Genomic DNA, 96,901 nt, shown 5'->3' with positions numbered 1-96,901 from the left:
CCCCCCCCCCCCCCCCCCCCCCCCCCCCCCCCCCCCCCCCCCCCCCCCCCCCCCCCCCCCCCCCCCCCCCCCCCCCCCCCCCCCCCCCCCCCCCCCCACACTCTCTATCCTTATCCCTATCCCGATCCCGGTTATCCCAACCGCACCAACACCAAGCGAATACCTCCCCGTGAAACGCATCGCCGCCGTCCTGTCCTGCCTGCCCCTGCTTTCCCTGCCCGTCCACGCTGCCGACTGGGCAGGCCCGCAAGACCCGTTTACGCTCTGGGGCAATAGTTATTACGTCGGCACCCAGGGCCTGAGCGCGATGCTGCTTACCTCGCCTGCCGGCCACATACTGATCGACGGCGCCGGTCCGAAAACGCCGCACCAGATCGCGGCCAACATCCGCCGGCTCGGCTTCAACGTGGAAGACATCAAGTACATCCTGGTCTCGCACGAGCATCTCGACCATGCAGGCGGCATCGCGGCACTGCAGCGCTTGAGCGGGGCGACGGTGCTGACCAGCCCTGCCGCCAAACCGGTGCTCGAATCCGGCAAGACCGACAAGGGCGATCCGCAGTTCGGCAACGGCATGCCGGACATGGCGCCGGTGGCGCAGGTAAAAACCGTGCGCGACGGCGAGACCGTGACCCTCGGCCCGCTGGCAGTCAAGGCGCATTTCACGCCGGGGCATACGCAGGGAGGCATCAGCTGGACCTGGCAGGCAAGCGAGAACGGCAAGACAGTGAACATGGTGTACGCGGACAGCCTGAACGCAATCGGCGCCGGGACCTTCCGCTACAGCGGCAATGCGCTCTATCCGCAGGCAAAGGCGGATGTCGAGCGTTCGATCGCACGCGTTGCCGCCCTGCCCTGCGACATCCTGGTCTCCGCGCATCCGGATGCGATCGGCCTGCTCGAGCGGCAGGCGAAGCAGAAGCAGCTCGGCAACGCAGTCTTCATCGATGGCGAGGCCTGCCGCAAGTACGCCGAGACCGGGCGGGTGCGGCTGGCGCAGACGCTGGCGAAGGAAGCGGAGCAACGTTGAACGCGTGGACGGGGAACCCGTCCACGCTACATTTTTTCGCGGTCGATCAACGCCGACTTGCGCTCGATCCCCCATCGATACCCTGAAAGGCCGCCATCGTTCCTCACCACCCGGTGACAGGGTATCGCCACCGCCACCGGATTGGCCGCGCAGGCCCCCGCCACCGCGCGCACGGCAGCAGGCGCACCGATGCGCCGCGCCAGCTCGGTATAACTGACCGTCTCGCCCGCCGGAATCGCCCGCAGCGCCGCCCACACGCGCTGCTGGAAGGCCGTGCCGCGCACGTCCAGCGGCAAATCCAGCCCGATGCGCGGCGCCTCCACGAACCCCACCACCAGCGCCACCGTCCGCTCGAACTCGCCGTCGGCGCCGATCAGCTGCGCCTTTGGAAAACGGTCCTGCAGGTCGCGCACCAGGGCGTCCGGGTCGTCCCCCATCAGGATCGCGCAGATGCCGCGTTCGGTCGTGGCGACCAGGATCGCGCCGAGCGAGCAGGCGCCCACCGCGAAACGGATCGCCTCGCCGGCGCCACCCTCGCGAAAGCGTGCCGGCGCCATGCCCAGCATCTGCCCGGCGTCGGCATAAAAGCGCGACGCCGAGTTGAAGCCGGCCGCGTACAGCGAATCGGTGACGCTCGCGCCCTGCCCCAGCGCCTCGCGCACCCGCTCGGCACGGCGCGCCGCGGCCCAGGCTTTCGGCGTGACCCCGGCATGCAGTTTGAAGACGCGCTGGAAGTGAAAGCGGCTCATGCCGACCGCACGGGCCACCGCATCGAAGTCGGGCGCCTCCTCGCAAGCGTCGATCAGGCGGCAGGCCTCGGCCACCGCGCGCGCCTGGCGTTCGGCAGCGGGGGGCTGTTCCGGCTTGCAGCGCAGGCAGGGACGAAAGCCGGCCGCCTCGGCCTCGGCGCAGCCGGCATGGAAGGCGATGTTGGTGCGCAGCGCCAGGCGCGAGGGGCAGGAAGGCCGGCAATACACGCCGGTACTGCGCACCGCATAGACAAAAACGCCGTCGGCCTGCGGATCGCGCCGCTGCACGGCGGCCCAGCGCGCATCGTCGGTGGCATAGGGGTCGGGCATGGTCTCGATCTTCATGGCAGTGGGCGATGGAGGGGTGGGAATGACTGCATCCTGACACAGGGAGCGTCTCCGGGCACCCCAATCCTTGCTTTCGAATCGGCGGTGCTAGAATCGAGACTCAACTGGTCATCAATACAGTCATCATTATCGCCCTTCCGGAGAGCAGTTTGGACGAACACAGCGCATACGGGAGCACCCCCGCGAGCACCCCTATTTTCCAGCGCATCAAGGATTACCTGGTCGGCGAGATCGCATCCGGACGCTGGAAGGAAGGCGACCTCGTGCCGTCGGAGCAGGCGCTGGTGCGCCAGTTCGGCGTCTCGCGCATGACCGTCAACCGCGCCGTGCGCGAACTCACTGCGGAGCAGGTGCTCACGCGCCGCCAGGGCTCGGGCACCTATGTCGCGCCGCGCAAGTACCAGGCAACGCTGGTCGAGATCCGCAACATCGCCGACGAAGTGCGCGCACGCGGACACCGCCACGGCAGCCGCCTGCGCCTGCTCGAGGAGGCCCTGGCGCCCGAAGCGCTGGCGCTGCAGTTCGCCCTGCCCGCCGGGACACCGCTGTTCCATTCCGTGATCGTGCACTTCGAGAACGAGGTGCCGATCCAGCTCGAAGACCGCTGGGTCAACCCAGCCTGCGCGCCGCACTACCTGCAGCAGGATTTCGGCAGCATCACCCCCAACGAGCACCTGATGGCGGTAGCGCCGCTGCAAGGGGCGACCTACAGCATCGAAGCGCTGGACGCGCCGCGCGACGTCGCCGAGATGCTGGGCCTCGACGCCCGCGCCGCCTGCCTCGTGCTCAACCGCAAGACCACCTCGCAGGGACAAGTCGCGTCGGTGGTGACGATGTGGCACCCGGGTCACCTCATTCAATTGACCGGCAGTCTGGGCTAAGAGCACCCTGCTTCCTGAATACAACGCAGGGCAGAAAATTTTGAACAGCATGCGCCACGCCTGCCGGTTCTCGCCCATAATTCCTTCCCAGTCAACATCTTGCCCAAACCACCTGTATGAATAAGCTCGCTCCGGCAGGCACAGGTCAGCCGCCGCGCGTGCTGGTCCTCGACGACGACCGCTTCATGCTCGACATGCTCAAGGACATGCTGGAACAAATCGGCGTGCGCGACATCTATACCGAGGCAAGCACCCGCCACGCGCTGTCGACGCTGGCCGAAGCCAGTCCCGACATGCTCATCTGCGACCTGGCCCTGCCCGACATGGACGGCATCGAATTCCTGCAGGTGGCGGCGCAGCGGGGCTTTGGCGGTGGCGTGATCCTGCTGTCGGGCATGGATTCCGGGGTACGCAACGCGGCCGGCGAACTGGCCCGGGTGCTGGGTTTGCGGGTGGCCGGCATCTTCCGTAAACCGATCGCGCTCGACGAATTGCGCAGCGCCGTCGTATGTTGAGATTTTGTACAAACGTCCGAACACTTTTTGGGAAAATAAGGTATTATTCGGCCTAAATCCCCCGCCTGACGTCCTCTGGACGACCTTCCAAACTTGAGTTCGCGCGCATTGTCTCCACCATTGCGTTGCAACCAGCTTTACCAAAGGGAACTCGAGTTCGAGCCCGAAAAGCGGAAGCCGGACGAGCTGCCGACAGGGTCGGCACGGGTCTCCAGGCGTACCTTGATCCTTACCTCTTCTTTGAGGAAAACATGAGCGAAAACATTAAACACATCAGCGATGCTTCTTTCGAAACCGACGTGCTCAAGTCCGAGCGTCCGGTACTGGTCGATTTCTGGGCCGAGTGGTGCGGTCCGTGCAAGATGATCGCCCCGATCCTCGAAGAAGTGGCCAAGGAATACGACGGCAAGATCACGATCGCCAAGATGGACGTCGACGCCAACCAGGCCGTGCCGGCCCAGTTCGGTATCCGCGGCATCCCGACCCTGATCCTGTTCAAGGACGGCGCCGTCGCTGCACAGAAAGTCGGCGCCCTGGCCAAGGGTCAGCTGACCGCTTTCATCGACAGCAACATCTGAACGCATAGCGGCGGCAGCGCGCCCGCACTGCCGCCATTGCCTAGACGGGAATTCGGTCGCCTCCGGCCGCTTCCTATTTAACGCAGTTTAATTAATCCACGTCGTTCCCTCCCCTACCTTTACCTTCCCGTCACGGGACACCCACACAACATGCACTTATCTGAACTGAAGGCAATGCACGTCTCCGCGCTGCTGGAGATGGCCATCGGCCTCGATATCGACAACGCAGCGCGCCTGCGCAAGCAGGAACTGATGTTCGCGATCCTGAAGAAGCGCGCCAAATCCGGCGAACAGATCTTCGGCGACGGCGCCCTCGAGGTGTTGCCCGACGGTTTCGGCTTCCTGCGTTCGCCCGACGCCAGCTACATGGCGTCGACCGACGACATCTACATCTCGCCGTCGCAGATTCGCCGCTTCAACCTGCATACGGGTGATTCGATCGAAGGCGAAGTGCGTACGCCGAAAGACGGCGAGCGTTACTTCGCCCTGGTAAAGGTGGACAAGGTCAACGGCGAATCGCCGGAAGCATCGAAGCACCGCATCCTGTTCGAGAACCTGACCCCGCTGCACCCGCAGGAACCGCTGCGCCTCGAGCGCGACATGAACGGCGCCGAGAACATCACCGGCCGCATCGTCGACCTGATCTCGCCGATCGGCAAGGGCCAGCGCGGCCTGCTGGTCGCCTCGCCGAAATCCGGCAAGTCGGTCATGCTGCAGCACATCGCCCACGCGATCACCGCGAACCACCCCGACGTCACCCTGATTGTGCTGCTGATCGACGAGCGTCCGGAAGAAGTGACGGAGATGCAGCGCTCGGTGCGCGGCGAAGTCGTGGCGTCCACCTTCGACGAACCGGCCACCCGCCACGTGCAGGTTGCCGAAATGGTGCTGGAAAAGGCCAAGCGCCTGGTCGAAATGAAGAAGGACGTCGTGATCCTGCTCGACTCGATCACCCGCCTGGCGCGCGCCTACAACACCGTGATCCCGGCCTCGGGCAAGGTGCTGACCGGCGGCGTCGACGCCAACGCGCTGCAGCGTCCGAAGCGTTTCTTCGGCGCTGCCCGTAACGTCGAAGAAGGCGGCTCGCTGACCATCGTCGCGACCGCCCTGATCGAAACCGGCTCGCGCATGGACGACGTCATCTACGAAGAATTCAAGGGCACCGGCAACATGGAAGTGCACCTCGAGCGCCGCCTGGCCGAGAAGCGCGTCTACCCTGCGATCAACCTGAACAAGTCGGGCACCCGCCGCGAAGAACTGCTGATCAAGCCGGACCAGCTGCAAAAGATCTGGATCCTGCGCAAGCTGCTGTACTCGATGGACGAGATCGAGGCGATGGAGTTCATCCTCGACAAGATGCGTGCGACGAAGACCAATATCGAGTTCTTCGACATGATGCGCCGCGGCGGTTAATTACCGCTAAAGCATCGAGGAAGGGCGGCTTAGGCCGCCCTTTTTATTTTCCCGCGACATATGCAGCAGGACGTAGGGTGTGCGGCTATACCCGGGTGATTGATAAACACGCGGCTCATCCGCCGCCCACGCGTTCAACGCACAGAAGCATGTCGCGAAGTAGCAACCGTCGGTTGAACGCGTGGACGGCAGAGCCGTCCACCCTACGTATCCAAGGTTGCCTTGCCGATCGATGCGTTTTATAATCGTGGGTTCAGTAGTACTCAACCCCGGCAAGTGAGCGGCAATCGGGTCAAGAGGCAAGACGACCGACGAAGTGCTGTTTGGCTACCAAACCTACCAAGGCAGAACCATGAAAAACGAAATCCATCCAGATTACCGCGAAGTCGTCTTCCACGACATGTCGTGCGACTTCAAATTCATCACCCGCTCGACCATCAACACCCGCGAGACGATCAACTTCGAAGGCAAGGACTACCCGCTGGTCAAGATCGAAGTCTCGGCTGAATCGCACCCGTTCTACACCGGCAAGCACAAGATCGTCGACACCGCCGGCCGCGTTGAAAAATTCCGCCAGAAGTTCGGCGCAGTTGGTTCGAAGACCTCGGTCGCCAACGGCTAAATCCAGCCCTGCGCAAGTCTCCCGCGCCGGTTCGCACGAACCCGCAGGGAGCGCAAAAAGAAGCCGACATTCGGCTTCTTTTTTTTTACCCCGTCGTCACCCGCTATACTAGCGCGACCTTTATCCAGCATCAGACTTATCGATGAAACCAGTCCGCCTTCCCGCCGCCGCCACGCTCGCCCTGCCGCGCTGGGCCTTGTTCGCACTTGGCCTGCTGTACATCCTGCCGGGGCTGATCGGCCGCGATCCGTGGAAGGACGATGCCGACAGTTTCGGCATCATGTGGACGATGTCCAGGGGCGGCCTCGACGACTGGCTGTTCCCGAACGTGGCCGGCCTCCCGGCGCTCGACGAAGGCCCGCTCGCCTTCTGGCTGGGCGCGCTGTGCATCAAGCTGTTCGGCTGGCTGCTGGGCGACGTGCTGGCCGCGCGCGTGTCGAACATCGGCATTTTCGTGGCCGGCGGCATGTCGCTCTGGTACACCGCCTTCCACCTCGGGCGCCGTCCCGAAGCGCAACCGCTGCGCCTGGCCTTCGGCGGCCAGCCGGAACCGGACGATTATGGCCGCACCCTGGCCGACACCGCCGTGCTGGTCTACCTCGGATCGCTCGGCCTGCTGCTGTACAGCCACGAAACTCTCGCCGTCACCCTGCAGGGCTCGCTGCTGGCCTATTTCCTGTACCGCGCGGTGCGCTACATCGAGACTGCCAGCCTGCGCAACGCCGCCCTGGTCGGCCTGTCGCTGGGCGCGCTGACGCTCACGCGCGGGCCGATCTCGCCGGTCGCCCTGCTGCTGGCCCTGTTCCTGTGCACCCGCTTCTTCCGCATCCCCTCGCGCGCCGCCCTGCCCCACATGGGACTGGCCGCGCTCGCCGCCCTGCTGCTGACCCTGGTGTGGATCGTGCCGGCCAGCCTGCTGCAGCCCTACGGCCAGTCGCCGGTGCCCGCCTGGGTCGGCTGGAACGTCGAGCAGCTGGCCCTGCCCGGCTGGACCTCGATCAAGGCCTTCTTCCGGGTCGGCGTCTGGTTCTTCTGGCCGGCCTGGCCCTTCGCCGGCTGGGCGATCTGGGCCTGGCGGCGCCAGCAGCACATGCTGCACATCGTGCTGCCGCTGACCTTCCTGGGCGCGCTCACCGCCGTGATCCTGTGCGACCCGACGCCGGAAAACGGCGATTTGCTGAAGCTGCTGCCGCCCCTGGCCCTGATGGCCGCGTTCGGCCTGCCGACCATGAAGCGCGGCGCGATCAACGCCATCGACTGGTTCTCGGTAATGGCGCTGACGACGCTGGCCGCCCTGGTCTGGCTGTTCTGGATCGCGAAACTCACCGGCTGGCCGGCCAAGCTCTCGCACAATGCCCTGAAACTGGTGCCGGGCTTCACACCGGAATTCGGCATCATCAGTTTCACGGTGGCGGCCGCCGTCACGATCGGCTGGATCTGGCTGGTACGCTGGCGGGTGTCGCGCCAGCGCACCGTGCTGTGGCGCGCGGTGGTCCTGTCCTCGGGCGGCCTGATCCTGCTGTGGGTGCTCCTGATGACCCTGTTCCTGCCTGACCTCAACTACAGCAAGAGCTACGCCGGCGTGGCCCAGGCGATCGCCGCCAAGCTGCCGCCGAACGCCAACTGCATCGAGACCAATGTCGGCCCCTCGCAGCGCGCCTCGTTCGCCTACTACGGCCGCCTGCCTTTCGTCGGCGTCGAGGGCGGCCAGTGCGATTACGTGCTGCTGCAGGACAGCGTCAAGACCCGCGACGACCGCGACCTGGGCCGCACCTGGCGCACCGCCGGCGCCACGCTGCTGTGGGAAGGCCGGCGCGCCTCGGACCGCGACGAGCGCTTCCGCCTGTACCGGCGAGCCCGCTGACCCGCCCCCTGCTTCAGGCCGATCGCCCTCCGGGACTTCCCGCAGGGCGATTTTTTATCGCCCCACGAACCCGAAGCTGCGCCGCCGCAGCAGCGCGCCGCCCGCCAGGCCCGCCAGCAACGTCGCGTAGAACGGCGCTTCCGGCACCGGCGACACGGTCAAATCGCCGCCGAAACTGCCGCCCGCGGCACCCACCACCTGGCCGTCGACGCGCACCGCATACGACCCGACCGGCAGGTTCAATGCCGTCACCGACCACGAATCGACCGGGTTGTCGCCGAAGCCGGTGAGGTCGATGCCGGCCACCGCGTTACCGATGACCGCAAGCGTGGCCGGGTCGTAGCGGTACAGGCTCAGGCCAGTGAGCAGCAGGTCCTTGGTGCCCGGCGAGTCGAGGAAGGACGAGGTGACGGAGGCCGCGGCGTCGAAAGGGATGCCGGCGACCGTGAAGGTAAACACGCTGGCGAAGGCGCGGCCGGACTCGGCGGCCGTGAAGCCGTCGCCATAGAAGGCGTTGAAACCGCCCTGGCCGTCAAGCTGCACATCGAGCGCCGTCGTGCGCGCTATCGTTTGCGCGCCGGCCCCGGGGGCGCCGCAGAGCAGCGCCGAGAGCACGGCGCCGAGTATCAACGGTTGTCGTTTCATGGTGTCTCCATCGGACAGATCCGAACAAGGTCAGCGAATGTCGACGCAACGCCGGCTGGGCCTCCGACCACGGCACGAGCATATCTTCCCAGTCATGTTATTTGAGTCACGTCAACTCCGGGGCGCAAGCGGGGCCGACAATGGCCGAGAGCAAGTCGCCCCTATCAGGAGACAACATGAAAAGCGTAATGTTCTCGGAAATCGTGCATGCGCATCGTGGCGCAGGCGGACTGCGCGGGCTGTCGCCGCTGACGGCCTACGGCCTGACGGTGGCGGCCGGCATGCCCCTGCTGGTGCTGGCCCTGCGCGCCTTCGACCCCGGCGCGCCGCTCGCGGTGATCGTGCTGCCGATGCTGGCCGGCCTGGCCCTGCCGCTATGGGCCGGCACACCCGGCCGGCTCGAGGTCAGCACCCGTTTCGACGCCATTCACATGCGCCACACCCTGGGCGAGGTGCTGGCGGCGCTGGGCTATGTCGAGTCCGAGGGCGGCGCGGCGCCCGGCCGGGTGCGCTATGTCATGAACACCGGCAACGCCTGGCGCAACCGTGGGCAGCGGGTACACGTCCGGATCCGCGCCCATGCGCTCGACGTCGTCGGCCCAATCCCGACCCTGCGCGCACTGCAGCACGCCTTGTCCGGCCAGGCCGGCGCACCCCAGCCGGAGCCCCGCCCCGCTACCCTGCCGAGCCGGGAAACTGTTGCCGGTGCAATGCAAATCAGCGATAATGCGGAGCGCGTCGCCGGGATGGCGGAATAGGTAGACGCACGGGACTCAAAATCCCGCGCCGCAAGGCGTACCGGTTCGATTCCGGTTCCCGGCACCACGCACGAATACGAAAAACCCGCGTTCTTCTTTGGAGAACGCGGGTTTTTGCTTGTTGGGGCCAGTGGTTTCCCGGCGCGGCGCCCGTTAAGTCAATCCTTCCAGGCGACGGGGGAATGAAAGTCGGCTTCTTCTACTCAAGCAAAATATAGCTTCCGTCTTCATCCCGTTCAAATTCGCTGCCTGGCCCTGCATCGATATACGGCAGGATCTCGGGACAATAATTCACGATGGTGTTCACATCGTACACACCGTGATGGGCGTTGTTAGCCATGTAGACGGCGTCTTCATCGCCTGCGAAGAATCGCCAGCCGCTGTCTTCCGGCCGGACTGGTGCTTCGCGGCGCATATAACCAACCGGTTTCCCGTCCACCGTGATCCTGTCGGTCGCCAGGCAGCCACCCAATCCCGGAGCCAAGGGTTTGATTTGATCGGCATTGAGACGAAACGCTTTTTGCATGGCGGTCTTTCAATGAAGGGGAAAAATTTCACTAACGAGAACAAGTGGCGCGTTTCGAACGGCGGCGCAGCGTCAGCAACGCGACGATGCCCAGGCCGAGCAGAGCGAGCGAGCCCGGTTCCGGCACCTCCTTGACGGGGAAGGTGGTGATGGAGAAGTTGCCGACGTTGTGGGGATCGCCGTACTTGCTGTCGCCGACCGTCGGCGCATAGTAATAGCGCCATACCGCGTGAGGGTTGTTGGCCGAACCGACGAGGTTGTAGTCGCCCGAGCCGGTGCCAAGGTCCAGCACGGCGCCATTGGTGTTCAGGAAGTCGACGATCAGCCCGCCGCCCGCGAAATGAAACGTGGTGTTCGCCACGAACGCGATGTCATAGTTGCCGATGATGGTGTCGCCGAACACGCCCGGCGCGAGCGACGAGACGAGCGTAAAACCGTTGGCGTCGGCCTTGACCGCGCCGTTCGCGCTGGCCGCGGCCAGCGACAGGTCGAAGCGCAGCGCCTGGTCGTTGCGGCCGGCCGTGTCGAACGCGATGATGTCGCCGGCACGCAGCGTGAACGCAGCGATGTCCTTGTACACGAAACCCATATGGGGTTCGTAGGCATCCGGGCAGCCGAACGGAATGCAGTTGCCGAAATTGGTGGAGCTGGTCCCGGCATAATGGATGGTGCCGGCCTGCGACGCGGCCGCGCAACCGAGCAAGACAGCAGCGACAAGTGTGCTCTTCAGCATGGTTTTCCCTGTTGTGAATGTTATGTGCTTTTTAATGCATATAAGCAAATTTCATTCCAACTAGGAAAATCATGAACTTAGCGCCGGCGCGCGGCCGTCCTGTCAAGAATCCCGACAGTGTTGGGGGTGCGACGACGAACAAGCCTCGGCTGTTGCCTGCAGGGGCGAGCTCGCGGGGCAGTGGCTACCTGCTTCCCGCCCGCCCGTTCCAGTTATCGTACGCGCGCTCGATCCGCCGCATCGCCCCGTCCCGCTCGAGGCTGGCGAAAGCGCCGTTCAGGCGGTTGACCACCTCGTCCGGCACGGCCCGGTTGCAGGCCAAAAACACATCCATCCGGTTGAAGACCAGCAGCGGGACGATGCGTCCGTTCCAGCCGTTCTGCTCGAGCACCGGGCTGCCGGCGCGCAGGGCGGCGGCCCACAGGTCGATGCGGCCGAGCAGGAGCTTGCGGGGGTTGGTCAGGTCGGTCGGGGCCGGGTCGACGCGAAAGCCGCGGCTGCGCAGGTAGGCGTCGCGGGCGTCGCCGTTGTAGGTGCCGATCCGGTAGGGCCGCGCGTCTTCGAGCGTGCGCAGGACGATGCGGCGGTCGGCGCGCGCCATCAGCACCCATTCGGCACTGTCGGTGGGGCCGACCCATTTGAACAGGGCGTCGCGCTCGGGCGTGCGCGTGGTCGAGTAGACGCAGGCGTCGGGCCGGGTGCGCGCGGCGGCATAGGCGCGCTTCCAGGGCAGCAGGTCGATCGTGTACGGCAAGCCGGCGCGCTCCAGGGCGGCGCGCACCTTGTCGGTGGCGATGCCGATCACCCGCCCGTCCCCGTCCAGCATGCTCGACGGCGCCGCCGTCTCGGTCGTGATGTACAGCGGACGCAAGGGAACCGTCTCGACGGCCAGCGGGCGGCTCTCGGCAGCCTGTGCGGCACCGGCGGCGCCGGCCGCCGCTGCCGTGAAAAACACCGGCGCCAGCGCGGCAAATAAAATGTGTTGGATCGGCATCGTGCACCTGTCCGGGCCGCTCAGGAATGCGCCCGCCATGCAGGCAGCATACCCCATCGGACACGGCAGTGAATTGGCATCAGGAATCATGCGTGCGCATGGTGGCAACTGCGCGACACAAATGTGAAATATCGGCAATTTCGGCAGATTCCTGCAACACTTTCCTTATGGAAAATGTCATACTGACGAAATGCCCGCGTCCGCCCCCGACGCCCTCCTGCCCGGATTCTCCCCATGTCGCTTTTCCTCCTGCCCGACGACCCGTCGCTCCTGAGCTACGGCATCTACGACCCCAAGCTGGTGCTGCTGTCGATCGTGATGGCAATCTTCGCCTCCTGGATGGGCCTGCAGATCGCCGGCCAGGCGCGCCAGCAGACCCGCCTGCGCACGGTCTTCCTGCTGACCGGCAGCCTCGCGCTCGGCGCCGGCGTCTGGGCCATGCACTTCATCGGCATGCTGGCCTTTAACCTGTGCACCCAGGTCGATTACGACCCGATGATCACCATCCTGTCGAGCCTGCCGAGCATCGCCGCCTCGTTCGTGGCGCTGACCCTGATCGCGCGCGAGCGCATCGGCAGCGGCACCCTGGTGCTGGGCGGCGTGCTGGTGGGGGCCGGCATCGGCGCCATGCACTACGCCGGCATGGCCGGCATGCGCACGAGCCTGGACCTGCTCTACGACCCGCTGACCTTCGGCCTGTCGATCGTGGTCGCCGTGGTGCTGGCCACCCTCGCCCTGTGGGTGCGCTTCGGCCTGACCCGCTTCGCTTCGCTGAGCGAAGGCCGCCGCCTGCTGCTGGCGGCCATCGTCATGGGCTGCGCGATCGCCGGCATGCACTACACCGGCATGGCTGCCGCCCGTTTCGTCGGCAGCGTCGCCGCCGACGCCGCCGTCGCTTCCGACACTACCTACCTGGCGCTGGGCATCGCGCTGATCACGGTGCTGTTCACCGGCGTCGTGCTGGCCGCGAATGGCCTGCTGCGCTACCGCCAGCTGTACACCGAACTGTCGCGCAGCGAAGCCTGGATGCGCGCCCTGCTTACCACGACCGTGGACGCGGTCATTACCATCGACCGCGAAGGCACGATCGAGGAATTCAACGCCTCGGCCGAGAAGATCTTCGGCTGGCGCCGCGACGAAATCATCGGCGGCAACATCCGCCTCCTGATGACCGAGGAGGAACGCAGCGGCAAACAGGGACTGCTCGCCTACCTGCGCGATCCCGCCGCCAATCCGGCGCCCAACAACGAAGAGCTGGTGGCCCTGCGCCGCGACGGCAGCCTGGTGCCGATCCGCGGCGCCGTCGGCCATGCGCGCCTGGGAGAGCGCGAGCTGTTCGTCTGCTTCATTACCGACGTCACCGAGCGGCGCGAGATGATCGGCGCGCTGCGCGCCAGCGAGAACCAGTTCCGCTCCCTGATCGGCACCATCCCCGGCATCTCCTACCGCAGCCGCATCGAAGGCGCGCATCCGATGGTGTTCATCAGCGACGCCGTCGAGCGCGTGGCCGGCTACCCGGCACGCGACTTCATCGGCGACCCGCCAGGTGGCGCCGCGCGCCGTTCTTTCGGTGCCCTGATCCACGCTGCCGACCGCGTGCGCGTGTCGGAGGCGATTCAAACGGCGCTGGCGGAAGAGCGCCCCTACCTGGTCGAGTACCGCCTGCTGCACGCCGACGGCAGCACCCGCTGGCTGTGGGAAAACGGCACCGGCGTGCGCAACGAGGCGGGCGAGCTGACCTGGCTCGACGGCGTGATCCTCGACATCACCGAGCGCCGCACGATGGAGGAAGCGCTGCGCGAAGCCAAGGAAGCGGCCGAGCAGGCCGCCGCCGCGCGCGCCACCTTCGTCGCCAACATGAGCCACGAGATCCGCACGCCGATGAATTCGATCCTCGGCTTCACCGACGTGCTGCTCGACGGCGAACTGGCGCCGGAGCAGCGCCGCCACCTCGACACGGTGCGCAACGCCGGCCGCTCGCTGCTGCGCCTCCTGAACGAAATCCTCGACACCGCGAAGCTGGAAAAAGGCGCGGTCGAACTCGAGATCAACGATTTCAACCTGCTGTCGCTGATCGACGAGCTGTCCTCGACCCTGGCCGCCAACGCCCGCGCCAAGGGCTTGCAAGTCGACATCCACTACGACCCGGCGCTGCCGACCAACCTGCGCGGCGACGAGCTGCGCATCCGCCAGGTGCTCACCAACCTGCTCGACAACGCGATCAAGTTCACGGCCAGCGGCAGCGTGACCTTGCGCGCCGAGCCGCAGGGCGACCAGCTGCATTTCGCCGTGACCGACACCGGCATCGGCATCGCCCCCGAGCGCCTGCAGGCGATCTTCGACCCCTTCACCCAGGCCGACGCCTCGATGACGCGCCGCTTCGGCGGCACCGGCCTGGGCACCACGATCAGCAAGCAGCTGGTCGAGCTGATGGGCGGGAAGATCTGGGCCGAGAGCACCGTCGGGCAAGGCACCACCTTCCACGTGCTGCTGCCGCTGGTGGTGGCGCGCTTCGCGCCGCAGCAGGCGCGCGTGCGCACCGCCTGCGCCCTGCCGCCGCTGCGCGTGCTGGCCGCCGACGACGTGCCGCAGAACCTGGAACTGCTGCAGCTGCTGATGGCGCGCCGCGGCCACACGATGACGGCGGTCTCGGACGGCGCCGCCGTGGTCGAGATGGCCGCGCGCGAGGACTTCGACCTGATCCTGATGGATTTCCAGATGCCGGTCCTCGACGGCCTGCGCGCCACGCGCCTGATCCGCGAACAGGCCGAGGCCGCCGGCCGGGCGCGCGTGCCGGTGATCGCCATGACCGCCAGCGTCCTGCTCGAGCACCGCCGCGCGGCCGCCGAAGTCGGCATGGACGGCTTTGCGTCGAAACCGGTCGACTGGACCACGCTGTCGCACGAGATCGCGCGGGTGCTCGGCCTGGGCGCAGATAACGCAGCAGCCGACGCCGCCCCGAAAATCGATCGCCAGGTACTGAACCGCCCGGGCGGCCTGCACCGCTGGGGCGGCAACGAGGATGCCTACCGCGAGGCGCTCGAACACTTCCACAGCCAGCACGCCCTGCTGCCGCAGTTCCTGCGCGGCTTTGCCGACGCGGCCGACTATCCGTCGCTGCGCATGCTGGCGCACAAGGCGCGCGGCGTCGCGGCCAACATCGCGCTCGAACTGCTGGCCGACGCACTGGGCGAACTGGAAACCCTGGCCGAAGGCGACAAGGGCAGCGGACTGGCCAGCCTGGCGCTGCTGCCGGAGGCGCTCGCCAGGGTCGACGCCGCCCACGAAGCGGCGCTGCTGATGATCCGCGCCGAACGCCCGGCGCAGGCGCCGGTAGCGGCGGCGGCGGTATCGTCCTTCGACCTGCCGCGTGCGCGCCGCGCCGGGCGCGTGCTGCACGAGGTCCTGGGCCGCGGCGCGCTCGACGACGCCGCGCTCGCCGGCCTGGCCGCCGCGCTGGCCGGCCACCCGCTTGCCGCCCGCATCACGCAGGTGCAGGCGGCGCTTGCCGATTTCGATTTCGACCTCGCCCAGCAGCAGCTCGACGCGGTGCTCAATGCACTCGATGCGCTCGGCGGGCAGGATGACACTACACCACAGGAAACGATGTAATGAGTACGACCAGTAATCGCCCGCTGATCCTGGCGGTCGACGACGAAGCCAGCAACCTGCAACTGCTGCGCCAGATCCTGCAGGACCACTACCGCCTGCTGTTCGCCAAGGACGGCGCACGGGCGCTGGAACTGGCGCACAAGGAGAAGCCCGACCTGATCCTGCTCGACGTGATGATGCCGGGGATGAGCGGCTACGAAGTGTGCGCCGCCCTGAAGGCCAGCCCGGAGACGGCGCCAATCCCGGTGGTGTTCGTCACGGCGCTGAACGACACCGCCGACGAGCTGGAGGGATTCGAGGCCGGCGCGGTCGACTACATCACCAAGCCGGTCAGCCCGCCGGTGGTGCGCGCGCGCGTGCGCACCCATTTATCCCTGGTGCGCATGGACGAACTGAAGGCCTCGCGCCTGGCGATCGTCCAGCGCCTCGGCCTGGCCGCGGAATACAAGGACAACGAGACCGGCCTGCACGTGATCCGCATGAGCCATTTCGCGCGCATCCTGGGCCTGGCGGCCGGCATGAGCGAGCAGGAGGCGGACGACTTGCTGCACGCGGCGCCGATGCACGACGTCGGCAAGATCGGCATCCCCGACCGCATCCTGCAAAAGGCCGGGCCGCTCGATGCGGACGAATGGAAGATCATGCAGAGCCACGCCACGATCGGCGCCGAGATCATCGGCGAGCACGGCGGCGGCATGCTGCAGCTGGCGCACGACATCGCCCTGACCCACCACGAGAAGTACGACGGCAGCGGCTACCCGAATGGGCTGGCCGGCGACGCCATTCCGCTGACCGGGCGCATCGTCGCGATCGCCGACGTGTTCGACGCCCTCACCTCGATCCGCCCGTACAAGCGCGCCTGGAGCGAGGAAGAAGCGGTCGGCTACCTGGTTGAGCAAAAGGGCAAGCACTTCGACCCGGCGCTGGTCGACCTGTTCGTCGCCCAGCTGCCCACGATCCGTACCGTGCGCGAGCGCTGGGCCGAAGCGGCTTAGAGCGCCTAACAAAACCTCCATAGCTGCGTTGCAGCTCCTCGCCGTACCGTCGTACTGTCTTCGTCGCCGCGTCGGGTGGCCGCATCCCTTGCTCTGAAGGTTTTGTTAGGCGCTCTTAATCCGGCGTCTTGGCGGGGGCGGCCAGGCCCGCGGCGCCCGCCACGCCCGGCGTCGCGGCGCGGCGCGCCACCAGTTCCTGATACAGGCCGGTATAGCTGGCCGCCATCTTCGACGCCGTGAAAACTTCCTCGAAGCGCGCGCCGGCACGGGCGCCCATCTCGCGCGCCAGGTCCGGGTTGTCCCACAGCGTGCGCAGCGCCGCGCGCAGCGCCTGCGGATCGGACGGCGGCGTCACCAGCCCCGTCTCTCCGTCGATGTTGATGTAGGTGGTGCCGCTGCCGATGTCGCAGGAGACCATTGGCTTGCCGTACATCGCCCCCTCCAGCAGCGAAATCCCGAAGGCCTCCGAGCGCAGGTGCGAGGGGAAGGCCATCGCGTAGCACAGCGTCAGCAGCGCCACCTTGTCGTCCTCGCCGAGCGCGCCGGTGAACAGCACATTCTTCAATCCCAGCTTCTGGGCCTGGGCCTTCAGGGCCGCCTCTTCCGGCCCGGCGCCGACGATGACCACCGGGTAGCCGGTGCCGGCGACCGCTTCGAGCAGCACGTGCAGGCCCTTGTAATAGCGCAGCACGCCGACGAACAGGAAGAACTTCGGGCCGACCTGCTGGCGCCAGTGGGCCAGCCGCGCCGGATCGGGCTGCGGGTAGGTGGACTGGTCGAGGCCATAGGTGATGACGCGGGTCTTGCCGGGGTAGCGCGCCAGCACCGGGGACGACTCCATGTAGTCGGGCGAGGCGGCGACGATGGCGTCGACACTGCGCAGGAAGCGCTGCTTGAGCGGCTGGTACAGGCGCAGCAGATTTTTCTGGCGCACGATGTCGGAGTGGTAGCTCACTACCGTCGGCTTGCGCACGCGCGCCAGGAAATGCGCCAGGTCCATGAACGGCCACGGGAAGTGGTAGTGGACGACGTCGGCCTCGCGCGCGAGGCGCGCCAGGGTGCCGAGGGAGGCGATCGAGCAGGCGTTCGAGGCCAGCTCGAAGTCGAGCGGCACCCGGTGCACGGTGTGGCCCTCGAAAGCGATCGGCGCCAGGTTCTTTTCGCGCGACAGCGACAGCACCGTGTTGGTCACGCCAAGGCGGCCGGTGCCCACGCACAACTGGCGGATGACCTGCTCGATGCCGCCTACGGTGTCCGGGTAGTAGGTTTTATAAAAATGTAGGACGCGCATAGAAACGATCGAAAAACGTAGGAAGTCACCGCAGCGGGCGCAAGGGACGTGGCGCGGCGCGCATCGGCGCCAGCATAGCATCCGGCACGCGCTGGCGGCGCCCCGGGACAGGCAGGGAGAATACGGGGTGGCTGCCCGCCGGTCCGGGTTCGATCATGGTCGTTCCCGGGCCGGCGTTCAGCTCAGGCATGTTCACCCGTGGATCATCCAGCGCAGGGTATCGAACAGCGGCGGCGCAGCGATCGGGCCGATCACGCCGGCCAGCCTGGCATTGCTGCCGGTGAGCGTGAGCACGTCGTTGGCGCGCACGAAGGCCGGGTTGACCTCGACCTCGATGCGGTAGCCTGCGATCTCGGAGGCCATGTCGATGACTTCGCCCAGCGAATGGCTGCGGCCCGAGCACACATTGAAGGCTTCGCCGGCCGGCGCCGCGGCCAGCAGGCGGCGGTAGCTGCGCGCGACCATGCGCACGTCGGAAAAGTCGCGCGCGACCGCCAGGTTGCCCAGTTCGATGCGGCGTTCGCGGCGGCGGAAATGCGCGACGATCTTCGGCAGCAGGAAGTTCTCGCCCTGGCCGGGACCGGTGTAGTTGAACGGCCGCGCGATGACGATCGGCAGCTTGTCCATCCACAGGCGCGCCATGTATTCCATGGCCAGCTTGCTGACGGCGTAGTCGTTGGCCGGCGCCGGCTCGACGCTTTCGTCGATCACCGGCACGCGCGCGTTGCCGTAGATGTTGGCCGACGAGGCCAGCAGCACGCTCGAGGCCTTGTGGCGCGCGCCGGCCAGTGCTTCGAGCAGGTTGCGGGTGCCGACCACGTTGACGCGGTAGATCTGCTCGACATCGCTGTGGCCGACGAAGGCGATGCCGGCCAGGTGCACGACGACGTCCGGCTGCACCTGCTCGACCATCGCGGCGACCGCCGCGCGGTCGCACAAATCGACCGCCAGCACGTCGGTGCCCGCTTCGCCTCCCGGCATGGCGGTGCCGAACACGCGGTAGCCTGCCGCCGCCAGTTCGGCGGCGACGTAGCGGCCGGTGAAGCCGCGCAGGCCGGTGACCAGCGCGCGCCGGCCTGCGCCTTCGCGCGTCGCCGTGTCCGGCTGCAGGTCCGCCTGCCGCTCCAGGGTCGTGGTGCTCATGTCAGAACGAGAAGCCTTGCTTGTTGCGCCGCAGGTCGGCCTCGACCATCATCTGGCACAGCTCTTCCAGCGTGGTCTTCGGCTCCCAGCCCAGTTCGCGGCGGGCTTTTTCCGGGTTACCGATCAGCAGCTCGACTTCGGCCGGACGATAGAACTTCGGCGAAATGCGCACCAGGGTCTTGCCGCTCCTGGCGCAGGTGCCGGTTTCGCTCTCGCCGCTGCCGCTCCACTCGATGGCGATGTCGGCGGCCTTGAAGGCCATCGTGACGAAGTCGCGCACGGTCTCGGTGCGGTTGGTCGCCAGCACGTAGGTGTCCGGCTGTTCGGCCTGCAGCATGCGCCACATGCCTTCCACGTATTCCTTGGCGAAGCCCCAGTCGCGCTTGGCGTCGAGGTTGCCCAGTTCGAGCACGTCGAGCTGGCCCAGGACGATCTTCGCCACCGAGTCGGTGATCTTGCGGGTGACGAACTCGCGGCCGCGCAGCGGCGACTCGTGGTTGAACAGGATGCCCGAGGAGCCGAAGATGCCGTAGCTCTCGCGGTAGTTGATCGTCATCCAGTGGGCGTACAGCTTGGCCACGCCGTAGGGGCTGCGCGGATAGAAGGGCGTGTCCTCGACCTGCGGGATCGCCTGCACCTTGCCGAACATTTCCGAGGTCGACGCCTGGTAGAAGCGGATCTTCGGATTGACGGTGCGGATCGCCTCGAGCAGGTTGACGGCGCCCAGGCCGGTGATCGACGCGGTCGTCAGCGGCTGGTCGAAGGACACGCCGACGAAGCTCTGCGCCGCCAGGTTGTACACCTCATCCGGTTGCGCGCTCTGGATCAGGCGGATGCTCGACGCCAGGTCGGTCAGGTCGTACTCGACCAGCGACAGGTTCGGATGCGCAGCGATGCCGAGTTCCTCGATACGCCAGAAATTGGTCGAGCTGGCACGACGGAAGGTACCGGTAACGTGGTAGCCCTTTTCAAGGAGCAATTCAGCCAAATAGGCGCCATCCTGGCCAGTGATGCCGGTGATGACGGCTTTTTTTGTGGTGTTCTGCATAGGATAAAAATTCCGGATGAGTATCGGTGCGGGGCGAGTACTTTTCTGACAACCCCATATTGTAACAGAGGCCGTTCGGGCTGGACGGGACACGCGTGCGGCATGACAACACCCCGGGCCAGCGCATTATTAGCGAAAATGCCATGCCAAAGGGGCGCGCTTACGGATTGTTACGTATCCCTGGATGGAAAAACAGGCGAGCAAGCTCGCCTGTAGGAGTGTCGCAAGAAAGCGGCGGGCGGCCGGAACTTCCGGCCCTCCTGCCCTCCCCGTCTTTACCGGTTCGACACCGCGTCCACCACGCACAGCGCCGTCATGTTGACGATGCGGCGCACCGTGGCCGACGGCGTCAGGATGTGCACCGGGCGCGCGCAGCCGAGCAGGATCGGGCCGACCGCGATGCCGTTGCCGGCCGCCGTCTTGAGCAGGTTGTACGAGATGTTGGCCGCGTCCATGTTCGGCATGACCAGCAGGTTGGCGTCGCCCTTGAGCGTCGACTGCGGCATGATCTTGGCGCGCATCTTCGAATCGAGCGCGGCGTCGCCGTGCATCTCGCCGTCGACTTCCAGGTTCGGCGCGCGCTGCTGCACCAGCGCCAGCGCGGCGCGCATCTTCTGCGCCGACTCGCTGTTCGACGAGCCGAAGTTCGAATGCGAGAGCAGCGCCACGCGCGGGGTGATGCCGAAACGCTCGAGCTCCTCGGCCGCCATGATCGTCATCTCGGCGATTTCGTCGGCGCTCGGGTTCTCGTTGACGTGGGTGTCGAGGATGGCCAGCTGGCGCTCCGGCGTGATGATGATGTTCATCGCCGCATACACGTTGGCGCCCGAGCGCTTGCCCAGCACCTTGTCGATGAACTCGAGGTGGGTCCAGGTGGTGCCGTAGGTGCCGCAGATCATGCCGTCGGCGTCGCCCTTGTGCACCATCATGGCGCCGATCAGGGTATGGCGGCGGCGCATCGCCAGCTTGGCCATGTCCGCGGTCACGCCCTTGCGCATCACCATCTGGTGGTAGGTCTGCCAGTAGTCGCGGTAGCGCTCGTCGAAGTCGGGATTGATGACGTCGAAGTGCACGCCCTGCTTCAGGCGCAGGCCGAACTTCTCGATGCGTTTTTCCAGCACCTCCGGACGGCCGACCAGGATCGGGCGCGCCAGCTTTTCGTCGACCACCACCTGCACCGCGCGCAGCACGCGCTCGTCCTCGCCCTCGGCGTAGACGATGCGCTTGATCTCGGCTTGGGCCGCCTTGGCCACCGAGAACAGCGGCTTCATGAAGGTGCCGCTGCGGTAGACGAACTGCTGCAGGCTCTCGGCGTAGGCTTCCATGTCCGTGATAGGACGCGTGGCGACGCCGCCCTCCTGCGCGGCTTTCGCCACCGCAGGCGCGATGTGGGTCAGCAGGCGCGGGTCGAAGGGCATCGGGATCAGGTATTCCGGGCCGAAGGACAGGTTGGCGATGCCGTAGGCCGAGGCGACGATGTCCGACTGCTCGGCGTGCGCCAGGTCGGCGATCGCATGCACCACCGCGATTTCCATTTCGCGGGTGATGGTGGTCGCGCCGCAGTCGAGCGCGCCGCGGAACATGTAGGGGAAGCACAGGACGTTGTTGACCTGGTTCGGGTAATCCGAACGGCCGGTGGCGATGATCGCATCGCTGCGCACCGCCTTCGCATCCTCAGGCAGGATTTCCGGATTGGGATTCGCCAGCGCCAGGATCAGCGGGTTCGGCGCCATGGTGGCGACCATGTCCTGCTTCAGCACGCCGCCGGCCGACAGGCCGAGGAAGATGTCGGCGCCGGGAATGACTTCGGTCAGGGTGCGCAGCCCGGTCTCTTGCGCGAAGCGTTCCTTGTCCGGGTCCATCAGCTCCGTGCGGCCTTTGTAGACCACGCCAGCCAGGTCGGTGACGAAGATGTTCTCGATCGGGAAGCCGAGGTCGACGATCAGGTCGAGGCAGGCCAGGGCGGCGGCGCCCGCGCCCGAGACGACCAGCTTGCAGTGCTTGATGTCCTTGCCGACGACCTTCAGGCCGTTCAGGATGGCGGCGCCGACGATGATGGCGGTGCCGTGCTGGTCGTCGTGGAAGACCGGGATCTGCATCCGCTCGCGCAGTTTGCGCTCGATGTAGAAGCACTCGGGCGCCTTGATGTCTTCCAGGTTCACGCCGCCGAAAGTCGGCTCGAGCGCGGCGATGATGTCGACCAGTTTGTCGGGGTCGTTTTCGTTGATCTCGATGTCGAAGACGTCGATCCCGGCGAACTTCTTGAAGAGCACGCCCTTGCCTTCCATGACGGGCTTGGACGCCAGCGGGCCGATATTGCCCAGGCCGAGCACGGCGGTGCCGTTCGAGATGACGGCCACCAGGTTGCCGCGCGCCGTGTATTTATACGATGCCGCCGGATCCTTGACGATTTCCTCGCAAGGGGCTGCCACGCCCGGCGAATAGGCCAGGGCCAGGTCGCGCTGGTTCAGCAGGCCCTTGGTGGCCGTGACGCTGATCTTGCCCGGGCGGGGAAACTGGTGGTATTCGAGCGCTGCAGCACGCAGTTGTTGGCGACGTTCTTCTTTTTTGTCCGATGACGAATCCATGCTATGCAGCCTTCCTGAACTTAGAGGGGAACCTCCAATTTTATCAGAGCCACCATTGTTGCCGACTACGTATTTTCCACTTCCGCCATTCCATAAGCTCGGCTGATAAATGACAGCGCCATATAAGCCAAGCCTATGGAAGGGCCGGACCGCTCAGATCAGGGCGATCTGGTCGGCCTGGGTGACCTTGATGTGGGTCTGGAAATAGAACTGGCCGGTCGTCTGCTCCTGCCCGCGCGACGGCTCGCCCAGGCTGCCGGTGACTTTTTGTGCCACCTGTTCCATGCGCACGCGGACCGCGGCGCCGGACACGACGATCTGGCGGCCGGCCAGCACCTGGTCGAGCTTGCCGCCAAACCGCGCCTCGAGCTGTTCGCGCACCTGCGGCGTGACGCGCAGGGTCAGGCAGCGCGGATCGCGGTAATCCGGCTCCGACAGGATGAAGCTGTCTTCGCCGTTCGAGCCGACCCCTTTGACTTCGAAGGTGAACGTGCCCTTGAAGCCGCGCGAGTTGACGCGGCTCGCTTTTTCCGCGGCTTCGGCCGGCGTCAATGGCCGCTGTTCTTCCTGGGCCTGCACCCCTTGCGCCGCCAGCATCGCCAACACCAGCACCAGTCCCTTCGTCCATCCGTTATGCATCATGGTCTCCTCCGAAAAACCATGATGTTGCCATTTATTAAGTATCGAATGTGCACACATTGTCACGCGGACGGCCCCGCACCAACGCGGCTGTGCCGGCGCGGCCACGCGCGATAGAATCGGGGATGCTCTCCGAATTCGACCTCATCAAACAATACTTCCGCCGCGCCCGTAGTGGCCACCCTGGCCACGCCGTGCTCGGCATCGGCGACGACTGCGCCCTGCTCGCCCCCACGCCCGGCATGCAGATGGCCATTTCGACCGACATGCTGATCGAGGGCCGGCATTTCTTTGCCGGCGCCGATGCGCGCATGCTGGGCCACAAATGCCTGGCCGTGAATCTGTCCGACCTGGCCGCCATGGGCGCGCGCCCGGTCGGTTTTACGCTGGGCCTGTCCCTGCCCGGCGTCGACCCCGAATGGCTGGAAGCCTTTTCGAACGGCCTGTTCGCGCTGGCCGACCTGCATGACTGCGAGCTGGTCGGCGGCGACACCACGCGCGGGCCGCTGGCCATTTCCATCACCGTCTTCGGCGAGATCGCGCCCGGCCACGCGCTGCGCCGCGACGCCGCCCGCGCCGGCCACGACATCTGGATCTCGGGCACGCTGGGCGATGCGCGCCTGGCCCTGGCCGGCTACTGGAAAGAGCTGACCCTGGCGCCGGAGCAGCATGCGCTGGCCGCCACCCGCATGCACATGCCGGCCCCGCGCATCGAACTCGGACGCGCCCTGGCCGCGCTGCCGGTGGCGCACGCCGCGCTCGACATCTCCGACGGGCTCGTGGGCGACCTGGGGCACATCCTGGAAGCGTCGAAGGTCGGTGCCACGCTGGGCGTGGACGCGCTGCCGGCCGGCCCCGCGCTGGCCCGGCAACCGCTCTCCCTGCGCCGCCGCTTCACGCTTGCCGGCGGCGACGACTACGAACTGTGCTTCACCGCTCCCGCCGCCCAGCGCGACGCCGTCCTCGCGGCCGCCGCCATGGCCTGCACCGCGGTCACGCGCGTCGGCACCATCGACGCCCAGCCGGGGTTGCGCTTCGTCGATGCGGCCGGCAAGCCGCTGCAGATGGATGTCAAAGGGTGGGACCACTTCGGCGACGAATGATGCTTCCGTGGCGCTGGACGTAGGGTGGACGGCTCCACCCAGGACGGTGCATCCCCGCGGTTTTCGCGCCGTCCACGCGTTCAACGGACGCATGCATGTTCGCGAGGTTTCCGGAGCCGGCTGAACGCGTGGACGGCATCACCGTCGCGGCCCCTCACATGTACCGTGCCGAGCCGTCCACCCTACGCGCCTGCTCGGCAGCGCCGCCCTCCTCCGTCCGCGGCACCTTGCGATCGTCATACGGCCCGTGCTCCATCCAGTAATGGCGGAACGCCAGCCTCACGTTGTCGCGCAGTTCGGCGTCGTTCCAGGGCTTGGTATAGAACTTGTAGATCGCCCCGCGGTTGATCGAGTCGAGCACGGTGCGCACGCCGGTGTGGGCGGACAAGATGATGCGCATGGTGTCCGGGTACATCTCCTTCACCTTGCTCAGGAACTCGGTGCCGCTCATGGCCGGCATGCGCTGGTCGCACATCACCACCTGCACCCGGTACACCGCCAGCAGCTCGAAGGCCTCGGTCGGCGTCGCGGCCGTCAGCACCCGGTAGTTGTCGCGCCTGAACAGGCGGTGCAGCGCGGAGAGGGTGTCGGCGTCGTCGTCGACCACCAGCAGGGTCTGGACGCTGCTGTCGTCGCCCGTCGGCTTGCTCGGGCTCTCGCGGTTCTCACGCACCAGCCGTGCCAGGTCGGCCGCCGGCAGCGCGCGCGCGAAATGAAAGCCCTGGATCTCGTCGCAGCGGTGGCGCCGCAAATACGCCATCTGCGCGCGCGTCTCGACTCCTTCGGCGATCACCTGCATGTGCAGGCTGTGCGCCATGCTGATGATCGCCAGCGCGATGGCCGCGTCGTCCGGATTGGTGACGATGTCGCGCACGAATGCGATGTCGATTTTCAGCTTGTCGATCGGGAAGCGCTTCAGGTAGGCCAGGCTCGAGTAGCCGGTGCCGAAGTCGTCGATCGCGATCCGGATGCCCAGGGCCTTGAGGCGCTCGAGCACGTCGATGGTGCGCTCGGCGTTGGTCATCAGGGCGCTTTCGGTCAGCTCCAGTTCCAGCATGCCCGGCTCGATGCCGTGGCGTTCGATCGCGGCGCGCACCACGCCCTCGAGGTCGCCCTCGACGAACTGGCGGCTCGAGACGTTGACGGCGACCCGCACCTCGCGCACGCCCTGCGCTTCCCAGGCGGCGATCTGGCGGCAGGCCTCGTCGATGATCCAGTCGCCGATGCGCACCACCATCCCGGTCTCTTCCAGCACCGGCACGAATTCGGCCGGGTAGACCAGGCCGTGGCCGGGGCGCTCCCAGCGCAGCAGCGCCTCGACTCCGCACACGCGGCCGGTGGAGAGTTCCAGCTTGGGCTGGTAGTGCAGCACGAACTGGCTGCCGTCGAGCGCGCCGCGCAGCGCCACCTCCAGGTCCAGGCGCGCCAGCACCTGCACGTTCATGCCGGCCGTGAAGAAGCGGTAGCCGTCGCGCCCGGCCTCCTTGGCGCGCACCATCGCCGTATCGGCGTATTTCACCAGCGTGCCCGGGTCGACCGCGTCGTCCGGATAGACGGCGATGCCGATGCTGGCGGTGAGTACCGCCTGCTGGCCATCGAGCTCGAACGGTGTCCGCAGGGCTTCGCGGATCTCGTTGGCCACGTGCGCCGGCTCGTCCTGCTGCTCGCGCGTCATGTTCAGGATCACGGCGAATTCGTCGCCACCGAGGCGGCCGACGGCGTCGCGCAGGTCCATCACGCGCACCAGGCGGTTCGAAAATTCGCGCAGCAGCTCGTCGCCCAAGAGCGGCCCGAGCGAATCGTTGACGATCTTAAAACGGTCGAGCGTGATGAACAGCACCGCCACGCGCCAGGCCTTGTCCTGGGCCAGCTCGATGGTCTCGCGCAGGTTCTGGAAGAACAGGGTGCGGTTCGGCAGGCCGGTCAGCGCGTCGAAGCTGGCCGCGTGCTTCAGGCGCCGCTCCGCCTGGCGGCGCTCGCTGATGTCGCGCGCCACCGCGATCAGGAGCTTGCTGGTGCCCGCCTCCTGCCACTGCCAGCTGATCTCGACCGGCACCGCGCCTTCGCCGCCGGCGCGCAGCAGTTCGGTCTCGCTGATGTCGGTCTCATGAAAGGCGCCCTCCGTCACCAAATGGCGTTCGAGCTGGGCGGCGGTGGTCAGTCCCAGCGCCACCGGATCGATGCGCAGCAGGGCTTCGCGCGAAAAACCGAGCATGCGGCAAGCGCCGTCGCTCACGTCCACCAGCGCCAGGCTGGCCGCGTCGACCAGGAAGATGCCGTCGGTGGTGGCGTCCATCGCGCTGCGAAAACGCGCCAGCGCCGAGGTCCGCTCGCGCACGGTGCGCTCGAGCTGCACGCCGTACTCCTGCGACTCGCGGTGCATCAGGCGCATCTCGAGCAGGTTGCGGATGCGCGTCATGACCTCGACCGTGTCGAGCGGCTTGCCGATGAAGTCGCGCGCGCCCGCTTCCAGCGCGGCCAGCTTCTTGTCCGGCTCGGCCGTCACCACCAGCACCGGCAGCCAGGATTCGCTCTCGAGCGGTTTCAAGGCCTCCATCACCTGGAAGCCGTCCATGCCCGGCATGTGCAGGTCGAGGATGATCAGGTCGAAGCGGTATTTCAGGTGCAGCGACACCACCTGGCGCGGGTCGAGCGTGCTGTAGACGTTCTCGTAGCCGGTGGTTTTGAGCAGGTATTCGAGCAGCTGCACGTTGACCGGCTGGTCGTCCACGACCAGCACACGCGCGCGGCGGATGTCGGCGGGCGTGATCATGCGGCCGGATCTCCGGTAACTGCGCCTTCCCCGGTTCCCTTCAGGTGCGCGAGGGTGCCGTCGATCGCCTCGTTGAAGCGGTCGATGTCGATCGGCTTGGTGAGGTAGCGGAAGAAGCCGGCCTCGATGCCGCGCTCGACGTCGCTCGCCATTGCGTTCGCGGTCAGCGCGATCACGGGGATGGCGCTGGTACGGGCGTCGCGCCGCAGCTCCTTGAGCACGTCGAGTCCGCTCATGCCGGGCAGGTTCAGGTCCATCAGGATGATCTCCGGGCGGTGCGTGCGCGCCAGCGACAGGCCGAGCGGGCCGTCGCCGGCCGCCAGCAGGCGCAAGTCAGGCCGGAAGCGCACGATTTCCTCCACCAGTTTCAGGTTTGCAGGGTTGTCCTCGACATACAGCAGCAAATGCGGTTCGCCGGCGGCGCGTTCGACCGGCGGTGGCACAGGCTGCGCAATGGCGTCCACCGCGGACGCCAGCGGCGCGGTGCTGGCCAGCTCGATCGAAAACACGCTGCCCACGCTCGGGCTGCTCGTCACGTTGATGGTGCCTCCCATCAGCTCCACCAGGCGGCGCGTCACCACCAGGCCGATGCCGGTGCCTTCCTGCGCCCCGGCTTCCTGGCCCAGCCGGTTGAAGGGCTGGAACAGGCTGTCGACCTGGTCCGGGCGCAGGCCCATGCCCGTGTCCTGCACCGCAATGCGCAGGCGCCCGGGCCCCACCTGCGTGCAATCGAGCACGACAGCGCCGGCATCGCGATTGTACTTGATGGCGTTCGAAAGCAGGTTCAACAGTACCTGCTTGAGGCGGGTGCGGTCGGCCAGCAGCATGGCGCGCGCCTCGTCCGGAAACAGCACGCGCACTCCCCGCGCCGCCGCCATCGGTTCGACCATCGTGCGGCATTCGCGCAGCACCTCGTCGAGGTCCACCGGCTCCATCGACAGCGACACCGTGCCCGACTCTACCTTGGCCAGGTCGAGGATCTCGTTGATCAGGGTGAGCAGGTGCCGCCCGCTTTTCAATATGTGGTTGGCGAATTCCTTCTTCTGCAGGTCGGTGGTCGGCAGCGAGTCCGAGGTCAGGATCTGGGCGAAGCCGAGGATGGCGTTCAGCGGCGTGCGCAGCTCGTGGCTCATCGACGACAGGAAGGCCGACTTGGCCTGGTTGGCGTTGCGCGCCTCGTCGATCGCGTTCGCCAGTTCCGCGTTAGCCAGCGCCAGCTGCAGCGTGCGCTCGTCGACCCGGTGTTCGAGCTGCTCGTTCAGGCGCATGATTTCCTGCTGCGCGAGGGCGCGCTCGTGGGCCTCGCGCACGATTTCCGCGTTCGAGGTTTCCAGCTCGCGGGTGCGCTGCTCGATCTCGACCAGCATGGCGTTGAAGGAATCGGCCAGTTCGGCCGCCTCGCCATTGCCGATGCGCCGCGCCCGGCGCGAATAGTCGCGCGTGGCGACGACCTCGCGCGCGATGTCGGTGATGGCCACGATCGGCGTCGTGATCACGCGCCCGAGGCGGCGCATCAGAAGGTAGGCCACGGCCAGCGCCAGCAGGGTGACGCCGAGCGCGATGCCGAGGTAATCGAAGGTGCGCGCCAGCAGCCGGTTCTCGGCGCGCAGCCAGACCGTGCCGACGGTCTCGCCGTTCTCCACGATGGGGCGGAACAGTTCGAGATCGCCACCGGAGGAATGTGTTCCCGCCGCGCCCGGCCCGGCCGGAAGCGCAGGTGGCACGCCGGCGGCGACATACGAAGCAAACAGGCGCCCGCGCTCGTCGAAGATCGCGGCCGATTTGACCATCGGCCGGGCGCGCAGCAGCGCCAGGTTCTCGCCGGCCAGGCGGGCGTCGTCGAAGGACAGGGCGGCCGAAGTCATGTGCCCGACCAGTTCGGCCTGGGTGGAGAGGTCGTTGACCAGCGAGCGCTGGTAGCTGCGCAGGTCGTAGGCGATGATCAGGCCGACCGAGACCAGCACCGCAGCGAGCGTGGTGGCCATGACGACGGCGACGAGCTTCTTGCGGATCGAGGGCAAGGCGATCACGGTTGCACCGCCCGTGGCCGGCGGCGCCCGACAGGATCAAGCGGCATGGTCATTTTCAAAGAAAAAGCGGCACGAAAAATGCCGCGATGCAGGATAGCAGTCAGGATGAGCGCCGTGTCGCACAACACATATGCATGCGACATTGTACTTTGTCGGACTCGGCCGCCACGCTATCCCCGCGTGTCGTATTTTGGGGTGCGCGGGCCCGTTTTCCATGCAAGTTTGCCACACCGATCCCGGCCGCGGCGCGCTAGAATGGTCAGTGCGCGGCCACCGTTGCCGCTGCCGCCCGCTGCTGCCGGCCGCCGGCGCCCTTAACCTGAAGGAGCTGCACGTGACGAACGACCTGATCGATCTTGCAACGAAAGTGGGCGCGGCGCTGCAGGCCAAACGCCTGGTGCTGGCCACGGCCGAATCGTGCACCGGCGGCGGCGTGTCGCACGCCATCACCGAAATCGCCGGCTCGACCGGCTGGTTCGAGTGCGGCTTCGTGACCTATTCGAATTCCTCGAAAACCGAGCTGCTGGACGTGCCGGCGGCGCTGATCGCCCAGTTCGGCTCGGTCAGCGAGGAAGTCGCCGGCGCCATGGCCGAGGGCGCGCTGTCGAACAGCAACGCCGACGTCGCCGTCTCCACCACCGGCATCGCCGGCCCGACCGGCGCGGTGCCGGGCAAGCCGGTCGGCACGGTGTGCTTCGGCTGGTCGCGCGGCGACAGCACCTATACCGAGCGCCTGGTGTTCCAGGGCGACCGCCAGGCGGTGCGCGAGCAGACGGTGGCGCATGCGCTGCGCGGCCTGCTGCGCTTTGTCGAATGATGCGCGACTAGTGCGGCGCCGGACAGCGCCGCCCCGCCTGCTTGCCGGCCCTGCCTGCGCCTTGTGGATGGCGTTGGCAGTGCACGCCCATGCGGGCGCCGCCCCCGTGTCTGCGCCTGCGCCTGCTACGACGCCTGCCCTGCCCTCCTACACCGTCTATGCCGCCGGCGACATCGCCCGCTGCCGCCATCCCGATGCGCGCTGGTCGGGCGCGGCCGACACGGCTGCCGTGGTGGCGGCCGGCCTGGCGGCCGATCCGTCCGCCGTCGTGCTGACCCTGGGCGACCACACCTACCCGCGCGGCACCGCCGCCGAGTTCGCCAACTGCTACGGCCCGACCTGGGGCCAATTTAAAGACCGCACCTGGCCCTCGCCCGGCAACCACGAGTACTACACCAGGGATGCGGCGCCCTACTTCGCCTATTTCGGCGCGCGCGCCGGGCGCGGCTACTACAGCCTGCGGCTGGGCCACTGGCTCATCGTCTCGCTCGACAGCAACCTGGCGCCGGCGCCGCACGCGGCCCAGCTGGCGTGGCTGAAGGCGGAACTGGAAAAGCACGCAAGTCCGGACTCGGCCGTCAAACCCTGCACGCTGGCCTTCTGGCACCACCCGCTGTACAGTTCCGGCGGACACGGCAGCATGCCGAAGATGCGCGATGCCTGGGCGCTCCTGCACGCGGCCGGCGCCGAACTGGTATTGTCCGGCCACGACCACGATTACGAACGCTTCGCACCGCAGGATGCGCACGGCCGGCTGAACGACACCGGCATGCGCCAGTTCGTGGTCGGCACCGGCGGCGCCTACGCGACACCCTTCCTGCGCTTCGCGCGGCACAGCGAAGCGCGCGACGCCAGCCGCAACGCCGTGCTGCGCCTGCGCCTGCACGCGGGCAGCTATGACTGGGAATTGCTGGAAGCGACCCCACCTTCCCTGCCTAACGCCTCGCCGCCCGACCGCGGCAGCGCGCACTGCCACTGAACACAACAACACCTTATCGCCAGGAGCATCACATGAATACCCGTCCGCTGGTCGCCGCATCGCTATTGATGGCCGCCCTGAATGGCGCCGGCGCACAAACCGGCGGCACCGCCACCGCGAACACCGCTACCCCCACCAGCAACAACGTGCCCGGCATCCCGACCATCGCCTTCGACAAGTACACGCTGCCCAACGGCCTGCAGGTGATCCTGGTCGAAGACAAGCGCCTGCCGCTGGTGGCCGTCAACGTCTGGTACCACGTCGGCCCGGCCAACGAGGCGCCCGGCCTGACCGGCTTCGCCCACCTGTTCGAGCACATGATGTTCGCCGGCAGCAAGCACCTGCCGCGCGGCCTGGCCGACCGCCTGCTGGAGGGCGCCGGCGCCAGCGACAGCAACGGCAGCACCGACTACGACCGCACCAATTACTACGACACGGTGCCCTCCAACCAGCTCGAACTCGCCCTCTGGGTACATGCCGACCGCATGGGCTACCTGCTCGACGTGCTGGACCAGAAGTCGCTCACCAACCAGCAGGACGTGGTGCGTAACGAGCGCCGCGAGAGCGTCGAGAACGAACCCTACGGGATCGTCGAGGAGGCGTTCAACCAGGCGCTGTTCCCCAAGGATCACCCGTACCGGGCCTCGGTGATCGGCTCGCACACCGACATCCAGAACGCGAAGCTGGAAGACGTGCGCGACTTCTTCACCCGCTACTACGGCCCGAACAATGCCAGCATCGTGATTGCCGGCGACATCGATAAGGCGAAAACGCGCACGCTGGTGGCGAAATACTTCGGCAGCCTGCGCCGCGGCCCAGCGGTGGTGCGCCCGCAGGTGACGACGCCGCCCATCACGCAGGAAAAGCGCCTGGTGGTGCCGGACCGGGTCGAACTGCCGCGCGTGTACATGGGCTGGCTGACGCCGCCGGCTTACCAGCCTGGCGACGCCGAACTGGCGGTGGCGGCGCAAATCCTGGCCGGCGGCAAGTCGAGCCGGCTCTATAAATCGCTCGTCTACGAGCGCCAGATCGCGCAGGACGTGGACGCCAACCAGGACTCGCGCGCCCTGACCTCGACCTTCACGATCGAGGTGACGGCGCGCACCGGCCATACCCCGGCCGAGCTGGAAGCGGCGATCGACGCCGAGCTGGCCGCGCTGCGCGACAAGGGGCCGACGGAGCTCGAAGTCGAGCGCGCGCGCAACCAGATCGAGACGGCGATGCTGAGCTCGCTGGAAAAGCTGGGCGGCGACGGCCTGGCCGACCAGTTGAACCACTACAACCAGTACACGGGCGACCCCGGCTACCTGGCCAAGGACGTGGCGCGCCTGCGCCAGATCGGCGCCGCCGACGTACGGAAAGCCGCCCATACCTGGCTGCAGGAGCGCGCACGCGTTCTGGTGGCGGGCGTGCCTGGCATCCCGGAACTGCCGCCGGATCCGCCGGCACCCAAGCCCCCCAAGGCGCGCAGCGGCAAAGGCCCGGGCGGCATCAACGAAGCCGAAGCCTGGCGCGCGCAGATGCCGAAGGCCGGCCCGGCGCCGCGCCTGGAACTGCCGCGCGGCGAATCCTTCAAATTGGCCAACGGCCTGACCGTGATCCACCACTACAACCCGGCGCTGCCCCTCGTGGCGGCCGAGCTGGTGGTGAAAAGCGGGTCCGACGCCAACCCGGACACGCTGCCCGGCCTGGCCGCGTTTACGGCGCAGATGCTGACCGAGGGCACGGCCACGCGCAGCGCGCCGCGCATCGCCGACGAAATCGCCCAACTCGGCGCCTTCCTCGACAGCGGCAGCAGCACGGATGCCTCGAGCGTGTCCCTGCTGGCCCTGCGCGCGAACTTCGGCGCCGCGCTCGACGTGCTGGCCGACGTGGTGCGCCATCCCGCCTTCCCGATCGCCGAAGTCGAGCGCCAGCGCGCCAGCCGCCTGGGCGAACTGATGCAGCAGCGCGACGAGCCGGAAGTCGTCGCCGCGCTGGCCGGCGCCGGCGCCCTGTACGGCCCGCGCCACCCCTACGGTTACGGCCAGCTCGGCACCGAACCCGCGATCCGCGCCGTGACGCGCGAGGATTTGCAGGCCTTCTGGCGCCGCCATTACGTGCCGGGCAATGCGGCGCTGGTGGTGTCGGGCGACATCGCGCGGGGTGAATTGAAAGCCTTGGCCGAAGCGCGCTTCCTCGGCTGGAAAGGGGATGAAGCGCCGCTGGTGAAACCCGGCGTCCCCGCCCCGACCCGTGCCCGGGTGGTGCTGGTCGACCAGCCCGGCGCCGGCCAGACGGCGCTGCGCCTGACCACCCTCGGCGCCGAGCGCAAGACGGCGCTCTACCCGGCGCTGGAAGTGATGAACGCGGCCTTCGGCGGCCTGTTCACCAGCCGCATCAACCAGAACCTGCGCGAAGACAAGGGGTATACCTATGGCGTCTACTCGGGCTTCCGCTACGACCGCACGCCGGGCCCCTTCGTGATCGCCGGCAGCGTGCGCGCCAACGTCACCGGCGCCTCGGTCGCCGAGCTGCTGCGCGAAGCCCAGGCCATGGTCGACAAGCCGCTCGGCCAGGACGAGCTGCTGGGCGCCCGCAACGCCGAGCTGCTGTCGCTGCCGAACCGCTTCGAGACCAACAGCGACATCGGCGCCAGCCTGGCCGAGACCTTCGTGTTCGACCTGCCGCTCGACTACTACAGCGCCCTGCCCGCGCGCCTGGCGGCCGTGACCGCCGCCGACGTGCAGGCCGCGGCCCAGCGCTATCTCGATCCGCGGCGCCTGGTCGTGGTCGCGGTCGGCGAGCGCAAGCGCATCCTGCCCCAGCTGGAGAAGCTTAAATTGGGGCCGGTCGAGGTGCGCGACAGTGAAGGTCAACTGCGCGACGGCCAGCCACGGCCGTGAATGGCATGGTGAACAGGGAGGCAGGATGACGGCATTGAATGACGAACAAGTAGTGGACGCCTGGTCGCGCAACAGCGCGCCGTGGATCACCGCGGTGCGCGAACGCGAGATCGCCAGCCGCGCGCTGGTGACGGATGCGGCGATCGTCGACGCGGTACGGGCGCGCCGGCCGGGCACGGGCCTCGACCTGGGCTGCGGCGAAGGCTGGCTGGTGCGCGCCCTGCCGGAAGTGCACATGGTCGGCGTCGACGCCATCGACGGCCTGGTGCAGGCGGCACGGCTGGCCGGCGGCGGCGAGTTCCGGACGATGTCCTACGAAGCGATCGCGGCCGGCGCCCTGCAGCTGGCGGCCGATGTCGCCGTCTGCAATTTCTCGCTGATCGGGAACGAAGCGGTCGCAGGCCTCATCAAGGCTGCGCCGACTTACCTGCGCCCGGGCGGCAGCCTGATCGTGCAGACCGTCCACCCGCTGGCGGCCTGCGGCGACGCGCCCTACGTCGACGGCTGGCGCGAAGGCAGCTGGGCCGGCTTCAGCAAGGAATTTGCCGACGCCCCTCCCTGGTATTTCCGCACCATCGCCAGTTGGGTCGCCCTTTTTACGGACAACGGCCTGCGCCTGGCCGAGATGCGCGAGCCGGTGCATCCGGAGACGGGCAAGCCGGTGTCGCTGATCCTGGTGGGCGAACTGCCGGGCTGAAGGCGCGGGAACCTCGCGTAGGGTGGACGGCTCCACCCGTCTGCTGGCGCATGCGCGGCGGCTGCGCCGTCCACGCGTTCCAACCCGGTCAACAAGACGCGACACGCGCTTGCATAGTGCGGTTGAACGCGTGGACGGCATTAGCTCTGCAGACTATTACGGGTCCAGGTATAGCCGTCCACCCTACAGGCTGGCAGCGCATTACGCTTGCGTGCGGTGTCTAAGCGCCAAACACGCGCAAATGAAAAAGCCCGTCGAACGACGGGCTTTGTGCTTACTGCCTAACCTGCGCCGAGATCAACCCAGCGGGTTAATCGTAAACGCCGGCATCGCCGCCTTGTCGCGCGCACACTCGAGGAACTTGTCCGAAGTGATCAGCGCCTCGTTGATCGTCACGTCCATGTCGAGGTAACGGTAGGTGCCGAGACGGCCGACGAAGGTGACGTTGGTTTCCTGCTGCGCGAGGTTGATGTAGCGCTCGAGCTGCTCCTTGTCGCGCGCCATGCGGATCGGGTAGTAGGGAATGTCCTTCTCTTCGCACTGGCGGCTGTATTCCGCGTACATGATCGACTTCTCGTGCTGTTCCCACGGCGAGAAGTGTTTATGTTCGGTGATGCGGGTGTAGGGCTGGGCGTTGTCGCAGTAGTTGATGACCGCATTGCCCTGGTAGTCGCCGGTGTCGCGGAAGGTTTCGAAGTCGAGCGTGCGGTAAGGCAGGCGGCCTTCGGCGTGCTTGAACCAGGCGTCGATCGGGCCGCTGTAGAAGACGTGGTCGTAATCGTGCTTCAGGTCCGGGTCGAAACGGGTGTTCAGGTGCACGGTCACGCCCGGCTGGTCGATGATGTTCTGCACCAGCGCCGTGTAGCCGTCGGCGGGCATGCCCTGGTACTTGTGGCTGAAATAATTGTCGTCGTAATTGAAACGCACCGGCAGGCGCTTCAGGATGCTCGCCGGCAGTTCGCTCGGCTGCAGGCCCCACTGCTTGACGGTATAGGTCTTGAAGAAGGCTTCGTACAGGTCGCGGCCGACGAAACGCAGGGCCTGCTCTTCGAAGGTCTGCGGGTTTTCGATCGACTTGTCGCCCAGCGTCATCAGGAATTCTTCCGCTTCTTTCGGGCGGAAGGTTTTATTGAAGAACTGGTTAATCGTCAGCAGGTTAATTGGCAGCGTGAAAACTTTGCCATTAGTAATTGCTTTAACGCGATTCACATACGGTTTGAATTCGCTGTAGCGATTCACGAATTCCCATGCGCGTTCATTATCCGTGTGGAAAATGTGCGGGCCATATACGTGCAACATGACGCCGGTTTCGGCATCGCGCTCCGAATGGCAGTTGCCGGCGACGTGCGGGCGCGACTCGAACACTTCGACGGTATAGCCGGCCTTGGCCAGCTGGTTGGCAATCACGGCTCCCGAAAACCCCGCGCCGACAATGGCGATCTTTTTTGTCATTTATCTATCCTAACTATGATGAGTTGTCCCTGGGGTCAGTGGACACGGTCCAGGCCCCAGTCTCAGGCTGCATTCCGTATAACGAACAGACGTTTATCCCTGTCAGCAATTCCAAATAACAACTAAAGCTGAGCTTGAGAAATTTTATTTATTTGATTCAACGTTTTATCCCTGCAAGGGATATCAACTGTTTGCATTTATTAATACAACGATAATTATAAGCCTCACTTCGTTTTACCCCCTGTTCGATAGACACGCTCCAAACCCGGCCGTTCGCCGGCAATAGCCGGGCTCGTTTGCGCTGCCTCATGGACTTGCCAGCTCGTCCGGACGAGCCCGCCTGCCCCCGCATTCCTGTCTTGCCGAAGCAGATGGTTTCAACTAACATGTGAACAACTATTCACATGTTGACGATGACCAGACCCGACGAATCCGACCACGCCGTCGCCCAGGTGGCAGACCTGTTCCACCTGCTGGGCGACCCGACCCGCCTGCGCATCGTGCTCGCCTGCCTGGCGCAGCCGACCGCCGTGGGCGACATCGCCGCCACGCTGCTTCTGTCGAGTTCGCTGGTCAGCCACCACCTGCGCCTGCTGCGGGCGGCACGCATCGTCAAGGCCGAGCGCCAGGGCAAGCAGGTGTTCTACTCGGCCGCCGACGCCCACATCAGCACCCTGCTCGCCAACATGTTCGAGCACATCGCGGAAACCCCCAACGGAATCGACCCATGAGCCACGACCACCACCATCACGACCACGGCCACGGACACCATCACGGCCATGGCCACCATCACCACCACCATCCGGTGCCCGGCCATGGACGCGCGTTCGCGCTGGCAATCGGCGTCAACGCCGTGTTCGTCGCCATCGAATTCATCTACGGTTTCATCGCCAACTCGACGGCGCTGATGGCCGATGCCGGCCATAACCTGTCCGACGTGCTGGGGCTGGTGCTGGCCTGGGGCGCGGCGGTGCTGGCCAAGACCGCGCCGAATGCGCGCTACACCTATGGCTTGCGCAGCTCCTCGATCCTGGCGGCGCTGGCCAACGCCCTGCTGCTGCTGCTCGCTTGCGGCGCGATTGCCTGGGAGGCCGCGCAGCGCTTCAGTGCGCCGCCGCCGGTCGAGGGGATCACGGTGTCGGTGGTGGCTGCGATCGGGGTCGCGGTGAACGGCTTCTCGGCCTGGCTGTTCATGGCCGGCAGCAAGGGCGACATCAACATCCGCGGCGCCTACCTGCACATGGCGGCCGACGCCGCGATTTCGCTGGGCGTGGTGGTGTCGGGGCTGGTGATCATGGGCACCGGCTGGACCTGGCTCGACCCGGCCGTCAGCCTGGCGATCGTGCTGGTGATCGTAGTGGGCACCTGGTCGCTGCTGCGCGAGTCGACCGGGCTGATCATGGCGGCGGTGCCCGACAGCGTGGACGCCGCCGGCATCCACGGCTTCCTGGCCACGCGCCCCGGCGTGGCCGAGGTGCACGACATGCACATCTGGGCCATGAGCACGACGGAAACCGCGCTCACCGCCCACCTGGTCATGCCGGCAGGCTACCCGGGCGACCGCGCGATCGACGAGATCGTGGTGCAGTTAAGGAAGGACTTCGCGATCCACCATTGCACGCTGCAGGTGGAGGAAGGGACGACCCATCACGGGTGTGCGCTGGCGGTCGAACACGCGTAATCGTCCGTAGGGTGGACGGCTGCACCCTGGTGCGTGCATGAACGCGGCCTCGTTGCCGTCCACGCGTTCAACGAACGTATAAACGGCGCGAGGCTTCGGAAGCCGGTTGAACGCGTGGACGGCGTCAGGGCCGCGGGTATTCACACAGCCGGGTGGAGCCGTCCACCCTACAAAATCAACCTGCCAGATTGGCGAACAAGGCGGTACTCAGATACCGCTCCCCGAACGACGGGATGATCGTCACGATCAGCTTGCCCGCATTCTCCGGCCGCTGCGCCACCTGCATTGCGGCCCACAGCGCGGCGCCCGAGGAAATGCCGACCAATAAGCCCTCTTCGCGGGCCGCGGCGCGCGCGGTCTCGAAGGCGTTCTCGTTGCTGACGGTGATGATTTCGTCGTAGATGCCGGTGTTCAGCACCTGCGGCACGAAGCCGGCGCCGATGCCCTGGATCGGGTGCGGGCCCTTGGTGCCTTTCGACAGCATCGGCGAGGCCTCGGGTTCGACGGCGATCGCCTGGAAGCCGGGTTTTCTCTCCTTCAGGACTTCACCGACGCCGGTAATCGTGCCGCCGGTGCCGACGCCGGCGACGACGATGTCGACCTTGCCGTCGGTGTCGCGCCAGATTTCCTCGGCGGTGGTGCGGCGGTGGACTTCCGGGTTGGCCGGGTTGTTGAATTGCTGCGGCATGAAGGCGTGCGGGTCGCCGGCGACGATTTCCTCGGCGCGGCGAATCGCACCCAGCATGCCTTCCGGCCCGGGCGTGAGCACGAGTTCGGCGCCGTAGGCACGCAGCAGCATGCGCCGTTCGTTGCTCATGGTTTCGGGCATGACCAGCTTACAGCGGTAGCCGCGCGCGGCGCAGACCATGGCCAGCGCGATGCCGGTGTTGCCGCTGGTCGGCTCGACGATGACGGTGTCGGGACCGATCTTGCCGGCCGCCTCGGCCGCCTCGATCATGGCCAGGCCGATGCGGTCCTTCACGCTGTGCGCGGGGTTGTGGAACTCGAGTTTGGCGAGGATTTCCGCACCCGTATTCCCTTTACCAAGCTTGCGGATCCTGACCAGTGGTGTGTTGCCGATCAGCTCAGTGACATCGTTTGCAACTCGCATCTATTCCCCCGCGTTGGTAAGCAGTTAAAGGTTGGAATTACTTTACGCCCAGCAGTTCGACATCGAAAATCAGGTCCGTATCCGGCGGAATCATGCCGCCCGGCGCGCCGCGCTTGCCGTAGGCCAGCGGGCTCGGGATGATGATGGTGCGCTTGCCGCCGACCTTCATGCCGGCGACACCTTGCTCCCAGCCCTTGATGACGGTACCGGCGCCGAGGCGGAAGTCGAGCGGCGTACGGCCGGCGTCGAGCGAGGAATCGAACTTGCGGCCGCGTCCGGTTTTCGAGAGGGGCTTGTGGAACCAGCCGGTGTAGTTGACGCGCACGTCCATGCCGGGCGTGGCTTCCTTGCCCTTGCCCACGACCGTGTCGACGACCTGGATCTGCGGGCCGCTGGCCGCTGGCGGCACCGGCTGCGCTGCGGCGGCGGTGGCTGCTGCCTGGGCGGCGGCGCCGGCGGCATCCACGCTGCCCGCCGTGGCCTGGCCGGCAGCCTGCTGCGAGGCGGTGGCGGCCTGGTCGGCGGCGCTCTGCACGCCCTGCTGGCGTTCAGCAGTCGCGGCAGCGGCGGCCGCAGCCGGATCGGCCGTGGTAGCGGCCGTCGGAGGAACTTGCGGCGCGTTGGCCGGGGTGACGGTGGATTGCGGGCCCTGCTGGGCGTTGGCCGCGGCGGCTGCCAGCAGCAGGGCGACAAAGGTGGTGCGACGCATCATGTGGATTCTTTCAATGACAGGATTTCAATGAAAGCTATGATAGCGCGGCTACTGCGCGAGCGGTAGCCTACGCGGCAGCCGCTACGTCGGCCACCGCAAGCTCGGCCGTCTCGGCCATCTTGCGCAGCAGGTGCCCGGCCGCGATCATGCCGAAGCTGGCGGTCACCACCATGCTCGATCCGAAGCCGGCGCAGTTCAGGCCGGTGACGCTGGAACCAATCTCGCAGGCATCGCCCTCTTCCGGATAGCGCAGCGGCTCCATCGAGAACACGGCGTCGATATGGTATTTCTGCTTTTCCCCGCGCGAAAAACCGTATTGCGCACGCAGCAGCTTGCGCACCTTTTTCAGCAGGGGTTCCTGCTCGGTGCGGGCGAGGTCGCGCACCTCGATTTTCGTCGGGTCGAGCTGGCCGCCGGCGCCGCCGATGACGACCAGAGGCAATGCCTTGTCGCGGCAATACGCGATCAGAGCCGCCTTGGCCTTGACGCTGTCGATGGCGTCGACGACGTAGTCAAAGCCTTTGCCCTCGATCATCTGGACGAGGTTGTCTGGATCGATGAAGTCCTCGACCAGGGTCACCTTGCAGAACGGATTGATCTGGGCGATACGGTCGCGCAGCGCCTCGATCTTCGGCTGGCCGATGGTCGACGTGAGGGCCTGGATCTGGCGGTTGATGTTCGATTCGGCCACGTTGTCGAGGTCGATCAGGGTCAGGTGGCCGATGGCGCTGCGCGCCAGCGCCTCGACGATCCACGAGCCGACGCCGCCGACGCCGATCACGCAAACGTGCGCCGTACGGAATCGTTCCAGGGCACGCTCGCCGTAGAGGCGCGCGATGCCGCCGAAACGGCGCCCGAAGTCGATCTCTTCGAGGTCGATCTGGTCTGCGGTGGCGGGGGCGAGGAGCTGGGTATCGATCGTATTCATCCCGTCATTTTACCGGACCCATCTTTGGCATCTGCTCTAAAATAGTTCTTAGTCAATCAAAAAACTTCCCTCTGTCAAAAATACGCAAATGAACGATTTCCTTCCTGACACCGCGCCCGGTTTCGACCAGCCGATCGCCGTGCTCAAGCATTGCCACGGACGCATCCGCAAGCAGTTGGCGACGCTCGAGCGGCTGCTGTCGCACCTGCCCGAACACGGCGCCGACGAACAGGCGCGCCAGGCCGCCGCCGCGGTGCTGAAGTATTTCGAGAAGGCCGCCCACCTGCACCACGAGGACGAGGAGCAGAACCTGATCCCGATGCTGCGCGCCGTGGCCCAGGGCGAGGACGCCGCCACCCTGCAGGCGCTGGTGCCGGTGATCCTGCAGGACCACAAGGATATGGACGCCCTCTGGCAAGACCTGCACGAGCAGCTCACGCACATTGCCGACGGCAGTTCCACCCTTCTTTCAAGCTCGGCCGTGCAACGCTTCGCGCAGCGCTACACGGCGCACATGGAGCGCGAGGAAAGCACGGTGGCGCCGATGGCGCTGCGCCTGTTCTCGAGCGAGCAGATGCGCCAGCTGGGCGAGGCGATGCAGCGCCGCCGCGGCATCGTCGAGGATGCCGGCACCACTCCCGCTGCGGCAACGGCAGCTGCGGTGGGCGACGCCGTGGCCGGCCTGCGCAAGGACTACGGCCAGGCCAGCCTGAACGAGGACGACGTGCTGGACGACCCGATGCTGCAGTTCACGCGCTGGTTCGAGCAGGCCTTGAAAGCCCAGGTCAACGAGCCGAACGCGATGAACGTCGCCACCGTGGGCCGCGACGGGCGGCCCAGCTCGCGGATCGTGCTGGTCAAGCAGTTCGACGAGCGCGGCTTCACCTGGTACACCAACTACGACAGCCGCAAAGGCGAGGAACTGCGCGCCAATCCGTATGCAGCCCTGCTATTCTTCTGGAGCGAGCTTGAACGCCAGGTTCGCATCGAAGGCCGGGTCGAAACGACCTCGGCCGAAGAAAGCGACAAGTATTTCCACAGCAGGCCGTTGAAGAGCCGCCTGTCGGCGATCGCCTCCCAGCAGAGCGCGCCGATCGCACACCGCGCGGCCCTGGAACAGAACTACGAAGCGGTCGAGGCACAAGCCGGGGACGCGCCGGCACGGCCCGCCAACTGGGGCGGCTTCCGGCTGATCCCCGAACGCATCGAGTTCTGGCAAGGGCGGCGCTCGCGTTTCCATGACCGCATCTTCTACACGCGGCAGGAAGACGGGAGCTGGGCACGGCACCGATTGCAGCCCTAGCGATACCGGCGCAGGTCCGCCGGCGCGCTGACAGCCAGCCGGAGGAATACATGTTCACCGAAATGACGCTCAACGCCTGGAGCACGGGCGTACGCAGCAAAATGAGCTTGCCCCTGCGCGTGGAACTGTGGGACGGACAGCATGTCGACCTGTCCCCCGAACCGCCGCGCGTCACCATCCGCGTCCCCAGGCCCTCGAGCCTGCGCTACCTGCTCTCCCCTTCGCTGTACAACCTGGGGCGCGCCTATGTCGAAGGCGCGCTCGAAATCCGCGGCCGGGCCGCCGACATGATCCGCATCGGCAGCGAACTGTCCGCGTCCAGCGGCAAGCCGGCGCGGCGCGCGAATCCCCTGCGCCTGTTTTCGCCGCACACGCGCGAGCGCGACGCCGAGGCGATCCGCTACCACTACGACGTCTCCAACGATTTCTACGCGGCCTGGCTCGATCCGAACATGGTGTATTCGTGCGCCTATTTCGAAAGCGGCGGCGAGGACCTGGCCGAGGCCCAGACCAGGAAGATCGACCACATCCTGCGCAAGATCGACTTGCGCCCGGACCAGAGCCTGCTCGACATTGGCTGCGGCTGGGGCGCGCTGGCGATCCGCGCGGCGCAGGAGTTCGGCGCCCGCTGCGTCGGCATCACGCTGTCGGACAACCAGGCCGAGCTCGCCCGCGAACGCGTGGCGCAGGCGGGGTTGGAGGGCCGGATCGAGATCCGCCTGCAGGACTACCGCGACATCGAGGGGCAGTTCGACCGCATCACCAGCGTCGGCATGTTCGAGCACGTCGGCACCCAGCACCTGCCGGCCTATTTCGAAAAAATCTCCAGCCTGCTGGCGCCGGGCGGGGTGGTCATGAACCACGGCATCACGACCACCGACGTCGCCGAACGGGCGACGCCCTACGGCGGCGGGGAGTTCATCCACCAGTACGTGTTCCCGCACGGCGAGCTGGCCCACCTGTCGGCGGTCGTGAAGGCGATGCAGCAGGGCGGCCTGGAAGTGCGCGACGTCGAAAACCTGCGGCGCCACTACGCACGCACCTGCGCGCTGTGGACGGAGAACTTCGAGAGCCGGCTCGACGACATCGCCCGCCTGACCGACGGCAAGCGCCTGCGCATCTGGCACGTCTACCTGGCCGGCTGCGCCTACGCGTTCGCCCACGACTGGATCAGCCTGTACCAGATCGTGTGCGGCAAGGCGGGGGAGGATCCGGGGCAGATACCCTGGTCGCGGAAATACATGTACCCGTGACTCGCGTTGGCGTTGCGTAGGGTGGACGGCTCCACCCGGCACATTGCATCGACGCGACGGGTGCGCCGTCCACGCGTTCAACCATCCGGCGATAGTCGCGCCGGTGCTCGCGGGCGTTGAACGCGTGGACGGCGTTCAGGTCGCGTGATCGCACACAACAGGGTGTAGCCGTCCACCCTACGCAATCAGACGTGCGGTGCCCGTTTATTTCATCCAGTGCTGGAACGTCTTCCTGAACTTCGACACCTTCGGCGCCACCACGAAGGCGCAATATCCCTGCATCGGATGCTGGGCATAGTAATTCTGGTGATACTCCTCGGCCTTGTACCAGGTCTCGCTCGGGACCAGCTGCGTCACCAGCGGCGCGTCCCACACCGAGGCCATCTCGGCCATCACCTGGCGCGCGGTCGCTTCCTGCTGCGCGTCCTGGTAGAAGATGACGGAGCGGTATTGCGGCCCGACGTCGTTGCCCTGGCGGTCCTGGGTGGTCGGATCGTGGATCGTGAAGAAGATCTCCAGGATGTCGCGGTAGCCGATGACGCCGGGATCGAATTCCAGGCGCACCACTTCGGCATGCCCGGTAGCGGCGCCGCACACCTGCTCGTAGGTGGGATTGACGACGTGCCCGCCCATATAGCCGGATTCGACCTTCGTCACGCCGCGCACTTCCAGGTAGACGGCCTCGACGCACCAGAAACACCCGCCACCGAGGATGGCCACTTCCCTCTGTCCTTGCTCGCTCATCGCATCCCCCGCTACTGTTTTTGATGACCTTATGCTAGCGCAAAGCGCTGTCTTATGCAGGCGCAATACGCTTGCTGCAATACGTCCGGGCGGCGTCTGCCAGTCGGCAGTGGCATAATGCACCGATGAACACACGCTCTCCCCGCGCCACGGTGCGCGGTTTCGACTCGGCGCATTTCCGCCAGGCGCTGTCGCAATTCGCGACCGGCGTGACCGTCATCACGACGCGCCTGCCGGACGGCAGCTTTCGCGGACTGACCGCCAGCTCCTTCAATTCCGTGTCGCTCGATCCGCCCCTGGTGCTGTGGAGCCTGGGCGCGCGCGCCAACAGCATGCCCATCTTCAGCGGCAATTCGCACTACGTCATCAACGTGCTGGCCGCCGGCCAGGAAGAACTGGCCCTGCGCTTCTCGCGCCGCAGCGCCGACGATCCCTTCGACGGCATCGACTACCAGCTCTCGCGCACCGGCCTGCCGATCCTGGCGGGCGTGACCGCCTGGTTCGAATGCCACAACCGCAGCCGCTACCCGGAAGGCGACCACGTGATCTTCGTGGGCGAAGTCGAGGACTGCGCCGTGCAGCCGCAGCCGGGCCTGTTGTTCCACGGCGGGCGCTTCGGCAGTACGGGGCTGGACTGATCCATTTGATGCAGGACGTAGCGTGGGCGGGTTCCCCGCCCACGCGTTCACATCACGGTTGAAATGCCTGCGCGGCTGAGCGTGTGCTGGTTGAACGTGTGAGCGGCATAGCCGCCCACCCTACATCCCTGCGTTACGCGTTCCGGGCGACAGCACTTCGGTAAAAAGTGAAAATGCCTGTCGCAGTTTGAAAAGATAGCCAGGCATGTCCTTTCTATAATGACTTGCCTCCGGCGCGGCGGCTGCACCTGCGCACGCCTTCACAAGAACCGACAGAGACCAGGACCGATCCATGAACCACTCCGATTCGCCACGCAAAGCCGCCTTCCACTGGGACGACCCGCTGTTGCTCAACAGCCAGCTGACCGACGACGAGCGCATGGTGCGCGATGCCGCCGCCGCCTACTGCCAGGACAAGCTGCAGCCGCGCATCCTCGAGGCCTTCCGCCACGAGCGCATGGACACCTCGATCTTCCGCGAAATGGGCGAACTCGGCCTGCTGGGCCCGACCATCCCCGAGCAATACGGCGGCCCCGGCCTGGATTACGTCGCCTACGGCCTGATCGCGCGCGAAGTCGAGCGCGTCGACTCCGGCTACCGCTCGATGATGAGCGTGCAGTCCTCGCTCGTGATGGTGCCGATCTACGAATTCGGCAATGAGGAAACCAAGCAGAAATACCTGCCGAAACTGGCCACCGGCGAGTGGATCGGCTGCTTCGGCCTGACCGAGCCGAACCACGGCTCCGACCCCGGCTCGATGGTCACCCGCGCGCGCAAGGTCGAGGGCGGCTACGCGCTGACCGGCTCGAAGATGTGGATCACCAATTCGCCGGTCGCCGACGTGTTCGTGGTCTGGGCCAAGGACGATGAAGGCGCGATCCGCGGCTTCGTGCTGGAAAAGGACTGGAAGGGCCTGTCCGCACCTGCCATCCACGGCAAGTTCGGCCTGCGCGCCTCGATCACCGGCGAAATCGTCATGGACAACGTGTTCTGCCCGGAAGAAAACGCCTTCCCGGACGTGCGCGGCCTGAAGGGCCCGTTCACCTGCCTGAACTCGGCACGCTACGGCATCGCCTGGGGCGCCCTGGGCGCGGCCGAAGCCTGCTGGCACACCGCGCGCCAGTACACGCTCGACCGCCAGCAGTTCGGCAAGCCGCTCGCCGCCAACCAGCTGGTGCAGAAGAAGCTGGCCGACATGCAGACCGAAATCACCCTCGGCCTGCAGGGCTGCCTGCGCCTGGGCCGCATGAAGGACGAGGGCACCGCCGCCGTCGAGATCACCTCGATGATGAAGCGTAACTCCTGCGGCAAGGCGCTCGACGTGGCCCGCACCGCGCGCGACATGCTCGGCGGCAACGGCATTTCGGACGAGTTCGGCATCATCCGCCACATGGTCAACCTCGAGGTGGTCAACACCTACGAGGGCACGCATGACATCCACGCCCTGATCCTGGGCCGCGCGCAGACCGGCATCGCCGCGTTCTGACCACAAGGATGGGATACGGGCGCCCACCCGCCGCGGCAGCGGCCGGTGGGCGTTTCTTCTTAAACGTATACTTCTGACAACGAATCAAATAAAATTGTATTTACATAACGGATCGGCATAAATTTCGATATACCATCTGTTTTAGATCACGTTCTCTGCTGATGTTCCACCCACCTCAAACGCGCGGAACATGCACTCATCTCACCACCAGGTATCGACGAATCTGCGGTCTAGCGACGCCTCCGCGTTGTCGCTGGACCTATTGCTGAGCAACCTGCCCGGTGTCGTGTATCGCTGCCTGAACGACACCAACTGGACCATGGAATTCCTCAGCGCCGGCGTGGAGAGGCTGACCGGCTACCCGGTCTCGGCCTTTACCGGCGCGGACGCGATGTCGTTTGCAAGCCTGATCCACCCCGACGACCGTGCGCACGTGTCCGCCGACACGAATGCCGCCATCCGCGAACGCCGCCCTTTCCAGCTCAGTTACCGCATCACCACAGCCACCGGCAAATTGCGCTGGACCTGGGAGCAAGGCTCGGCCGTGTACGACGAGCACGGCAATGTGATCGCGCTCGAAGGCTTCATTGCCGACATCACCGTGCTGCGCCACGCCGACCAGCTGGCGCAGGAACAGGCATCCCTGCTGGAGAAGGCGCGCGACGCCATCTTCGTGATCGACATGGCTTCGCGCATCACTTACTGGAACAAGGGCGCCGAGCGGCTCTACGGCTGGGAAGCACACGAGGCCATCGGGCAGCGCATGCAGGACCTGCTGTGCGACGACCATGCGGCCTACGGCGAGGCCTACCTGCACGCCGTCCACGAAGGCGAATGGTCGGGAGAGCTGCTGCAGCACCGGCGCGACGGCAGCATGATCCAGGCCGACACGAGATGGACCGTGGTGCCGGCCAATCCGGCTGCGGGCGTGCCGCAAAAGATCCTCGTGATCAGCACCGACATCAGCGAACGCAAGCACAACGAGGCGCGCATCCACCGGCTCGCCTATTTCGACGCGCTGACCGAGCTGCCGAACCGCGCCAGCCTGCTCGACCACCTGCGCCGCGCCCTGCTCGTCAGCGCGCGTTCGCACAAGTACGGGGCGCTGATGTTCCTCGACCTCGACAACTTCAAGACGCTCAACGACACCCACGGCCACGCGGCCGGCGACATGCTGCTGCAGGCGGTCGCCCGCCGGCTCGAGCACAGCGTGCGCGAAACCGACCTGGTGGCGCGCCTCGGCGGCGACGAGTTCGTGATCCTGGTCCAGCCCGAGGAAGACACCCTGGATGCCGCCGCCCACCAGGCCGAAACCGTGGCGGCCAAGGTAGTGGCCGCGATGCGCGCGCCCTTCCAGCTGGCCGACTTCGCCTATTCGGTCTCGACCAGCGTCGGCGTGACCATGATCAGCGGCGCGGCCGACACGGTGGAGTCGGCACTGAAACAGGCCGACACTGCGATGTACCAGGCCAAGGCCGCGGGCCGGAATACTTTCCGCTTCTTCGATCCGGACATGCAGGCCAAGTGGAATGCGCGCTCGGAACTCGAGAGCGGCCTGCGGCGCGCGCTGCGCAACCGCGAGTTCATCCTGAACTACCAGCCCCAGCTCGACGGCGACAGCCGCGTGATCGGCGCCGAGGCGCTCTTGCGCTGGCGCCTGCCGAACGGCGACGTCCTCTACCCGACCGAGTTCATCAAGGCTGCCGAGGAAACCAACCTGATCGTCGATATCGGGCGCTGGGTGCTGGGCGCGGCCTGCCGCGAGCTGGCCAAGTGGCAGCGCAACCCGGCGACCAAGCACCTGTCGCTGTCGGTCAACGTCAGCGCGCGCCAGTTCATGGAACCCGATTTCGTCGCCATGACCCAGGAAATCCTGGCCGCCACCGGCGTCGATCCGCACGGCCTGAAATTCGAGCTGACCGAAACCCTGGTGGTGACCGACTTCGCCCACACGGTCGAGACCATGGAGACCTTGCGCCGCCTGGGCATCACCTTCTCGCTCGACGATTTCGGCACCGGCTACTCGTCGCTGGCCTACCTGCGCAAGCTGCCGCTGGACCAGCTCAAGATCGATTACTCCTTCATGCGCGACGTCCTCACCGACCGCAACGACGCCTCGATCGTGCGCTCGATCATCGCCCTCGGCGGCAGCCTCGGGCTGCAGGTGATCGCCGAAGGGGTCGAGACGCAAGGCCAGCGCGAATGGCTGTCGCAGGCCGGCTGCTTCGTCTACCAGGGCTACCTCTACGAACGCGCCCTCAGCGGTGAGCATTTCGCGGCTTACGCGTCCTGCGTTCATTGAAGGCATAAAAAAACCGGCAAGCCTCGCGGCCTGCCGGTCGTATCGTCACCGCCGTGCAGCGGTGTCGTCTCTGTTAAACGCTTAGAACTTGCGGCCGACGGCCAGCACCACGGCCACCGGGTCCAGCTTCATGTGCTGGGTCTGGCCGGTCGAGAAGTGCACGTCGGTGCGCAGTTTGCTCTTGTTGACCGTGACGTCGGCGAACCATTTTTCGCTGAAGTTCACCGCCAGGCCGACCTGGGCGGTGTAGGTGAACTTGTTGTCGATCTCGAAGGTCACCGGCGCGCCGCCCGGGTTCAGCAGCGCGGTCATCTTGCCCGAACCGCGTTCCTTCATGAAGTAGGCATAGGTCGCGCCGATACCCACGAACGGACGGAAGGTCGAGGTCGGCTTGAAGAAGCGGTACTGCGCGAACAGCGTCGGCGGCAGTGCCTGCACCGTGCCCAGTTCGCCCGTGCCTTCGATCGAGCCTGCGCCCTTGATGACGTGCTTGTACGGGGTGCCCAGTGCGGCTTCGAGCGAGATGTTGTCGGTCAGGCCGTAGGCGAAGATCAGCACCGGCTGGATGTCGCTCTCGACGTCCGCCTTGGTGTTCGGCAGGGCCGGCGCCGAGATGTCGCCGCTCTCGACCTTCGGGGTCAGCTCGTTGAAGCCGATTTTTGCGGTCCACTGGCCGGCCGACTGGGCCGATGCGCCCGCGGCGCAGGCCAGCGCGCTTGCCGCGACCAGCATGTTCACGACGCTATTGAAACGAACTTGCATTATTTCTCCTGGTTCTGATGTGAGGTGCCGGAGCCCACCTGCCTGCAGGTGGGCTCGAAGACGGGCCTGGTATTGTTTTACAGCCAGCCCTTGATGGCCATGTCCTTGAAGACATAGCGGGCAACCAGCCAGTTGACGTACGGCGTCGGGTGGACACCGTCGGCGAACATGTAGTGGCTCACGTCCGCAGCCGACAGCGTCTTGCTGGTGCAGGTCAGCGAGGACTCGCTGGTGCAGGCTGGCAGGGCCGTGTTGGTCAGGCCATAGATGGCAGGATTGGTCACCTGGTCGCGGCTGACCGAGAACAGGTCGACGTAGAGGATGCGCGCGTCTTCGCCCAGGCCGGTCTTCAGCTGGGAGTTGAAGGTGTCGACCATGGTCTTGATCAGGCCCTGGATTTCCGGGGTCTGCGACTTGCCCGAGGGGGTGCTGGCGACGTCCGGCAGGTTGTTGACGACCACGTAGTTCGCGCCCTTGGCGACCAGCTGGGTCTTGACGATGCCGGCCAGTTCCGCGCCGGCCTTGCCCATGGCGGCGACCATGATCGGGCCCTGCTGGGCGGCGTAGTCGGCACCGGCCTTGGCGCCGGCCGCTTGTGCGTCGGTACCGGCCTTGGCGGCGGCGGCCTGGGCTGCCGTCGGCGAAGCGCCCAGGTTGATGGCGGCCATCACGGCAGCGCCGGCGATGGCGGTCTGGTTGCCGCCGGCCAGGGCCGCATTCTGCACGGCCAGGCCGATGGTCTGCTGGGCGGTCGGCAGGTTGGCCGGCGCCACCAGCGGCACCAGGCCGCCGATCAGCAGGGTCGGGAAGGCGGTCTGGCCTGCCTTGGTGCCGGCCGCGGTGGCGTTGGCGCTCAGTTCACCCAGCTGCACGAGGACGTCGTTGCCGCCGGCCATGATCGTGACCAGTTCGGTGCCGCTGAACTTGCCGCCGGTCTTGGCCAGGTGGTTCTGGACCTGGGTAACGACCGGCAGGGTCATCTCGACCGGGTAGCCGGCGCCGACCGGGTTGGTCACGCGGGAGCCGCCCTGCGCGTAGTTGAAGCAGTTCGCGTGGTTGACGATCGGGACATTCATGTCCAGCGCCGGGTTGGCGTTGTCGGCGCCCTGCAGGCCGGTCTGGGCGGCGCATGGCGCCGGCAGTTTCAGTTCGCTTGCCAGGACTTCGGTCCAGTTCAGGCCGGTGTAGGCGGCATTCGCCGAGGTGTTGTTGCCGTTGATGGTGAACTTGCCGCCGCCGGCGGCGGCGATGGCGCCGACCGCATAGGTACCGACGTCCGACAGGCTGTCGCCGAAGCTCACTTGCTGGCTGAATTTGACGGCATGGGTTTGATCGCCGCCGCTGCTGCTGGTGCCGCCGCAAGCGGTAAGCGCGGCCGCGGTCAACAGCGCGAGCGCGAATTTCGTTTGACGCATTGTGTCTCCTGAGATGGGTATTTTTCTATGAAACGAACGCCCGTGCTATTCGATTCCAGAACTAATATGCCAGTGTTCTTTCCGCTTGTATATCGATTAATTGTTGTTCGTCAAACACAAACAACAAGCTATGCGGTAAGGCTGGCGAGCCCGGGGATTATATCAAGCATTGCTCTGCGGGAATGCTTCTAAAGCTGGGCTGTGGCGTAGGGTGGACGGGTTTCCCGTCCACGCGTTCAACCGGCCGATGCTCTGCCACGAACTTTAGATCGGTATGGTATTTGACCTCCCTCAGCTGTGACTTCCAGTCGAATCGTGCAGTCTCGCGGGAACACTATGATCCCTACATGTCACGCTTTCGCCGCCCGATCACTGGTTCCACATTTTTCTTCACGCTGGTCGCATGGCGTCGTCGCCCCATGTTGTGCGATGACGTCATCCGAAACGCACTGCGTGACGCCATTCATGCCGTTCGTGCACGCCGCCCGTTCGCCATCGACGCTTGGGTACAGTTACCCGATCACTTCCACTGCATCTGGACGCTGCCTGCGGATGACTGCGATTTTTCGCAACGTTGGCGGGAGATCAAACACCACGTTTCTTACGTCTGTCGTGACCAATACAGCGACACGGCTCCGATGTCGTCCTGCATGAAACGCCGCGGTGAGTCATCGATTTGGCAACGGCGATTCTGGGAGCACACGATCAGGGACGAGCGTGATTTTGAAAGGCATGTCGATTACATCCACATCAATCCTGTGCGGCATGGGTATGTGCCCCATGCCTCGTTGTGGCCGTATTCGAGTTTCGGGAAGTATGTGCGGCAGGCAGATACCCCGCAGATTGGTGCGGTCCTGTGGATATGCCGGAGTTGCGGTGGGAGTAGGGTTAGCTAGCGCATTTGCAGATGAGCAGGCGGCGGTCGAACGCGTGGACCGAATACCAGTCCCCCGGACTGGTATTCCCCGTCCACCCTACGAACATCATATTTGCGGGTTCTGGTTCAGCAACCCATGCACGATCCCCGTCGAGCCGTGCGCCGCGCGGCGCAGGCGGTCGTTGACGCCGAGCCAGGCGCCGTCCTGTGGCGGGGCCTCGACCAGGATCAGGTCGGCACCCTTGCCGTCCATGGCGCGCAGCGCCGCGTACAGGGCGTGGGCAAAGCCCTCTGGCGTGGCGGGCAGGCGTTCGGCCACGTCCGTCGTCCACAGGTCGGAATAATGGATCAGGGCGACCTTGCGCCCGGCTTCCGCCATCTGCTCCAGGGTACGGACCAGGGTGGTCGTGTCCTGCATGGCCACCGGCGTATGCGGCGCGTAGTGCGATTCGAGCGTGCCCGAGGCGCGCGGGGCCGCGGCGTCGGGGGCGGCGGGCAGGCGGTCGATCACGGCGGCGATCGCTTCCGCGCTGACGTGGCCCGGACGCAGCAGCACCGGGCCATGCGTGGCCAGGCGCGACAGGTCGACGATGGTCGATTCGATGCCGACCTGCGAAGCGCCGCCGTCGAGCACCAGCGCGACGCTGCCGTCGGCGCCGAATTCGTCACGCACGTGTTGGGCCGTGGTCGGGCTGACGTGGCCGAACTTGTTGGCCGAAGGCGCCGCCACCCCGCCCTGCCCGCCCTTGAAGGCGCGCAGCAGCGCAATGGCCACCGGGTGCGCGGGGCAGCGCAGGCCGACCGTGTCCTGGCCGCCGCTCACCGCACTCGGAATGTTCGGCGCGCGCTTGAGAATCATCGTCAGCGGGCCCGGCCAGAAGGCGCCGGCCAGCGCATGGGCTTCCGGAGGAATCTCGCAGGCCCAGTGGGCGATGTCGGCTTCCGGCGCCAGGTGGACGATCACCGGGTGGTCTTGCGGCCGGCCCTTGGCGGCGTAGATCGCGGCGACGGCGGCCGGGTTCTCGGCATCGGCGCCGAGGCCGTACACGGTCTCGGTCGGGAAGGCGACCAGCGCGCCTGCCTCGAGCGCGCGTGCACCCGCTGCGATGGCAGCGGTGTCAATCTGCTCAACCGGATTCACGGCGCGATTCCCAGGATGGCGCAGGCGGCGCGCAATTGCTCTTGCGCCTGGGCCAGGGTCGGCGCCACGAAGGTGACGTGGCCCATCTTGCGGCCACGGCGCGGATCGTCCTTGCCGTACAGGTGGACGAACGCGCCCGGCAGCGCCAGCACCTGGTCCCAGGCCGGCTCGCGGACCGTGTCGCCGTCGAACCAGGCATCGCCCAGGATGTTGAGCATCACGCTAGGGGAATGCTGACGGCAATCGCCCAGCGGCAATCTCGCCATCGCCCGCACCTGCTGCGCGAACTGGCTCGTGACGCAGGCGTCGATCGTGTAGTGGCCGCTGTTGTGCGGACGCGGCGCCATTTCGTTGACGACCAGGCTGCCGTCTTCGAGCACGAAGAACTCGATGCACAGCACGCCCACGTAGCCGAGCTGGGCGACGATCGCGCGTGCCGCATCCTGGGCCCGCTGCGCGCATTCAGGGGAGACGTTCGGGCCCGGCACGGTGGTGGTGAACAGGATGCCGTCGCGGTGCACGTTCTCGGCGATCGGATACACCACCGAGGCGCCGTCATGCCCGCGTGCGGTCAGCACCGAGACCTCGTAGGCCAGCGGCAGCATCTTTTCGAGCAGGCATGTCACGCCGTTCATCGCCTCGAAGGCGGCGCGCACATCCTCGCGCGTCTTCACGCGCACCTGCCCCTTGCCGTCGTAACCCATGCGCACGGTTTTCAGGATGCCCGGCAGCAGCTCGTCGCCGATGGCCTCGATGTCGTCCTGTGATGCGATGACCTTGTGCGGCGCCGGCATCACGCCGGACTGCGGCGCGCAGTCGACGAAGAAACGCTTTTCGAGCACGCGGTCCTGGGCGATCGCCACGCAAGCGCCGTTCGGCGCCACGAAACTGCCCTGCGCCAGCAAGTTCATGCTGTCGGCCGGCACGTTCTCGAATTCGGTGGTCACGGCCGCGCACAGGGCGGACAGCTCGCCGAGCGCGGCCTGGTCGGTGTAGCCGGCGTTGATCAGGCGTTCGGCCACCTGGCCCGCCGGGCAATCGGCGCCCGGTTCGAGCACGGCGACCTTGTAGCCCATGGCCTGGGCGGCCTGGGCGAACATGCGGCCGAGCTGGCCGCCGCCCATCACGCCGAGCCAGGTCGGCGGGTTGGCAGTGGGAAGAAAAGCGGTATGGCTTTCGTTACTCATAGATTGCTTGCTGCGCTTTCAGACAGGCAGGATCATCGCCCGGGCGGCGGCGGTCTGGTCCAGGCGGAACTGCTCGAGCCGCGCGGCCAGGGCATCGTCGTTGGCGGCGAGCATCGCCACCGCGGTCAGCGCGGCATTCGCGGCGCCCGCTTCGCCGATGGCGAAGGTCGACACCGGCACGCCCTTCGGCATCTGCACGATCGACAGCAGCGAATCCTCGCCGCGCAGGTATTTCGACGGCACCGGCACGCCCAGCACCGGCACGATGGTTTTCGCCGCGATCATGCCCGGCAGGTGGGCAGCGCCCCCGGCGCCGGCGATGATGGCGCGCAGGCCGCGCGAGCGTGCGTTTTCGGCATAGGTGAACATTTCGTCCGGCATGCGGTGCGCCGAGATCACCTGCGCCTCGAAGGGCACGCCGAACTGCTCGAGCACGACACAGGCGTGCTGCATCACGTCCCAGTCGGACGAGGAACCCATTACCACGCCTACCAGCGGCGCACTGGCCGCATTTACTTGCTCGGTCATCTCTTATACCTTCAGCTTTTCGCCCGTCAGGCGTTCGATGGCTTCGAAGTACTTGGCCTGGGTCTTGGCGATCACGTCCTGCGGCAGGCTTGGGGCGGGCGCGGTCTTGTTCCAATCAAGCAGCGTTTCCAGGTAATCGCGCACGAACTGCTTGTCGAAGGACGGCGGCGACATGCCCGGTGCATACGAGTCCGCAGGCCAGAAGCGCGAGGAGTCGGCGGTCAGCACTTCGTCCATCAGGTGCAGCACGCCATCGTCGTCCAGGCCGAATTCGAACTTGGTGTCGGCGATGATGATGCCGCGGGTAGCCGCGTATTCGGCGGCTGCCGTGTACAGGGCGATCGAGATGTCGCGCATCTTGCCCGCCAGTTCGGCGCCGATGCGGCTTTCCATGTCGGCGAACGAGATGTTCTCGTCGTGCTCGCCGATGTCGGCTTTCGCCGCCGGCGTGAAAATCGGCTGCGGCAGCTTGTCGGCCTGGCGCAGGCCCGCTGGCAGGTCGATGCCGCAGATGCTGCCGCTTTGCTGATAGTCCTTCCAGCCGGAACCGATGATGTAGCCGCGCACGACCGCCTCGACCAGGATCGGCTTGAGGCGCTTGGCGACGACCGCGCGGCCGCGCACCTGCTCGACCTCATTTGGGGCGACAACGCTCTCCGGCGCCACGCCGGTCAGGTGATTCGGCACGATGTGGCCGAGCTTCTCGAACCAGAAGTCGCTCATCTGGTTCAGGACCATGCCCTTGCCCGGGATCGGCTCGTTCATGACGACGTCGAAGGCCGACAGGCGGTCGGTGGTGACGATCAGGATCTTGTCGTCGCCGACGGCGTAGTTGTCGCGCACTTTGCCGCGGCCGAGCAGTGGCAGGGACTGGATCGTGGATTGGTAGAGGCTGTTCATAGATGGGATATCAGGGTGATGAACTCGGCGGAACAAGTCCGCCTTCAGCGAAACTCGGCGGCTGCGTGAAACGGGCCGCCAAAAGAAAACCGGGCTGCCGCAGCAGCCCGTTCGACAACGTTATTTTACTTCACGACTTGCGCAAGCTCGCCGGCCTTGTAACGCTCGGCCATTTTTTCCAGCGGGATCGGCTTGATCTTCGATGCCTGGCCTTCGCAGCCGAAGGAGAGGTAACGCGCCTTGCAGATCTCGGTCGCCGCTTCGCGCGCAGGCTTGAGGTAGTCGCGCGGGTCGAACTTCGACGGGTTCTGGAACATGTACTTGCGGATCGCGGCCGTCATCGCCAGGCGGATGTCGGTGTCGATGTTGATCTTGCGGACACCGTGCTTGATGCCTTCCTGGATCTCTTCGACCGGCACGCCGTAGGTTTCCTTCATGTCGCCGCCGAACTCGCGGATGATCGCCAGCAGGTCCTGCGGCACCGACGAGGAACCATGCATGACCAGGTGGGTGTTCGGGATACGCGCGTGGATTTCCTTGATGCGGTCGATCGCCAGGATGTCGCCGGTCGGCTTGCGGGTGAATTTGTAGGCGCCGTGCGAGGTGCCGATGGCGATGGCCAGGGCGTCGCACTGGGTTTTGGCGACGAAGTCGGCGGCTTGCGCGACGTCGGTCAGCAGCTGCTCGCGCGTCATGGTGCCGTCGGCGCCGTGGCCGTCTTCCTTGTCGCCCTTCATCGTTTCGAGCGAACCGAGCACGCCCAGTTCGGCTTCGACGGTCACGCCGATCGAGTGCGCGAACTTCACGACTTCACGCGACACTTCGACGTTGTACTCATAGGAAGCAACCGACTTGCCGTCGGCTTCCAGCGAGCCGTCCATCATGACCGAGCTGAAGCCCGAACGGATCGCGGCCATGCAGACTGCCGGCGACTGGCCGTGGTCCTGGTGCATGACGACCGGGATGTGCGGGTAGGCTTCGACGGCGGCGTCGATCAGGTGGCGCAGGAAGGCTTCGCCAGCGTACTTGCGCGCGCCGGCCGAGGCCTGCATGATCACCGGGCTATTCGTGGCGTCGGCCGCGGCCATGATGGCCTGCACCTGTTCCAGGTTGTTGACGTTGAACGCCGGCAGGCCGTAGCCGTTTTCGGCAGCATGGTCCAGCAATTGACGCAGTGATACGAGTGCCATGGTAGTACTCCAATAAAAAAAATTCTTTGTCTCAGGACTTCGACAGCGCGAAGCCTCGTTTTAATCCTTGTAGGTCTCGCCGACGCGCACGATCTTGAGCGCGTTGGTACCGCCGGCCTCGCCCATCGGCGAGCCCCAGGTCACGACGATGGTGTCGCCATTACGCACCATGCCCTCCTTGATCAGCAGCTCTTCCGCCTTGCGCAGCACCGCGTGGCTGCCGCCTTCCTGGAGCAGGTGGAATGCTCGCACGTTGCGGTACAGGGAGGCCTTGCGCTGCGTCGTTTGTGACGGGGTCAGGGCGAAAATCGGCGTGTCGATGTTATGACGGCTCATCCACAGCGCCGTCGAGCCCGATTCGGTCAGGGCGACGATGGCCTTCACGGCCAGGTGGTGCGCGGTGAACAGCGTGCCGTAGGCGATCGACTGGTCGATGCGGGTGAACTCGACGTTCAGGAAGTCCGCGTCGAGCTTGTTGTATTCGGATTGTTCCGCTTCCAGGCAGATCGCGGCCATCATCTCGACGGTTTCGATCGGGTACTTGCCCGATGCCGTCTCGGCCGAGGTCATGACGGCGTCGGTGCCGTCCAGCACGGCGTTGGCCACGTCCGAGACTTCGGCGCGGGTCGGCACGGCGTTGACGATCATCGATTCCATCATCTGGGTCGCGGTAATGGCCAGCTTGTTCGATGCGCGCGCCATGCGGATCATGCGCTTTTGCAGCGCCGGCACGGCGGCATTGCCGACTTCGACGGCCAGGTCGCCGCGGGCGACCATGATGCCGTCGGAGGCGTCGAGGATTTCCTGCAGCACGGGAATCGCTTCGGCACGTTCGATCTTGGCGATCATCATCGGCTTGTGGCCATACGGCTCGCCGGCGATGTTCGCCAGCTGGCGCGCCATTTCCATGTCGGTCGCGCTTTTCGGGAACGAAATGGCGAGGTAGTCGGCCTGGAAGCTCATCGCGGTCTTGATGTCTTCCATGTCTTTCGCCGTCAGCGCCGGCGCGGTCAGGCCGCCGCCCTGGCGGTTGATGCCCTTGTTGTTCGACAGCTCGCCGCCGACTTTCACCGTGGTGCAGATCTCGTGGCCGGCGACCTTGTCGACGATGAGCACGATCAGGCCGTCGTTGAGCAGCAGCTTGTCGCCCGGCTTCACGTCGCGCGGCAAGGCCTTGTAGTCGAGGCCGACGCGTTCCTGGTTGCCCAGCTCGCCGTTTTCTCCCCACTTGGCGTCGAGGATGAACTTGTCGCCATTGTTCAGGAAGATCTTGCCGTCTTCAAACTTGCCGACGCGGATCTTCGGCCCCTGCATGTCGGCCATGATCGCCACTTCGGTGCCGCATTCGGCGGCGGCGCGGCGCACCAGCGTGGCGCGGTCGATGTGGTCCTGCGCTTTGCCGTGCGAAAAATTCAGGCGCACGACGTCGACGCCGGCGCGGATCATTTTCACGAGGATGTCGAAGTCGGTCGATGCAGGGCCGATGGTGGCGACGATCTTGGTGGCGTTGTACAGAGGGCGCATGTGCTGGAATCCTTGGTTCTGAAAAGAGAAGCGCAGCCCCGGGGCTGCGCTCGTATTTAGCTCTACCTTTACTGGGCCTTACGCTGCAGCAGGATCTCGACTGCCGGCAGGGTCTTCCCTTCGAGGAACTCGAGGAAGGCGCCGCCACCGGTCGAGATGTAGCCGATCCGGTCGCCGATGTTGTATTTCGCGATCGCGGCCAGGGTGTCGCCGCCGCCGGCGATCGAGAAGCCCTGCGAGGCGGCAATCGCCATCGCCAGGGTTTTCGTGCCTTCGGCAAACTGGTCGAACTCGAACACACCGACCGGGCCGTTCCAGACGATGGTGCCGGCTTTACTCACCTGCTCGGCCAGCATGGCGGCCGTCTTCGGGCCGATGTCGAGGATCATGTCGTCGTCGCTGACGTCCGCCACGTCCTTGACGGTGGCGGCGGCGGTCGGCGAGAACTCCTTCGCGCACACCACGTCGACAGGAATCGGCACCGAGGCGCCGCGCGCGCTCATCATGTCGATGATCTGCTTGGCTTCACCGACCAGGTCGTTCTCGACCAGCGACTTGCCGATGTTCAGGCCGACGGCCTTCATGAAGGTGTTGGCGATGCCGCCGCCGACGATCAGGTTGTCGACCTTGCCGGCCAGGCTTTGCAGGATAGAGAGCTTGCTCGAGACCTTCGAGCCGGCCACGATGGCCAGCAGCGGACGCGCCGGCTGGCCCAGGGCTTTACCCAGTGCGTCGAGTTCCGCGGCCAGCAGCGGGCCAGCGCAGACGACAGGAGCGAACTTGGCGATGCCGTGGGTGGTCGCTTCGGCGCGGTGGGCGGTGCCGAAGGCGTCGTTCACGTATACGTCGCAGAGCTTGGCCATCTTCTGGGCCAGTTCGTCGGCGTTCTTCTTTTCGCCCTTGTTGACGCGGCAGTTTTCCAGCAGCACGACCTGGCCAGGGGCGACGTCGACGCCATCCACCCAGTTCTGCTTCAGTTCCACCGGCTGTCCAAGCAGTTCCGAGAGGCGCGCGGCGACCGGCGCCAGCGTGTCTTCCGGTTTGAACTCACCCTCGGTCGGACGGCCCAGGTGCGAGGTCACCATGACGGCGGCGCCGGCTTTCACGGCAGCCTGGATGGCGGGAATCGAGGCGCGGATGCGCGTGTCTTCGGTGATGTTACCGTTGTCATCCTGCGGCACGTTCAGGTCGGCGCGGATGAAGACGCGCTTGTCTTTCAACGCGTCGCGATCGATCAGGTCTTGCAGGCGGGTGAAACTGAGAACGGCGTCCATGTCGGCTCAACAGTGAAATAGTGAAAAAACGCTATTCTACATTAGGCAAGCTAGGCAAAAACGTGTGCGATTCGCAACAGTGTGAAGACGAGCATGCCGAACACGATGGTTTGCAGCATGTTGCGGCGCCAAAGATAGAAGCCGATGGCCGCAATCCCCGCCAGCAGCTTCGGATTACCCAGTTCCAGGTGCACCTGGCCGCCCGTATCGAGCAGCAGGTCGGGCCCGATGATCGCCGCCAGCGCGCAGGCCGGCGCATAGCGCAGCATGTCCTGGATGCGCGGCGGAATCGTAACCCGGTGCCCCACCAGCCAGAAGCCGCTGCGGGTAACGAGGGTGGACAGCGCCAGCGCCACGATGGTGGCCCAGATTTCCCAGTCAGACATGACGCGCCTTTCGTTTTTCGAGGATGCCTTCAGCCGCCATCGCGGTCAGCATGCCGGCGAACACCGCCGCCAGCAGGCCCAGCTTATAAGGGAAGCCGTTGGCCAGCACGGCGATCGTGCCCGCGACCAGCACGCCGCACAGGGCCGCCTTGTTGGCGATCAGGGGGATCGTGATGCACAGGATGGCCAGCGTGCCGGCAAAGCCCAGGCCCCACTCGGGCGGCACCGCGCTGCCCAGGAAGATGCCGGTCAGCGAGCCCGCCTGCCATGCGGCCCAGTTCGGCAACACCAGCCCTTTTAGATAGGACAGCTTGCCCGCCACCGGCGCGGCGGTCGGGAAGCGCTGCAGGAAGATGGCCACCGTCATGTCGCCCGAAATATAGCCGTAGAGCAGGCGCTGGCGCCATGGCAGGTGCGAGAAATGGGGCGCCAGCAAGGCCGAGAAGATCACGAAGCGCAGGTTGACGACCAGGCCTGTGGCAAAGATGACCCAGACCGGCGCATGCGCCAGGATCAGCGGCAGCGAGGCCAGCTGGGCGGAACCTGCGAACACGAGCAGGGTCATACCGACAGCCTGGAAGGCCGTCAGCCCGGTCTTGACCATGGCGACCCCGACCACCAGGCCCCAGGCACCGATGCCGAACAGCGTCGGCAAGCCGGTACGCAGGCCCTCTTGCCAGAGTGCGGGATCGTGTTGCTCGGTCAGCGGGGTGCTTGCTTGTGCAGATTCAGGCGCGTTCATGTCGCCTTCCTGCAACGGAATGGACTGAGAACAGAAACAAGGGAGAGTAAAACGCGGGACATGGAATACGCAGTTTGTAGGGTGGGCACTCGTGCCCACGCGGTACGTGCGGGGCCGCCAGACCATTAGCGGCAACTTGTCGCTCGTAACGCGTCCGGCAGTCAGACGAAGAAACCTGACCGGCCCGGCTGTGATCAATCCGCCATTCTACCGATCATTCCGAACTGCCGCCTGAATCCGTTAAAATCCTGTCTTTGCCTAACTTAGCTCGACGGAGAAAATGCGATGAACGTAAAGACGATGCCTGTGGTGGAACTCGAAGCCAAGGATCTGCCGGCCCATTGCCCGAACCCGGCCATGCCGCTGTGGTCGTCGCACCCGCGCGTGTTCCTGGATTTCGACCATGAAGGCACCGCCAAGTGCCCCTACTGCGGTACCCACTACCGCCTGGCCCCAGGCGTGGCCTTCAAGCACCACTGATCCGCTAGCGGCAGACCCTGCCGCCTGATATGACCTACAGCGCGCCCAAGTGGCTGCCCGGCGGCCACCTGCAAACGATCTACCCCGCCACGCTCATCCATAAGCCGGCGGTCACCTACCGCCGCGAGCGCTGGGACGTGCACGATCCGCTGCTGGGCGACGATTTCGTCGATGTCGACTTCGTCGACGGCGAACCGGGCAAGCCCCTCGTCGTGCTCTTCCACGGCCTGGAAGGCTCGTCGAACAGCCATTACGCGCGCGCCCTCATGGCCGCGCTCGCGGCACGAGGCTGGTCCGGCGCGGTGCCGCATTTCCGCGGCTGCTCTGGCGAACCCAACCGCACGGCACGCTTCTACCACTCCGGCGACGCCGCCGAGATCGACTGGATCATGGCCCGCCTGCGCGAGCGCGCACCCGGCCCCCTCTACGCGGCCGGCGTCTCGCTCGGCGGCAACGCACTGCTGCGCTGGTTAGGTGAAACCGGCAGCGCCGCCGGTTCCGTCACCGCCGCGGCCGCCATCTCCGCGCCGCTCGACCTGGCGCGCGGCGGCGCAGCCCTGTCCTCGGGCCTGAACATGCTCTATACGCGCATGTTCCTGCAAACCCTGAAACCCAAGTGCCTGGCCAAGCTGGAACAGTTCCCCGGCCTCTTCGACCGCAGCGCCCTGCTTGCCGCGCGCGACCTCTACGCCTTCGACAACGTCGTCACCGCCCCGCTGCACGGCTACCGCGACACCGACGACTACTGGCACCGCGCCAGCGCCCGCCACGTCCTGCACGACATCACCGTGCCGACGCTGGTGCTGAACGCCCGCAACGATCCCTTCCTGCCGGGCCAGTACCTGCCGGCCAGTGCCTCGAAGGCCGTCACGTTGGAATACCCCCTGGAGGGCGGCCACGTCGGCTTCCCGAACGGCGCCTTTCCCGGCCGGCTCGACTGGCTGCCTGGCCGCATCCTCTCCTTCTTCGACGCGGCCGGCCCGGCGACGCGCGCGCCGAACGCCGTCGAACTGTGCGAAGCTGGCGCGCATGGATGACATCGTAAAACAGGCAATGGCCAAGTGGCCGAACGTGCCGCACTGCTACGGCTGGCTGGCGCTGGACGCGCGCGGCGGCTGGCGCATGCGCGACGAAGCGGCGCAGGCCGCCAACGCACCGGGCGACCGGCTGACGAATGAAGCGCTGGTCGGCTTCATCAACCGCAATTACCAGCACGACGAGGCCGGCCGCTGGTTTTTCCAGAACGGCCCGCAGCGCGTTTTCGTGAACCTCGAAAGCACGCCCTTCATCGCGCGCACCGACCCGAAACTAGGCCTGGTGCTGCAGACGGGCGCGGCGCTGGAGACGATCGAGCGGCTGTATCTGCTGGAGACCGGCGAAGCCGTCGTCCAGGCGGGCGAAGTCGTCGCCCAGGTCGACGACCGCGACGTGGCGCAACTGTTCGAATGGATGGAACTCGACGGCCAGCCAGCGGGCGACGAAGCGCTGCTGGCCTGGCTGAGCGGCAGCGATACGGGCACGCTGGCCCTGCGCTGGCGCGAAACCCTCGTCCCGGTCGAGCGCATCACCCGAGACGAGTTGCCCACGCGTTTCGGCTTCGTGCGCACGCCGGCGCCGACTTCCGCCTGAGTAGAGCTCGCCGGCGCATCCATGCAGGAGGCGCCAAGCGTGCTTACCGGCTTTTTTCTTCTTCTTTTTCTTCTTTCTGGCGCGCCTTGATCTCGCGTTCGCGCGCGTCGATCACGGACTGCTCATAAAAGGTCGCGTCGCCCGCCTTGCGCGCGAAATTGAGCTGGTCGACGGCGGCCGGCAGCGCGCCGGCCAGCACATAGGATTCGGCCAGCGCCATGTGCTGCAGCGCGATCTTGCCCTGACCCGAATAGGCTTTCGCGAGCATGTCGTAGAGTTTTGGATCCTCGCGGTAGAGCTGCACCTGCTCGCGCAGGTAGCGCGTGGCGTCGTCGAGCTTACCGGCAGCAATCATGGCGTTCGCATACTGGCGCGCCAGCGCGCGCGACAGCGGATATTGGTAGGTCGCATCCGCCGCATCCTTCAAGGCCTGTTGCGCGACTTCTTTCGGCTGCCCCGGCGCCAGCTTGATCTCGAGGTCGAGCACGGCGAACATGGCGCCGCCGTCGCTTTTCGGGGCGGCCGAAAACACGCCCGGTTTCGGCTGCATGGTGACGCGCGACTTGTCGAACCAGCTGCGTGCACCGGCCAGGTCGCCTTCCTTCAGCGCCAGGAAGGCCAGGCCGTACTGGGCCGCCGCCTGCTCCTGGCGGCGCTGCTCGGCCAGCTGCGTCTGGAAGGCCGTGCGCGTATCGCGGCGCGCCGTCGTGCCCATGTCCTGCAACACGCGGGCGCGCGCCTTGGCCAGGTGGAACTCCATCGAATCCGGCCGCTGCCGGTAGGGCGTTTCGCGGATGCGCGCCTGGATGTCGACGATGCGCTCGCTCGTCAGCGGGTGGCTGCTGAGGAAGGCGGGAATCTCGCCATACACTTTATTGGCGCTTTGCAGGCGCTTGAAAAAGGCGACCATGCCCGAGGTATCGTAACCGCCGGCACTCATGATCTGAAAACCCACACGGTCGGCCTCGCGCTCGGCGTCGCGGCTGAAATTGAGCTGGCGCTGCACGGCCAGGCCCTGCCCGCCCATCAGCACGCCCATCGCCGCATCCGGGCTGGCTTTCGCGGCCAGCGCCGCCAGGATCATCGCCGCCAGCGGCAACAAGACGTCCTGGCGCTGCTGGCCCAGCATGCGCGCGATGTGGCGCTGGGAGACGTGTCCGATCTCGTGCGACACCACCGAGGCGAGCTCGGATTCGGTCTGCGCCGCGAGCAGCAGCCCGGAATGGATGCCGATGAAGCCGCCCGGCAGCGCGAACGCGTTGATGGCGCCGTCGCGGACGGGGAAGAAGTGGAAGTCGGCATTCGTTTCGCCGCGCGCGCCGGGCACCGCATCGACCAGGGCGCCGCCGAAATTGTTCAGGTATTCGGAAATCGCATCGTCGTCGAGGTAGTCGCGTTCGCGCCGGATCTCGCGCATGATTTCCTCGCCCAGCTTGCGCTCGACGACGGGCGACAAGTCCTCGCGCGCGGTGTCGCCCAGCGTGGGCAGGCGCATCGAATTCGGGACGTTGTTCAACTGTTGGGCATGCGCCGCCACAGGGGCGAAGCCGGTCGCGGCCGACACGGCAAGGACGGCCAGCGAACGGCGCCAGCGGCTTGGGCAGCGCCGCAGCGGGGGATGGGTCATCGGTTTCACGATGCTATGATAACCCCATCCGCGCGCCCTTTGCCGCACCCTGAAACACTTTCTTACCCAAGCATACCGACACCGCCATGACTGACTCCAACCCGACCGCCGGCGCCCCGCTGACCCATTTCGACGCCACCGGCCAGGCCCACATGGTCGACGTCGGCGCCAAGCGCGAAACCCACCGCGTGGCGGTGGCGGCCGGCACCATCCGCATGAAGCCGGAGACGCTGGCGCTGATCCAGTCGGGCAACGCCAAAAAGGGCGACGTGCTCGGCATCGCCCGCATCGCCGCCATCATGGGCGCCAAGCGCACTAGCGACCTGATTCCGCTGTGCCATCCGCTCGCCATCACCCGGGTCGCTGTCGATTTCGAGGTGGACGAAGCCGCCAGCGCAGTTCATTGCCGCGCGCAGGTCGAGCTGCACGGCAAGACCGGCGTCGAGATGGAGGCGCTGACGGCCGTGCAGGTGGGGCTGCTGACGATTTATGACATGTGCAAGGCGGCGGATCGGGGGATGGTGATGACGAATGTGCGGGTGCTGGAAAAGCACGGGGGCAAGAGCGGGGATTGGACGGCGGACCTCGATAAATAATGCACCAGGATGGTGTCATGAGGTCCGGCGGTCGAGTTCGACCAGGCGGTTGAACACCGTATAGCCTGCCAGGCGCCCGCCGACCAGGTCCTGGACATACACGTAATGCTCGCCGTCGGCCTCGCGGTAGCGAATGACCAGACGGCATCACGTGCCGTACCACCAGCCGCTCAGCAGGCGCTCCGGTTTCGTGCGCGCGTGCACCTGGGCACTGGCCCGCCAGGCGTCGACCCGCACGCTCAATCCGGCAAACACGGCATGCCCCTCGCCTGCGCGGATTTCGTCCCCGGCCAGCAGGCTTTCGCCCGCCCGGATCGCACCGTGGGCGGTGATGCCCTCGCGCGCCTTGATGCCCCAGTTGGCTTCCAGGTGGTGCTCGCACAGGATCGCGGCGCCGCACTCGATGCCGTGGCCGGCCCGGATGTGGTCGCGGCCGGTGAGCGCGCCCCCGGTGCGGATGCCCTTGCCGCACACGACAGGCCCGCCGGCCTCGACGTCTCCCCCGACATGGCAGTTTCCGCCGATGTACAGCCCTTCTGCGCAGGCGAGCGACCAGCCGCAGCGCAGGTCGCCGCGTGCGCGCACCGCCCCTGCCGTGTCGATGTCCCATTGCGCGTGGATGCCTTCGCCGGCCTCGACCGAGCCGCCGCAATGGATGCCGCCGCCCGCGACCAGGTCGCCGCCGCAGTGAATCGTGCTGCCGGCAAGGACCGCGCCCCGGGCCCGGATCGCGCCTCCCGTATGGAGGACGGAATCGACGTCGATGTTGCCGCGCACTTCCAGGTGGCCGGCGAAGACCACGGCCGGCGCGTCGATGCTGTCGACGCTGCGCACCTCGCTGGTCGGCCCGAACTGGCTCAACAGCCAGCTGGCGTCGCCGAAGCGGCCGGCGTCGACCAGGGAATCGAGCAGGGGCTGGTAATCCGCACCTTGTTCGTAATGGCGCAGGAACCAGCGCAGTCCGCTGGCGCAAGGCTGCTTCGCCTTGATAAAGTCTTTGGTGAGGTCCATCGCATTCCGAATACGTTCTACGGTCTTCCACATGACACCATCCTCCGCAAAAAGCGTCGCAGGCGCCGTGCCGGCAGTTCCTAGGACGCGGCGGCGGTAAAAGCGCCGGCCCCGGCCATCATCACGACGCCGGCCACCGCCATGAAACGGCTGTCGCGCGGGTTTGCTTCTTTCTTTTCGCGCCAGGCAGTCCAGAACACGCATATGCTCAGGATGCCCAGCAGGATCGCTGCTTCGTTCACGGGAGTTCCTCCTTCAGCTTGATTCCGGCGGCGGGCGCCGCCACCATGACCGCATCGCCCGGCCTGCTTGTGGTCGGCGATATGCAAGAGCCAGTATCGGCCATTCGGCAGGCCTTGCCTATTCGCCCCCGCCCCTAAGGGAAGCCCTTACGAAGCATCTTTGCCGGAAACAAATGCGCGATTGTGCGACCATGCTGCCCTTATCGTTGTCGATGTGCGAAGGAAGGTATGAGCAAGCTTGGTACGGCCAGGCCCCTGTGGCACGGCGCCCTGTTCCTGGCGCTGTATCTGGTATGCGATGTCCTGAGCGGCCCGGAAGCGCGCTACCAGACGATCGATCCGGTCTGGCATCCGGCGGCGGGGCTGGCGGCGTATGCCGTGTTCCGGCTGGGCGCGCGGGCGATGCCGGCGCTGGTGGTGGCCGCCCTGCTGGCCTCCGGCATCACGCCGGCCCTGCCTGGCGATACCGGCCTGTCGCTGCTGGTGGGATTGCTGCCGGTGCCGATGTATGTCGCCGTCGGCCTGTTCATGCGCAGCTACCTGCCGGGGACGGCGTTCTTCGCCACCCACCGCGGGCTGCTGCTGTGGGCCGCGGTGGTCACCCTGGGCAGCTTCCTGAACGCGGCGCTGTACGCCAGCGTGCTGCACGGCCCCGGCTTCGCCACGCAGGGCTCCTGGGTCGAGACCCTGCTGCGCTACACGATCGCCGACATCGCCGGCATGCTCGTGACCGTCCCGGTCCTGGCCTACCTGCTCGACCGCGAGCTGCGCGCGGTGTACGCGCGGCGCGTCCTGAACCGCGATACGGCCGCCTACACCGCCCTCATTGCCCTGGTGCTGACGGTCGCCCTGCAGGACCCGGCGCCATCGGAGCTGGCGTATTACCTGCTCATCCTGCCGCTGGCCTGGGCGGCCGCGCGCCAGGGGACGGCCGGGGCGCTCACGGCCGCCGTGGTGCTGGAGGCGAGCGTCACCGTGACCGCGCTGCACCCGATCGCCTATCCGGCGCAAATGGACAACGTGCAGATGCTCGTGCTGACACTGACCCTGTCGGGCTTCCTGATCGGGATCGCCGTCGACATGGCCCAGCGTGCCAGCGATGAATTGCGCCAGTCCCAGCGCCTGGCCGCGGCCGGCGAGATGGCCGCCGCGCTCGCGCACGAGCTGAACCAGCCGCTCACCGCGCTGGCGGCCTATGGCAGCGCATGCCAGCGGCTGGTGGCGCGCAACGGCGGCGATCCCCTGCTCCAGAAAACCATCGCGTCGATGACGGCCGAATCGCAGCGGGCCTCGAATGTCCTCAAGCGCCTGCGCGAATTCTTCCGCAGCGGCACCCTCACCGTCGAACCGCTCTCGCTGGCGGAGTTGATCGACGGCGCGATCGAGCCCTTCGTGCAGCAGGCGCGCGACGAACAGGTGCGGATCGAGATCGAGCGGCCGGTCGATGCCAGGCTGGCGGGAGACCGGGTGCAGCTGGAAATCGTGCTGCGCAACCTGCTGTCGAACGCCTTGCAGGCGCTGGCCGAACTGCCCGAGGGGATGGAGCGCCGGATCCGCGTCGATACCGGCCTTGAGGGCGGCTTCGTCTGGATCCGGGTCGCGGACAATGGTCCCGGGATCGCCGAGCCGGTCCGCGCCCGCCTGTTCGAGCCCTATATTTCGATGAAGTCGAGCGGATGGGGGCTGGGCCTTGCCATCAGCAAGGCCATCGTCGAGACGCACGGCGGCTCGCTCAGCGTCGAACCGGGCCGGCATGCCGTTTTCAGGATCATGTTGCCCGCACAATGGAATAGCGAGGAGGAACCCGCATGAATCTGCCCCATGAAAACACCGTGTTCATCATCGACGACGACGCCGCCGTCCGGGATGCGCTCGGCCTGTTGTTGAGCCTGAACGGTTACCGGACCGCGTTCTTCGCCGACGCCGCGGCCTTCCTGCGCACCCTGTCGCCCGACCTGTACGGGTGCATCCTGCTGGACATCCGCATGCCCGGCATGGACGGCCTGAGCCTGCAAAAACTGCTGCTCGAACGCGGCTGCAAGCTGCCGGTGCTGATCATCACGGGGCACGGCGACGTGGAATCGGCACGCGCCGCCTTCCGCGCCAACGCCGTCGACTTCCTCGAAAAGCCGCTCCAGGAAGAGCAGCTGATCCGGGCAATCGAAGAAGCCTTCTCCAGGCAAACCGACAGCCGCCAGAACACCCGGGCGCAGGCGGCATGGATCGAGCGCCAGGCCACGCTGACGCCGCGCGAACGCGAGGTGATGCTGCTGGTCGTGGCCGGGCGCCATAACCGGGAAATCGCGCTCGACCTGGGCATCAGCACCCGCACCGTCGAGGTGCACAAGGGACGCATGATGGAAAAGCTGAACGCCAGTTCGGTTGCGGACCTGGTCCGCCAGCATCTCCAGCACGGCGCCTAGGCGCCGGCCGCAAGGTCCCTGCCAATTATGCGCTGGCGGCCTGGCCGAAGACCAGCGCGACGCCGGCCATGGTGGCCACGGCGCCCGACAGCGCCAGCCGGACGAGCAGGCGCCAGCCCCGTTGCCGGCGCATCAGCATGGTTTTTACGAGGCGGCGCTTGCTGCGCTTGCGCATGCGCGACGCGGCGTGGGTCGCCGGATCGAGATCGATGGAAAATGCTTTGTTCTTCATGGTGTCGGCCTCCTGCCGGTGCCAGCCTTGCGCCGGCAATCAATGGTGGCAGCCGATCGCAACGATCGACGGCCATACGGGTTGGTCAACCGGGCCAGTATCGCCCATGCGGTGCGCCGGCGCATCCGCACTGCGCGTAAGGGCATCCCGTATTGTCTTCCGGCGCCGTGCCTCTAGAGCCATCCGCGCGGCATCACGTGTTAAATTGCTGGCTTCGCCGCGCGCGAGTGCCGGCACAAGAACAACACTTGAGACACGCTCGAAGAGGAATCGATGACTTTACGCTTAGTTGTACTGGCGGCAGCCCTGGCCGCCGCCAATGCCCATGCCGCCCCGCGCGGTCTGACGGTGGAAGACCTGGCCAACCTGGAACGGGTCGGCAGCCCGGTCGTGTCGCCGGACGCGACGCGCGTCGTCTATACGGTGCGCGCCACCGACATGGCGAAGAACCGCGGGCATACCAGCATCTGGATCGCCGGCATCGACGGTAAGGTGGCACCGAAAGCGCTCGTCACGCACGAGAGCAGCAGCCTCGACCCGGAATGGTCGCCGTCGGGCGACGCCGTCTATTTCGTCTCGACCCGCTCGGGCAGCGCGCAGGTGTGGCGCCAGCCGGCGAACGGCGGCGAGCCGACGCAGGTGACCAACCTGCCGCTCGACGTCGACAACTTCCGCCTGTCGCCGACCGGCGACCGCATCGCCCTGAGCATGGCCGTCTTCCGCGATTGCGCCGACCTCGCCTGCACCAGGGAGCGGATGGATGCGCAGTCGAAAAACAAGGCCAGCGGGCGCGTGTATGACCGCCTGTTCGTGCGCCACTGGGATACCTGGGCCGACGGCCGCAACGCGGTGCTGTTCTCGGCCCCGCTGGACGCCAACGGGCGCGTCAGCAGCGCCCCGGTCAGCCTGTCCGGCACGCTCGATGGCGACGTGCCCTCGAAACCCTTCGGCGACCGCGAGGAATACCGTTTCAGCCCGGACGGCAAGACGGTCGTGTTCTCGGCGCGCATCGCCGGCAAGACCGAAGCCTGGTCGACCAACTTCGACCTCTACAGCGTCCCTGCCGCCGGCGGTTCCGCGCCGCGCAACCTGACGGCCGAGAATCCCGCATGGGACGCGAAGGGGGTGTTCTCGCCGGACGGCCGCACGCTCGCCTACCTGGCAATGGCCCGTCCCGGTTTCGAAGCCGACCGCTTCCAGATCATGCTGATGGATGTGGCAAGCGGCAAGAAGCGCCGCCTGGCCGAGGGCTGGGACCGCTCGGCCGGCGCGCTGCAGTGGAGTGCGGACGGCAAGACGCTGGTCGTCGACGCGGAAGACGTCGGCCAGCACCGCCTGTTCGCGATCGACGTCGCCAGCGGCAAGGTCAATGCGCTGACCGACAAGGGCAGCATCGGCGCCTTCGACATGCGCCGCGACACCCTCGCCTTCACCCACGCGTCGCTGTCCTCGCCGGCGCAACTCCACACGATGACCCTGCGCGCCGGCAAGGCACGCCAGCTCACCAAAAACAACGCCGACAAGCTGGCCGATGTGCGCTTCGGCGAATTCGAGCAGTTCTCGTTCGCGGGCGCGAACGGCGACACGGTGTACGGCTACGTGATGAAGCCTTGGAATGCAACGCCCGGGGCAAAATACCCGGTCGCCTTCCTGGTGCACGGCGGCCCGCAAGGCAGCTTCGGCAACGCCTGGAGCTACCGCTGGAATCCGCAGGTGTATGCGGGCGCCGGCTATGCCACCGTGTTCATCGATTTCCACGGTTCGACCGGCTACGGCCAGAAATTCACCGATTCCATCAGCGGCGACTGGGGCGGCAAACCGCTCGAGGACCTGCAAAAGGGGCTGGATGCGGCCGTCAAGAAATTCCCGTGGCTGGACCGCGAGCGCAGCTGCGCGCTGGGCGCCTCCTACGGCGGCTACATGATGAACTGGATCGCCGGCAACTGGTCCGACGGCTTCAAGTGCCTGGTCAACCACGACGGCGTGTTCGACACCCGCGGCATGGCCTACTCGACCGAAGAGCAATGGTTCACCGACTGGGAAAACGGCGGCCCGTATTTCGCGGTACCGGACCAGCATGAGCGTTTTAACCCGGTGCACCACGTGAACAAATGGAAGACCCCGATGCTGGTGATCCAGGGCGACCTCGACTTCCGTATCCCGACCGCGCAAGCCCTGTCGACCTTCACGGCGCTGCAGCGCCGCGGCATCGACAGCAAGCTGCTGGTCTTCCCGGACGAAAACCACTGGGTGCTCAAGCCGGCCAATTCCGTGTTGTGGCACCACACCGTCATCGGGTGGCTGGACCAATACCTCAAACGCTGAACGTTTCGTTGAAACAACAAAGCCCGCGCCAAACGCGGGCTTTTTTATGCAGCTTGACTGTCAATTTATTTCTCTGGGGCTAACACTGGTATCATGACGACCCGCCTGGCATCGTTGTCAGGCATTTCGAATACGCCATGCAAGTCGCCCCATCCGCGGAACTCAAAGCGCAAGATTACGATTTCGAGACGATGAACCTGCAAGTCGGTACCCGGCTGCAGCTCATCACGCATCGTCGCATCAAGCCCGTCCAGCACTTCTCGGCCCTGATCGGGTACGCGAAGGACGAGTACATCATCCTCAAGATCCCGATGGAAAACGGCGCACCGATCGCGCTGGCCGAGGGCGAGCGCCTGACGATCCGCGTGTTCTCGGGCGTGAAGGTGTGCTCCTTCGCCTGCACCGTCGAGCGGATCTTTGCGCGGCCGCTGTTCTACGTGCACGTGTCGTTTCCGAAAACAATCCAGGGCACCAGCCTGCGCACCGCCATGCGGGTGAAGGTCGACCTGCCGGCGCAGTTGGCAGGCAGCGGCACGCACGGGCGCCCGCTGGCCTGCACGATCCTGAACCTGTCGGTCAGCGGCGCACTGGTGGTGTCGCCGAGCCGGCTGCCGCCCGACGAAGAGCAAGTCGCGCTGCAGTTTTCCCTGAAGGCGCCGCCGGACGACCAGGAAGTGCGCATTTCGGCGCGCGCGGCGATTCGCAACGTGAACGTGTCGAAAGCGGCGGACGAGTCCGAATTGTTTACCTATGGCATGCAGTTCATCGACCTCGATCCGGTGCACTACACGCTGCTGCAGAACATGACCTACGAGGCGCTGCTGGCGGACCGGCAGAAGATCGTCTGAGCTGCCGCGCTGATGCCCTCAACCCCGCTGCTGCGGGGTTTTTTATTGCCTGGGCCTTAGGAGCCGGATGGGTTACGCCGCTTTTCCGGTGCAGACCCCTTTCGCGCCGATCAGGTTTTGCGGGACCGTGTTGGCGCTGCAGCTCCAGGCGCCGGTGGCGACGTCGCGGGTCAGGGTAATCGTCTGGTCCCGGACGCTGGCCGGTCCGGCGACGATCTTGCAGCTGAGGCTGGCAGCGGCGGCGTTGGCAGTGGCGCCGAAACTGCAGTGGGCGGTGGCCGTTTTCGACAGGCCGACCTCTTCCGGTACGGTCACGTCTTCGCCATCGTTGAGCCTGGTATTCACGCCGATCTTGCCTGCCGAGACTTCGGCCAGCGCGGCGCCGAACTTGGCTTTCGCCGCGTAGTCCTGGTAGGCGGGAACGGCAATGGTCGCCAGGATGCCGATGATGGCGACGACGATCAGCAATTCGATCATGGTAAAGCCGGCTTCTTCTTTCTGAACAACTTGTACGCGTTTCATGGGTTCTCCGGTCGGTGTTGGAATGGTCATGCGCAGGCAGACTTCGCCGCGCGGGCAAAGTATGGATGGCCAAAAACGGCGACCTTTGCGCTAGCAGAATCGTGCGCGGGTCTGTGACGACGCGGAGAAGGAAGCGGGGTAGAAGCGTGGGGGACGTACGGGCGGAGAGCGCGCCGGTGAGGTGTAAACGAAAAAAGCCGCCCGAAGGCGGCTTCTGCTGATGCTGTTACCTGCTGCTATTACGGGTTCGTCGGGGTCGTCGTCGATGCCGCTACGATGTTGGTCTTGGTGATGGCGTCACGTGCGGCAGCGTTCGTCAGGCCGGCAGCAGGGGTGTTCACCCATGCGATGGTCGAATCGTTGGCGGTCGGGTCCATGGTGAAGGTCTGGCCGTCGACGCCGCTGCCGATGCCGTTAGCGAACTGGACGGTGATGGTGCCGGAGGTAACCGATGCGGCAGCCACTTCCTTGGTTGCGGTGAAAGCAGGAATGTTGGCAGCTGCGTTGGTGGTGGTGCAGTTGGTTTCAACGCCGCCAGCTTCCTGGATGCACATGCCGACTGCGGTCTTGATTCCGGCGACCGAGCTCAGTGCTGCGCCGACTTTGGCTTTCACGGTGTAGTTCTGGTATTGCGGGATGGCGACAGCTGCCAGGATGCCGATGATCGCAACGACGATCATCAGTTCGATCAGGGTGAAGCCGGATTGTACTTTCTTAACAATTTTCATCGATTTCATGGTGTATCTCCAGTCAGGGGTGTTTGGGGTTATCTGTTGCGTTGCTTGGTGCCACGTTCTTCTTATTGCAAGCGCCGTGCCAGCCCATTTCACTCCCAAATCGATAGTTGCATTACAACAAAAGCGACAAAATGCGGCATGCCGGCTGGATGAACTGACAAATTTTGTCAGCTCACGTGCAATTTCTGTCGGACAACTTGTCTTGTGACAGGTTTTGGCATGTGCCGGCGCATAAAAAAAGGGAAGCACGCAGGCTTCCCTCTTTCAAACAACCAGAACTGCCGGTATTACAGCATGGCCTTCAGCAGGCGTGCCATTTCCGACGGGTTCTTGGTGGCCTTGATGCCGCACTCTTCCATGATGTCCAGCTTGGCTTGCGCGGTATCGGCGCCGCCCGAGATCAGCGCGCCGGCGTGGCCCATGCGCTTGCCCGGAGGCGCGGTGACGCCGGCGATGAAACCGACGACTGGCTTCTTCATGTTGTCCTTGACCCAGTGGGCGGCATTGGCTTCGTCCGGACCGCCGATTTCGCCGATCATGATGACCGCGTCGGTATCAGGATCGTCGTTGAACATCTTCATGATGTCGATGTGCTTCAGGCCGTTGATCGGGTCGCCGCCGATGCCGACTGCCGACGATTGGCCCAGGCCCAGTGCGGTCAGCTGGCCGACTGCTTCATAGGTCAAGGTGCCCGAACGCGAAACGACGCCGATGCGGCCCTTCTTGTGGATGTGGCCCGGCATGATGCCGATCTTGATTTCGTCCGGGGTGATCAGGCCTGGGCAGTTCGGGCCCAGCAGCAGGGTCTTCGAGCCGGCCTTGGCCATGCGGTCCTTCAGGGCCATCATGTCACGGACTGGAATGCCTTCGGTGATGCAGATGGCCAGGTCCAGTTCGGCTTCGACGGCTTCCCAGATGGCGGCAGCTGCGCCCGCTGGCGGGACGTAGATGACCGACACGGTGGCGCCGGTAGCGGCTTTCGCTTCGGTGACGTTGGCGTAGATCGGGATGCCTTCGAAATCTTCGCCGGCTTTCTTCGGGTTCACGCCAGCAACGAAAGCGGCCTTGCCGTTCGCGTAGTCGCGGCACATGCGGGTGTGGAACTGGCCGGTCTTGCCGGTGATGCCCTGGGTGATGACTTTTGTATCTTTGTTGATCAGGATCGACATTTGTTTATTCCTTCGAATTAGGCGTTACCAGCTGCAGCGGCGACGACGGCCTTGGCTGCATCTTCCATCGTATCGGCAGCGATGATCGGCAGACCGGAGTCGGCCAGCATCTTCTTGCCCAGGTCTTCGTTGGTGCCCTTCATGCGCACGACCAGCGGCACTTGCAGCGACACGGCCTTCGATGCGGTGATCACGCCTTCGGCGATGACGTCGCAACGCATGATGCCGCCGAAGATGTTGACCAGGATGGCTTTCAGGCCCGGGTTCTTCAGCATGATCTTGAATGCTTCGGTGACTTTCTCAGCCGTTGCACCGCCGCCCACGTCCAGGAAGTTGGCCGGCTCGCCGCCGAACAGCTTGATGGTGTCCATGGTCGCCATGGCCAGGCCGGCGCCGTTCACCAGGCAGCCGATGTTGCCGTCGAGCGAGATGTAGGCCAGGTCGAACTTCGATGCTTCGACTTCGGCTGGATCTTCTTCGTCCAGGTCGCGGTAGGCCATGATGTCCGGCTGGCGGAACAGGGCGTTCGAGTCGAAGTTGAACTTCGCATCCAGCGCGATGACCTTGCCGTTGCCGGTCAGGATCAGCGGGTTGATTTCGGCCAGCGACGAATCGGTTTCCCAATAAGCCTGGTACAGGCCCTTCAGGTTCTGGCGGGCTTCGGCCAGCGATTCGGCAGGAATGCCGATCTTGGTCGAGATCTCGTCGGCTTCGGCATCGGTCAGGCCGACGGCCGGGTCGATCGCGATCGAGTGGATCTTTTCCGGGTTGCTGTGCGCGACTTCTTCGATGTCCATGCCGCCTTCCGACGAGGCCATCAGCACGACGCGCTGCGAGACGCGGTCGGTGACCATCGAGACGTACAGTTCTTTCTTGATGTCGGCGCCTTCTTCGATCAGCAGGCGGCGCACTTTCTGGCCTTCAGGGCCGGTCTGGTGCGTGATGAGCTGCATGCCCATGATCTGCTCTGCGTATTCCTTGACCTGTTCCAGCGACTTGGCAACCTTCACGCCGCCGCCCTTGCCGCGGCCGCCAGCATGGATCTGTGCCTTGACTACCCAGACCGGGCCGCCGAGCTCTTCAGCTGCCTTGACGGCCTCTTCCACCGACATGCACGGAATGCCGCGCGGAACCGTCACTCCGAACTTTCGGAGGATTTCTTTGCCCTGATACTCATGGATTTTCATGCTGGCGTCCCTTCTTCTGTTACTGATTTAGTAGTTGATTAAAAACTTCGACATCGGATGTTAACCCCGAATGCTAACCCGTGATGGCCTTGATTACCCAGCGCGGATAATACTGTGCCACGGCGGGGCCGTCGGCGCGCAGCGCGTGGCAGCGGTCGATCTCGTACGGACGCACCGCGTCGCCATCATTGGCGGCGCTGCGTGTCTCGAACTCGTCATCGGCGAAGGCCTGGATTGCCGCGGTGGGCAAGACCTGCGCCAGTTCGGTCAGGTGGGTGCAGCCGAGCACGCCCGAGAGGCGGTCTTTCAGGTGCAACCGGAAATGTTTGGCAAGCGACAGTCCCACCAGCTTTTTGTAAGCGGGGCCGATCGTGTCGCAGTAGCCGGGATACGGCACCGCATCGGACGCGGCTTCGGCGTCGACGATCTCGAGGTCGCGGTTGATGGTAATGCGCAGGCTCAGGTCGTGCACGGCGGTGCCGGCCGGACGGTTGCCGGAGGCAAGCACGATGTCGCGCGCCTTGATGTCGCGAATGCGCGCGTCAAGATCCCACAGGCCATCGTCGCGCGCGTACGCTTCGACAGTAATGGCGCGAGTATGCCGCAGGGAGCGCGGGGCGGGAGAAGACAGGGGCATAAAAAAACAAACGTGCCGATTGATCGGCAAACAAGGTGGCAGCCGGTGTGCTGATGCACGTTGCCGCAGCTTCTGCGGCAACAACCGCTCATGCGGCGCTGCTTAAACCGTGAAAGTTTAGCACAGGCCGCAGCCGGTTGCACTGCAACATGGTGCGTGACGACGCCTGCCGGGCACCGCAGCGGTCGAAGGTGGCAAGCTTGTCAATGTTGCGACCGCAAACCCAAGGGGCGTAAAAAAGCGCCAGCGCGCAGCGCCATCCGTCGTTGAGGAATATGCAAACGCATATCGGCGGATGGCGCTCCGCGCTGGCGCCTGGGATCGTCACAGATGAGGGTACAGATGAGTAATACAGGCAAGCGGACAGCCTGCGGACAAGCTCAGAAGTCGTCATCCTCGGGCGCGCCCTTGAGCGCCGCACGCACGGCGCTGCTGGAAAAGCCGCGCGCCATCAGGAAACGCATCTGCTTGCTGCGCTCGGCCGCGTCTTGCGCGACGGTGCCGAATTTGCGCTGCCAGACTTCGACCGCACGGGCGGTCTCGCTTTCGGCCAGGCCGGACTTCAGTTCGGCCAGCGCCTCGCCGTTGACGCCATGGCTTTGCAGCTCGGCCATGACACGGCTGTTGCCGTAGCGCGAGGCTTTTCGATGAATCAGCGATTCGGCGAAACGCTCCTGCGACAGCCAGTTGTTCTTCTCTAAAAAATCGAGGAGGGCGTCGATGTCGTCGCCCTCCTCGGCATGGCGCGCCAGCTTGCGCTTGAGCTCCAGGCGGCTGTGCTCCCTCATGGAGAGGAAGCGCAGCGCCCGGGCTTTCAGGCTCAATACGGGTGCGCGCATGATGACAGCACATCAGCTGGGGCCAGGGCTTGCGGCTTGCAGGTGCAAGCCAGCCGGCCCGACCCCGGCCGATTACTCCGAGACGGCTTTCAGCTTCGGCTTGTCGTCGCCGGCGTCGCCAGCGACTGGCGGCAGCTCACGCACGCCGAGTGCTGCACGGACCTTGTTCTCGATTTCGCGCGCCAGGGCTGGGCGGTCTTTCAGGAACAGGCGGGCGTTGTCCTTGCCCTGGCCGATGCGTTCGCCGTTGTAGCTGTACCAGGAACCGGACTTCTCGACGATCTTGTTGTCGGCGCCCAGATCCAGGATTTCGCCTTCGCGCGAGGTGCCTTCTCCGTACAGGATGTCGAAGTGGGCTTCGCGGAACGGTGGCGCGATCTTGTTCTTGACGACCTTGACCTTCGTTTCGTTACCGATGACCTCGTCACCCGACTTGATCGAGCCGGTACGACGGATGTCCATGCGCACGGAGGCGTAGAACTTCAGTGCGTTACCGCCGGTCGTGGTTTCCGGGCTGCCGAACATCACGCCGATCTTCATGCGGATCTGGTTGATGAAGATGACCAGCGTGTTGGTGCGGTTGATCGAGGCGGTCAGCTTGCGCAGTGCCTGCGACATCAGACGGGCTTGCAGGCCAGGCAGGGAATCGCCCATGTCGCCTTCGATCTCGGCGCGCGGGGTCAGTGCCGCCACCGAGTCGATGACCACGAGGTCGACCGAGCCCGAACGCACGAGCGCGTCGGTGATTTCCAGTGCCTGCTCGCCGGTGTCCGGCTGGGAGATCAGCAGCTCGTCGAGCTTGATGCCCAGCTTTTGTGCGTAGGTCACGTCGAGCGCGTGCTCGGCGTCGATGAACGCGCAGGTGCCACCCAGTTTCTGCATCTGGGCGATGGTCTGCAGCGTCAGCGTGGTTTTACCCGACGATTCCGGACCGTAGATTTCCACGATACGGCCGCGCGGCAGGCCGCCGACGCCGAGTGCGATGTCCAGGCCGAGCGAGCCGGTCGAGACGGTCTGCACTTCTTCGACCGGCATGTTGGCGTCCATGCGCATCACCGAACCCTTGCCGAACTGCTTTTCGATCTGCGCGAGTGCCGCTGCCAGTGCCTTGCCTTTTTCAGCAGCGTTGTGTACTACTTTTTTGTCGTCCATAATTTTCTCTCAGTCTTGGAGCTTCGTAAGTAGGGGCGCCGTCGCGCATTTCAATAGGTAGTACTGTATAAAAATCCAGTGGTTTTGGCAAGCGGTATCTAGCCGAATCCTTGGCTATGTGTTGGAGAAGGCTCGCATTGTTGCGATAAATCAAACACAATAGCTGCGACCAGGCGGTCTAATCGAAAAACAGGGTGATCTTATGCGAATTTTGCTTGCGGAAGATGATAGCGTACTCGCGGATGGCTTGACGCGCTCCTTGCGCCAGTCCGGCTATGCGATCGACGGCGTGCGCAACGGCCAGGAGGCCGATACCGCCCTCTCGACCCAGGAGTTCGACCTCCTGATCCTCGACCTGGGCTTGCCGAAGATGTCGGGGCTGGAAGTGCTGCGCCGCCTGCGGGCGCGCTCGTCCCTGCTGCCGGTCCTGATCCTCACCGCGGCCGACTCGGTCGAGCAGCGCGTCGAGGGGCTCGACCTCGGCGCCGACGACTATATGGCCAAGCCTTTTGCGCTGTCGGAACTCGAGGCGCGGGTGCGCGCCCTCACCCGGCGCGGCGCAGGCGGCGGCCCGACGGTGGTGCGCCACGGTCCGCTGGCCTACGACCAGGTCGGCAGGAGCGCCTATATCGACGACCAGATGCTCGACCTGTCGGCGCGCGAACTGGGCCTGCTAGAGATCCTGCTGGCGCGCACCGGGCGCCTGGTGTCGAAAGAGCAACTGGTCGACCACCTGTGCGAATGGGGAGAGGAGGTCTCGAACAACGCCATCGAGGTCTACGTCCACCGCCTGCGCAAGAAGATCGAGGTCGGCGGCGTGCGCATCGCCACCGTGCGCGGGCTCGGCTATTGCCTGGAAAAATATTCGGATGCCCGGGCCGGCGCCGGCACCCTGCCTGCCCTCGATTCGAAGTGAACGCGCACCAGTGAACCGACGCGATCGCGGCCTGCGGCCGGTCGATGCGGGTGTGCCCGAGCCGCTGTACGTGCCGCCCAATCCCGAGCCGGAAGAAAACATCCAGCATTCGCTGTTCGGCGAAATCCTCGACTGGATGCTGGCCCCGCTGCTGCTGCTGTGGCCGATGAGCATCGCGATCACCTATCTGGTCGCGAAATCGATCGCCAACCAGCCGTTCGACCATGCGCTCGAGAACCGGGTCACGGTGCTGGCCCAGCAGGTGCGCGTGGAAGAAGGCGCGATCGACACCCGCCTGCCCGCCAGCGCGCGCGACATCCTGCGCGCCGACGACGTCGACAGCGTGTATTTCCAGGTGCTCGACGCCGACGGCCGCCACGTGGACGGCGACCGCGAGCTGCCGCGCCCGCGCGCCGAGGAAGCCGAGATGGACGGCGCCGTGCACTTCCGCAATGCGGCGCTGCAGGGCAACCCGCTGCGCGTGGCCTACCTCTACGTCAACCTCGATCCGCTGGCCTCGCCCGGCACGCCCGGACGGCGCGCCCTGGTGCAGGTGGCCGAGACGCTCGACAAGCGCGCCCTGCTCGCCAACGAGATCATCAAGGGCGTGATCCTGCCCCAGTTCATCATCCTGCCGATCATCCTGGCCCTGGTCTGGTTCGCCCTCTCGCGCGGCCTGTCGCCGCTGGCCGAACTCCAGGAACGCATCCGCGCGCGCCCTTCGGACGACCTCTCTCCCATCGACTCGCGCCAGGTGCCGGAAGAAATTTCGCCGCTGGTCGGCTCGCTCAACGACATGCTGGGGCGCCTGGCCCAGACCATCGAGATGCAGAAGCGTTTCATTGCCGACGCCGCCCACCAGATGAAGACCCCGCTGGCCGGCATGCGCATGCAGTCGGAACTCGCGCTGCGCCAGGTCGATCCGGGCGAGATCCACCGTTCGCTCGAGCAGCTGGCAAAAAGCTCGGAGTCGGCGACCCGCCTCGTCAACCAGCTGCTGGCCCTGGCGCGCGCGGAAAACCAGCCGCATGCGGGGCTGGCGTTCGAGGAGATCGAGCTGGGCGCGCTGGCGCGCGATACGGTGCAGGACTGGGTGCAGGCCTCGTTCGCGCACGGCATCGACCTCGGCTACGAAGCGTACGACGACGCGGTGATCATTGCCGGCAATGCGCTGATGCTGCGCGAACTGCTGTCGAACCTGATCGACAATGCGCTGCGCTATACGCCCGCCGGCGGCAGCGTCACCGTGCGCGTGCGGCGCGATGGAGAACATGCGCTGCTCGAGGTCGAGGACACCGGTCCCGGCATCGCGCCGCAGGAACGCGCCCACGTGTTCGAGCGCTTCTACCGCATCCTCGGCTCGAACACGACCGGCAGCGGCCTGGGACTGGCGATCGTGCGCGAGATCGCCGGGCAGCACGGGGCCGAGGTCGACATTTTCAACAACCCGCGCAGCATCCTTCCCAAGTACCCGGGCAGCCTGTTCCGCCTGACCTTCCCGCCACCCATTATCACGCCACCCGATGCCGCCTGAATTTTCTTCGCCCGCCGCCGGCCACGAGCCCGGCCTCCAGCGCCGCCTGCGCGCGGCGCGCGCCAGCCACTGGCGCCGCACGCGCCGCCTCACCGTCGTCCTGATGGCGCTGTGGCTGGGCACCGGTTTCGTCACCGTCTTCTTCGCGCGCGAACTGGCCCATGTCACCGTCTTCGGCTGGCCGCTGTCCTTCTACATGGCGGCCCAGGGCGCGTCCCTGATCTGCCTGGCGATCATCGGCGCCTACGCCTGGCGCATGCGCCGCTACGACAACGAGTACGCGGACACCCTCGCGCAGCCGTCCGGGGACGGCGCGTGAGCACGAACGCGCGCTACTTTCGCCGCCTGTCCGGCTACTACGCCTGGTTCTGCATCTGCTTCGCCGGCTTCCTGCTGACGCTGACGATCCTGGAAAACGAGGGCATGCCGCGGCTGTGGATCGGCCACCTGTTCATGTTCGCCACCATCGCCCTGTACGCCACCATCGGCGTGATCAGCCGCACCTCGAACGTCACCGAATACTATGTCGCGGGGCGGCGCGTGCCGGCTCTGTTCAACGGCATGGCCACTGCCGCCGACTGGATTTCGGCGGCCAGCTTCATCAGCCTGGCCGGGGGCCTGTACGTGTACGGCTTCGACGCCCTCGCCTACATCATGGGCTGGACCGGCGGCTATTGCCTGGTCGCGCTGCTGATCGCGCCCTACCTGCGCAAGTTTGCCCAGTACACGATTCCCGACTACCTGGCCGTGCGCTACGGCGGCGGCACGGGCGGGCGCGGCGGGCCGGTGCGCCTGCTGGCGGTGGGCGCGACCATCATCGTCTCCTTCGTCTACGTGGTGGCGCAGATCTACGCGGTGGGCCTGATCGCCTCGCGTTTCACCGGCGTCGATTTCTCGGTCGGCATCTTCCTGGGGCTGGCCAGTATTCTCGTCTGCTCGTTCCTGGGCGGCATGCGCGGCATTACCTGGACCCAGGTGGCGCAGTACATCATCATCCTGGTCGCCTTCCTGATCCCGACCATGTGGCTGTCGGTCAAGCATGCCGACAACCCGGTGCCGCAGGTGGCCTATGGTTCGGTGCTGCCGAAGCTGGCCCAGCGCGAAGCGCAGCTGGCGGCGGACCCGCGCGAGCAGGAAGTGCGCGCCCGCTTCCAGCGCGAGGCCGACGACTACGGGGCGCGGCTGGCCGCCCTGCCGGCTTCCTGGGAAAGCGGCCGGCTGGCCGCCCAGCAGCGCCTCGACATGGCGCGCCGGCGCAACGTGTCGCTGGCCGACGTGCGCAGCGCCGAACGGGCGCTGGCGGCCTACCCGAAAACGCCGGAAGACGCCGAAGCGCTCTGGCGCGCGGAGCGCCGCCGGCTGCTGGCGCGCGCCCAGCCGCTCGAGCCGCATGCGACGCCCTTCCCCGGCGTTACCGAAGCCGAGTCGAACGCCCGCCGCAACAATTTTCTCGCGCTCGTGTTCTGCCTGATGTTCGGCACCGCCGCCCTGCCCCACATCCTGATGCGCGCCTACACCACGCCCTCGGTGCACGACACCCGGGTCTCGGTATTCTGGACCCTGTTCTTCATCCTCCTGATCTACCTCAGCATCCCGGCACTGGCCGTGCTGGCGAAATACGACATCTATACCAGCCTGGTGGGGAGCGACTTCAGCGCGCTGCCTACATGGATCGCGTACTGGGCCAACATCGACAAGGTCAATCCCTTGATCCAGGTGGCCGACATCAATGGCGACGGCCTGGTGCAGCTGGCGGAAATCGCCATCGACGGCGATTTGCTGGTGCTGGCGACGCCGGAAATCGGCGGCCTGCCGTATGTGATTTCCGGCCTGGTGGCGGCCGGCGGCCTGGCGGCGGCCCTCTCGACGGCCGACGGCCTGCTGCTGGCGATCTCGAACGCGCTGTCGCACGACGTGTACTACAAGATCGTCGATCCGGGCGCCTCGACCCAGAAGCGGGTGACGATCTCGAAACTGCTGCTGCTGGCGGTCGCCTTCATTGCCGCCTATGCCGCCTCGCAAAAGCCGGCCGACATCCTGTCGCTGGTCGGCGCCGCGTTTTCGCTCGCGGCCTCGACGCTGTTCCCTGCCCTGGTGCTGGGCGTGTTCTGGAAGCGCGCGAACCACGTCGGTGCGATCGCCGGCATGGTGGCGGGCTTCATGGTCTGCCTGTATTACATGATCCGCGTCAATCCGATCCTGGGCGGGCGGCTCGATGCGGCCTGGTTCGACATCGCGCCGATGTCGGCCGGGATTTTCGGCGTGCCGGCGGGCCTGGCGGCGATCCTCATCGCCAGCCTGCTCAGCGCCCCGCCGGCGCGCTCGAGCGACGCCCTGGTCGACCATATCCGGGCGCCGGAGTAGCAGAAGGAGAGAGCGACGTACCTGCGCAACATTAGTCGGCAATATTCAAATTGCATGGCTTTTTGACATGCACAAATGTTATTCTTGAGAAATATCTGTTCCGCCTGCGGGCGTTTTTTCATAACCAGGAAAACCAGCATGTCGCTTCGTACGTCTGTCCGTGCTTCACTGTTTCACGCTTCCCTGCTCGCGCTGTCGCTGTGCGCCGGCCCCATCGCCCATGCGCAGGCCCAAAGCGCGCCCGCCCTGCCGCCGATCGAGCGCTTCTTTTCTAGCCAGGCGTTTACCGGCGGCTTGCTGTCCCCGGACGGCCGCGCGATCGCCGCGCGCGGCAGCGCGTCCGGCCAGCGCGACTACCTGGTGGTTGTCGACCTGGAGACCAACAAGGGCAAGATCGTGGCCTCCTACAGCGATGCCGACGTCAGCGCATTCCAATGGGTCAACGGCAATCGCTTGCTGTTTACCGTCGACAACCGCAAGGTGGCTCCGGGCGACCACGACTATGCGCCGGGCCTGTTTGCCGTCAACCGCGATGGCAGCGACCTGATCCAACTGGCCGAGACCGGTGTCGAACGCACCAGCCAGCGCACCGGACAACGCACGGGCCGCCGCCTGCTGCCCTGGCACACCTTCATGCTCAGTGAACGCGGCGCCCAGGATTCGGAATACGTCTACGTGCGCAACGTGATCTGGGATGCCGGTTACAAGAAGAACAGGACCGCCCTGCTGCGCCTGAACACGGTCACCGGCCAGGTGCAGGATGTCAGCCGCCCGAAGGAAGACGTGCACACCTGGATGCTCGACTACAAGGGCGAGCCGCGCATCGCCGTGGGCGCCAAGGAAGACACCGGGACCATCCACTACCTGGATCCGGAAACGAAAGATTGGCGCAAGCTGGCCAGCTACAAGCTGTACGGCAACAACGAGAACATCGAACCGCTCGCTTTCGGCCCTGACGGCCGGCTGTATGTCGCCGCGCGCCGGGGCCGCGACACCAGCGCCGTGTACACCATGGACCTCGCCACCGGCCAGCTCAGCGCGGAGCCCCTGGTCAACCTGGCGGGCTACGACTTCGACGGCGACATCCTGACCAGCCGCGAGAAAGTGCTGGGCATGCGCTTTACCACCGACGCCGAGTCCGTCGAATGGTTCGACCCTGGCATGAAGGCGGTCCAGGAGACGGTCGACAAGCTGTTGCCGGCCACCGTCAACCTGGTGTCCGCTCCTCCCCAGCATGCGAAGACGCCATGGCTGCTGGTACGCGCCTATTCCGACGCCATCCCAAGCACCTATTACCTGTTCAACCGCGACACCAGGCTGCTCAACAAGGTCGGCGAAACCTACCCCGGCATCGAGCCGCAGCGGATGGCGCGCCAGCAGGCGGTCAGCTACAAGGCGCGCGATGGCATGAACATCCCCGCCCTGTTGACGATCCCCGCCGGCGTCAAACCCGCCGGGCTGCCACTGGTGGTGCTCGTGCACGGCGGGCCCTGGGTACGCGGCAGCACCTGGGGCTGGGATCGTGAATCGCAATTCCTCGCCTCGCGCGGCTATGCCGTGCTCGAGCCATCGTTCCGCGGCACCACCGGCTTCGGCGCCGCCCACTACAAGGCCGGCTTCAAGCAATGGGGCCTGGCCATGCAGAACGACCTGGCGGACGGCGTGCGCTGGGCTATCGACAAGGGCTATGTCGACCCGAACCGCGTCTGCATCGCCGGCGCCAGCTATGGCGGCTATGCCACCCTGATGGGCCTGGTAAACGACCCGGACCTGTACAAGTGCGGCGTGAACTGGGTCGGCGTGAGCGACATCAATCTGATGTATTCCAGCGCGAACCATAACAACGATATGTCGGACGAATGGAAGCGCTACGGCATGCCGGAGATGATCGGCGACCGTGTCACCGACGCCGCGCAGCTGAAGGCGACCTCGCCGATCGAACAGGCCGCGCGCATCAAGGCGCCGCTGCTGCTGGCCTACGGCGGCGTCGACCAGCGCGTGCCGATCGACCACGGGACCAAGTTCTATGCAGCCGTGAAGCGCACCAACCCGAACGTCGAGTGGGTCGAATACCCGGCCGAAGGGCATGGCTTCTACCTGCCGAAGAACAACATCGATTTCTGGAGCCGGGTCGAGAAGTTCCTGGACAAGAACATCGGCGCGGGAGCAGTGAAGCAATAAGCTGAAGGTAGTCGTCCGCCACTTTGAGAAGGAGGTTTATATGTCGTCAGGCAGAATCCTCGTTGCACAAGGAGGCGGTCCGACCGCCGTCATCAACCAGTCGATGGTGGGAGTGGCGCTCGAGGCGCGCCGCTTCCAGCACGTCACCCGCGTCTACGGCGCCCTGCACGGCGTGCGCGGCATCGTGGGCGAAGACTTCCTCGACCTCACCCAGGAAACCAGCCACAACCTGGAGCTGGTCGCCGCCACGCCCTCGTCGGCGCTCGGCTCGACCCGCGACAAGCCCGACGCGGCCTACTGCACCCGCATCTTCGAGGTGTTAAGGGCGCACGAGATCGAGCACTTCTTTTACATTGGCGGCAACGATTCGGCCGACACGGTAAAAATCGTCAGCGAGCAGGCGCGCGCCGCCGGCTATCCGCTGCGCAGCATCCACATCCCGAAGACCATCGACAACGACCTGGTCGGCAACGACCACACGCCCGGCTTCCCCTCGGCGGCGCGCTTCGTCGCCCAGGCCTTTGCCGGCGCCAACCTCGACAATGCGGCCCTGCCCGGGGTGTATGTCGGGGTCGTGATGGGGCGCCACGCGGGCTTCCTGACTGCCGCATCAAGCCTCGGCAAGAAATTCCCGGACGACGGCCCGCACCTGATCTACCTGCCCGAGCGCGTGTTCGAGCTCGAGCGCTTCCTGGCCGACGTCAAGGCCATGTACGAACGGCACGGGCGCTGCGTGATCGCGGTCTCGGAGGGCATCCACGACGCCTCGGGCGAACCGGTCGCCACCCTGCTGGCCAAGGAGATCGAAAAGGACGCCCATGGCAACGTGCAGTTGTCGGGTAGCGGCGCCCTGGCCGACCTGCTGTGCGACGAGATCAAGGCGAAACTCGGCATCAAGCGCGTGCGCGGCGACACCTTCGGTTACCTGCAGCGCTCCTTCATCGGCTGCGTGTCCGACGTCGACCAGCGGGAAGCGCGCGAGGTCGGCGAAAAGGCGGTCCAGTTCGCGATGTGGGGAGACCGGGACGGTTCGGTGGCGATCCGCCGCACCGGCTTTTATTCCGTCGACTACGAACTGATGCCGCTGGACCAGGTGGCCGGCAGGACGCGCACCATGGAAGACGAGTTCATCAGCGAGTCCGGCACCGACGTGACCGACGCCTTCCGCCTCTACCTGCGCCCGCTGCTCGGCTCGCGCATGCCCGATGCGTTCCGCCTGCGTGGGGCGCGCGTGCCGAAAGTGCTGCACCGGGATGGTGCCTGAACGGCGCGCAGCCGCGTGGATTTTGGATAGATTTCATGCTGCTCGGCAATGGTAATCTCTGCCGTCGCGGCACAGAGCACGCTCACCGCGCCACCCTTGCCCTGCACCTGCGCACGCCCCGCAGGCAGGGCCCATCAGAATAAAAAACTAAAACGGAAACCATGATCCCAAGGAACGCCTTCCGCCAACTCGCTGCGGCGCTCGCACTCGCCCTGTCCGTCGCGGCGCCGCTGCATGCGGCGCCCGCCCAGGCCCTGCCGCCCATCGAGCACTTCTTCGCCAACCCGGCCCTGGCGGACGCCAAGCTGTCGCCCAGTGCGCGCTACCTGGCGGCGATCTCGGGCAGCGCCGACCGTCGCGACTTCCTGGTCGTGATCGACCTGGAGGCCAAGGCCCTGAAGGTGGTGGCCGGCTACAACGACGTCGACATCAACCAGTTCCAATGGGTGAACGACAACCGCCTCGTGTTCAACGTGACCGACAAGCGGGTCGCCATCGGCCAGCGCTACACCGCGGCCGGCCTGTACGCCGTCGACCGCGACGGCGGCAACCGGCGCCAGCTGGCCAGCCGCCGCGGCGAGCCCGCCGACACCACGGAATCGCGCATCAACCGCCGCATCCTGCCCTGGCACACCTTCATGCTCGACCAGGCCGGCGCCCAGAACGGCGACAGCATCTATGTCGAAAGCTACGATTGGGATGAAAACGGCAAGGAACTGCGGGCCGTGAACCTGCTCAAGCTCGACACGGTCAACGGCACGGTGCAGACCGTCCAGCGGCCCGGCAGGGTCACCCACTGGCTGCTCGACCACAAGGGCGAGCCGCGCCTGGCGGCCGGCAGCGACAAGGGCGTGACGACCATCCATTACCGCGACCCTGCGACCTCCGCGTGGCGCGTCCTGACCAGCTTCGACACCTACAAGGGCGGCGCGAACGGATTCTCCCCGGTCGGCTTCGGCAGCGACGGCAGCCTGTTCGCCACGGCCTATGGCGCGGCCGACACCACGGCGCTGTACCGGATCGACCTCGCGACCGGCAAACGCAGCAAGGAGCCGACGGTGGAGACGCCGGGCTACGATTTCGACGGCGAACTGATCAGCAATGGCGATAAGCTGCTGGGCGTGCGCTTCGAAACCGATGCCCCGGGTACCGCCTGGTTCGATCCGGCCATGCAGGCGGCCCAGGAAAGGCTGGACAAGATCCTGCCCGGCACGGTCAACCTGATGTCGTTCTCGTCCGCGCCCAACCAGGAGTGGGTCCTGGTCAAGGTCTTTTCCGACACCAGGCCGCTGACCTACACCCTCTTCAACCTGAAAACAGGCGCGCTGAACCCCGTGGGCGAGGCCTATCCGGGCATCGACCCCAAACGGATGAGCCGCCAGGATCCGGTGCGCTACAAGGCGCGCGACGGCATGGAGATCCCCGCCCTGCTGACGCTGCCCGCCGGCGGCGCAAAAAATGCGCCGCTGGTCGTGCTGGTGCACGGCGGCCCCTGGGTGCGTGGCGCGCGCTGGGGCTGGAGCGCCGACAGCCAGTTCCTGGCCTCGCGCGGCTACGCCGTGCTCGAACCGGACTTCCGCGGCAGCCGGGGTTACGGCGACAAGCATTTCCGCGCCGGCTGGAAACAGTGGGGCCTGGCCATGCAAAACGACATCGCCGACGGCGCCCGCTGGGCCGTCGCCCAGGGCGTTGCCGATCCGAAGCGCATCTGCATCGCCGGCGCCAGTTATGGCGGCTACGCCACCCTGATGGGCCTGGCGAACGACCCGGACCTGTACAAGTGCGGCATCAACTGGGTCGGCGTCACCGACATCAACCTCATGTACGACGGACACTGGAGCGGCACGTCCGACATGACCGAACAATGGAAGATCTACGGCATGCCGGACATGATCGGCGACCAGGTCAAGGATGCCGCCCAGCTGAAGGCGACTTCGCCGATCGAACAGGCCGCGCGCATCAAGGCACCGCTGCTGATGGCCTACGGCGGCGTCGACCGCCGTGTGCCGATGTACCACGGGCGCAAATTCCTGGAAGCGGTGAAGCCGACCAACAAGCAGGTCGAGTGGATCGAGTACACGGACGAGGGCCACGGCTGGGGCCTGCCGAAGAACCGCGTCGATTTCTGGGGCCGGGTCGAGAAATTCCTCGACCAGCACATCGGCAAGGGAGCGCCGAACTGAAGCCCTTGTCCGGGCACGGCGCCGGTAGCAGTCGCCGTGAAAGCTGATGGAAACATTGACAGAAATGGCGCTGCAACCCGTTCGGGATAGCAGCCGTTTACCTTTTTGATGGATCGCCATGCCCAAGCTTCTTGCCCGGATCTGCCCGCCAGCCTTGCTGGCATTCTTCTTCCTCACCGCTCCGGCACAGGCCGAGCGCGCTGCAGCCCTGCCGCCGCCGGCCGCCTTCTTTGAAAATCCCACCCTCAGCCAGGCGCGGCTTTCACCCAGCGGCAAGTTCCTCGCCGCGCGTTCCGGGGCACCCGGGCGCCGCGATTATCTGGTGGTGGTGGAGCTTGAGACGCGCACGGCGAAGCTGGTGGCCGGTTATGGGGACGCGGACATCCGCTCCTTCCAGTGGGTCAACGACGAGCGCCTCGTATTCGACGTCACCGACAGGCTGGCCGCACCTGGCGAACGCCGCTACGCACCCGGCCTGTACGGCGTGAACAGGGATGGCGCCAAGCTGGTCCAACTGGTGGAACGCCGCTCCGACTTGTACAACAGGGAAACCGGTTCGAACTTCGAAAAGCGCATCCTGCCCTGGCACACCTTCATGCTCGACCAGGCCGGCGCCGAGGACTCCGAGCACATCTACGTGGAAAGCCTGGAGCTCGACAGTCACTGGACGGTTCTGCATACCCACTTGCTGCGCCTGAACACCGTGACCGGACGTACCCAGCGTGTCCCCGCACCTGGAAAGGTCGATCAATGGCTGCTCGACAACAAAGGAGAGCCGCGCCTGGCGATCGGTTCGGAGCGGGGCACGACCACCATCCACTACCGCGATCCGGCGACGGGCACCTGGCGCGTCGTCAGCCAGCAACAGACCTATGGCGGAAGCGGCAGTGCCGTGTCGCCCGTCGGCTTCGGTGCCGATGGCGTGCTGTATGTCACCGCCGCCGGGGGACAGGACACCAGCGCGCTTCACACCTTTAACTTTGCCACCGGAAAAATCAATCCGGAACCGGTGCTGGTCACGCGCGGCTACGACTTCGACGGCGAACTGGTACGCAACCGCGCCAAGCTGCTCGGTGTCAGGTTGCGTACCGATGCCGAGTCGAATGTCTGGTTCGACCCGGCGATGCAGACCCTCCAGCAACGGCTCGACAAGCTGCTGCCGGGGACCGCGAACCTGATCAGCGTCGCCAGCGGCGCCAACGTCCCCTGGGTGCTGGTCGAATCGTATTCGGACGCCCGGCCTCCGGTCCTCTACCTGTTCGACACAAAAACCGATGCGCTTAGCAAGGTCGGCGACACGCGGCCCGGCATCGATCCGGCGGCGATGGGCAGGCAGCAGCCTGTACGGTACAAAGCGCGCGACGGCCTCGATATCCCTGGCCTGCTGACGCTGCCGCCCGGCGGCAAGGGCAAGAACCTGCCTCTGGTCGTGCTGGTGCACGGCGGCCCCTATGTGCGCGGCGCTACCTGGGGCTGGGACCCGCAAACCCAATTTCTGGCCTCGCGTGGCTATGCGGTGCTGCAACCCGAGTTCCGCGGCAGTACCGGGTTCGGGTGGGCGCACTTCCGGGCAGGCTGGAAACAATGGGGACTGGCGATGCAGGACGATATCGCCGACGGCGTACGCTGGGCGATTGCCCAAGGCATCGCCGATCCGAAGCGCGTCTGCATCGCGGGCGCCAGTTACGGCGGCTATGCCGCGCTGATGGGGCTGGCCAAGGACCAGGACCTGTACCGGTGCGCGATCAGCTGGGCCGGTGTCACCGACATCAAGCTCCTCTACGACGGTCACTGGCGCTTCGACTCGGACCTGCCGGAACAATGGAAACGCTACGGCATGCCCGAGCTGGTAGGCGACCCGGTCCACGACGCAGCCCAACTGAAGGCAACTTCGCCCATCTTCCAGGTGGAGCGCATCCGGCATCCGCTGCTGCTGGCATACGGCAGCCATGACCTGCGGGTGCCCCTCGTGCAGGGACAACGCTTCCGCGACGCGCTCAAAGCCACTAACCAGCAGGTCGAATGGATCGAATACCTGAACGAAGGACACGGCTGGTCGCTGGTCGAGAACCGGATCGATTTCTGGGGCCGGGTCGAGAAATTCCTCGACCAGCACATCGGCAAGGGGGCGGCAAACTGAAGCTTTTGTCGGGCCAAAAACAAAAGGCGCTCCCCAGGAGCGCCTTTCTTTATTGCCGACCGTTCCGCCTTACAGCACCACGGTCTGCGCTTGCCCCTCTTCGCGGGCGCGGATCTCGCCGATGCGGTACACGGTTTCGCCGGCCGCCTGCAGCTGGGCCATCGCCGCGTCCGCGTTTTCGGCCGAGACGATCACGGTCATGCCGATGCCGCAGTTGAACACGCGGTGCATCTCGGAATCGGCCACGCCGCCGTGCTGCTGCAGCCACTGGAACAGCGGCGGCATCGTCCACGACGCGCCGTCGAGCACTGCCGTCAAGTTCGACTGCAGCACGCGCGGGATGTTCTCGACCAGGCCGCCGCCGGTGATGTGCACCAGGCCTTTGACTTCCATCGCCGCCATCAGCGCCAGCAGCGGTTTCACGTAAAGGCGGGTCGGGGCCATCAGCACGTCCGACAATTTGCGCCCGTGGAAGTCGGCTTCCAGGTCCGGCTTCGCCACTTCGATGATCTTGCGCACCAGCGAATAGCCGTTCGAGTGGATGCCCGACGAAGCCAGGCCCAGCACCACGTCGCCCGGGACGATCTTGCTGCCGTCGATGATCTGCGACTTTTCGACCGCACCGACCGCGAAGCCGGCCAGGTCGTATTCGCCGTCCGGGTACATGCCCGGCATTTCGGCCGTTTCGCCGCCGAGCAGCGCGCAGCCGGACTGTTCGCAGCCTTCGGCGATGCCCTTGACCACCGCGGTCGCCGTCGCTACGTCGAGCTTGCCGCAAGCGAAGTAGTCGAGGAAGAACAGGGGTTCCGCACCCTGCACCAGGATGTCGTTGACGCTCATGGCGACCAGGTCGATGCCGACCGTGTCGTGGCGATTCAGTTCGAAGGCGAGCTTCAGCTTGGTGCCGACGCCGTCGGTGCCGGAGACCAGCACCGGCTCCTTGAACTTCTTGCTGATCTCGAACAGGCCGCCGAAACCGCCGATACCGCCGAGCACGCCTTCCCGCATGGTGCGCTTGGCAAACGGCTTGATCGCTTCGACCAGGGCGTCGCCGGCGTCGATATCGACACCTGCGTCGCGATAGGAGAGAGAAACATTAGATGGTTGGCTCATGGTATTTGGCAGCGGAGGCGGTAAAATAGAAGGCGTAGACGTAATCAAGCACTGATTCCAGTCAATCCGCTATTTTAACAAAACGGCCCGGCCAACCTGCCAAACCGAGATAACAACAAAAACATGCCATTCTTCCCGCCATCCGGAGCCCACCCAGCCTGCCCTCGCGCCGGCGCTCCCGGAGGCACTGGCGCAGCGGGTATCAACCCTGCGCACCCCGGCGTTGCCCTCCTCTGCGCGACAGCTTTTATAATGCTGCATGCGTATGACACTTCCAGGATGAAACGAACGCCATGAAACAGCTGGTGCTCGATCTAGGCGCCGAGCCGGCGCACAGCCTCGATACCTTCCAGGTCGGGGAAAATGCCGAACTGGCGCACCTGATGCACCAGTTCGCGCAGCGTGCATCGCGCGAGCATTTCGCCTACCTGTGGGGCGACACCGGCGCCGGCAAGACCCATTTGCTGCAGGCCCTGGCCGCGACCCCGAACTCGCGCTACATCGCGGCCGATGCCCCGGCCGGCGACTTCGTGTATTCCCCGGACGTGTCGCTGTACCTGCTGGACGACTGCGACCGGCTGTCCGCCACGGCCCAGATCGATGCCTTCGCGCTGTTTAACCAGATCCGCGAGCACGGCGCCTACATGGTCTCGACCGGCCCGGTGCCCCCAGCCGTGCTGCCGGTGCGCGAAGACCTGCGCACGCGCATGGGATGGGGCCTGATTTACCTGATCCACGGCCTGTCGGACGACCAGAAGATCGCGGCGCTGACCCAGGCTGCCGAGGCGCGCGGCCTGACCCTGTCGGCCAGCGTGTTACCCTACCTGCTGTCCCATTTCAAGCGCGACATGCGCTCGCTCGCGACGATGCTCGACGCCCTCGACCAGTATTCGCTTGAAACCCAGCGTCCCGTCACGCTGCCGCTGCTGCGCGACCTGCTGCTCCAGGCACATCCGGCGGCCGATGCCGCGCAGTCGGACTCCACGCAGCCAGAAACGAAACCATGAACCTCGCCCTGTTTGACCTCGACCACACGCTGCTGCCGATCGACTCGGATTTCGAGTGGGGCCAGTTCCTGGTGCGCGTCGGCGCCGTCGACGGCGCGGCCTACCAGCGCCGCAACGAAGAATTTTTCAGGCAGTACCAGGCCGGCGTGCTCGACCCGGTCGAATACCTCGAATTTGCGCTCGGCACCCTGGCCAGCTACACGCCGGACGCGCTCGACGAGCTCTACGCGCGCTACATGGCGGAAGTCATCGAGCCGGCGATCCGGCCCGTGGCGCGCGACCTGGTGCAGCTGCACCTGGATGCCGGCGACCTGGTGGCGATCATCACCGCCACCAACCACTACATCACCGCGCCGATCGCCCGCATCTTCGGCGTCGAGCACCATATCGCGGCGATGCCCGAATACGATGCCGACGGCCGCCTGACCGGCAAACTGGCCGGCACCCCGACCTCGGGCCCGGGCAAGGTCGTGCACATGCACGCCTGGCTGGAGGAACTGGGACGGCCCTTCGCCGGCTTCGAGCGCAGCTATTTCTACAGCGACTCGCACAACGACATCCCGCTGCTCTCACAGGTGTCCAACCCGGTCGCCACCAACCCGAGCGCCGCGCTCGCCAGCCACGCACGCGCCCAGGGCTGGCCTTTACTCTATCTCTTCAATGATTAAAAAATTCATTCGTAAAATCCTTGGCGTGAAAGACGAGCGCAACCCGACCGAACCGAACATCCTCGGGCAGGCGGAACACGGCATCGACCTGAAACTGGTGTCGCCCAACGCCATCCGCCTGACCCAGACCCTGCAGGAAGCCGGCTTCAAGGCCTTTGTCGTCGGCGGCGCCGTGCGCGACCTGCTGCTGGGCGTGAAACCGAAAGACTTCGACATCGCCACCGACGCGACGCCGGAACAAGTCAAGAAACTCTTCCGCCGCGCCTTCATCATCGGCCGCCGCTTCCAGATCGTGCACGTGATGTTCGGCCAGGAACTGCTGGAAGTGACCACCTTCCGCGGCAAGGGCAGCAACAACGCACCCAAGGACGAGCACGGCCGCGTCCTGCGCGACAACAACTTCGGTCCGCAGCACGAAGACGCCGAACGGCGCGACTTCACCATCAACGCGATGTACTACGACCCGGCCACGCAGACCGTGCTGGACTACCACGGCGGCATCGCCGACATCCGCGAAAAGACCCTGCGCATCATCGGCGTACCGGAAGCGCGCTACCGCGAAGACCCGGTGCGCATGCTGCGCGTGGTGCGCTTCGCCGCCAAGCTCGGCTTTACCATCGAGCCGGCCACGCGCGCCCCGATTCCCGTCATGGCGCCGCTGATCGACAACGTGCCGGCCGCGCGCGTGTTCGACGAGATGCTCAAGCTGCTGCTGTCGGGCCACGCCCTGGCCTGCCTGAAGGAATTGCGTTCGGCCGGCCTGCACCATGGCCTGCTGCCGCTGCTCGACGTGGTGCTGGAGCAGCCGATCGGCATGAAGTTCGTGACCCTGGCGCTGGAATCCACCGATGCGCGTGTCAAAGCGGGCAAGGGCGTGTCGCCGGGCTTCCTGTTCGCATCGCTCCTGTGGCACCAGGTGCTGGAAAAGTGGACGGCCTACCGCGCCGCCGGCGAGGCGCCGATCCCGGCCCTGCACCTGGCCGCCGACGCCGTGCTCGACACCCAGACCGAGAACCTGGCCCTGCAGCGCCGCATCGCCACCGACATGCGCGACATCTGGGCCATGCAGCCGCGCTTCGAGCGCCGCACCGGCCGCGCGCCTTACAAATTGCTGGAAAATCCGCGCTTCCGCGCCGGCTACGACTTCCTGCTGCTGCGCTGCGCCTCGGGCGAACTCGACAACGAGATCGGCGAATGGTGGAGCGCCTTCTACGACGCCGAAGCGGGCGAGCGCGAGCGCCTCGTCACGCAGGCCAATGCGCGTCCGTCCAGCGGCGAGAAGAAGAAGCGCCCGCCGCGCCGTGGCCCGCGCAACCGCGGCGGCGAAGGCGCGGGCGCCGGCGCAGGTACGAGCGAAGCGCCGCGCGCGGCCGCGACGCCGGCGGCGGGCCCTGGCGACGAATGATCGCGTACGTCGGCATCGGCGCCAACCTGGGCGATGCGCGCGCCAACGTGCGCGACGCCCTCGCCCGCCTGGATGCGCAACCCGGCTGCCGGCTGCTGGCCGCGTCCAGCCTGTGGCGCACGGCGCCGATCGATTCCTCGGGCGACGACTACATCAATGCCGTGGCCGAGGTCGAGACCGAGCTTGACCCGCACGCCCTGCTCGCCGCCCTGCAGGCCATCGAGCTGGCCCACGGCCGCGAGCGGCCCTACCGCAACGCGCCGCGCACGCTCGACCTCGACCTGCTGCTGTACGGCGACGAGTCGATCGCCACGCCGGACCTGATCGTGCCCCACCCGCGCATGCACGAGCGCGCTTTCGTGCTGGCGCCCCTGCTCGAGATCGCGCCCGACACGGCCATCCCCGGCATTGGTCGCGCCGCCGCTTTCCTGCCGGCCGTGGCAAGCCAGGCGATCGCCCGCCTAGACTGAGATGCAGATTCCCGTTTTTGTCCAGACCGCGGGCCTGCTCGTGCTGTCGAACATCTTCATGACCTTCGCCTGGTACGGGCACCTGAAAAGCCTGAACACGCGCGCCTGGTACGTTGCCGCCCTGGTCAGCTGGGGCATCGCCCTCTTCGAATACCTGCTGCAGGTGCCGGCCAACCGCATCGGCGCCACCCAGTACAGCCTGGCGCAGCTGAAGATCATGCAGGAAGCCATCACCCTGACGGTGTTCGTGCCCTTCGCCATGTTCTACATGAACCAGCCGTTCAAGCTCGACTATGTGTGGGCGGCGCTGTGCCTGGTTGGCGCCGTCTACTTCATCTTCCGCAGCTAAAAAAATGGTCGTTCCGGCACGATTCCGGCGACCGCATTACACTACGCCGTCGATTTCATTTGTTTTCAGAGGACCACTATGAGCGCGTATTTGCAGGGCAAGGACATGACGGGCGCAGAAGCGCCGCCGCAGCCAAAGCCAGTGCAGAAGGCAGTGACCATTCCCGCGCTGCATGCGATGCGCGCCGCCGGCAACAAGATCGCCATGCTGACCTGCTATGACGCGAGTTTCGCGTCCCTGATGGACCGCTGCGGCGTCGACATGCTGCTCGTCGGCGACTCGCTCGGCATGGTCTGCGCCGGCCACTCCTCGACCCTGCCGGTGACCCTGGCCGACATGGTCTACCACACGGCCTCGGTAGCCCGCGGCAACAAGAACGCCCTGCTGGTGGCCGACGTGCCCTTCGGCAGCTACGCCACCAAGGAAATGGCCTTCGAGAGCGCCGCGGCCCTGATGCGCGCCGGCGCCCAGATGGTCAAGATCGAAGGCGGCGCCTGGCTCGCCGAGACGGTGGCCTTCCTCGCCGAGCGCGGCATCCCGGTCTGCGCCCACATTGGCCTGACCCCGCAGTTCGTGCACCAGCTTGGCGGCTTCAAGGTGCAGGGTAAAACCGAGGAAGGCGCCGAGCGCCTGAAAAACGACGCGCTGGCCCTGCAGGCGGCGGGCGCGGCCATCGTGCTGCTGGAAGCGGTGCCGGCCCAGCTTGGCAAGGAAACGACGGAGTTGCTCGCCGTGCCGACGATCGGCATCGGCGCCGGCCCCGACTGCTCGGGCCAGGTGCTGGTCATGCACGACATGCTGGGCGTCTTCCCCGGCCACAAGGCGAAATTCGTGAAGAATTTCATGGAGGGGCAGACCAGCATCGAAGGCGCCGTGCGCGCCTATGTGACGGGCGTAAAAGACGTCAGCTTCCCGGCCCAGGAACACTGCTTTTAAAAGGAGCGCGGCGATGAGCAGTGTCCCAGGTAGTGCTCCGACTACGCGCCTGTTCGTCGCCCTGTGGCCGGATCCTGCAATCCGCCACGCATTGCGTGAACGCCGCGACTGCTGGGACTGGCCGCGCGGCGCCAGCCCGGTTGCAGCGGACAAGCTGCACATGACGCTGCATTTCCTCGGCGGCATCCCGACCGAACGCCTGCCCGAGCTGCAAGCCGGTCTCGCGGTGCCGTTCACGGCCTTCTCGCTGTCGGTCGGCGTGCCGAAACTGTGGTCGCACGGGATTGCCGTGCTCGAGCCGCACGAGGAGCCGCCGGAGCTGCTGCAACTGCATGCGAAGCTGTCGGAGGCGCTGCTTGCGCTCGGCCTGGAGCCGGAGGCGCGTACCTTCCGTCCCCACGTGACGCTGGCGCGGCGCGCGAACAAGGCCGTGGTGCCGCCGGAATCGCCGCCGCTGCAGTGGGATATCACTGGGTATGCGCTGGTGGAGTCAAAGCCGGGCAATGGCGGCGGATATACGGTGTTGCAGGAATACCGCTGAACCTTACACGTGGCTGGAGGGACGTAGGGTGGACGGGTTTCCCGTCCACGCGTTCAACCAGCAGACGATCGATCGTGCGTACACCTGGACTGATGATGCGTGCGTTGAACGCGTGGACGGCGGAGCCGTCAACCCTACGGTACCGGCTCACACCAGCAGCATCAAATGCTCCCGCTCCCACGAGCTGATCACACGGCTAAACGTCGCAAACTCGAGTTCCTTCACCTCGCAGAACGCCTGCACGAACAGCCCGCCCAGCATGTCCGACAGCGGTGCGCACTGGCGCATGCGGACGATCGCGTCTTCCAGGTTGCGCGGCAGGTCGTCGTGGATGTGCTCGGCGCTGTCTGCGGTGGGTTCGGAAGGAGAAATGCCCTCGACC

88 protein-coding genes, 1 tRNA gene and 1 pseudogene (1 of these 90 cut by a window edge) are annotated in these 96,901 nt (G+C 65.9%); 47 read left to right on the top strand and 43 right to left on the bottom strand.

The features are described from left to right. Positions 1 to 169: 169 nt before the first annotated feature. A complete protein-coding gene (gene bla / locus ACWCIA_RS17480; RefSeq protein ID WP_454165257.1) occupies positions 170 to 1,030 on the top strand; it encodes a subclass B3 metallo-beta-lactamase in 861 nt (286 codons plus the stop codon). Between the two features lie 26 nt (positions 1,031 to 1,056). Here bla and ada read toward each other — a convergent pair whose 3' ends face one another. After that, on the bottom strand, positions 1,057 to 2,124 hold the full coding sequence (gene ada / locus ACWCIA_RS17475; protein ID WP_454165256.1) for a bifunctional DNA-binding transcriptional regulator/O6-methylguanine-DNA methyltransferase Ada: 1,068 nt from the start codon (positions 2,122 to 2,124) through the stop codon (positions 1,057 to 1,059). A 152-nt stretch (positions 2,125 to 2,276) separates the two neighbouring features. On the opposite strand from ada, the gene hutC reads away from it, so the two are divergent. The 6 genes from hutC (at position 2,277) to ACWCIA_RS17445 (ending at position 8,000) form a co-directional block, all read left to right on the top strand. Continuing rightward, positions 2,277 to 3,008, top strand: coding sequence for a histidine utilization repressor (gene hutC / locus ACWCIA_RS17470; RefSeq protein WP_454165254.1), 732 nt, complete (start codon positions 2,277 to 2,279; stop codon positions 3,006 to 3,008). A gap of 116 nt (positions 3,009 to 3,124) precedes the next feature. Then, positions 3,125 to 3,523, top strand: coding sequence for a response regulator (locus ACWCIA_RS17465; protein ID WP_454165252.1), 399 nt, complete (start codon positions 3,125 to 3,127; stop codon positions 3,521 to 3,523). A 251-nt stretch (positions 3,524 to 3,774) separates the two neighbouring features. Then, positions 3,775 to 4,101: a thioredoxin TrxA gene (trxA, locus tag ACWCIA_RS17460; RefSeq protein WP_379720274.1), complete on the top strand. Its 327-nt coding sequence runs from the start codon at positions 3,775 to 3,777 to the stop codon at positions 4,099 to 4,101. A 150-nt stretch (positions 4,102 to 4,251) separates the two neighbouring features. Continuing rightward, a complete protein-coding gene (gene rho, locus ACWCIA_RS17455) occupies positions 4,252 to 5,514 on the top strand; it encodes a transcription termination factor Rho (protein WP_136220912.1) in 1,263 nt (420 codons plus the stop codon). Positions 5,515 to 5,866: 352 nt separating this feature from the next. Beyond that, complete coding sequence (locus tag ACWCIA_RS17450; protein ID WP_454165250.1) at positions 5,867 to 6,136, top strand: type B 50S ribosomal protein L31; 270 nt, start codon at positions 5,867 to 5,869, stop codon at positions 6,134 to 6,136. Between the two features lie 142 nt (positions 6,137 to 6,278). After that, positions 6,279 to 8,000 carry an ArnT family glycosyltransferase gene (locus ACWCIA_RS17445; protein WP_454165248.1) on the top strand — a complete coding sequence of 574 codons (1,722 nt, stop codon included), beginning with the start codon at positions 6,279 to 6,281 and terminating at the stop codon, positions 7,998 to 8,000. A gap of 54 nt (positions 8,001 to 8,054) precedes the next feature. On the opposite strand, the gene ACWCIA_RS17440 is transcribed toward ACWCIA_RS17445, so the two are convergent. Further along, positions 8,055 to 8,645 (bottom strand): FxDxF family PEP-CTERM protein, encoded by a 591-nt coding sequence (locus tag ACWCIA_RS17440; RefSeq protein WP_454165247.1) that lies wholly within the window; start codon positions 8,643 to 8,645, stop codon positions 8,055 to 8,057. A 176-nt stretch (positions 8,646 to 8,821) separates the two neighbouring features. Between ACWCIA_RS17440 and ACWCIA_RS17435 the strand changes: the two genes are divergently transcribed. Continuing rightward, positions 8,822 to 9,403, top strand: a complete 582-nt coding sequence (locus ACWCIA_RS17435; protein ID WP_454165245.1) for a hypothetical protein — start codon at positions 8,822 to 8,824, stop codon at positions 9,401 to 9,403. Next, a tRNA-Leu gene (locus tag ACWCIA_RS17430) sits at positions 9,386 to 9,470 on the top strand. The genes ACWCIA_RS17435 and ACWCIA_RS17430 overlap by 18 nt, the downstream gene beginning before the upstream one ends. 132 nt (positions 9,471 to 9,602) lie before the next feature. Here the strand turns inward: ACWCIA_RS17430 and ACWCIA_RS17425 are convergent. From ACWCIA_RS17425 to ACWCIA_RS17415, 3 genes are all read right to left on the bottom strand, one after another. Then, positions 9,603 to 9,929: a DUF2185 domain-containing protein gene (locus tag ACWCIA_RS17425; protein ID WP_454165243.1), complete on the bottom strand. Its 327-nt coding sequence runs from the start codon at positions 9,927 to 9,929 to the stop codon at positions 9,603 to 9,605. A gap of 31 nt (positions 9,930 to 9,960) precedes the next feature. Next, positions 9,961 to 10,662 carry a PEP-CTERM sorting domain-containing protein gene (locus ACWCIA_RS17420; RefSeq protein WP_454165241.1) on the bottom strand — a complete coding sequence of 234 codons (702 nt, stop codon included), beginning with the start codon at positions 10,660 to 10,662 and terminating at the stop codon, positions 9,961 to 9,963. Between the two features lie 184 nt (positions 10,663 to 10,846). Beyond that, positions 10,847 to 11,656: a substrate-binding periplasmic protein gene (locus tag ACWCIA_RS17415; RefSeq protein ID WP_454165239.1), complete on the bottom strand. Its 810-nt coding sequence runs from the start codon at positions 11,654 to 11,656 to the stop codon at positions 10,847 to 10,849. Positions 11,657 to 11,890: 234 nt separating this feature from the next. On the opposite strand from ACWCIA_RS17415, the gene ACWCIA_RS17410 reads away from it, so the two are divergent. Together ACWCIA_RS17410 and ACWCIA_RS17405 are read left to right on the top strand one after the other, a co-directional pair. After that, positions 11,891 to 15,268 (top strand): MHYT domain-containing protein, encoded by a 3,378-nt coding sequence (locus tag ACWCIA_RS17410; RefSeq protein ID WP_454165237.1) that lies wholly within the window; start codon positions 11,891 to 11,893, stop codon positions 15,266 to 15,268. After that, positions 15,268 to 16,263 carry a response regulator gene (locus ACWCIA_RS17405; RefSeq protein WP_454165236.1) on the top strand — a complete coding sequence of 332 codons (996 nt, stop codon included), beginning with the start codon at positions 15,268 to 15,270 and terminating at the stop codon, positions 16,261 to 16,263. The genes ACWCIA_RS17410 and ACWCIA_RS17405 overlap by 1 nt, the downstream gene beginning before the upstream one ends. Positions 16,264 to 16,378: 115 nt before the next feature. Here the strand turns inward: ACWCIA_RS17405 and ACWCIA_RS17400 are convergent, their stop codons facing one another. The 6 genes from ACWCIA_RS17400 to ACWCIA_RS17375 all read right to left on the bottom strand — a co-directional run bounded on the left by ACWCIA_RS17400 (position 16,379) and on the right by ACWCIA_RS17375 (position 22,975). Beyond that, on the bottom strand, positions 16,379 to 17,554 hold the full coding sequence (locus tag ACWCIA_RS17400) for a glycosyltransferase family 4 protein (RefSeq protein ID WP_454165234.1): 1,176 nt from the start codon (positions 17,552 to 17,554) through the stop codon (positions 16,379 to 16,381). Positions 17,555 to 17,579: 25 nt separating this feature from the next. Next, positions 17,580 to 17,744 (bottom strand): hypothetical protein, encoded by a 165-nt coding sequence (locus tag ACWCIA_RS17395; RefSeq protein ID WP_454165233.1) that lies wholly within the window; start codon positions 17,742 to 17,744, stop codon positions 17,580 to 17,582. A 2-nt stretch (positions 17,745 to 17,746) separates the two neighbouring features. Next, on the bottom strand, positions 17,747 to 18,697 hold the full coding sequence (locus ACWCIA_RS17390) for an NAD-dependent epimerase/dehydratase family protein (RefSeq protein ID WP_454165232.1): 951 nt from the start codon (positions 18,695 to 18,697) through the stop codon (positions 17,747 to 17,749). 1 nt (position 18,698) lies between these two features. Beyond that, positions 18,699 to 19,745 (bottom strand): GDP-mannose 4,6-dehydratase, encoded by a 1,047-nt coding sequence (gene gmd, locus ACWCIA_RS17385; RefSeq protein WP_454165230.1) that lies wholly within the window; start codon positions 19,743 to 19,745, stop codon positions 18,699 to 18,701. Between the two features lie 275 nt (positions 19,746 to 20,020). Continuing rightward, on the bottom strand, positions 20,021 to 22,333 hold the full coding sequence (locus ACWCIA_RS17380) for an NADP-dependent malic enzyme (protein ID WP_454165228.1): 2,313 nt from the start codon (positions 22,331 to 22,333) through the stop codon (positions 20,021 to 20,023). 153 nt (positions 22,334 to 22,486) lie between these two features. Next, entirely contained in the window at positions 22,487 to 22,975 is a 489-nt protein-coding gene (locus tag ACWCIA_RS17375) for a hypothetical protein (RefSeq protein ID WP_454165226.1), read from the bottom strand. A 122-nt stretch (positions 22,976 to 23,097) separates the two neighbouring features. On the opposite strand from ACWCIA_RS17375, the gene thiL reads away from it, so the two are divergent. Next, a complete protein-coding gene (thiL, locus tag ACWCIA_RS17370) occupies positions 23,098 to 24,075 on the top strand; it encodes a thiamine-phosphate kinase (RefSeq protein WP_454165224.1) in 978 nt (325 codons plus the stop codon). A gap of 154 nt (positions 24,076 to 24,229) precedes the next feature. Here thiL and ACWCIA_RS17365 read toward each other — a convergent pair whose 3' ends face one another. Together ACWCIA_RS17365 and ACWCIA_RS17360 are read right to left on the bottom strand one after the other, a co-directional pair. Then, positions 24,230 to 26,848 (bottom strand): EAL domain-containing protein, encoded by a 2,619-nt coding sequence (locus ACWCIA_RS17365; protein ID WP_454165222.1) that lies wholly within the window; start codon positions 26,846 to 26,848, stop codon positions 24,230 to 24,232. Beyond that, positions 26,845 to 28,878: an ATP-binding protein gene (locus ACWCIA_RS17360; RefSeq protein ID WP_454165220.1), complete on the bottom strand. Its 2,034-nt coding sequence runs from the start codon at positions 28,876 to 28,878 to the stop codon at positions 26,845 to 26,847. Before ACWCIA_RS17360 ends, ACWCIA_RS17365 begins: the two co-directional genes overlap by 4 nt. A 334-nt stretch (positions 28,879 to 29,212) precedes the next feature. On the opposite strand from ACWCIA_RS17360, the gene ACWCIA_RS17355 reads away from it, so the two are divergent. From ACWCIA_RS17355 to ACWCIA_RS17340, 4 genes are all read left to right on the top strand, one after another. Next, a complete protein-coding gene (locus tag ACWCIA_RS17355; RefSeq protein ID WP_454165268.1) occupies positions 29,213 to 29,695 on the top strand; it encodes a CinA family protein in 483 nt (160 codons plus the stop codon). A gap of 67 nt (positions 29,696 to 29,762) precedes the next feature. Continuing rightward, positions 29,763 to 30,674, top strand: a complete 912-nt coding sequence (locus ACWCIA_RS17350; protein ID WP_454165218.1) for a metallophosphoesterase family protein — start codon at positions 29,763 to 29,765, stop codon at positions 30,672 to 30,674. A gap of 32 nt (positions 30,675 to 30,706) precedes the next feature. After that, the gene (locus ACWCIA_RS17345) at positions 30,707 to 33,559 is read left to right on the top strand and encodes a M16 family metallopeptidase (RefSeq protein ID WP_454165216.1); all 2,853 of its coding nucleotides are present in this window, start codon (positions 30,707 to 30,709) and stop codon (positions 33,557 to 33,559) included. Positions 33,560 to 33,584: 25 nt separating this feature from the next. Continuing rightward, positions 33,585 to 34,256: a class I SAM-dependent methyltransferase gene (locus ACWCIA_RS17340; protein WP_454165214.1), complete on the top strand. Its 672-nt coding sequence runs from the start codon at positions 33,585 to 33,587 to the stop codon at positions 34,254 to 34,256. A gap of 297 nt (positions 34,257 to 34,553) precedes the next feature. On the opposite strand, the gene glf is transcribed toward ACWCIA_RS17340, so the two are convergent. Further along, positions 34,554 to 35,708 (bottom strand): UDP-galactopyranose mutase, encoded by a 1,155-nt coding sequence (gene glf / locus ACWCIA_RS17335; RefSeq protein ID WP_454165212.1) that lies wholly within the window; start codon positions 35,706 to 35,708, stop codon positions 34,554 to 34,556. 413 nt (positions 35,709 to 36,121) lie between these two features. On the opposite strand from glf, the gene ACWCIA_RS17330 reads away from it, so the two are divergent. Beyond that, the gene (locus ACWCIA_RS17330) at positions 36,122 to 36,439 is read left to right on the top strand and encodes an ArsR/SmtB family transcription factor (protein WP_454165266.1); all 318 of its coding nucleotides are present in this window, start codon (positions 36,122 to 36,124) and stop codon (positions 36,437 to 36,439) included. Then, the gene (locus ACWCIA_RS17325; protein WP_454165210.1) at positions 36,436 to 37,389 is read left to right on the top strand and encodes a cation diffusion facilitator family transporter; all 954 of its coding nucleotides are present in this window, start codon (positions 36,436 to 36,438) and stop codon (positions 37,387 to 37,389) included. The genes ACWCIA_RS17330 and ACWCIA_RS17325 overlap by 4 nt, the downstream gene beginning before the upstream one ends. A gap of 175 nt (positions 37,390 to 37,564) precedes the next feature. Here ACWCIA_RS17325 and cysK read toward each other — a convergent pair whose 3' ends face one another. The 3 genes from cysK to tcdA all read right to left on the bottom strand — a co-directional run bounded on the left by cysK (position 37,565) and on the right by tcdA (position 40,140). Further along, positions 37,565 to 38,500, bottom strand: coding sequence for a cysteine synthase A (cysK, locus tag ACWCIA_RS17320; protein WP_454165208.1), 936 nt, complete (start codon positions 38,498 to 38,500; stop codon positions 37,565 to 37,567). Positions 38,501 to 38,537: 37 nt separating this feature from the next. After that, positions 38,538 to 39,212 carry an FKBP-type peptidyl-prolyl cis-trans isomerase gene (locus ACWCIA_RS17315; RefSeq protein ID WP_454165206.1) on the bottom strand — a complete coding sequence of 225 codons (675 nt, stop codon included), beginning with the start codon at positions 39,210 to 39,212 and terminating at the stop codon, positions 38,538 to 38,540. A gap of 67 nt (positions 39,213 to 39,279) precedes the next feature. Continuing rightward, a complete protein-coding gene (gene tcdA / locus ACWCIA_RS17310; RefSeq protein ID WP_454165205.1) occupies positions 39,280 to 40,140 on the bottom strand; it encodes a tRNA cyclic N6-threonylcarbamoyladenosine(37) synthase TcdA in 861 nt (286 codons plus the stop codon). A gap of 88 nt (positions 40,141 to 40,228) precedes the next feature. Here tcdA and pdxH point away from each other — a divergent pair, with 88 nt between their 5' ends. Continuing rightward, entirely contained in the window at positions 40,229 to 41,443 is a 1,215-nt protein-coding gene (gene pdxH, locus ACWCIA_RS17305) for a pyridoxamine 5'-phosphate oxidase (RefSeq protein WP_454165204.1), read from the top strand. Between the two features lie 50 nt (positions 41,444 to 41,493). Then, positions 41,494 to 42,696 (top strand): class I SAM-dependent methyltransferase, encoded by a 1,203-nt coding sequence (locus ACWCIA_RS17300; RefSeq protein ID WP_454165203.1) that lies wholly within the window; start codon positions 41,494 to 41,496, stop codon positions 42,694 to 42,696. 204 nt (positions 42,697 to 42,900) lie between these two features. Here ACWCIA_RS17300 and msrA read toward each other — a convergent pair whose 3' ends face one another. Further along, positions 42,901 to 43,440, bottom strand: a complete 540-nt coding sequence (gene msrA / locus ACWCIA_RS17295; protein ID WP_454165202.1) for a peptide-methionine (S)-S-oxide reductase MsrA — start codon at positions 43,438 to 43,440, stop codon at positions 42,901 to 42,903. A 125-nt stretch (positions 43,441 to 43,565) separates the two neighbouring features. Here msrA and ACWCIA_RS17290 point away from each other — a divergent pair, with 125 nt between their 5' ends. The 3 genes from ACWCIA_RS17290 (at position 43,566) to ACWCIA_RS17280 (ending at position 47,866) form a co-directional block, all read left to right on the top strand. After that, the gene (locus tag ACWCIA_RS17290; RefSeq protein WP_454165200.1) at positions 43,566 to 44,078 is read left to right on the top strand and encodes a flavin reductase family protein; all 513 of its coding nucleotides are present in this window, start codon (positions 43,566 to 43,568) and stop codon (positions 44,076 to 44,078) included. Positions 44,079 to 44,370: 292 nt separating this feature from the next. Continuing rightward, the gene (locus ACWCIA_RS17285; protein ID WP_454165198.1) at positions 44,371 to 45,564 is read left to right on the top strand and encodes an acyl-CoA dehydrogenase; all 1,194 of its coding nucleotides are present in this window, start codon (positions 44,371 to 44,373) and stop codon (positions 45,562 to 45,564) included. A gap of 190 nt (positions 45,565 to 45,754) precedes the next feature. Continuing rightward, positions 45,755 to 47,866: a putative bifunctional diguanylate cyclase/phosphodiesterase gene (locus ACWCIA_RS17280; RefSeq protein WP_454165196.1), complete on the top strand. Its 2,112-nt coding sequence runs from the start codon at positions 45,755 to 45,757 to the stop codon at positions 47,864 to 47,866. 81 nt (positions 47,867 to 47,947) lie between these two features. Here ACWCIA_RS17280 and ACWCIA_RS17275 read toward each other — a convergent pair whose 3' ends face one another. Then, positions 47,948 to 48,628: an OmpW/AlkL family protein gene (locus tag ACWCIA_RS17275; RefSeq protein ID WP_454165194.1), complete on the bottom strand. Its 681-nt coding sequence runs from the start codon at positions 48,626 to 48,628 to the stop codon at positions 47,948 to 47,950. A 77-nt stretch (positions 48,629 to 48,705) separates the two neighbouring features. Continuing rightward, positions 48,706 to 50,043 carry an SGNH/GDSL hydrolase family protein gene (locus tag ACWCIA_RS17270; RefSeq protein ID WP_454165193.1) on the bottom strand — a complete coding sequence of 446 codons (1,338 nt, stop codon included), beginning with the start codon at positions 50,041 to 50,043 and terminating at the stop codon, positions 48,706 to 48,708. A gap of 347 nt (positions 50,044 to 50,390) precedes the next feature. On the opposite strand from ACWCIA_RS17270, the gene ACWCIA_RS17265 reads away from it, so the two are divergent. Next, entirely contained in the window at positions 50,391 to 50,939 is a 549-nt protein-coding gene (locus ACWCIA_RS17265; RefSeq protein WP_454165192.1) for an REP-associated tyrosine transposase, read from the top strand. 87 nt (positions 50,940 to 51,026) lie between these two features. On the opposite strand, the gene ACWCIA_RS17260 is transcribed toward ACWCIA_RS17265, so the two are convergent. The 9 genes from ACWCIA_RS17260 to ACWCIA_RS17220 form a co-directional block, all read right to left on the bottom strand. Then, positions 51,027 to 52,061, bottom strand: coding sequence for an L-threonylcarbamoyladenylate synthase (locus ACWCIA_RS17260; RefSeq protein WP_454165190.1), 1,035 nt, complete (start codon positions 52,059 to 52,061; stop codon positions 51,027 to 51,029). After that, positions 52,058 to 53,248, bottom strand: coding sequence for a 5-(carboxyamino)imidazole ribonucleotide synthase (locus ACWCIA_RS17255; protein ID WP_454165188.1), 1,191 nt, complete (start codon positions 53,246 to 53,248; stop codon positions 52,058 to 52,060). Before ACWCIA_RS17255 ends, ACWCIA_RS17260 begins: the two co-directional genes overlap by 4 nt. A gap of 18 nt (positions 53,249 to 53,266) precedes the next feature. Continuing rightward, positions 53,267 to 53,776, bottom strand: a complete 510-nt coding sequence (purE, locus tag ACWCIA_RS17250; RefSeq protein WP_454165187.1) for a 5-(carboxyamino)imidazole ribonucleotide mutase — start codon at positions 53,774 to 53,776, stop codon at positions 53,267 to 53,269. 3 nt (positions 53,777 to 53,779) lie between these two features. Then, positions 53,780 to 54,676 carry a phosphoribosylaminoimidazolesuccinocarboxamide synthase gene (locus ACWCIA_RS17245; protein WP_454165186.1) on the bottom strand — a complete coding sequence of 299 codons (897 nt, stop codon included), beginning with the start codon at positions 54,674 to 54,676 and terminating at the stop codon, positions 53,780 to 53,782. Positions 54,677 to 54,801: 125 nt separating this feature from the next. Further along, positions 54,802 to 55,866 (bottom strand): class II fructose-bisphosphate aldolase, encoded by a 1,065-nt coding sequence (fba, locus tag ACWCIA_RS17240; protein ID WP_454165185.1) that lies wholly within the window; start codon positions 55,864 to 55,866, stop codon positions 54,802 to 54,804. Positions 55,867 to 55,926: 60 nt separating this feature from the next. Continuing rightward, the gene (gene pyk, locus ACWCIA_RS17235; protein ID WP_454165265.1) at positions 55,927 to 57,381 is read right to left on the bottom strand and encodes a pyruvate kinase; all 1,455 of its coding nucleotides are present in this window, start codon (positions 57,379 to 57,381) and stop codon (positions 55,927 to 55,929) included. Positions 57,382 to 57,458: 77 nt separating this feature from the next. Next, positions 57,459 to 58,664: a phosphoglycerate kinase gene (locus ACWCIA_RS17230; RefSeq protein ID WP_454165184.1), complete on the bottom strand. Its 1,206-nt coding sequence runs from the start codon at positions 58,662 to 58,664 to the stop codon at positions 57,459 to 57,461. Between the two features lie 50 nt (positions 58,665 to 58,714). Further along, positions 58,715 to 59,050: an AzlD domain-containing protein gene (locus tag ACWCIA_RS17225; protein WP_454165183.1), complete on the bottom strand. Its 336-nt coding sequence runs from the start codon at positions 59,048 to 59,050 to the stop codon at positions 58,715 to 58,717. Continuing rightward, positions 59,043 to 59,792 (bottom strand): AzlC family ABC transporter permease, encoded by a 750-nt coding sequence (locus ACWCIA_RS17220; RefSeq protein ID WP_454165182.1) that lies wholly within the window; start codon positions 59,790 to 59,792, stop codon positions 59,043 to 59,045. Before ACWCIA_RS17220 ends, ACWCIA_RS17225 begins: the two co-directional genes overlap by 8 nt. A 285-nt stretch (positions 59,793 to 60,077) precedes the next feature. Between ACWCIA_RS17220 and ACWCIA_RS17215 the strand changes: the two genes are divergently transcribed. Genes ACWCIA_RS17215 through ACWCIA_RS17205 form a run of 3 tightly spaced genes read left to right on the top strand, consistent with a single transcriptional unit; the run spans position 60,078 to position 61,901 of the window. After that, on the top strand, positions 60,078 to 60,272 hold the full coding sequence (locus ACWCIA_RS17215; RefSeq protein ID WP_454165181.1) for a zinc-finger domain-containing protein: 195 nt from the start codon (positions 60,078 to 60,080) through the stop codon (positions 60,270 to 60,272). A gap of 29 nt (positions 60,273 to 60,301) precedes the next feature. Continuing rightward, positions 60,302 to 61,309 (top strand): YheT family hydrolase, encoded by a 1,008-nt coding sequence (locus tag ACWCIA_RS17210; RefSeq protein ID WP_454165180.1) that lies wholly within the window; start codon positions 60,302 to 60,304, stop codon positions 61,307 to 61,309. Next, complete coding sequence (locus tag ACWCIA_RS17205) at positions 61,302 to 61,901, top strand: DUF2946 family protein (RefSeq protein WP_454165179.1); 600 nt, start codon at positions 61,302 to 61,304, stop codon at positions 61,899 to 61,901. The genes ACWCIA_RS17210 and ACWCIA_RS17205 overlap by 8 nt, the downstream gene beginning before the upstream one ends. Before the next feature lie 43 nt (positions 61,902 to 61,944). On the opposite strand, the gene ACWCIA_RS17200 is transcribed toward ACWCIA_RS17205, so the two are convergent. Next, positions 61,945 to 63,528 carry a beta-barrel assembly-enhancing protease gene (locus tag ACWCIA_RS17200; RefSeq protein ID WP_454165178.1) on the bottom strand — a complete coding sequence of 528 codons (1,584 nt, stop codon included), beginning with the start codon at positions 63,526 to 63,528 and terminating at the stop codon, positions 61,945 to 61,947. Positions 63,529 to 63,614: 86 nt separating this feature from the next. On the opposite strand from ACWCIA_RS17200, the gene moaC reads away from it, so the two are divergent. Further along, complete coding sequence (gene moaC / locus ACWCIA_RS17195; RefSeq protein WP_454165177.1) at positions 63,615 to 64,124, top strand: cyclic pyranopterin monophosphate synthase MoaC; 510 nt, start codon at positions 63,615 to 63,617, stop codon at positions 64,122 to 64,124. 24 nt (positions 64,125 to 64,148) lie between these two features. Here moaC and ACWCIA_RS17190 read toward each other — a convergent pair. The 3 genes and pseudogenes from ACWCIA_RS17190 to ACWCIA_RS17180 all read right to left on the bottom strand — a co-directional run. Continuing rightward, positions 64,149 to 64,265, bottom strand: a pseudogene (locus tag ACWCIA_RS17190) (N-acetyltransferase); the annotation flags it as partial. 6 nt (positions 64,266 to 64,271) lie between these two features. After that, on the bottom strand, positions 64,272 to 65,168 hold the full coding sequence (locus ACWCIA_RS17185; protein WP_454165176.1) for a hypothetical protein: 897 nt from the start codon (positions 65,166 to 65,168) through the stop codon (positions 64,272 to 64,274). 47 nt (positions 65,169 to 65,215) lie between these two features. Beyond that, positions 65,216 to 65,377 (bottom strand): hypothetical protein, encoded by a 162-nt coding sequence (locus ACWCIA_RS17180; RefSeq protein ID WP_454165175.1) that lies wholly within the window; start codon positions 65,375 to 65,377, stop codon positions 65,216 to 65,218. A gap of 228 nt (positions 65,378 to 65,605) precedes the next feature. Between ACWCIA_RS17180 and ACWCIA_RS17175 the strand changes: the two genes are divergently transcribed. Both ACWCIA_RS17175 and ACWCIA_RS17170 read left to right on the top strand, forming a co-directional pair. Continuing rightward, positions 65,606 to 67,189 (top strand): ATP-binding protein, encoded by a 1,584-nt coding sequence (locus tag ACWCIA_RS17175; RefSeq protein WP_454165174.1) that lies wholly within the window; start codon positions 65,606 to 65,608, stop codon positions 67,187 to 67,189. Then, positions 67,186 to 67,800 carry a response regulator transcription factor gene (locus tag ACWCIA_RS17170; protein WP_454165173.1) on the top strand — a complete coding sequence of 205 codons (615 nt, stop codon included), beginning with the start codon at positions 67,186 to 67,188 and terminating at the stop codon, positions 67,798 to 67,800. Before ACWCIA_RS17175 ends, ACWCIA_RS17170 begins: the two co-directional genes overlap by 4 nt. A gap of 25 nt (positions 67,801 to 67,825) precedes the next feature. Here the strand turns inward: ACWCIA_RS17170 and ACWCIA_RS17165 are convergent, their stop codons facing one another. Then, complete coding sequence (locus tag ACWCIA_RS17165; RefSeq protein ID WP_454165172.1) at positions 67,826 to 68,032, bottom strand: hypothetical protein; 207 nt, start codon at positions 68,030 to 68,032, stop codon at positions 67,826 to 67,828. 273 nt (positions 68,033 to 68,305) lie between these two features. On the opposite strand from ACWCIA_RS17165, the gene ACWCIA_RS17160 reads away from it, so the two are divergent. Both ACWCIA_RS17160 and ACWCIA_RS17155 read left to right on the top strand, forming a co-directional pair. After that, a complete protein-coding gene (locus tag ACWCIA_RS17160) occupies positions 68,306 to 70,357 on the top strand; it encodes a prolyl oligopeptidase family serine peptidase (RefSeq protein ID WP_454165171.1) in 2,052 nt (683 codons plus the stop codon). Positions 70,358 to 70,494: 137 nt separating this feature from the next. Next, a complete protein-coding gene (locus ACWCIA_RS17155) occupies positions 70,495 to 71,205 on the top strand; it encodes a flagellar brake protein (protein WP_454165170.1) in 711 nt (236 codons plus the stop codon). Between the two features lie 72 nt (positions 71,206 to 71,277). On the opposite strand, the gene ACWCIA_RS17150 is transcribed toward ACWCIA_RS17155, so the two are convergent. The 7 genes from ACWCIA_RS17150 to recA all read right to left on the bottom strand — a co-directional run bounded on the left by ACWCIA_RS17150 (position 71,278) and on the right by recA (position 77,448). Further along, positions 71,278 to 71,727: a pilin gene (locus ACWCIA_RS17150; protein ID WP_454165169.1), complete on the bottom strand. Its 450-nt coding sequence runs from the start codon at positions 71,725 to 71,727 to the stop codon at positions 71,278 to 71,280. Positions 71,728 to 71,966: 239 nt separating this feature from the next. Next, positions 71,967 to 72,455 (bottom strand): pilin, encoded by a 489-nt coding sequence (locus ACWCIA_RS17145; RefSeq protein ID WP_454165263.1) that lies wholly within the window; start codon positions 72,453 to 72,455, stop codon positions 71,967 to 71,969. 296 nt (positions 72,456 to 72,751) lie between these two features. Then, positions 72,752 to 73,633, bottom strand: coding sequence for a succinate--CoA ligase subunit alpha (sucD, locus tag ACWCIA_RS17140; RefSeq protein ID WP_454165168.1), 882 nt, complete (start codon positions 73,631 to 73,633; stop codon positions 72,752 to 72,754). Positions 73,634 to 73,650: 17 nt separating this feature from the next. Further along, positions 73,651 to 74,820: an ADP-forming succinate--CoA ligase subunit beta gene (sucC, locus tag ACWCIA_RS17135; protein ID WP_454165167.1), complete on the bottom strand. Its 1,170-nt coding sequence runs from the start codon at positions 74,818 to 74,820 to the stop codon at positions 73,651 to 73,653. 73 nt (positions 74,821 to 74,893) lie between these two features. Next, entirely contained in the window at positions 74,894 to 75,457 is a 564-nt protein-coding gene (locus tag ACWCIA_RS17130) for a DUF2889 domain-containing protein (protein WP_454165261.1), read from the bottom strand. A 380-nt stretch (positions 75,458 to 75,837) separates the two neighbouring features. Further along, complete coding sequence (recX, locus tag ACWCIA_RS17125; RefSeq protein ID WP_454165166.1) at positions 75,838 to 76,296, bottom strand: recombination regulator RecX; 459 nt, start codon at positions 76,294 to 76,296, stop codon at positions 75,838 to 75,840. Positions 76,297 to 76,368: 72 nt separating this feature from the next. Then, a complete protein-coding gene (recA, locus tag ACWCIA_RS17120) occupies positions 76,369 to 77,448 on the bottom strand; it encodes a recombinase RecA (RefSeq protein ID WP_454165165.1) in 1,080 nt (359 codons plus the stop codon). 202 nt (positions 77,449 to 77,650) lie between these two features. On the opposite strand from recA, the gene ACWCIA_RS17115 reads away from it, so the two are divergent. The 8 genes from ACWCIA_RS17115 (at position 77,651) to ACWCIA_RS17080 (ending at position 90,030) form a co-directional block, all read left to right on the top strand. Beyond that, positions 77,651 to 78,364, top strand: a complete 714-nt coding sequence (locus ACWCIA_RS17115) for a response regulator (protein ID WP_454165164.1) — start codon at positions 77,651 to 77,653, stop codon at positions 78,362 to 78,364. Continuing rightward, the gene (locus tag ACWCIA_RS17110) at positions 78,318 to 79,898 is read left to right on the top strand and encodes a sensor histidine kinase N-terminal domain-containing protein (protein ID WP_454165163.1); all 1,581 of its coding nucleotides are present in this window, start codon (positions 78,318 to 78,320) and stop codon (positions 79,896 to 79,898) included. Before ACWCIA_RS17115 ends, ACWCIA_RS17110 begins: the two co-directional genes overlap by 47 nt. Further along, the gene (locus ACWCIA_RS17105) at positions 79,888 to 80,217 is read left to right on the top strand and encodes a DUF4212 domain-containing protein (protein ID WP_454165162.1); all 330 of its coding nucleotides are present in this window, start codon (positions 79,888 to 79,890) and stop codon (positions 80,215 to 80,217) included. Before ACWCIA_RS17110 ends, ACWCIA_RS17105 begins: the two co-directional genes overlap by 11 nt. Next, complete coding sequence (locus tag ACWCIA_RS17100) at positions 80,214 to 82,262, top strand: sodium:solute symporter family protein (protein WP_454165161.1); 2,049 nt, start codon at positions 80,214 to 80,216, stop codon at positions 82,260 to 82,262. Before ACWCIA_RS17105 ends, ACWCIA_RS17100 begins: the two co-directional genes overlap by 4 nt. A gap of 138 nt (positions 82,263 to 82,400) precedes the next feature. Beyond that, complete coding sequence (locus ACWCIA_RS17095) at positions 82,401 to 84,443, top strand: prolyl oligopeptidase family serine peptidase (protein ID WP_454165160.1); 2,043 nt, start codon at positions 82,401 to 82,403, stop codon at positions 84,441 to 84,443. Between the two features lie 40 nt (positions 84,444 to 84,483). Next, positions 84,484 to 85,707, top strand: a complete 1,224-nt coding sequence (locus tag ACWCIA_RS17090) for a 6-phosphofructokinase (protein WP_454165159.1) — start codon at positions 84,484 to 84,486, stop codon at positions 85,705 to 85,707. Between the two features lie 161 nt (positions 85,708 to 85,868). Continuing rightward, a complete protein-coding gene (locus ACWCIA_RS17085) occupies positions 85,869 to 87,890 on the top strand; it encodes an alpha/beta hydrolase family protein (protein WP_454165158.1) in 2,022 nt (673 codons plus the stop codon). Between the two features lie 118 nt (positions 87,891 to 88,008). Further along, positions 88,009 to 90,030: an alpha/beta hydrolase family protein gene (locus ACWCIA_RS17080; RefSeq protein WP_454165157.1), complete on the top strand. Its 2,022-nt coding sequence runs from the start codon at positions 88,009 to 88,011 to the stop codon at positions 90,028 to 90,030. Positions 90,031 to 90,099: 69 nt separating this feature from the next. Here ACWCIA_RS17080 and purM read toward each other — a convergent pair whose 3' ends face one another. Next, complete coding sequence (gene purM / locus ACWCIA_RS17075) at positions 90,100 to 91,143, bottom strand: phosphoribosylformylglycinamidine cyclo-ligase (protein WP_454165156.1); 1,044 nt, start codon at positions 91,141 to 91,143, stop codon at positions 90,100 to 90,102. Positions 91,144 to 91,436: 293 nt separating this feature from the next. Between purM and hda the strand changes: the two genes are divergently transcribed. The 7 genes from hda to thpR all read left to right on the top strand — a co-directional run bounded on the left by hda (position 91,437) and on the right by thpR (position 96,519). Then, complete coding sequence (gene hda, locus ACWCIA_RS17070) at positions 91,437 to 92,150, top strand: DnaA regulatory inactivator Hda (RefSeq protein WP_454165155.1); 714 nt, start codon at positions 91,437 to 91,439, stop codon at positions 92,148 to 92,150. Beyond that, the gene (locus ACWCIA_RS17065) at positions 92,147 to 92,818 is read left to right on the top strand and encodes an HAD family hydrolase (protein WP_454165154.1); all 672 of its coding nucleotides are present in this window, start codon (positions 92,147 to 92,149) and stop codon (positions 92,816 to 92,818) included. The genes hda and ACWCIA_RS17065 overlap by 4 nt, the downstream gene beginning before the upstream one ends. Then, a complete protein-coding gene (pcnB, locus tag ACWCIA_RS17060; RefSeq protein ID WP_454165153.1) occupies positions 92,811 to 94,223 on the top strand; it encodes a polynucleotide adenylyltransferase PcnB in 1,413 nt (470 codons plus the stop codon). Before ACWCIA_RS17065 ends, pcnB begins: the two co-directional genes overlap by 8 nt. Further along, positions 94,220 to 94,693 (top strand): 2-amino-4-hydroxy-6-hydroxymethyldihydropteridine diphosphokinase, encoded by a 474-nt coding sequence (folK, locus tag ACWCIA_RS17055; RefSeq protein ID WP_454165152.1) that lies wholly within the window; start codon positions 94,220 to 94,222, stop codon positions 94,691 to 94,693. The genes pcnB and folK overlap by 4 nt, the downstream gene beginning before the upstream one ends. Before the next feature lies 1 nt (position 94,694). Then, the gene (locus ACWCIA_RS17050; protein WP_454165151.1) at positions 94,695 to 95,042 is read left to right on the top strand and encodes a DMT family protein; all 348 of its coding nucleotides are present in this window, start codon (positions 94,695 to 94,697) and stop codon (positions 95,040 to 95,042) included. A 78-nt stretch (positions 95,043 to 95,120) separates the two neighbouring features. Next, positions 95,121 to 95,978: a 3-methyl-2-oxobutanoate hydroxymethyltransferase gene (panB, locus tag ACWCIA_RS17045; protein WP_454165150.1), complete on the top strand. Its 858-nt coding sequence runs from the start codon at positions 95,121 to 95,123 to the stop codon at positions 95,976 to 95,978. A 13-nt stretch (positions 95,979 to 95,991) separates the two neighbouring features. Continuing rightward, entirely contained in the window at positions 95,992 to 96,519 is a 528-nt protein-coding gene (thpR, locus tag ACWCIA_RS17040; protein WP_454165149.1) for an RNA 2',3'-cyclic phosphodiesterase, read from the top strand. Positions 96,520 to 96,666: 147 nt separating this feature from the next. On the opposite strand, the gene ACWCIA_RS17035 is transcribed toward thpR, so the two are convergent. Beyond that, positions 96,667 to 96,901, bottom strand: partial view of a glutamine synthetase family protein gene (locus ACWCIA_RS17035; RefSeq protein WP_454165148.1) — the end only. 1,103 nt of this gene lie beyond the right edge of the window; only the last 235 of its 1,338 coding nucleotides appear in the window; the start codon falls outside the window, past its right edge — the gene reads right to left on this strand; the stop codon is at positions 96,667 to 96,669.

The organism is Massilia sp. SYSU DXS3249 (assembly GCF_053668055.1).
This window is presented reverse-complemented; position numbering and strand designations above follow the sequence as displayed.

Coding starts and splice junctions, on each gene's coding strand:
- ada (WP_454165256.1), bottom strand. CDS start 2,124: ATGAAGATCGAGACCATGCCCGACCCCTATGCCACCGACGATGCGCGC.
- ACWCIA_RS17465 (WP_454165252.1), top strand. CDS start 3,125: ATGAATAAGCTCGCTCCGGCAGGCACAGGTCAGCCGCCGCGCGTGCTG.
- trxA (WP_379720274.1), top strand. CDS start 3,775: ATGAGCGAAAACATTAAACACATCAGCGATGCTTCTTTCGAAACCGAC.
- rho (WP_136220912.1), top strand. CDS start 4,252: ATGCACTTATCTGAACTGAAGGCAATGCACGTCTCCGCGCTGCTGGAG.
- ACWCIA_RS17450 (WP_454165250.1), top strand. CDS start 5,867: ATGAAAAACGAAATCCATCCAGATTACCGCGAAGTCGTCTTCCACGAC.
- ACWCIA_RS17445 (WP_454165248.1), top strand. CDS start 6,279: ATGAAACCAGTCCGCCTTCCCGCCGCCGCCACGCTCGCCCTGCCGCGC.
- ACWCIA_RS17440 (WP_454165247.1), bottom strand. CDS start 8,645: ATGAAACGACAACCGTTGATACTCGGCGCCGTGCTCTCGGCGCTGCTC.
- ACWCIA_RS17435 (WP_454165245.1), top strand. CDS start 8,822: ATGAAAAGCGTAATGTTCTCGGAAATCGTGCATGCGCATCGTGGCGCA.
- ACWCIA_RS17425 (WP_454165243.1), bottom strand. CDS start 9,929: ATGCAAAAAGCGTTTCGTCTCAATGCCGATCAAATCAAACCCTTGGCT.
- ACWCIA_RS17420 (WP_454165241.1), bottom strand. CDS start 10,662: ATGCTGAAGAGCACACTTGTCGCTGCTGTCTTGCTCGGTTGCGCGGCC.
- ACWCIA_RS17415 (WP_454165239.1), bottom strand. CDS start 11,656: ATGCCGATCCAACACATTTTATTTGCCGCGCTGGCGCCGGTGTTTTTC.
- ACWCIA_RS17410 (WP_454165237.1), top strand. CDS start 11,891: ATGTCGCTTTTCCTCCTGCCCGACGACCCGTCGCTCCTGAGCTACGGC.
- ACWCIA_RS17405 (WP_454165236.1), top strand. CDS start 15,268: ATGAGTACGACCAGTAATCGCCCGCTGATCCTGGCGGTCGACGACGAA.
- ACWCIA_RS17400 (WP_454165234.1), bottom strand. CDS start 17,554: ATGCGCGTCCTACATTTTTATAAAACCTACTACCCGGACACCGTAGGC.
- ACWCIA_RS17395 (WP_454165233.1), bottom strand. CDS start 17,744: ATGCCTGAGCTGAACGCCGGCCCGGGAACGACCATGATCGAACCCGGA.
- ACWCIA_RS17390 (WP_454165232.1), bottom strand. CDS start 18,697: ATGAGCACCACGACCCTGGAGCGGCAGGCGGACCTGCAGCCGGACACG.
- gmd (WP_454165230.1), bottom strand. CDS start 19,745: ATGCAGAACACCACAAAAAAAGCCGTCATCACCGGCATCACTGGCCAG.
- ACWCIA_RS17380 (WP_454165228.1), bottom strand. CDS start 22,333: ATGGATTCGTCATCGGACAAAAAAGAAGAACGTCGCCAACAACTGCGT.
- ACWCIA_RS17375 (WP_454165226.1), bottom strand. CDS start 22,975: ATGATGCATAACGGATGGACGAAGGGACTGGTGCTGGTGTTGGCGATG.
- thiL (WP_454165224.1), top strand. CDS start 23,098: ATGCTCTCCGAATTCGACCTCATCAAACAATACTTCCGCCGCGCCCGT.
- ACWCIA_RS17365 (WP_454165222.1), bottom strand. CDS start 26,848: ATGATCACGCCCGCCGACATCCGCCGCGCGCGTGTGCTGGTCGTGGAC.
- ACWCIA_RS17350 (WP_454165218.1), top strand. CDS start 29,763: ATGGCGTTGGCAGTGCACGCCCATGCGGGCGCCGCCCCCGTGTCTGCG.
- ACWCIA_RS17345 (WP_454165216.1), top strand. CDS start 30,707: ATGAATACCCGTCCGCTGGTCGCCGCATCGCTATTGATGGCCGCCCTG.
- ACWCIA_RS17340 (WP_454165214.1), top strand. CDS start 33,585: ATGACGGCATTGAATGACGAACAAGTAGTGGACGCCTGGTCGCGCAAC.
- glf (WP_454165212.1), bottom strand. CDS start 35,708: ATGACAAAAAAGATCGCCATTGTCGGCGCGGGGTTTTCGGGAGCCGTG.
- ACWCIA_RS17330 (WP_454165266.1), top strand. CDS start 36,122: ATGACCAGACCCGACGAATCCGACCACGCCGTCGCCCAGGTGGCAGAC.
- ACWCIA_RS17325 (WP_454165210.1), top strand. CDS start 36,436: ATGAGCCACGACCACCACCATCACGACCACGGCCACGGACACCATCAC.
- cysK (WP_454165208.1), bottom strand. CDS start 38,500: ATGCGAGTTGCAAACGATGTCACTGAGCTGATCGGCAACACACCACTG.
- ACWCIA_RS17315 (WP_454165206.1), bottom strand. CDS start 39,212: ATGATGCGTCGCACCACCTTTGTCGCCCTGCTGCTGGCAGCCGCCGCG.
- tcdA (WP_454165205.1), bottom strand. CDS start 40,140: ATGAATACGATCGATACCCAGCTCCTCGCCCCCGCCACCGCAGACCAG.
- pdxH (WP_454165204.1), top strand. CDS start 40,229: ATGAACGATTTCCTTCCTGACACCGCGCCCGGTTTCGACCAGCCGATC.
- ACWCIA_RS17300 (WP_454165203.1), top strand. CDS start 41,494: ATGTTCACCGAAATGACGCTCAACGCCTGGAGCACGGGCGTACGCAGC.
- msrA (WP_454165202.1), bottom strand. CDS start 43,440: ATGAGCGAGCAAGGACAGAGGGAAGTGGCCATCCTCGGTGGCGGGTGT.
- ACWCIA_RS17290 (WP_454165200.1), top strand. CDS start 43,566: ATGAACACACGCTCTCCCCGCGCCACGGTGCGCGGTTTCGACTCGGCG.
- ACWCIA_RS17285 (WP_454165198.1), top strand. CDS start 44,371: ATGAACCACTCCGATTCGCCACGCAAAGCCGCCTTCCACTGGGACGAC.
- ACWCIA_RS17280 (WP_454165196.1), top strand. CDS start 45,755: ATGCACTCATCTCACCACCAGGTATCGACGAATCTGCGGTCTAGCGAC.
- ACWCIA_RS17275 (WP_454165194.1), bottom strand. CDS start 48,628: ATGCAAGTTCGTTTCAATAGCGTCGTGAACATGCTGGTCGCGGCAAGC.
- ACWCIA_RS17270 (WP_454165193.1), bottom strand. CDS start 50,043: ATGCGTCAAACGAAATTCGCGCTCGCGCTGTTGACCGCGGCCGCGCTT.
- ACWCIA_RS17265 (WP_454165192.1), top strand. CDS start 50,391: ATGTCACGCTTTCGCCGCCCGATCACTGGTTCCACATTTTTCTTCACG.
- ACWCIA_RS17255 (WP_454165188.1), bottom strand. CDS start 53,248: ATGAGTAACGAAAGCCATACCGCTTTTCTTCCCACTGCCAACCCGCCG.
- purE (WP_454165187.1), bottom strand. CDS start 53,776: ATGACCGAGCAAGTAAATGCGGCCAGTGCGCCGCTGGTAGGCGTGGTA.
- ACWCIA_RS17245 (WP_454165186.1), bottom strand. CDS start 54,676: ATGAACAGCCTCTACCAATCCACGATCCAGTCCCTGCCACTGCTCGGC.
- fba (WP_454165185.1), bottom strand. CDS start 55,866: ATGGCACTCGTATCACTGCGTCAATTGCTGGACCATGCTGCCGAAAAC.
- ACWCIA_RS17230 (WP_454165184.1), bottom strand. CDS start 58,664: ATGGACGCCGTTCTCAGTTTCACCCGCCTGCAAGACCTGATCGATCGC.
- ACWCIA_RS17225 (WP_454165183.1), bottom strand. CDS start 59,050: ATGTCTGACTGGGAAATCTGGGCCACCATCGTGGCGCTGGCGCTGTCC.
- ACWCIA_RS17220 (WP_454165182.1), bottom strand. CDS start 59,792: ATGAACGCGCCTGAATCTGCACAAGCAAGCACCCCGCTGACCGAGCAA.
- ACWCIA_RS17215 (WP_454165181.1), top strand. CDS start 60,078: ATGAACGTAAAGACGATGCCTGTGGTGGAACTCGAAGCCAAGGATCTG.
- ACWCIA_RS17210 (WP_454165180.1), top strand. CDS start 60,302: ATGACCTACAGCGCGCCCAAGTGGCTGCCCGGCGGCCACCTGCAAACG.
- ACWCIA_RS17205 (WP_454165179.1), top strand. CDS start 61,302: ATGGATGACATCGTAAAACAGGCAATGGCCAAGTGGCCGAACGTGCCG.
- ACWCIA_RS17200 (WP_454165178.1), bottom strand. CDS start 63,528: ATGACCCATCCCCCGCTGCGGCGCTGCCCAAGCCGCTGGCGCCGTTCG.
- moaC (WP_454165177.1), top strand. CDS start 63,615: ATGACTGACTCCAACCCGACCGCCGGCGCCCCGCTGACCCATTTCGAC.
- ACWCIA_RS17185 (WP_454165176.1), bottom strand. CDS start 65,168: ATGTGGAAGACCGTAGAACGTATTCGGAATGCGATGGACCTCACCAAA.
- ACWCIA_RS17175 (WP_454165174.1), top strand. CDS start 65,606: ATGAGCAAGCTTGGTACGGCCAGGCCCCTGTGGCACGGCGCCCTGTTC.
- ACWCIA_RS17170 (WP_454165173.1), top strand. CDS start 67,186: ATGAATCTGCCCCATGAAAACACCGTGTTCATCATCGACGACGACGCC.
- ACWCIA_RS17165 (WP_454165172.1), bottom strand. CDS start 68,032: ATGAAGAACAAAGCATTTTCCATCGATCTCGATCCGGCGACCCACGCC.
- ACWCIA_RS17160 (WP_454165171.1), top strand. CDS start 68,306: ATGACTTTACGCTTAGTTGTACTGGCGGCAGCCCTGGCCGCCGCCAAT.
- ACWCIA_RS17155 (WP_454165170.1), top strand. CDS start 70,495: ATGCAAGTCGCCCCATCCGCGGAACTCAAAGCGCAAGATTACGATTTC.
- ACWCIA_RS17150 (WP_454165169.1), bottom strand. CDS start 71,727: ATGAAACGCGTACAAGTTGTTCAGAAAGAAGAAGCCGGCTTTACCATG.
- ACWCIA_RS17145 (WP_454165263.1), bottom strand. CDS start 72,455: ATGAAAATTGTTAAGAAAGTACAATCCGGCTTCACCCTGATCGAACTG.
- sucD (WP_454165168.1), bottom strand. CDS start 73,633: ATGTCGATCCTGATCAACAAAGATACAAAAGTCATCACCCAGGGCATC.
- sucC (WP_454165167.1), bottom strand. CDS start 74,820: ATGAAAATCCATGAGTATCAGGGCAAAGAAATCCTCCGAAAGTTCGGA.
- ACWCIA_RS17130 (WP_454165261.1), bottom strand. CDS start 75,457: ATGCCCCTGTCTTCTCCCGCCCCGCGCTCCCTGCGGCATACTCGCGCC.
- recX (WP_454165166.1), bottom strand. CDS start 76,296: ATGCGCGCACCCGTATTGAGCCTGAAAGCCCGGGCGCTGCGCTTCCTC.
- recA (WP_454165165.1), bottom strand. CDS start 77,448: ATGGACGACAAAAAAGTAGTACACAACGCTGCTGAAAAAGGCAAGGCA.
- ACWCIA_RS17115 (WP_454165164.1), top strand. CDS start 77,651: ATGCGAATTTTGCTTGCGGAAGATGATAGCGTACTCGCGGATGGCTTG.
- ACWCIA_RS17110 (WP_454165163.1), top strand. CDS start 78,318: ATGCCCGGGCCGGCGCCGGCACCCTGCCTGCCCTCGATTCGAAGTGAA.
- ACWCIA_RS17105 (WP_454165162.1), top strand. CDS start 79,888: ATGCCGCCTGAATTTTCTTCGCCCGCCGCCGGCCACGAGCCCGGCCTC.
- ACWCIA_RS17095 (WP_454165160.1), top strand. CDS start 82,401: ATGTCGCTTCGTACGTCTGTCCGTGCTTCACTGTTTCACGCTTCCCTG.
- ACWCIA_RS17090 (WP_454165159.1), top strand. CDS start 84,484: ATGTCGTCAGGCAGAATCCTCGTTGCACAAGGAGGCGGTCCGACCGCC.
- ACWCIA_RS17085 (WP_454165158.1), top strand. CDS start 85,869: ATGATCCCAAGGAACGCCTTCCGCCAACTCGCTGCGGCGCTCGCACTC.
- ACWCIA_RS17080 (WP_454165157.1), top strand. CDS start 88,009: ATGCCCAAGCTTCTTGCCCGGATCTGCCCGCCAGCCTTGCTGGCATTC.
- purM (WP_454165156.1), bottom strand. CDS start 91,143: ATGAGCCAACCATCTAATGTTTCTCTCTCCTATCGCGACGCAGGTGTC.
- hda (WP_454165155.1), top strand. CDS start 91,437: ATGAAACAGCTGGTGCTCGATCTAGGCGCCGAGCCGGCGCACAGCCTC.
- ACWCIA_RS17065 (WP_454165154.1), top strand. CDS start 92,147: ATGAACCTCGCCCTGTTTGACCTCGACCACACGCTGCTGCCGATCGAC.
- pcnB (WP_454165153.1), top strand. CDS start 92,811: ATGATTAAAAAATTCATTCGTAAAATCCTTGGCGTGAAAGACGAGCGC.
- folK (WP_454165152.1), top strand. CDS start 94,220: ATGATCGCGTACGTCGGCATCGGCGCCAACCTGGGCGATGCGCGCGCC.
- ACWCIA_RS17050 (WP_454165151.1), top strand. CDS start 94,695: ATGCAGATTCCCGTTTTTGTCCAGACCGCGGGCCTGCTCGTGCTGTCG.
- panB (WP_454165150.1), top strand. CDS start 95,121: ATGAGCGCGTATTTGCAGGGCAAGGACATGACGGGCGCAGAAGCGCCG.
- thpR (WP_454165149.1), top strand. CDS start 95,992: ATGAGCAGTGTCCCAGGTAGTGCTCCGACTACGCGCCTGTTCGTCGCC.